105 protein-coding genes (2 of these 105 running past the window's edge) are annotated in these 111,837 nt (G+C 74.9%); 54 read left to right on the top strand and 51 right to left on the bottom strand.

All coding sequences use genetic code 11. The annotated features are described in order from the left end of the window. Both LQU92_RS03345 and LQU92_RS03350 read right to left on the bottom strand, forming a co-directional pair. On the bottom strand, nt 1-214 hold the 5' portion of the coding sequence (locus tag LQU92_RS03345) for a TAXI family TRAP transporter solute-binding subunit (protein WP_230660953.1). Its footprint begins 980 nt before the window's first position; the window shows 214 of its 1,194 coding nt (coding positions 1-214); its start codon is at nt 212-214; its stop codon lies beyond the left edge, outside the window. A gap of 27 nt (nt 215-241) precedes the next feature. Next, nucleotides 242-1,090 (bottom strand): enoyl-CoA hydratase/isomerase family protein, encoded by an 849-nt coding sequence (locus LQU92_RS03350; RefSeq protein ID WP_230660956.1) that lies wholly within the window; start codon nt 1,088-1,090, stop codon nt 242-244. Between the two features lie 199 nt (nt 1,091-1,289). Here LQU92_RS03350 and LQU92_RS03355 point away from each other — a divergent pair, with 199 nt between their 5' ends. From LQU92_RS03355 to LQU92_RS03370, 4 genes are all read left to right on the top strand, one after another. Continuing rightward, on the top strand, nt 1,290-2,486 hold the full coding sequence (locus LQU92_RS03355; protein ID WP_230660965.1) for an acyl-CoA dehydrogenase family protein: 1,197 nt from the start codon (nt 1,290-1,292) through the stop codon (nt 2,484-2,486). 158 nt (nt 2,487-2,644) lie between these two features. Beyond that, nucleotides 2,645-3,856, top strand: coding sequence for an MFS transporter (locus LQU92_RS03360; RefSeq protein ID WP_230660968.1), 1,212 nt, complete (start codon nt 2,645-2,647; stop codon nt 3,854-3,856). 11 nt (nt 3,857-3,867) lie between these two features. Then, nucleotides 3,868-4,653, top strand: a complete 786-nt coding sequence (locus LQU92_RS03365) for an amidohydrolase (RefSeq protein ID WP_230660973.1) — start codon at nt 3,868-3,870, stop codon at nt 4,651-4,653. Nucleotides 4,654-4,721: 68 nt separating this feature from the next. Beyond that, nucleotides 4,722-5,708: a YgcG family protein gene (locus tag LQU92_RS03370; protein ID WP_230660975.1), complete on the top strand. Its 987-nt coding sequence runs from the start codon at nt 4,722-4,724 to the stop codon at nt 5,706-5,708. A gap of 7 nt (nt 5,709-5,715) precedes the next feature. On the opposite strand, the gene LQU92_RS03375 is transcribed toward LQU92_RS03370, so the two are convergent. The 4 genes from LQU92_RS03375 to LQU92_RS03390 all read right to left on the bottom strand — a co-directional run bounded on the left by LQU92_RS03375 (nt 5,716) and on the right by LQU92_RS03390 (nt 9,606). Then, the gene (locus tag LQU92_RS03375; RefSeq protein ID WP_230660978.1) at nt 5,716-7,008 is read right to left on the bottom strand and encodes a heparan-alpha-glucosaminide N-acetyltransferase domain-containing protein; all 1,293 of its coding nucleotides are present in this window, start codon (nt 7,006-7,008) and stop codon (nt 5,716-5,718) included. A 137-nt stretch (nt 7,009-7,145) separates the two neighbouring features. Continuing rightward, nucleotides 7,146-7,856, bottom strand: coding sequence for a GAF and ANTAR domain-containing protein (locus LQU92_RS03380; RefSeq protein WP_162628954.1), 711 nt, complete (start codon nt 7,854-7,856; stop codon nt 7,146-7,148). A 118-nt stretch (nt 7,857-7,974) separates the two neighbouring features. Then, nucleotides 7,975-9,243, bottom strand: coding sequence for an MFS transporter (locus LQU92_RS03385; RefSeq protein ID WP_230660981.1), 1,269 nt, complete (start codon nt 9,241-9,243; stop codon nt 7,975-7,977). Nucleotides 9,244-9,246: 3 nt separating this feature from the next. Next, nucleotides 9,247-9,606, bottom strand: coding sequence for a universal stress protein (locus tag LQU92_RS03390; protein WP_101851340.1), 360 nt, complete (start codon nt 9,604-9,606; stop codon nt 9,247-9,249). Between the two features lie 329 nt (nt 9,607-9,935). Here LQU92_RS03390 and LQU92_RS03395 point away from each other — a divergent pair, with 329 nt between their 5' ends. The 9 genes from LQU92_RS03395 to LQU92_RS03435 all read left to right on the top strand — a co-directional run bounded on the left by LQU92_RS03395 (nt 9,936) and on the right by LQU92_RS03435 (nt 19,671). Beyond that, entirely contained in the window at nt 9,936-10,892 is a 957-nt protein-coding gene (locus LQU92_RS03395) for a tripartite tricarboxylate transporter substrate binding protein (RefSeq protein WP_230778632.1), read from the top strand. A 2-nt stretch (nt 10,893-10,894) separates the two neighbouring features. Further along, the gene (locus LQU92_RS03400; RefSeq protein ID WP_101851338.1) at nt 10,895-11,476 is read left to right on the top strand and encodes a tripartite tricarboxylate transporter TctB family protein; all 582 of its coding nucleotides are present in this window, start codon (nt 10,895-10,897) and stop codon (nt 11,474-11,476) included. Nucleotide 11,477: 1 nt separating this feature from the next. Further along, a complete protein-coding gene (locus tag LQU92_RS03405) occupies nt 11,478-12,983 on the top strand; it encodes a tripartite tricarboxylate transporter permease (protein ID WP_230660989.1) in 1,506 nt (501 codons plus the stop codon). 126 nt (nt 12,984-13,109) lie between these two features. Further along, nucleotides 13,110-14,897, top strand: coding sequence for an ATP-binding protein (locus tag LQU92_RS03410; protein WP_230660996.1), 1,788 nt, complete (start codon nt 13,110-13,112; stop codon nt 14,895-14,897). Continuing rightward, the gene (locus LQU92_RS03415) at nt 14,894-15,553 is read left to right on the top strand and encodes a response regulator (RefSeq protein ID WP_058857495.1); all 660 of its coding nucleotides are present in this window, start codon (nt 14,894-14,896) and stop codon (nt 15,551-15,553) included. The genes LQU92_RS03410 and LQU92_RS03415 overlap by 4 nt, the downstream gene beginning before the upstream one ends. Before the next feature lie 105 nt (nt 15,554-15,658). Further along, nucleotides 15,659-16,540, top strand: coding sequence for a serine hydrolase (locus LQU92_RS03420; RefSeq protein ID WP_230661000.1), 882 nt, complete (start codon nt 15,659-15,661; stop codon nt 16,538-16,540). Nucleotides 16,541-16,601: 61 nt separating this feature from the next. Beyond that, entirely contained in the window at nt 16,602-17,129 is a 528-nt protein-coding gene (locus LQU92_RS03425; protein ID WP_230778635.1) for an RNA polymerase sigma factor, read from the top strand. Next, on the top strand, nt 17,126-17,767 hold the full coding sequence (locus LQU92_RS03430; RefSeq protein WP_374229627.1) for a methylated-DNA--[protein]-cysteine S-methyltransferase: 642 nt from the start codon (nt 17,126-17,128) through the stop codon (nt 17,765-17,767). Before LQU92_RS03425 ends, LQU92_RS03430 begins: the two co-directional genes overlap by 4 nt. A gap of 119 nt (nt 17,768-17,886) precedes the next feature. Then, on the top strand, nt 17,887-19,671 hold the full coding sequence (locus LQU92_RS03435; protein ID WP_230661016.1) for an N-acetylglutaminylglutamine amidotransferase: 1,785 nt from the start codon (nt 17,887-17,889) through the stop codon (nt 19,669-19,671). 84 nt (nt 19,672-19,755) lie between these two features. Here LQU92_RS03435 and LQU92_RS03440 read toward each other — a convergent pair whose 3' ends face one another. The 3 genes from LQU92_RS03440 to LQU92_RS03450 form a co-directional block, all read right to left on the bottom strand. Beyond that, on the bottom strand, nt 19,756-22,329 hold the full coding sequence (locus LQU92_RS03440; protein ID WP_230661033.1) for an MMPL family transporter: 2,574 nt from the start codon (nt 22,327-22,329) through the stop codon (nt 19,756-19,758). Nucleotides 22,330-22,507: 178 nt separating this feature from the next. After that, complete coding sequence (locus LQU92_RS03445) at nt 22,508-23,245, bottom strand: TetR/AcrR family transcriptional regulator (RefSeq protein WP_230661036.1); 738 nt, start codon at nt 23,243-23,245, stop codon at nt 22,508-22,510. A gap of 310 nt (nt 23,246-23,555) precedes the next feature. After that, nucleotides 23,556-24,641 (bottom strand): SDR family oxidoreductase, encoded by a 1,086-nt coding sequence (locus LQU92_RS03450; protein WP_230661038.1) that lies wholly within the window; start codon nt 24,639-24,641, stop codon nt 23,556-23,558. Between the two features lie 208 nt (nt 24,642-24,849). On the opposite strand from LQU92_RS03450, the gene LQU92_RS03455 reads away from it, so the two are divergent. Beyond that, complete coding sequence (locus tag LQU92_RS03455) at nt 24,850-25,263, top strand: hypothetical protein (protein ID WP_230661040.1); 414 nt, start codon at nt 24,850-24,852, stop codon at nt 25,261-25,263. Between the two features lie 201 nt (nt 25,264-25,464). Here the strand turns inward: LQU92_RS03455 and LQU92_RS03460 are convergent, their stop codons facing one another. The 4 genes from LQU92_RS03460 to LQU92_RS03475 form a co-directional block, all read right to left on the bottom strand. Beyond that, the gene (locus LQU92_RS03460; protein WP_230661042.1) at nt 25,465-26,442 is read right to left on the bottom strand and encodes a helix-turn-helix domain-containing protein; all 978 of its coding nucleotides are present in this window, start codon (nt 26,440-26,442) and stop codon (nt 25,465-25,467) included. Nucleotides 26,443-26,521: 79 nt separating this feature from the next. Then, complete coding sequence (locus LQU92_RS03465; RefSeq protein ID WP_230661045.1) at nt 26,522-26,932, bottom strand: hypothetical protein; 411 nt, start codon at nt 26,930-26,932, stop codon at nt 26,522-26,524. Between the two features lie 197 nt (nt 26,933-27,129). Then, nucleotides 27,130-28,737 carry an APC family permease gene (locus LQU92_RS03470; RefSeq protein ID WP_230661047.1) on the bottom strand — a complete coding sequence of 536 codons (1,608 nt, stop codon included), beginning with the start codon at nt 28,735-28,737 and terminating at the stop codon, nt 27,130-27,132. Between the two features lie 3 nt (nt 28,738-28,740). Further along, nucleotides 28,741-30,804, bottom strand: coding sequence for a primary-amine oxidase (locus LQU92_RS03475; protein ID WP_230661050.1), 2,064 nt, complete (start codon nt 30,802-30,804; stop codon nt 28,741-28,743). Between the two features lie 400 nt (nt 30,805-31,204). Between LQU92_RS03475 and LQU92_RS03480 the strand changes: the two genes are divergently transcribed. Together LQU92_RS03480 and LQU92_RS03485 are read left to right on the top strand one after the other, a co-directional pair. After that, complete coding sequence (locus LQU92_RS03480; RefSeq protein ID WP_230661053.1) at nt 31,205-32,380, top strand: zinc-dependent alcohol dehydrogenase; 1,176 nt, start codon at nt 31,205-31,207, stop codon at nt 32,378-32,380. A gap of 193 nt (nt 32,381-32,573) precedes the next feature. Next, entirely contained in the window at nt 32,574-33,830 is a 1,257-nt protein-coding gene (locus LQU92_RS03485; RefSeq protein ID WP_230661056.1) for a S1C family serine protease, read from the top strand. A gap of 7 nt (nt 33,831-33,837) precedes the next feature. Here the strand turns inward: LQU92_RS03485 and LQU92_RS03490 are convergent, their stop codons facing one another. After that, complete coding sequence (locus tag LQU92_RS03490; protein ID WP_230661072.1) at nt 33,838-35,103, bottom strand: saccharopine dehydrogenase NADP-binding domain-containing protein; 1,266 nt, start codon at nt 35,101-35,103, stop codon at nt 33,838-33,840. A 119-nt stretch (nt 35,104-35,222) separates the two neighbouring features. On the opposite strand from LQU92_RS03490, the gene LQU92_RS03495 reads away from it, so the two are divergent. Further along, nucleotides 35,223-36,092, top strand: a complete 870-nt coding sequence (locus LQU92_RS03495; RefSeq protein WP_230661074.1) for a tryptophan-rich sensory protein — start codon at nt 35,223-35,225, stop codon at nt 36,090-36,092. 201 nt (nt 36,093-36,293) lie between these two features. Here LQU92_RS03495 and LQU92_RS03500 read toward each other — a convergent pair whose 3' ends face one another. Next, the gene (locus tag LQU92_RS03500) at nt 36,294-38,294 is read right to left on the bottom strand and encodes a glycoside hydrolase family 15 protein (RefSeq protein ID WP_230661076.1); all 2,001 of its coding nucleotides are present in this window, start codon (nt 38,292-38,294) and stop codon (nt 36,294-36,296) included. A gap of 134 nt (nt 38,295-38,428) precedes the next feature. Here LQU92_RS03500 and LQU92_RS03505 point away from each other — a divergent pair, with 134 nt between their 5' ends. Beyond that, a complete protein-coding gene (locus LQU92_RS03505) occupies nt 38,429-39,796 on the top strand; it encodes a glucose-6-phosphate dehydrogenase (RefSeq protein ID WP_230661079.1) in 1,368 nt (455 codons plus the stop codon). A gap of 233 nt (nt 39,797-40,029) precedes the next feature. Here the strand turns inward: LQU92_RS03505 and LQU92_RS03510 are convergent, their stop codons facing one another. Continuing rightward, entirely contained in the window at nt 40,030-40,941 is a 912-nt protein-coding gene (locus LQU92_RS03510) for a PIG-L deacetylase family protein (RefSeq protein ID WP_230661082.1), read from the bottom strand. A 424-nt stretch (nt 40,942-41,365) separates the two neighbouring features. On the opposite strand from LQU92_RS03510, the gene LQU92_RS03515 reads away from it, so the two are divergent. After that, complete coding sequence (locus tag LQU92_RS03515; protein WP_058857507.1) at nt 41,366-41,587, top strand: hypothetical protein; 222 nt, start codon at nt 41,366-41,368, stop codon at nt 41,585-41,587. Nucleotides 41,588-41,693: 106 nt separating this feature from the next. Here the strand turns inward: LQU92_RS03515 and LQU92_RS03520 are convergent, their stop codons facing one another. Then, nucleotides 41,694-43,193, bottom strand: a complete 1,500-nt coding sequence (locus LQU92_RS03520) for an FAD-dependent oxidoreductase (protein ID WP_230661084.1) — start codon at nt 43,191-43,193, stop codon at nt 41,694-41,696. 186 nt (nt 43,194-43,379) lie between these two features. On the opposite strand from LQU92_RS03520, the gene LQU92_RS03525 reads away from it, so the two are divergent. Further along, a complete protein-coding gene (locus LQU92_RS03525) occupies nt 43,380-44,447 on the top strand; it encodes a spore photoproduct lyase family protein (RefSeq protein ID WP_230661087.1) in 1,068 nt (355 codons plus the stop codon). 38 nt (nt 44,448-44,485) lie between these two features. Here LQU92_RS03525 and LQU92_RS03530 read toward each other — a convergent pair whose 3' ends face one another. The 6 genes from LQU92_RS03530 to LQU92_RS03555 all read right to left on the bottom strand — a co-directional run bounded on the left by LQU92_RS03530 (nt 44,486) and on the right by LQU92_RS03555 (nt 50,331). Continuing rightward, the gene (locus LQU92_RS03530) at nt 44,486-44,836 is read right to left on the bottom strand and encodes a cupin (protein WP_230661090.1); all 351 of its coding nucleotides are present in this window, start codon (nt 44,834-44,836) and stop codon (nt 44,486-44,488) included. Between the two features lie 170 nt (nt 44,837-45,006). After that, complete coding sequence (locus LQU92_RS03535; protein ID WP_058857511.1) at nt 45,007-45,525, bottom strand: methylated-DNA--[protein]-cysteine S-methyltransferase; 519 nt, start codon at nt 45,523-45,525, stop codon at nt 45,007-45,009. Between the two features lie 9 nt (nt 45,526-45,534). After that, a complete protein-coding gene (locus tag LQU92_RS03540; protein WP_230661092.1) occupies nt 45,535-46,239 on the bottom strand; it encodes a hypothetical protein in 705 nt (234 codons plus the stop codon). 206 nt (nt 46,240-46,445) lie between these two features. Further along, the gene (locus tag LQU92_RS03545) at nt 46,446-46,700 is read right to left on the bottom strand and encodes a DUF3253 domain-containing protein (protein WP_101851316.1); all 255 of its coding nucleotides are present in this window, start codon (nt 46,698-46,700) and stop codon (nt 46,446-46,448) included. A gap of 169 nt (nt 46,701-46,869) precedes the next feature. Continuing rightward, nucleotides 46,870-48,747, bottom strand: coding sequence for an HNH endonuclease signature motif containing protein (locus tag LQU92_RS03550; protein WP_230661099.1), 1,878 nt, complete (start codon nt 48,745-48,747; stop codon nt 46,870-46,872). Nucleotides 48,748-49,227: 480 nt separating this feature from the next. Next, on the bottom strand, nt 49,228-50,331 hold the full coding sequence (locus tag LQU92_RS03555) for an alkene reductase (protein WP_257879628.1): 1,104 nt from the start codon (nt 50,329-50,331) through the stop codon (nt 49,228-49,230). 171 nt (nt 50,332-50,502) lie between these two features. On the opposite strand from LQU92_RS03555, the gene LQU92_RS03560 reads away from it, so the two are divergent. Both LQU92_RS03560 and LQU92_RS03565 read left to right on the top strand, forming a co-directional pair. After that, nucleotides 50,503-50,823 carry a rhodanese-like domain-containing protein gene (locus tag LQU92_RS03560; RefSeq protein ID WP_101851314.1) on the top strand — a complete coding sequence of 107 codons (321 nt, stop codon included), beginning with the start codon at nt 50,503-50,505 and terminating at the stop codon, nt 50,821-50,823. Nucleotides 50,824-50,826: 3 nt separating this feature from the next. Continuing rightward, nucleotides 50,827-51,201, top strand: a complete 375-nt coding sequence (locus LQU92_RS03565) for a rhodanese-like domain-containing protein (protein WP_101851313.1) — start codon at nt 50,827-50,829, stop codon at nt 51,199-51,201. 143 nt (nt 51,202-51,344) lie between these two features. Here LQU92_RS03565 and LQU92_RS15100 read toward each other — a convergent pair whose 3' ends face one another. Further along, on the bottom strand, nt 51,345-52,187 hold the full coding sequence (locus LQU92_RS15100) for a helix-turn-helix domain-containing protein (protein ID WP_305067850.1): 843 nt from the start codon (nt 52,185-52,187) through the stop codon (nt 51,345-51,347). A gap of 90 nt (nt 52,188-52,277) precedes the next feature. Between LQU92_RS15100 and LQU92_RS03575 the strand changes: the two genes are divergently transcribed. After that, a complete protein-coding gene (locus LQU92_RS03575) occupies nt 52,278-52,823 on the top strand; it encodes a glyoxalase/bleomycin resistance/extradiol dioxygenase family protein (protein WP_230661102.1) in 546 nt (181 codons plus the stop codon). A 43-nt stretch (nt 52,824-52,866) separates the two neighbouring features. Here LQU92_RS03575 and LQU92_RS03580 read toward each other — a convergent pair whose 3' ends face one another. From LQU92_RS03580 to LQU92_RS03590, 3 genes are all read right to left on the bottom strand, one after another. Further along, on the bottom strand, nt 52,867-54,456 hold the full coding sequence (locus LQU92_RS03580; RefSeq protein ID WP_230661106.1) for an alkaline phosphatase: 1,590 nt from the start codon (nt 54,454-54,456) through the stop codon (nt 52,867-52,869). Between the two features lie 248 nt (nt 54,457-54,704). Then, on the bottom strand, nt 54,705-55,520 hold the full coding sequence (locus tag LQU92_RS03585) for a PKD domain-containing protein (protein WP_230661109.1): 816 nt from the start codon (nt 55,518-55,520) through the stop codon (nt 54,705-54,707). A gap of 268 nt (nt 55,521-55,788) precedes the next feature. Next, nucleotides 55,789-56,280 (bottom strand): DUF6318 family protein, encoded by a 492-nt coding sequence (locus LQU92_RS03590; protein ID WP_230661114.1) that lies wholly within the window; start codon nt 56,278-56,280, stop codon nt 55,789-55,791. A gap of 414 nt (nt 56,281-56,694) precedes the next feature. On the opposite strand from LQU92_RS03590, the gene LQU92_RS03595 reads away from it, so the two are divergent. From LQU92_RS03595 to LQU92_RS03615, 5 genes are read left to right on the top strand one after another with little or no spacing between them, the layout of a single operon-like run. Further along, nucleotides 56,695-57,399 (top strand): NUDIX domain-containing protein, encoded by a 705-nt coding sequence (locus tag LQU92_RS03595; protein ID WP_230661120.1) that lies wholly within the window; start codon nt 56,695-56,697, stop codon nt 57,397-57,399. After that, nucleotides 57,396-58,691: a quinolinate synthase NadA gene (gene nadA / locus LQU92_RS03600; RefSeq protein WP_230661124.1), complete on the top strand. Its 1,296-nt coding sequence runs from the start codon at nt 57,396-57,398 to the stop codon at nt 58,689-58,691. Before LQU92_RS03595 ends, nadA begins: the two co-directional genes overlap by 4 nt. Further along, nucleotides 58,688-60,358 carry an L-aspartate oxidase gene (nadB, locus tag LQU92_RS03605; protein WP_230661127.1) on the top strand — a complete coding sequence of 557 codons (1,671 nt, stop codon included), beginning with the start codon at nt 58,688-58,690 and terminating at the stop codon, nt 60,356-60,358. The genes nadA and nadB overlap by 4 nt, the downstream gene beginning before the upstream one ends. Beyond that, on the top strand, nt 60,352-61,251 hold the full coding sequence (gene nadC / locus LQU92_RS03610; protein WP_230661133.1) for a carboxylating nicotinate-nucleotide diphosphorylase: 900 nt from the start codon (nt 60,352-60,354) through the stop codon (nt 61,249-61,251). The genes nadB and nadC overlap by 7 nt, the downstream gene beginning before the upstream one ends. A gap of 3 nt (nt 61,252-61,254) precedes the next feature. Further along, nucleotides 61,255-62,424 (top strand): cysteine desulfurase family protein, encoded by a 1,170-nt coding sequence (locus LQU92_RS03615; RefSeq protein WP_230661136.1) that lies wholly within the window; start codon nt 61,255-61,257, stop codon nt 62,422-62,424. A 28-nt stretch (nt 62,425-62,452) separates the two neighbouring features. Here LQU92_RS03615 and LQU92_RS03620 read toward each other — a convergent pair whose 3' ends face one another. From LQU92_RS03620 to menE, 3 genes are all read right to left on the bottom strand, one after another. Further along, a complete protein-coding gene (locus LQU92_RS03620) occupies nt 62,453-62,983 on the bottom strand; it encodes a hypothetical protein (RefSeq protein ID WP_230661139.1) in 531 nt (176 codons plus the stop codon). Nucleotides 62,984-63,134: 151 nt separating this feature from the next. After that, the gene (locus LQU92_RS03625) at nt 63,135-64,466 is read right to left on the bottom strand and encodes an MFS transporter (RefSeq protein WP_230661142.1); all 1,332 of its coding nucleotides are present in this window, start codon (nt 64,464-64,466) and stop codon (nt 63,135-63,137) included. Between the two features lie 337 nt (nt 64,467-64,803). Further along, entirely contained in the window at nt 64,804-66,333 is a 1,530-nt protein-coding gene (gene menE / locus LQU92_RS03630; RefSeq protein WP_230661145.1) for an o-succinylbenzoate--CoA ligase, read from the bottom strand. A gap of 204 nt (nt 66,334-66,537) precedes the next feature. Between menE and LQU92_RS03635 the strand changes: the two genes are divergently transcribed. Continuing rightward, nucleotides 66,538-67,293: a hypothetical protein gene (locus LQU92_RS03635; RefSeq protein WP_230661148.1), complete on the top strand. Its 756-nt coding sequence runs from the start codon at nt 66,538-66,540 to the stop codon at nt 67,291-67,293. Between the two features lie 41 nt (nt 67,294-67,334). Here the strand turns inward: LQU92_RS03635 and LQU92_RS03640 are convergent, their stop codons facing one another. Further along, a complete protein-coding gene (locus LQU92_RS03640; RefSeq protein WP_230661156.1) occupies nt 67,335-67,853 on the bottom strand; it encodes a MarR family winged helix-turn-helix transcriptional regulator in 519 nt (172 codons plus the stop codon). Between the two features lie 175 nt (nt 67,854-68,028). On the opposite strand from LQU92_RS03640, the gene LQU92_RS03645 reads away from it, so the two are divergent. The 4 genes from LQU92_RS03645 (at nt 68,029) to LQU92_RS03660 (ending at nt 71,676) form a co-directional block, all read left to right on the top strand. Further along, nucleotides 68,029-68,979 (top strand): SDR family NAD(P)-dependent oxidoreductase, encoded by a 951-nt coding sequence (locus tag LQU92_RS03645; protein ID WP_230661159.1) that lies wholly within the window; start codon nt 68,029-68,031, stop codon nt 68,977-68,979. Nucleotides 68,980-69,008: 29 nt separating this feature from the next. Then, nucleotides 69,009-69,902 carry an amidohydrolase family protein gene (locus LQU92_RS03650; protein WP_230661168.1) on the top strand — a complete coding sequence of 298 codons (894 nt, stop codon included), beginning with the start codon at nt 69,009-69,011 and terminating at the stop codon, nt 69,900-69,902. After that, on the top strand, nt 69,899-71,125 hold the full coding sequence (locus tag LQU92_RS03655; RefSeq protein WP_230661176.1) for an acyl-CoA dehydrogenase family protein: 1,227 nt from the start codon (nt 69,899-69,901) through the stop codon (nt 71,123-71,125). Before LQU92_RS03650 ends, LQU92_RS03655 begins: the two co-directional genes overlap by 4 nt. 74 nt (nt 71,126-71,199) lie before the next feature. Next, entirely contained in the window at nt 71,200-71,676 is a 477-nt protein-coding gene (locus tag LQU92_RS03660) for a MaoC family dehydratase (protein ID WP_058857529.1), read from the top strand. A gap of 141 nt (nt 71,677-71,817) precedes the next feature. Here LQU92_RS03660 and LQU92_RS03665 read toward each other — a convergent pair whose 3' ends face one another. The 9 genes from LQU92_RS03665 to LQU92_RS03705 all read right to left on the bottom strand — a co-directional run bounded on the left by LQU92_RS03665 (nt 71,818) and on the right by LQU92_RS03705 (nt 82,093). After that, complete coding sequence (locus LQU92_RS03665; RefSeq protein WP_230661179.1) at nt 71,818-73,017, bottom strand: NADP-dependent malic enzyme; 1,200 nt, start codon at nt 73,015-73,017, stop codon at nt 71,818-71,820. A gap of 242 nt (nt 73,018-73,259) precedes the next feature. Beyond that, nucleotides 73,260-73,880, bottom strand: a complete 621-nt coding sequence (locus tag LQU92_RS03670) for a superoxide dismutase (RefSeq protein WP_101851300.1) — start codon at nt 73,878-73,880, stop codon at nt 73,260-73,262. Nucleotides 73,881-74,001: 121 nt separating this feature from the next. Next, nucleotides 74,002-74,532, bottom strand: a complete 531-nt coding sequence (locus LQU92_RS03675; protein ID WP_101851299.1) for an SRPBCC family protein — start codon at nt 74,530-74,532, stop codon at nt 74,002-74,004. Nucleotides 74,533-74,996: 464 nt separating this feature from the next. After that, nucleotides 74,997-76,340, bottom strand: a complete 1,344-nt coding sequence (locus LQU92_RS03680; protein WP_230661182.1) for an MFS transporter — start codon at nt 76,338-76,340, stop codon at nt 74,997-74,999. A 3-nt stretch (nt 76,341-76,343) separates the two neighbouring features. Then, a complete protein-coding gene (locus LQU92_RS03685; protein WP_255667112.1) occupies nt 76,344-78,266 on the bottom strand; it encodes an amylosucrase in 1,923 nt (640 codons plus the stop codon). A gap of 390 nt (nt 78,267-78,656) precedes the next feature. Beyond that, nucleotides 78,657-79,595: an ABC transporter substrate-binding protein gene (locus tag LQU92_RS03690; RefSeq protein WP_112254977.1), complete on the bottom strand. Its 939-nt coding sequence runs from the start codon at nt 79,593-79,595 to the stop codon at nt 78,657-78,659. Nucleotides 79,596-79,650: 55 nt separating this feature from the next. Then, nucleotides 79,651-80,319, bottom strand: coding sequence for an ABC transporter permease (locus LQU92_RS03695; protein WP_058859684.1), 669 nt, complete (start codon nt 80,317-80,319; stop codon nt 79,651-79,653). Next, complete coding sequence (locus tag LQU92_RS03700; RefSeq protein ID WP_058857535.1) at nt 80,316-80,990, bottom strand: ABC transporter permease; 675 nt, start codon at nt 80,988-80,990, stop codon at nt 80,316-80,318. Before LQU92_RS03700 ends, LQU92_RS03695 begins: the two co-directional genes overlap by 4 nt. Then, nucleotides 80,987-82,093 (bottom strand): ABC transporter ATP-binding protein, encoded by a 1,107-nt coding sequence (locus LQU92_RS03705; RefSeq protein ID WP_230661193.1) that lies wholly within the window; start codon nt 82,091-82,093, stop codon nt 80,987-80,989. Before LQU92_RS03705 ends, LQU92_RS03700 begins: the two co-directional genes overlap by 4 nt. A 91-nt stretch (nt 82,094-82,184) precedes the next feature. Here LQU92_RS03705 and LQU92_RS03710 point away from each other — a divergent pair, with 91 nt between their 5' ends. Further along, entirely contained in the window at nt 82,185-82,712 is a 528-nt protein-coding gene (locus LQU92_RS03710; RefSeq protein ID WP_058857537.1) for a 2'-5' RNA ligase family protein, read from the top strand. A gap of 67 nt (nt 82,713-82,779) precedes the next feature. Here LQU92_RS03710 and LQU92_RS03715 read toward each other — a convergent pair whose 3' ends face one another. Continuing rightward, a complete protein-coding gene (locus LQU92_RS03715) occupies nt 82,780-83,451 on the bottom strand; it encodes a proline-rich domain-containing protein (RefSeq protein ID WP_058857538.1) in 672 nt (223 codons plus the stop codon). Nucleotides 83,452-83,799: 348 nt separating this feature from the next. Here LQU92_RS03715 and LQU92_RS03720 point away from each other — a divergent pair, with 348 nt between their 5' ends. The 3 genes from LQU92_RS03720 to LQU92_RS03730 all read left to right on the top strand — a co-directional run bounded on the left by LQU92_RS03720 (nt 83,800) and on the right by LQU92_RS03730 (nt 84,691). Beyond that, nucleotides 83,800-84,036: a hypothetical protein gene (locus tag LQU92_RS03720; protein ID WP_058857539.1), complete on the top strand. Its 237-nt coding sequence runs from the start codon at nt 83,800-83,802 to the stop codon at nt 84,034-84,036. A 94-nt stretch (nt 84,037-84,130) separates the two neighbouring features. Then, nucleotides 84,131-84,484: a DinB family protein gene (locus tag LQU92_RS03725; RefSeq protein ID WP_230661197.1), complete on the top strand. Its 354-nt coding sequence runs from the start codon at nt 84,131-84,133 to the stop codon at nt 84,482-84,484. A gap of 18 nt (nt 84,485-84,502) precedes the next feature. Continuing rightward, nucleotides 84,503-84,691: a DUF664 domain-containing protein gene (locus LQU92_RS03730; protein WP_308071575.1), complete on the top strand. Its 189-nt coding sequence runs from the start codon at nt 84,503-84,505 to the stop codon at nt 84,689-84,691. 7 nt (nt 84,692-84,698) lie between these two features. Here the strand turns inward: LQU92_RS03730 and LQU92_RS03735 are convergent, their stop codons facing one another. The 4 genes from LQU92_RS03735 to LQU92_RS03750 form a co-directional block, all read right to left on the bottom strand. Beyond that, the gene (locus LQU92_RS03735; protein ID WP_308071576.1) at nt 84,699-85,286 is read right to left on the bottom strand and encodes a YetF domain-containing protein; all 588 of its coding nucleotides are present in this window, start codon (nt 85,284-85,286) and stop codon (nt 84,699-84,701) included. A gap of 3 nt (nt 85,287-85,289) precedes the next feature. Next, nucleotides 85,290-87,137 carry an ABC transporter ATP-binding protein gene (locus LQU92_RS03740; protein WP_230778654.1) on the bottom strand — a complete coding sequence of 616 codons (1,848 nt, stop codon included), beginning with the start codon at nt 87,135-87,137 and terminating at the stop codon, nt 85,290-85,292. Between the two features lie 253 nt (nt 87,138-87,390). Then, entirely contained in the window at nt 87,391-87,873 is a 483-nt protein-coding gene (locus LQU92_RS03745; protein ID WP_255667069.1) for a DoxX family protein, read from the bottom strand. A gap of 64 nt (nt 87,874-87,937) precedes the next feature. Continuing rightward, the gene (locus LQU92_RS03750) at nt 87,938-88,423 is read right to left on the bottom strand and encodes a MarR family winged helix-turn-helix transcriptional regulator (RefSeq protein WP_058857541.1); all 486 of its coding nucleotides are present in this window, start codon (nt 88,421-88,423) and stop codon (nt 87,938-87,940) included. 117 nt (nt 88,424-88,540) lie between these two features. Between LQU92_RS03750 and LQU92_RS03755 the strand changes: the two genes are divergently transcribed. Then, nucleotides 88,541-89,218 (top strand): hypothetical protein, encoded by a 678-nt coding sequence (locus LQU92_RS03755; protein WP_230661203.1) that lies wholly within the window; start codon nt 88,541-88,543, stop codon nt 89,216-89,218. Between the two features lie 10 nt (nt 89,219-89,228). On the opposite strand, the gene LQU92_RS03760 is transcribed toward LQU92_RS03755, so the two are convergent. Further along, entirely contained in the window at nt 89,229-89,945 is a 717-nt protein-coding gene (locus tag LQU92_RS03760; RefSeq protein ID WP_230661206.1) for an MOSC domain-containing protein, read from the bottom strand. A gap of 27 nt (nt 89,946-89,972) precedes the next feature. After that, nucleotides 89,973-90,350 (bottom strand): hypothetical protein, encoded by a 378-nt coding sequence (locus LQU92_RS03765; protein ID WP_230661209.1) that lies wholly within the window; start codon nt 90,348-90,350, stop codon nt 89,973-89,975. A 97-nt stretch (nt 90,351-90,447) separates the two neighbouring features. Here LQU92_RS03765 and LQU92_RS03770 point away from each other — a divergent pair, with 97 nt between their 5' ends. From LQU92_RS03770 to LQU92_RS03785, 4 genes are all read left to right on the top strand, one after another. Beyond that, nucleotides 90,448-91,257, top strand: a complete 810-nt coding sequence (locus LQU92_RS03770; protein ID WP_255667070.1) for an NAD-dependent protein deacylase — start codon at nt 90,448-90,450, stop codon at nt 91,255-91,257. Between the two features lie 116 nt (nt 91,258-91,373). Beyond that, entirely contained in the window at nt 91,374-92,213 is an 840-nt protein-coding gene (locus LQU92_RS03775; protein ID WP_230661215.1) for an aldo/keto reductase, read from the top strand. A gap of 213 nt (nt 92,214-92,426) precedes the next feature. Further along, entirely contained in the window at nt 92,427-93,953 is a 1,527-nt protein-coding gene (locus LQU92_RS03780) for a peptide MFS transporter (RefSeq protein ID WP_230661216.1), read from the top strand. A gap of 91 nt (nt 93,954-94,044) precedes the next feature. Beyond that, on the top strand, nt 94,045-94,260 hold the full coding sequence (locus tag LQU92_RS03785; RefSeq protein WP_230661218.1) for a hypothetical protein: 216 nt from the start codon (nt 94,045-94,047) through the stop codon (nt 94,258-94,260). Nucleotides 94,261-94,276: 16 nt separating this feature from the next. Here LQU92_RS03785 and LQU92_RS03790 read toward each other — a convergent pair whose 3' ends face one another. Together LQU92_RS03790 and LQU92_RS03795 are read right to left on the bottom strand one after the other, a co-directional pair. After that, nucleotides 94,277-95,785, bottom strand: coding sequence for an NAD(P)/FAD-dependent oxidoreductase (locus LQU92_RS03790; protein ID WP_230661220.1), 1,509 nt, complete (start codon nt 95,783-95,785; stop codon nt 94,277-94,279). A gap of 177 nt (nt 95,786-95,962) precedes the next feature. Next, entirely contained in the window at nt 95,963-97,024 is a 1,062-nt protein-coding gene (locus LQU92_RS03795) for a nitronate monooxygenase (protein WP_230661222.1), read from the bottom strand. A 124-nt stretch (nt 97,025-97,148) separates the two neighbouring features. Here LQU92_RS03795 and LQU92_RS03800 point away from each other — a divergent pair, with 124 nt between their 5' ends. The 4 genes from LQU92_RS03800 to LQU92_RS03815 all read left to right on the top strand — a co-directional run bounded on the left by LQU92_RS03800 (nt 97,149) and on the right by LQU92_RS03815 (nt 101,976). Continuing rightward, nucleotides 97,149-98,612 carry an APC family permease gene (locus tag LQU92_RS03800; RefSeq protein WP_230661225.1) on the top strand — a complete coding sequence of 488 codons (1,464 nt, stop codon included), beginning with the start codon at nt 97,149-97,151 and terminating at the stop codon, nt 98,610-98,612. Nucleotides 98,613-98,660: 48 nt separating this feature from the next. Further along, the gene (locus LQU92_RS03805; RefSeq protein ID WP_058857550.1) at nt 98,661-99,050 is read left to right on the top strand and encodes a universal stress protein; all 390 of its coding nucleotides are present in this window, start codon (nt 98,661-98,663) and stop codon (nt 99,048-99,050) included. 110 nt (nt 99,051-99,160) lie between these two features. Beyond that, on the top strand, nt 99,161-101,503 hold the full coding sequence (locus LQU92_RS03810) for an MMPL family transporter (RefSeq protein ID WP_230661228.1): 2,343 nt from the start codon (nt 99,161-99,163) through the stop codon (nt 101,501-101,503). Between the two features lie 140 nt (nt 101,504-101,643). Then, the gene (locus tag LQU92_RS03815; protein ID WP_143709856.1) at nt 101,644-101,976 is read left to right on the top strand and encodes a hypothetical protein; all 333 of its coding nucleotides are present in this window, start codon (nt 101,644-101,646) and stop codon (nt 101,974-101,976) included. Between the two features lie 226 nt (nt 101,977-102,202). Here the strand turns inward: LQU92_RS03815 and LQU92_RS03820 are convergent, their stop codons facing one another. Beyond that, the gene (locus LQU92_RS03820) at nt 102,203-103,069 is read right to left on the bottom strand and encodes a phosphatase PAP2 family protein (RefSeq protein WP_230661231.1); all 867 of its coding nucleotides are present in this window, start codon (nt 103,067-103,069) and stop codon (nt 102,203-102,205) included. Between the two features lie 460 nt (nt 103,070-103,529). Here LQU92_RS03820 and LQU92_RS03825 point away from each other — a divergent pair, with 460 nt between their 5' ends. Beyond that, the gene (locus LQU92_RS03825) at nt 103,530-103,862 is read left to right on the top strand and encodes a glutaredoxin domain-containing protein (protein ID WP_101851283.1); all 333 of its coding nucleotides are present in this window, start codon (nt 103,530-103,532) and stop codon (nt 103,860-103,862) included. Nucleotides 103,863-103,877: 15 nt separating this feature from the next. Here the strand turns inward: LQU92_RS03825 and LQU92_RS03830 are convergent, their stop codons facing one another. Beyond that, a complete protein-coding gene (locus LQU92_RS03830) occupies nt 103,878-104,252 on the bottom strand; it encodes a helix-turn-helix transcriptional regulator (protein WP_230661234.1) in 375 nt (124 codons plus the stop codon). A gap of 84 nt (nt 104,253-104,336) precedes the next feature. Between LQU92_RS03830 and arsB the strand changes: the two genes are divergently transcribed. From arsB to LQU92_RS03865, 7 genes are all read left to right on the top strand, one after another. Next, nucleotides 104,337-105,428: an ACR3 family arsenite efflux transporter gene (arsB, locus tag LQU92_RS03835; protein ID WP_305067851.1), complete on the top strand. Its 1,092-nt coding sequence runs from the start codon at nt 104,337-104,339 to the stop codon at nt 105,426-105,428. Between the two features lie 55 nt (nt 105,429-105,483). Continuing rightward, on the top strand, nt 105,484-105,951 hold the full coding sequence (locus tag LQU92_RS03840) for an arsenate reductase ArsC (protein ID WP_230661237.1): 468 nt from the start codon (nt 105,484-105,486) through the stop codon (nt 105,949-105,951). 13 nt (nt 105,952-105,964) lie between these two features. Further along, nucleotides 105,965-107,386 carry an FAD-dependent oxidoreductase gene (locus tag LQU92_RS03845; RefSeq protein ID WP_230661240.1) on the top strand — a complete coding sequence of 474 codons (1,422 nt, stop codon included), beginning with the start codon at nt 105,965-105,967 and terminating at the stop codon, nt 107,384-107,386. 4 nt (nt 107,387-107,390) lie between these two features. After that, a complete protein-coding gene (locus tag LQU92_RS03850; RefSeq protein WP_230661247.1) occupies nt 107,391-108,488 on the top strand; it encodes an ArsO family NAD(P)H-dependent flavin-containing monooxygenase in 1,098 nt (365 codons plus the stop codon). 139 nt (nt 108,489-108,627) lie between these two features. Next, nucleotides 108,628-109,818: an ROK family transcriptional regulator gene (locus LQU92_RS03855; RefSeq protein WP_101851277.1), complete on the top strand. Its 1,191-nt coding sequence runs from the start codon at nt 108,628-108,630 to the stop codon at nt 109,816-109,818. Nucleotides 109,819-110,011: 193 nt separating this feature from the next. Beyond that, complete coding sequence (locus tag LQU92_RS03860; RefSeq protein ID WP_230661249.1) at nt 110,012-111,427, top strand: sugar porter family MFS transporter; 1,416 nt, start codon at nt 110,012-110,014, stop codon at nt 111,425-111,427. Between the two features lie 315 nt (nt 111,428-111,742). Further along, nucleotides 111,743-111,837: the 5' end (the start) of a thiamine pyrophosphate-dependent enzyme gene (locus tag LQU92_RS03865; RefSeq protein WP_230661252.1), read on the top strand. The gene runs 1,579 nt beyond the window's last position; 95 of the gene's 1,674 nt are visible here — the first part of the coding sequence; it begins with the start codon at nt 111,743-111,745; its stop codon lies beyond the right edge, outside the window.

A 111,837-nucleotide genomic window follows, 5' to 3' on the forward strand; every position in this document is an offset into this window, starting at 1 on the left:
GGCGCACCTGGACGCCCTCCTCCGTGGTGAGCGTGTTCGCGATGGCGGCGAGGTCGTTGTAGGTGCCGGTGCCCACGTTGTAGGTGGACCACACCAGCTGCTGCGGCAGCCCGTCCGGGCCCAGGGGCTCCTCGGCCTCGGCCGCGGCGCACCCGGAGAGGGCCAGCAGCGAGATCACCGCCAGGGCGGGGATCCGGGTCTTCGTTGTCCTCATGACGACCTTTCGACGGGTGGGGACGGGTCAGCGTCCGGAGAAGGCGGGGGCCCGGCGCTCGGCGAACGCCTGCTTGCCCTCGAGGAAGTCGGTGGTGGTGAACAGGCCGGGCTGGTGCCCGGCCTCGAACGCGAGCGCGGCCTCGAGCGAGCCGCCGGCCGTGCGCAGGCCCTGCTTCACGGCGGCCACCGCGAGCGGGGCCCGGGCGGCCAGGGCCTGCGCGCGGGCGAGGGCCTCGGCGCGCACGTCCCGGTCGGCCACGACGTGGTCGGCCAGGCCCGCGGCCAGCGCCGCCTCCGCGCCGACGGGCTCGGCCCCGAGCAGCAGGGCCCGGGCGCGGCCGGGGCCGACCCGGCGGGCGAGCAGGTGCAGCAGCCCGCCGTCGGGCACGAGGCCCAGCCGGGTGAAGGGCAGCAGGAACCGTGCCCCCGCCCCGGCCACGACGACGTCGCAGCAGCACACCAGGCCCACGGCCACGCCCGCGGCGGGGCCCTGGACGGCGGCCACGACCGGGAGGTCGAGGGCGGCCAGCCGGCGCACGAGCGCGCCGACCCGCTCCATCCGCGCCCGGCCCTCGGCCGGTGCGGCCGGGGGCATGGCGGCGAGGTCGCCGCCGGCGCTGAAGCAGCCGTCCGCGCCGGTGAGCACCACGGCGCGCACGCCGGGGTCCTCCGCGAGCCGCCCGAGGGTCTCGTGGAGCTGCTCGCGCAGCGCGGCGCCGAGCACGTTGCGCCGGGCCGGGTCCTCGAGCACCACGACGGCCACGGGGCCCTCGTGCTCGACGCGGACCCGCGGCGCCGGGGGCGCGGCGACGGTGCCGCCGGCACGGTCGGCGGCACCTGCGGCGGTGCGGGCGCTCGGCAGCGGGTGCGGCACGGCGGACCTCCGGATCGTTCGGGGCGGGTGTTGTCCAGATCACATTGCCGCACCGACTGGGAGATCTGAAATACCGAATCAGGCGTTCAGCAATACCTTGTGAGCAAATGTCGGCGGGGGTGTTCCGCCCGGGCACCCGGTGGGCGATCCTCGACGGGAGGACCGCCCGTCCCGACCGCCCTGACCCGAGAGGACCGCCATGACCGCCGTCGCCGGCCCCACCAGCTCCGTGACCGACCTGCTCCACCTCGACGCCGACCTGAGCCCCGAGGAGCTGGCGACCCGCGACGCGGTGCGCGAGTTCGTCGACCGCAGGATCCGCCCGCAGATCGCCCGCTGGTACGAGGACGCGCACTTCCCCCGCGAGATCGTCCCCGAGATGGCGCAGCTGGGCCTGCTGGGGATGCACCTGCACGGCTACGGCTGCGCGGGCCGCTCCGCCGTGGAGTACGGCCTCGCGATGCAGGAGCTCGAGGCCGGGGACTCCGGGCTGCGCACGTTCGTGTCCGTGCAGGGCTCGCTGGCGATGAGCGCGATCGCCAAGCACGGCTCCGAGGAGCAGAAGCAGCGCTGGCTGCCGGGCATGGCCGCCGGGGAGATCATCGGCTGCTTCGGGCTGACCGAGCCCACCGCCGGCTCCGACCCCTCGACGATGGCCACCACCGCGGTGCGCGAGGGCGGGGAGTGGGTGCTCACCGGCGCCAAGCGCTGGATCGGGCTGGCCTCGATCGCCGACGTCGCCGTGATCTGGGCCAGGGCCGACGACGGCAGCGGGAGCGAGCGCGTGCGCGGCTTCCTCGTGCCCACGGACACCCCCGGCTTCACCGCGACCCCCATCGAGCCGAAGCTGTCGATGCGCGCCTCGATCCAGTGCGACATCGAGCTGGCGGGCGTGCGGCTGCCCGCCGACGCGATCCTGCCCGAGAACCCGGGGCTGCGCGGGCCGTTCTCCTGCCTCAACGAGGCCCGCTACGGGATCGTGTGGGGCGCCCTCGGTGCCGCCCGGGACTCCTTCGAGGCGGCCCTGGCCTACGCGCAGGAGCGGACCCAGTTCGACAAGCCGCTGGCCGCCTACCAGCTGACCCAGCGCAAGCTCGTGGACATGGCCCTGGAGATCCAGAAGGGCCAGCTGCTGGCCCTGCGCCTGGGCCGGCTCAAGGACGCCGGGCGGCTGGAGAACCACATGATCTCGGTGGGCAAGCTCAACAACTGCCGGATCGCGATCGAGATCTGCCGCGAGGCCCGCACGGTGCTGGGCGGCAACGGCGTGACCCTCGAGCACTCGCCGCTGCGCCACGCCAACAACCTCGAGTCGGTGCGCACCTACGAGGGCACCGACGAGGTGCACACCCTGATCCTCGGTCAGCACCTGACCGGCCACGCCGCCTTCCGCTGAGGCCCCGGCGGGGCGGGGTGGTCCAAGATCACACCGGCGGCCCCTTGGGCGGGAGCCCGCGACGCGCGTAGCATCGACAAGTTCTGCTGTGACGGCCGCGGCCGTCCGGGCTCGCCGGCGAGCCGCAGTCCTCCCGCCCGCCTCCGGAAGGATCCGCCATGTCCGCGCCCCGCACCGCCGTCCTCGAGCTCGTCCGCACCCCGAGCCCCGCCGGCGCCCGCCTGGCGATCCTCGCCCTCGCCCTCGGCGGCTTCGGGGTGGGCACCACCGAGTTCGCCTCGATGGGCCTGCTGCCGTTCATCGCCGAGGACCTCGGCGCCTCGATCCCCTCGGTCGGCACCTCGATCTCCCTCTACGCCCTCGGCGTGGTGGTCGGCGCCCCGCTGATCACCGCCGTCGCCGCCCGGATGGAGCGCAAGGCCCTGCTGCTGCTGCTCATGGGCGTGTTCACCCTCGGCAACGGCCTCTCCGCGGCCGCGCCCTCCCTCGAGCTGCTCTACGCCGCCCGGTTCCTCTCCGGGCTCCCGCACGGGGCCTACTTCGGCGTGGCCTCCGTGGTCGCCGCCGCCCTGGCCGCCCCCGGCCGCCGCGGCACCGCCGTGGCGCGCGTGATGCTGGGCCTGACCGTGGCCAACATCGTGGGCGTGCCCGTCGCGGCGGCGATCGGCGGGGCGCTGGGCTGGCGGGCGGCGTACCTGCTCGTCGTCGTCCTGGGGGCCCTCACCCTCGCCGCCCTGGCCCTGTGGGTGCCGCGCAGCCAGGGCAACGGGGGCGCCTCGGTGCGCCGCGAGGTCGGCGCCCTGGCCCGCCCGCAGGTCGTGCTGACCCTGGTCGCCGGGGCCGTGGGCTTCGGCGGGATGTTCGCCGTCTACACCTACATCTCCCCGACCCTCACCGAGCTCAGCGGCCTGGACATCACCGCCGTGCCGTGGGTGCTCGCCGTCTTCGGCGTGGGCATGACCCTGGGCTCCCTGCTCGCCGGCCCGCTCGTGGACCGCTCGATCGAGCGCACCGCCCTCGGCGCCGGGGCCGTCACCGGCGTGGCCCTGGCGTTCTTCGGGCTGTTCGTGCACCTGCCGGTCGCCGCCGTGGCCGGGGCCCTGTGGATCGGGATCATGGGCTCGCTGTTCACCACCTCGCTGCAGGTGCGCCTGCTGCGCGAGGCCAAGGACGCCCCCTCCCTGACCGCCGCCATGAACCACGCCGCGTTCAACCTCGCCAACGCGCTGGGCGCCTTCCTCGGCGGCGCCGTGGTCTCGGCCGGCTGGGGCTACCGCGCCCCCGCGTGGGTCGGCGTGGGCCTGGCCGTGGCCGGTCTGCTGATCCTCGCCGTCGCGGTGCGTCGCCGGGCCGTCGCCGCCCGGACCTGAGGAGCCGACCGGTGAGCGCGCAGCGCGTCTTCGACGCCCACCTGCACGTGATCGACCCCGCCCACCCGCTCGTGCCGAACCAGGGGTGGGTGCCGGAGCCGTTCACGCTCGAGCAGTACCGGCGGCGCACGGCCGGGCTGGGGATCGCCGGCGGCGCGGTCGTGGCGGGGTCCTTCCAGGGCCACGACCAGGGCTGGCTGCTCGACGCCCTCGCGCGCCTGGGCCCGGAGTGGGTCGGCGTGGCCCAGCTGCCGGAGACCGTGGCCGACGAGCGGATCCTCGCCCTCGACGCCGCCGGGGTGCGCGCCGTGCGCGTCAACCTGCGCCGCGGCGGCCCCGTGACCCCGCAGCGGCTGGACCGGCTGGCCCGCCGGGTGCACGAGGTCGCCGGGTGGCACACCGAGCTCTACGTCGACGCCCGGGAGCTGCCGGAGCTCGCCGGTGTCCTCGGCGCCCTGCCGGCGGTCGTGGTCGACCACCTCGGCCTGCACGAGGACGGGCTGGGGCACCTGCTCGGCCTCGTCGAGCGCGGGGCCGTGGTCAAGGCCACCGGCTTCGGCCGGGTCGCGCTCGACCCGGCCCGGGCGATGGCCGCCGTGCTCGCCGTGGACCCCGGGGCGCTCGTGGTCGGCACCGACCTGCCCTCCACCCGCGCCGCCCGGCCCTTCGCCGACGAGGACCTCGAGCTCGTGCGCCGCACGGTCCCGCCCGAGCACCTGCCGGCGGTGCTGTGGGACACCGCCGCGCGGCTCTACCTGCGCCGCCCGCGCCCCGGCGCGGCTCCGGCGCGCGGCTGAGCACCCCGCCCGGGAATCGTTCCTCCGGCGGATCCGCCGGGGACCCGCGGGGGCTAGCGTGCTGTGCCATGCGCAGCGATCAGGTCGCCCCCTCCGAGCACCCGGACCGGACCCGTCCGGGCGCCCCGTCCCGTCCGGCAGTCCCGTCCGGTCCAGGGGGCCGCACCGCCGGGACGGGACGACGACGGCGCCCGGCCGCACTCCTGCTGCTGGCGGCCGCCGTGCTCACCGGGTGCGGGAGCGCGCAGGTCGAGGTCCCCGCACCGCCGGCCGAGGGCAGCGTGCTCGACGCCGCCGACGTCCTGACGGACCAGGAGGAGCAGCGGCTGAACGCCCTGATCGAGCGGCGCGGCGCCGCCTCCGACGCCGCCCGGGTGGCCGTGGTGGTCGTCGAGGAGCTCGGGGCCCCGATCGAGGAGTGGTCCCGGGAGGTCGCCGGGGCGTGGGGCGTCGGCGACGAGGGGGCCGACAACGGCGTGCTCGTCGTGGCGGCCACCGGGGACCGGGAGCTGCGGATCGAGGTCGCCGACGGCGTGCGCGAGACCTTCACGGACGAGGAGGCGCAGGAGGTGGTCGACGACGTCCTCGCCCCGGCCTTCGCCGACGAGCGCTACGCGCAGGGGCTCGAACGCACGGTGGACCTCGTCCATCGCCACGCCGCCGGCGAGGAGCCGGTGGCGGAGCCCACGAACCGGTGGCTCGTGGGCGCCGTGATCGGCGGGACCGCCCTGCTCGTCGTCCTGCTCGTGGGGTGGGCCGTGGCCGACTCCCGCCGGCGGCGCCGGATCGCCGACGAGGAGCTGCGCGCCGCCGAGGCCGCCGACCCGGACCTGCGGCTGAGCCACGACCAGCGCGAGGCCTACCGGAAGTACCGGTACTCGCACCGGGGCGACGACGCGGTGGTGAACCCCGCCGTGTGGCTGCCGCTCTACCTCGCCAACCCGGGGCTGTACTCGGGCGGCGGCAGCGGCGGCGGGGACGGCTCCTCCGGGGGCGGGTCCTCCTTCGGCGGGGGCGGCGGGTTCACCGGCGGCGGCGCCTCGGGCAGCTACTGAGCCGGGCTCAGCGGGTGCCGCGGGCCAGCACCGGCCGGCGCACCGCGCGCACCGCCTCGGCCACGGCCCGCTCCAGGGGGCCCTGCCCGAAGAGCTGACGCCACACGAGGGCCAGGGCCGCCGCGACCGCCACGTGGATGACGAACCACGCTGGCTGGTCGTAGTGCAGCTCGAGGGACAGCGCGAGCAGGTGCAGGGAGTAGAGGGTCAGGGTCATCGAGCCCATCGCCGACAGCGGCAGCACCCACTGCCCCATACCGCGGGCGAGGATCAGGAAGAAGCCCACCGCGGCCACGGCCGTGCCGGTCGCCGAGAGCAGCGTCAGCGGGGTGCTGGTGTAGGGGGCGATGATCGCGAGCCACCACCAGCTGCCGGTGGGCAGCTCCTCGTCGGGACCGTAGATCATCGTGTCGTTGATGGCCTCCCGGGTGACCCAGTCCTCGCTGAAGAGCATCCCGTCGTAGCCGCCGGCCTGGAAGACCAGGACCCACGAGACCAGCCACGCGAGCGCGGCGAGCATCACCCCGGAGGCCAGCAGCAGCGCCTGGGTCCGGCCCTCGTGCAGGTCCAGCCGGCCGATGCCCAGGCCCACGAGCAGGTAGGCCATGTAGGACAGGGCCGGGAAGGTGCCGGTCAGCAGCAGCTGCACGAGCGTGGCGCCGGGCTCGGCGAGCAGCGAGGTGAACGTGGGGTTGTACCGCTCGGAGGACAGCGGGGCCTCGCCCAGCAGGTGCAGCAGCACGGGACCCGCCACCATGAACCCGGCCGCCCACGCGAACAGGGACCGGGCGCGCAGGTGCAGGAACGGGATCGCGAGCAGGAAGAACACCCCGTAGTAGACGAGGATGTTGAACGCCGGCACGTCGTCGGGGGTGTTGCCGGGCAGCACGTGGTTGATCGCGAGCCCGATGAGCGCGATCAGCAGGGCGCGCACGGCCACCCCGACCCGGTCGGCGGTCATCGTGCGCCCGCCGTGGGGGTGGCGCCCGCCCGAGCCGAAGGCCAGGCCCACGCCGGCCAGCAGCGCGAACAGCGCCGCGGAGCGACCGGCGAAGACCGTCCACTGGGCCGTGGGCTCGAAGGTCTCCGGGTCCCACATGGGCATGATGTGGATGGAGATCATCCCGATCAGGGCGAGGCCGCGGGCGGCGTCGATGCCGATCAGGCGCTGCCGGCGCGGACCGGCGGGCCGCGCGGCGCCGGGCGCGGCCGGGCCCGGGTCCCTCTCGACCGCCGGAGGGGTCGTGGGCGTGCCCGACCACGGCGCCTGCGGCGCGGTCCGGTGCTGGTCGTCGGTCATGGCGTCTCGTCCCCCGGGTCCTCTGCCGGCGGGCCCCCTGCCCGCCGCACCGGGAGCGCTCCCGGTCTGTTCACAGAAGAACATTGTGCCTTGTGCCGGGGTTAGCCCGAAGCTGTGATTCCGCTGTGAGGCGGGGATCACGCCCCGGGCTCGCCGAGGAGCTCACGCGCGACCTGCTCCGGGGTCCGTCCCGTGGCCGCCGCGGCCTCCTCGAGCCGCCGCCGGGCGGCGGCGGAGCCGGTGCGGTGGCGCTCCATGAGCACGCCGGTGGCCCGGTCGACCAGCTGCCGGTGGGCCAGCACCTCGTGCAGGGCGGAGCTGAGCAGCGGCGGGGCCGTGGGGCGGCGCCCGCCGGCGAGCAGCGCGGCGGCCGTGCCGGCCACGAGGGCCAGCAGGTGCTCGTCGACCGCGCTGAACACCCCGGGCCCGCGCGCGTAGACCTTCAGCGCGCCGAGGGTCTCGCCGCCGTGCACGAGCGGGGCGCTGAGCACGGAGCGGATCCCCAGGTCGTGGGCGGCCGCCGACCACGCGGGCCAGCGGGTGTCCGCGGCGGTGTCGTCGAGGCGCTGCAGGCCCGCGCTCGCCCACGCGCTCAGGCACGGGCCCTCCTCGAGGTCGTACTGCAGCGCGTCGGCGGTCTCGACCACCGGATCGGTCGCGGCGGTCGTGATGGTGGTGCCGTCGGCATCGATCGTGGAGACCCCGGCGGCGTCGGCGGCGGGCACCACGCGCCGCGTGATCCGGGTGAGCTGCTCGAGGGTCCCGGGAGCCGTCGGCTCCTCCAGGAGCATCGCGTGCAGCCGGGTCAGGGCCGCGACCAGCTCGTCACGGGGTTCTGCCGCGCCCATGCGGTCCGCCACCTCCTCGGGCAGCCGGGCCGGCGCCGGGTGCCCGGCCGCGCCTGCGCCGTCACCGTAAGCATCGCTGTGCATGGACCACAAGCCGCCGGCGCCGGGGGCGCACCGGTCAGGACCGGCGGCGCAGCGTCTTCTCGAGCCCGCTGCCCACGAGCACCGCGCACGTGGACCAGATGGCCCCGGCGGGACCCAGCGGTGCCGCGACCAGCCCGGCCAGCAGCGGCATGGCCACCTGCCCGACCCGGTTGCCGACCAGCCGCACCGCGAGCGCCGAGCCGCGCCAGGACGCGGGCACGGAGGTCGAGATCAGGGTCATGGTCAGCGGCTGCCCGAGGCCCAGGCAGAAGCCCCCGGCGAAGAGCAGGACCGCCGCGAGCCACGGGACGGTGATGACCAGCGGCGGCAGGGCGAGGGCGATCCCGGAGCCGTAGAGGCTCACGAGCAGCAGGGACCGGCGGGAGAACCGGTGGGCGAGCCGCGGCAGGAACACGCGGGAGAGGATCGAGGCCCCGCCGCGCACGGCCAGCAGCGCCCCGATCCACGCGGGCGGCACCCCGGCGCGCTCCCCCACCAGGGGCAGGAACGCGGTGAGGATGTCGAGCATCGCGAGCAGGGACAGGGCCGCGAGCATGTGGGAGGGCACCCCGGGCACCCGCAGGATCCGCAGCATCGAGGCGCGCGGGAGCGGCGCGGGCACGGTCCCGGCCTCTCCCGCGGCCGGCTGCTGCCCGCCCGCGGCGGTGCTCGCGGCACCGGCGTCGTCGTCCCGGGGGCGCCGCCGCGGCGTGCGGGCGCGCACGAGCAGGACGGGCACGGCGAGCAGGGAGAGCCCGGCGCCCAGCCACAGCGCGGTGCGGATGTCGGCGAGGCGCTCCGGGGAGGCGACGGCGGAGCCCGTGCCCAGCAGCAGCCCGGCCAGCAGCGGCCCGGCGAGCTGGCCCGCGGAGAACGCGGCGGTGAACCAGCCGAAGCCCTTGTCGAGCTGGTCGTCCGGGGAGTGGCGGGCGATCGCGGCCTGCCCGGCGATGGTGAACAGCAGGTGGCCCATGCCCAGCACGGCGCTGGCCAGGGCCACGAGCGCGGCGGTCGCGGCGAGGTCGAGGGCCAGGGCCCCGAGGGCGAGCACCACGGCGCCGACCACGACCATCCGGCGCAGCTCGCGCACGCGGTCGGTGGTGCGCCCCAGCCACATCGCGGTGACCAGGGGCAGCACCGCGTAGGCGGCGGTGACCAGGCCGACCGTCACCGCGTCGGCCCCCAGGGCGAGGAGCTTGTACGTGGTGACGGGCCGGACCAGGTTCAGGGCGGTCTGGGAGAGCGTGGCGGCGGCGACGAGCAGCCACAGCCACGCGCCCGTGCGGGGGCTCGCCGGGGCCACGCCTCAGGCGCGGCGGGGCTTGACGGCGATCACCGGGGCGCTGGCCTCGAGCAGGACCTGCTGGGCGGCGGAGCCCAGCAGCAGCTTGCCGACGGGGCTGCGGTGCCGCACGCCGATGACGATCGCGGAGGCGCCGACCTCCTCGGCGGCGTCGAGCAGCTCGCCCACGGCGTCGCGGTTGCGGGCGTCGGGGGTGCGGAAGGCCACGGGCACGCCCTCGAGCTGCGCGCCCTCGGGGTCGAGCTGGGCGCCCTCGAGGTTGAACACGAGCAGGTCCTCGGCCCGGCGGCGGGCTTCCTCGAGGGACGCGGCGAGCGCGGCCTCCCCCTCGGGGGTGCTGGTACGGGCGACGACGACGGTCATGGGGGCCTCCGCGGCTGGGACGGTCAGGGACGGGCACGCCGGGGGTCGGCGGCCGCGAGCGAGGTCAACCCTACGGCCGGGCGCCGGGAATCCGCCGTTCCGCGCGTGAGCACAATGCGCAGAACCCGCACAAGGAGCAGTAGCCGGGAAAGCGAGCAGAAGCCCCGGTGACGTGACGCGGGTCACCTAGGGTCGTCCGGAGCGGCTCGGCAGAGCCCCGTCCACGATCCCCTCCCGGTCCGTCCGGGATCGACGGAAAGCGAACAGCACCCGTGAGCACAATCCCCGACCCGGCGCCGCCCGCGGCGCGGCGACGTCACCCCGTCGCGATGACGGTCTACGGCGTGGTCGCCGCCGTGGTCATCGGCCTGGCGTCCTTCTTCTCGATCCAGTCCGCGTCCGGCGGCTCCGACCTGCGGGCGAACCTCACCCTGATCGCCCCGGCCGGCGCCGGCGGCGGCTGGGACACGTTCATGCGCGAGCAGCAGCAGGCGATGCGCACCAACGGGCTGGTCAACAACTCCCAGGTCGTCAACATCCCCGGCGCCGCCGGGACGATCGGCCTGGGCAAGCTCTCGACCATGCACGGCCAGGCCAACACCCTGATGGTCACCGGCGCCGGGCTCGTCGCGGGCGTGGAGCAGACCGGCTCGCCGGTCACGCACGACGACGTGCGCCCGATCGCCCGCGTGGTCGAGGAGTACGACGTGGTCGTGGTCCCCGCCGACTCCCCGTACGGGACCGTCGACGAGCTGGTGGCCGCCTGGCGCGCCGAGCCCGGGGAGGTCGCGTGGACCGGCGGCGGCACCTTCGACCAGCTGGTGATGACCGAGCTCGCCCTCGAGGCCGGCATCGAGCCCGCCGAGACGACCTACATCCCCAAGTCCGGCGGCGGCGAGGCCACCCAGGCGCTGATCACCGGCACCGCCGACGCGGCGACCTCCGGGTACATGGACGTGGCCGACCAGATCGAGGCCGGGCGCCTGCGCGCCCTGGGCATGGCCGCGCCCCAGCCGCTGGAGGGCGTCGAGATCCCGACGCTCACCGAGCAGGGCTACGCCGTGGACCTCGCCAACTGGCGGGCCGTGCTGGCCCCGCCCGGGGTCACCGACGAGGAGTTCGCCGAGCTGCGGGCGCTCGTCGAGGAGGCGGTCGCGACCCCCGAGTGGCAGGAGGCCGTCGAGCGCAACAAGTGGACCGAGGTGTGGCTCGCGGGCGAGGAGTTCGACGAGTTCATGGCCTCGGAGCAGGAGCGCATCGCCGCGCTGGTGAAGGAGCTGAACTGATCATGAGCACGTCCACGTCCTCGCCCGCCGGCACCGCCGGCGAGCACCCCGCCCCCGCACAGCCGCCGCGGCGCACCCCGGACGGGCCCCCGTCCCCGCCGTCGTGGTGGGCCGGGCGCAGCGGCCTGGTGGTCCCGGCGGTCACCGCCGGCTTCAGCACCTACCTGCTCGTCGGGGCCCTCACCATGGAGATCCCCGAGGGCACCGACTTCCCGGGCCCCGCGTTCTACCCGCTGCTGCTCGTCGTGGCCGGGTACGTGCTCTCGGCGCTGCTGGCGCTGCACTACCTGCGCACCCCCGAGCACCCCGAGGAGCTCTCCGGGCGCTCGTGGCGCACCCACTCCGACTGGGCCGCCGTGGCCTGGGGCGCGGGCGGTTTCCTCGTCTTCGCCCTGACCCTCGAGCTGCTCGGCTGGATCCTCGCCGCCGCCCTGCTCTTCTGGGCCGTGGCCCGCGGGTTCGGCAGCCGCCGGCCCCTGTTCGACCTCGTGCTCGCCCTGTTCGTGAGCAGCGCGATCTACCTGGCATTCGCCGTCGGTCTGGACCTCACCCTCCCGTCCGGCATCCTGGGAGGCGGTCTCTGAGATGGACGCACTGAATCTGCTGGCGGAGGGTTTCGCCGGCGCACTGACCCCCATGAACCTCGTCTGGGTCGTGGTGGGCTGCCTGCTCGGCACCGCCGTGGGCGTGCTGCCCGGCCTGGGCTCCTCGATGGCGGTGGCCCTGCTGCTGCCCATGACCTTCGCGCTGGACCCGACCGCCGCGTTCATCCTCTTCGCCGGGGTCTACTTCGGCGGGCTGTTCGGCGACTCGACGATGGCCATCCTCATGAACACCCCCGGGCAGGGCTCGGCGATCGCCTCCACGTTCGAGGGGCACCGGATGGCCAAGGACGGCCGGGCCCCGCAGGCCCTGGCCACCGCGGCGATCGGCGCGTTCGTGGGCGGGATGATCGCCTCCGTCGTCGTCGTCTTCCTCGCCCCGCGGCTGGCGGACTTCTCGGCGAACTTCGGCCCCGCCGAGTACTTCGCCCTGGCGCTGTTCGCCTTCGTGGCGACCTCCTCCGTGGTCTCCGACTCCGCGGTCAAGGGCCTGCTCTCCCTCGTGCTGGGCCTGGGCATCGCCACGATCGGCATCGACGCGATCTCCGGCTCGGAGCGCTTCACCGCCGGCTCCCCGAACCTCTTCGACGGGATCTCCCTGGTGACGGTCTCCGTGGCCGTGCTGGCCCTCGGCGAGGTGCTGCACGTGGCCTCCCGGATCCGCCGCGACCCGGCCGCGCACCGGTTCACGTTCTCGGGCCGCCCGTTCCTCTCCCGCGCGGAGCTCAAGGAGGCCGCCCCGGCCTGGATCCGCGGCACCGCGATCGGCCTGCCCTTCGGCGTGGTGCCCGTGGGCGGGGCCGAGGTGCCCACGTTCATGGCCTACGACGTCGAGCGCCGCATCGACCGCCGCCGCCCGAACCCCATGTTCGGCAAGGGCGCCATCCGCGGCCTCGCCGCCCCGGAGGCCGCCGGCAACGCCACCACCGGCACCGCCATGGGCGCGCTGCTGGCCCTGGGCCTGCCCGTCTCGGCGACCGCGGCGATCATGCTCGCAGCCTTCCAGCAGTACGGCCTGCAGCCGGGCCCGCTGCTGTTCGACCGGGCCCCGGACCTCGTGTGGGCGCTGCTGGCCAGCTTCTTCATCGCGATGGTCGTGCTGCTCGTGATCAACCTGCCCTTCGCCCGGCACTGGGCGAAGCTGCTGCTGATCCCCAGCCAGTACCTCTACGCCGGGATCGTGGTGTTCTGCGGCCTGGGCATCTACGCGACCTCCGGGGCGGTCTTCGACCTGCTCCTGCTGCTGGCCCTCGGCCTGCTGGGCTTCATGATGCGCCGCCACGGCGTGCCGGTGGCCCCGCTGCTGATCGGCATGGTCCTGGGGCCGCTGGCCGAGACCAGCCTGCGCGACGGGCTGCTGTCCTCCAACGGCGACTACACGGTCTTCGTCACCGGCCCCATCCCGCTGGTGCTCTACGGCCTGCTGCTGGTCGTGATCGCCCTGACGGTGCGCTCGAAGATCGTCAACCGCGCCCGCCAGGACGTGTGAGCGCCCTGGGCCCCGCGCACCACCCCCACTAGAGTGGTCCGGACCACCACGACGACGGCCGCCCGCGTGCCCCGCACGCGGGCGGCCCGTCCGCTGTCCGGCGCCCTGCGCGCCGAGGAGGCGAGGATGCACCCACGGCGCCGCCCGGCCCTGGACTTCGGCCGCCAGACCCTGCTGCTGCAGCTGGCGACCGTGCTGCTCGCCGTGCTCGTGACCACCGGGGTGCACGCCTGGCTGACCTACCAGCTCGCGGGCGAGGAGGCCGAGCAGCGGGCCCTCGCCGTCGCCCGCACGGTCGCCGCCGCCGACGCCGTGCGCGCGGAGGTCGCCCGCCTCGACGCCGCCGACGCCGCGGGCACGCCCCCGGAGGAGCTGGCCCGCGGCCCGCTGCCGGCCCACGCCGAGGCGGTGCGCGAGCGCACCGGGGCGCTGTTCGTGGTGGTCACCGACGGCGAGGGCACCCGCCTGACCCACCCCGACCGGGACCTGATCGGGCTGCCCGTGAGCACCGACCCCGTCGCGGCCCGCGAGGGCGTGGAGGCCACCGACCAGGAGCGCGGCACCCTCGGGCTCTCCGCCCGCGCCAAGGTCCCGGTGCGCGCCCCCGGCGCCGAGACGGTCGTGGGGCAGGTCAGCGTGGGCTTCGGCGTGCGCGGCATCCGCGAGAACCTGCGCGACGACGTCGAGCTGATCGTCCTCACCGCCGCCGTGGCCCTCGCCGTGGGCGCGGCCGCGTCCTGGCTGCTGAGCCGCCGGCTGCGCCGGCTCACCCTGGGCCTGGAGCCCGAGGAGATCACCGAGCTCGTCCTCGACCAGGAGGCGGTGCTGCGCGGGGTCGACGACGGCGTGGTCGGGGTCGCCGCCGACGGGCGGCTCACCGTGGTCAACGCCGAGGCCCGCACCCTGCTGGGCCTCGACCCCGCGGCCGAGCTCGCCGGCACCCCGCTCGCGCGGGCCGGGCTACCGACCGTCGTGGTGCGGCTCGCGGCCGAGGCCTCCGCCGCCCCGCACGCCGAGACCCCCGCCGTGGAGGAGGTCGTGGGCACCCGCGTGCTGATCCTCTCCGCCCGCGCCGTGCGCGGGACCGGCCCCGGCGCCCCGGACCTGGGCACGGTCGTGACGGTGCGCGACCGCACCCAGCTGCAGGACCTCACCAAGCAGCTCGAGGCCGTCAGCGCCATGACCGGGGCGCTGCGGGCCCAGCGCCACGAGTTCGCCAACCGGCTGCACACCGTCTTCGGGCTGCTGAGCACCGGCCGCCACGACGAGGCCGAGGAGTACGTGGGCGGGCTGCTGGCCGCCGACCCCGAGCGCTTCCCCGCCGAGCAGACCGAGGCCCTCGGCGACCCGTTCCTGCAGGCCTTCGTGGGCGCCAAGGCCGTCGAGGCCGCCGAGCGGGGCGTGCAGCTGCGGATCGGCCCCGAGACCCTCGTCCGCGGACGGGTCGCGGACCCCCACGACGTCGCCACCGTGCTGGGCAACCTCGTCGACAACGCGGTGCGCGCCGCCGTGCACGGCTCCGCCCCCGGGCGCTGGGTCGAGGTCGAGGCCCTCGACGAGCGCACGGACGCCGGCGGCACCCTGCACCTGGTGGTCGCCGACTCGGGGGACGGCACCGCCCACCCCGAGCAGGTCTTCGAGGAGGGCTTCTCCACCGCCGCCGCCGCTCCGCTGGACGCCCACGGGCAGGGCCTCGGGCTGTTCCTGTGCCGCCGCCTGGCCGAGGCCCGCGGCGGGTCCGTGTGGCTGGCCGACCCCGGCCGCCCCGGCGGGCCCGGCGCCGTGTTCTGCGCCCGCCTGCCCGGCACCGTCGCACCCCCGGAGCCCGGGGGCGGGAACGGGGACGGGGCGTCCGGCTACCATGCCGACGGGGCCGCGGCCGCGGCCCGGACCCAGGACCCGGGGGCGGAATGAGCGAGGACCTGCGCGTGCTGATCGTCGACGACGACTTCCACGTGGCCAAGCTGCACGCCGGCTACGTCGACGCCGTCCCGGGCTTCACCGCCCTGCGCCCGGTCGGCACCGCCGAGGCGGCCCTGCGGGCCGTGCGCACCCAGCACCCCGACCTCGTGCTCCTCGACGTCTACCTGCCCGATGCCCTGGGCCTGGACCTCATGCGCAGCCTCGACGTCGACGTCCTCGTGCTCACCGCCGCCGCCGAGGCCTCGGCCGTGCGCCGGGCGCTGCGCCGCGGCGCGGTCGGCTACCTCCTCAAGCCCTTCGGCGCCGAGGAGCTCGCCCAGCGGCTGCGCGCCTACGCCCGGTACCGGCGGATGCTCGCCGGGGACCGCACGGTCGACCAGGACACGATCGAGCGGGCCGTGCGCACGCTGCGCCTGCCCCAGGCCGCCGGACCCAGCCGCACCCGCTCGGCCACCGAGACCGCGGTGCTCCAGGCGCTCGCGGCGGGCGGCCAGCACTCCGCCGCGGCGGTCGCCGAGCAGGTGGGCGTCTCACGGGCGACCGCCCAGCGCTACCTCTCCGCGCTCGTGGACGAGGGCGTGGTCGAGATGCACCTGCGCTACGGCAGCACGGGCCGCCCCGAGCACCGCTACGGGGTGCCCGGCTGAGCGCGGCGCCGCGCCCGCTGTCCCCACATCGGCGGCTGGCGGGCCCGCCCCCGGCGGAGCAGGGTGGAGGGCGAGCCCGCCCCCGCCCCCGATCGGAGCCGCCCCGTGCCCGCACGACGACGCCCGCGCCCGCCCCGGCCCCTCCACCCCGGCCGGGCGGCCATGGCCCTGACGGTCCTGGCGCTGCTGCTGCTCGGCGGGTGCGCGGCCGAGCCGGGCGTGAGCTCCCTGCGGACCGCGGACACCGCGGTGACGGCGGCGGACCCCGGCCACGAGGCGGCGGTCGAGGACCTCGCCGCCGGGGTGCCCGGCGAACTGGGCCTGGTGGTCCTGGACCCGGACGGGCGGCCGGTCGTCACCCGCGCCGCCGAGCGGTCCTTCACGAGCGCGAGCCTGTACAAGCTCTTCGTCGCCCACGCCGTGCTCGAGCGGGTGGACCGCGGCGAGGCGGCCCTGACGGACCCCGTCCCCGGCACCGCCCTGACCGTGGCGCAGGCCCTCGACGCGATGATCACGTGGTCGGACAACGCCTCCGGGGCCGCCCTCGGCGGGCAGCTGGGGTGGGACGCGCTCGAGGACTCCGCCCGGGCGCACGGCTTCACCACGACGACCTTCGACCCGGGCACCGGCGAGGACGGGGTCGTGGCCATGACCACCACCCCGGACGACGTCGCCGACCTGCTCGAGCGGCTGCGCCGCGGCCGGCTGCTCTCCCCGGCCTCGACCGAGCTGTTCCTGGGCCTGCTGCGCGACCAGCACCTCGACTACGCCCTGTCCTCGGGGCTGTCCACGGGCACGGAGTTCGCGCACAAGACGGGCCTGCTCGAGGACGTCTCCCACGACGCCGGGCTGCTGCGCACCGGCGGGCGGGAGCACGTCGTCGTCGTGCTCACCGACGGCTGGGACGGCTTCGAGGCCTCCCGGCCCTGGTTCCGGCAGGCCGGCCCGGTGATCGAGGACCTGCTGGGCCCGGCCCCCGGGGCGTGAGCCCCGTCCCCGGCCGGCGGGGGCACCTCACGTTCGGGCCCGCCGCGGCGTCTTCCCGGTGATGGAGACCAAAGAGCCCTTCGAGACGGTGGTGGCCCGCCACGGCGCGACGGTGTGGCGGGTGTGCCGGGCCGTGCTGCCCGGTCCCGCCGACGCCGAGGACGCGTGGTCGGAGACGTTCCTGGCGGCCCTGCGCGCCTGGCCGGAGCTGCCGGCCTCGGCGAACGTGCAGGCGTGGCTGGTGACGATCGCCCACCGCAAGGCCCTCGACGTCGTGCGGGCCCGCGGCCGCGCGGCCGTGCCGGTCGACACGCTGCCCGAGCGGCCCGCCCCGGCCGCGGCGGAGCCCGAGGACGCCGCCGCGCTGTGGGCGGCGGTGGCGGCCCTGCCGGAGAAGCAGCGGCGGGTCCTCGCCTACCGCCACCTGGGCGGGCTCTCCTACCGGGAGGTCGCCGGGATCCTCGGCGGCACCCCGGAAGCCGCCCGGCGGGCCGCCGCCGACGGGCTGGCCACCCTCCGCCGCACGCTGGCGGGCACCTGGACCGAGCGTCCCGCACCCCGGGGCGCGCAGGAGGAGACGAGGACATGAGCACGCACCCCCACCACGACGCCCCGGGCACCGGGGACCCGCCGCTCCCGGGCACCCTCGTGCCGGAGGACGTCCCGGACGCGGCGGTGCTGGCCCGGATGCACCGGCGCCTCGAGCGGCGGGCCGCCGCGGAGGACCTGCTGGACGTGGCCGTCACGACCGTGGACTCCCCGGTCGGGCCGCTGCTGCTCGCGGCCACGCCCCGCGGACTCGTGCGGGTCGCCTACGCCCGCGAGGACCACGACCGGGTGCTGCAGGAGCTGGCCGACCGCCTCGGCCCGCGCGTCCTCACCGCCCCCGAGGCCCTGGCACCGGCCGCGGCGCAGCTGCGCGAGTACTTCGCCGGGGAGCGCACGGCCTTCGACCTGCCCCTGGACCGCTCCCTCTCCCACGGCTTCCGCCGGCTCGTCCAGGAGCGCCTGCCCGGGATCGGCTACGGGCGCACCACGAGCTACGGGGAGCTGGCCCGCGCGCTGGGCCGGCCGGGGGCGAGCCGGGCCGTGGGCACGGCGTGCGCCACGAACCCGCTGCCCGTGGTCGTCCCGTGCCACCGGGTGCTGCGCGCCGACGGCAGTCCCGGCGGCTACGTCGGCGGCCTCGAGGCCAAGGCGGCGCTGCTCGCCCTCGAGGCCGCCTGAACCGGCCCGGGACCCGACTGTGACGTGCCCGTCACGCCCGGCCCCTAGACTGGAAGGATGCTGACACCCCGTGGAGAACCCCACCCCTCCTCCCTGCCCGGGAACGGGGGTGAGCGCTGATGTGCGGCATCGCCGGTGAGCTCCGCTTCGACGGCCGGGCCGCCGACCCCGGCACGATCCACCGGATGACCTGCGCCCAGTCGGGCCGCGGCCCGGACGGCTCCGGGGCGTGGGCCCAGGGGCCGGTGGCGATGGGCCACTGCCGGCTGAAGATCGTCGACCTCAGTCCCTCCGGCGGGCAGCCGATGGTCGACTCCCGGCTGGGGCTGTCGATCGTGTTCAACGGGATGATCTACAACTACCGCCGGCTGCGCGAGGAGCTGCGCGGGATGGGCTACGAGTTCTTCTCGACCTCGGACACCGAGGTCGCGCTGAAGGCCTACCACCGCTGGGGCCGGGAGTGCGTCTACCACTTCCACGGCATGTTCGCCTTCGCGATCACCGAGCACACCAGCGGGCGCACGGTGCTGGCCCGCGACCGGCTGGGCATCAAGCCGATGTACGTCGACCACTCCCGGGAACGGCTGCGCTTCGCCTCGACGGTCCAGGCGCTGCTGGCGGCCGGGGACGTCGACACCTCGATCGACCGCACCGCCCTGTCCTACTACCTCACGTTCCACTCGGTGGTCCCGGCCCCGCGCACGATCCTCAAGGGCGTGCGCAAGATGCCGCCGGCCACCGTGCGCACGATCGAGCCGGACGGCTCGGCCTCCGACCTCGAGTACTGGAACCCGCAGTTCACCCGCGACGAGGACCGCTCCGGGTGGTCCGAGCGGGACTGGCAGGACGGGCTCGTCGAGAAGCTGCGCACCGCGGTGAAGCGGCGCATGGTCGCGGACGTGCCCGTGGGCGTGCTGCTGTCCGGCGGGATCGACTCCAGCCTCGTCGTCGCCCTCCTGGCGGAGAGCGGGCAGGAGGACCTGCGGACCTTCAGCATCGGCTTCGAGTCCCGCGGCGAGGAGGCCGGGGACGAGTTCGAGTTCTCCTCCCTCGTGGCCCGCCGCTTCGGCACCGACCACCACCAGATCGCGATCGACGACGCCCGCCTGGTGCCCGCGATCGACCGCACCGTCGCGGCGATGAGCGAGCCGATGATCAGCCACGACTGCGTGGCGTTCTACCTGCTCAGCGAGGAGGTCTCCCAGCACGTCAAGGTCGTCCAGTCCGGCCAGGGCGCCGACGAGGTCCTCGGCGGCTACCACTGGTACCCGCCGCTGGCCGACGTGGCCCGCGACGACGCCCGGCAGACCTACGCGGACGCGTTCTTCGACCGGCCGTGGTCGCGGCTCGCGAAGGTGCTCTCCCCCGAGTGGATGGCCACCCACGACGCCCCGACCGCGTTCATCGAGCGCCACTTCGGCCGCCCCGGCGCCGAGACCGCGGTGGACGCGGCGCTGCGCACCGACTCGACGGTCATGCTCGTGGACGACCCGGTCAAGCGCGTGGACAACATGACCATGGCCTGGGGCCTCGAGGCGCGCGTGCCGTTCCTCGACCACGAGCTCGTGGAGTTCGCCGGGCGCATCCCGCCGGAGCTCAAGCTCGCCGACGGCGGCAAGGGCGTGCTCAAGCGCGCGGCGCGCGGGATCGTCCCGGACGAGGTGATCGACCGGAAGAAGGGCTACTTCCCCGTCCCGGCGATCCGCACCCTCGAGGGCGGCACGCTCGACCGGGTCGAGGCGGCCCTGACCGACCCGGCGGCGGTGCGGCGCGGGCTGTACAACTCCGAGGTCGTGGAGTCCCTGCTCGCGGACCCCAACACGCACCACACGCCGCTGCGCTCGAACGTGCTGTGGCAGCTGGGCCTGCTGGAGATGTGGCTGCAGACGAACGGCATCGGCTGAGTCCACCCCGCGACGACGACGGCGCGCCCGCCACCTGCTGCCGGGTGGCGGGCGCGCCGTCGTCGGGAGGGGAGCCCGGTGCGCTCAGTCCCGGCGCCCGGCGCCGACCAGCTCGGGCTCGGCGTCCGGGCCGGGCCCGGTGCCGCCCCAGCCGTCGGCGGTCCCGCCCGGGCCGTCCCCGGCCGGATCGTCCCCCGCGGCCGGCTCCCCCGCCTCGCGGCGCAGGGACTCGCCCTCGACGTCGACGTCCGGCAGGATCCGGTCCAGCCAGCGCGGCAGCCACCACGCCCGGTCCCCGAGCAGGTGCATGGTCGCGGGGATCAGCATCATGCGCACCACGAAGGCGTCGACGAGCACCCCGAAGGCGAGGCCGAAGCCCATGGGCCGGATCATCGCCATGTGGGAGAAGACGAAGCCGGCGAACACGGAGATCATGATGATCGCCGCGGCCGTGACCACGGCCCGGCCCGCGGTGAGCCCCTCCTGGACGGCGGCGCGGGCGGAGCGCCCGTGCACGAAGGCCTCGCGCATCCCCGAGACCAGGAACAGCTGGTAGTCCATGGCCAGGCCGAAGAGCACGCCCACGAGGATGGTCGGCAGGAAGCTCAGCACCGGCCCCGGCGCGTGCACGCCGAAGAGCCCGCCGAGCCAGCCCCACTGGTAGATCGCCACGACCGCGCCGAAGGCCGCGAAGAGGGAGAGCATGAACCCGGCGGTGGCCACGACCGGCACGAGCACGGAGCGGAAGACCAGCACCAGCAGCACGAGCGAGAGCCCGATCACCACGGTCAGGTACAGCGGCAGCGCGTCGGCCAGCAGCTGGGAGACGTCGATGTTGCCGCCGGTCTGACCGGTGACCCCGATCCGCACGCCCTGCTCGTCCTCCAGCTGCGGGGACAGGGCCCGCAGGTCGTTGACCAGCTGCTCGGTGGACTCGGCGGCGGGGCCGTCGGCGGGCACCACCTGGAACACCACGGTCCCGCTGTCCTCCGAGAGCCCGGCCGGGACCACGGAGACGACGTCGTCCTCGGCCATGAGCGCCTCGCCCACGTCCACCTGCAGCGCGGCGGCCTCGTCCGCGTCCGTGCCCTCGGGCAGGTCGGCGACCACGAGCAGCGGGCCGTTGGCGCCGGCGCCGAACTTCTCCTCGATGACCTGGTAGGTGCGGTACTGGGTGGAGTCCTCCGGCTCGGAGGAGGCGTCCGGCAGGCCCAGGCGCATCGAGGCCGCCGGCAGCGCGACGAGCACGAGGGCGAGCACACCGACCACGAGCGTGACCACCGGGTGGCGGGTGGCCACCCCGGGACGGGGCTCGCCCAGGTGCGCGGGGCGCCGGGCCGCCCGGGCCCGCGCCCGCGCGGAGAGCAGGCGCTGCCCGACCAGCGACAGCAGCGCGGGGGTGAGGGTCACGGCGATGAGCACGGCCACGGCCACGCAGACCGCGGCGGCGGTGCCCATCACGCCCAGGAAGGGGATGCCGGTGACGTTGAGCGCGGCCAGGGCGATGATCACGGTCAGGCCCGCGAAGACCACGGCGTTGCCGGAGGTGCCGGTGGCCAGCCCGATCGAGCGGTGCAGCCCGGTGCCGGCCAGCAGCTGCTGGCGGTGGCGGTTGAGGATGAACAGGGAGTAGTCGATGCCCACGGCCAGCCCGAGCATCACGCCCAGCATCGGGGTCACCGACATCATGTCCACGGCCCCGGAGAAGGACAGCACGCCGAGGGCGCCGATCGCCACGCCGGTGAGCGCCATGAGGATGGGCAGGCCCGCGGCCACGAGGGTGCCGAGCATGAACAGCAGCACGATCCCGGCGATGACCACGCCGATGACCTCGGCCGGGCCGAAGAGCTGGGAGATGTCCTGGGCGATCTCCAGGGAGTAGTCCACCTGCACGCCGTCGAGCTCGGCGCCGTCGACGGCGTCCTGCAGCGCCTGCTTGTCCTCGGCGGTGACCGCCTGCTGCTCCTCGGTGAAGGTGACCACGGCCATGGCCGCGGTGCCGTCCCGGGAGACCGTGCGGGTCTCCTCGGCCAGGGCGAGCAGCCGCTCGCCCCGGTCCAGCTCGGGCAGGCCCGCGGCGAGCTGCTCACGGTTGCGCTCGAGCTCGGCACGGCCCTCGTCGAGGGTCTCCTGCTGCTCGTCGAGGCGGTCCTCCACCCGGTCCAGGGCACCGGCGCGCTCGGCCTGCTCACGGGCGTCGTCGAGCTCGGCCTGCCCCTCGTCGAGGGTCTCCTCGGCCGCTTCCAGCCGCTCCTGCCCCTCGGCGGCCCGGGCGCGCCCGTCCTCGAGCTGCTGCCGCTGGTCCTCCCGCTGCTCCTGCGCGGTGAAGGGGTCGAGCACGGCGTCGACGCCCGGGGACTCCTCGGCCGCGGCGAGGGCGTCGCCGACCTGCGCGCGCTGCGCGGCGGTGAAGGGCTCGCCGTCCTCGGTGGTGAACACGATCCGGCCCGTGCCGTGCCCGGCGTCGGGCAGCTCGGTCTGCAGCCGGTCGGCGAGGCGCTGGGTCTCGGTGCCGGGCACGGTGATGGCGTTGGTCAGCTGGCCGCCGAAGGCCGCGAAGGCCCCGCCGGCGAGGAGCAGGACCGCAGCCCAGGCCGCGACCACGGCCCAGGCGCGGCGGGCGGCGAAGCGCCCGAGTCGGTACAGCAGGTGTGCCATGTCTCTTCTTCTGTTCGTCTGTGTCGGGTCGGTCGGCCCGGGGCCTCGGCGAGGGGCCCGGGCGGGGTGCTCCCGGAGCGGGGTGGTCCCGGGTCGGGGTGCACCAGGAGCCGGAGTGCTCGGGGCGGTGCTGCCCGAGGGGTCGATGCTCCAGGGGCAGCGGTGGTTGCGGGGCGGATCAGGGGCGGGGCGCCTCCGGAGCGGGCGTCCCGGTACCGGGCGCCTCGGTACCGGGCGTCCCGGCGCCAGGGGCCGGGTCGGCGAAGCCGTGGCGCAGCCGCTCCACGGCCTCGCGCAGCACCCGCAGCCACGTGCTGCGGCTCGCGGGGGTGTCCACCGCGCCGGTCTCCTCGGCCCACTGCTGGAACGCGACGGCCAGGGCGTGCAGCAGCAGGGTCGCGAGCAGGTCCACGGTGAACGTGGGGGCCTCGGGCACGCGGTCGGTGATCTCGGCGGCCAGCCGGGCGGTGAGGGTCTCGATCACCTCGTGCGACCACACCGCGGTGGTCGGGCTGTTCTCGCTCGCGCCCATGAGCCGGGCGATGTGGCACATGGCGGGGACGAGCTCGGTGCGCTCGATGACGTCGGCCAGCTGCTCGAGCACGGCGCCGATGCTCGGCTCGACCGGCGGCGGTGTGGCCTCCACGACGCGCGCGAAGTTGTCGACGAAGACCCCGAGCAGCTCGCTGAAGCGGGCGTGGACGGCGTCGTCGGCGGCAGCGAAGTGGTTGAAGATCGTCCGCCGGGACACGCCGGCCCGGTCGGCGAGGTCGGTGACGGTGAACCCGCCCAGCCCCCGCTCCTCGGCCAGGGCCGCCGCGGCGTCGATGATGGCGCGGCGGTTGTGGTACTTCACCGCCTCGCGCCGGTCGTGCGGCGGGCGGTCCGGTGCGGGCTCGGCGGGCAGGATCGTCACGGGTGCTTACACTACGTGCAACGGTGCACGGAGTGCAAAGATGCACGTGGTGCAGTCAGTTCCTCCCGGCGCGCTGCCCGTCGTCGTCGGGCCCCGCGTCGCCTCCGACCGGCTCCGGGCCGGGCTCGGCACCCGCACGACGTCGACCCGGCGCCCTCCCGACCACCTCCCCGGCCACCTCCCGGCCCCCGGGCCCTGTCGGCCGGGCGCCGGGCACGCCGGTCGGGCGCCGGTCGGGCGCCGGGTGCCGGGCACGCCGGTCGGGTGCCGGGCGTGCCGGTCGGGTGCCGGGCGTGCCGGTCGGCGGCCGTCAGGGGATGACGTGCTCGGCCCGGTAGCGGTCGAACAGGGCGGTGAAGCAGTCCTGGGTCCGCCGGTAGCCCGTGAAGCCGGCGAGCCGGCTGCGGCTCATGTCGGCGAGCACCTCGATCGGGCGGCCGAGGTCGGCATCGGTGTGCCACCACGAGGCCACGCGGGCGAGGTCGGGCTCGACCAGCCCGTGCCGCTCGGCGATCCGCGCCCAGACGTCCTCCGTGCCGCGCATCTGCTCCTCGAGCGGCCGCGGGGCGCCCCGGTACCCTTCCCACTCGAGCCCGAAGTACCCGGCCAGGGCGGGCCACATCCTCCGCCACCGGAACACGTCGCCGTCGACCACGTTGTAGGCGGCGTTGCCCGCGGTCTCCGTCGTGGCCGCCCAGACCATGTGCTCGGCCAGCAGCGGGCCGTCGGTCATGTCGGTGAGGCTGTTCCACTGGACCTCGGAGCCGGGGAAGACGAAGCGGCGTCCGGTCTCCCGGCAGATCGCGGCCTGGACGGCCAGCGTCAGCCCCATGTTCATGGCGTTGCCCACCGCGTGGCCGATCACCGTGTGCGCCCGGTGCACGGACCAGCGGAAGCCCTGCCGGTCCGCGGCCGCCCACAGCTCGTCCTCCTGGGCGTAGTAGAAGTTGTCCACCGGCAGCCGCGGCTCGTCCTCGAGGAACGGGGTGTCGGGCATCTCGCCCCGGCCGTAGGCCTCGAAGGGACCGAGGTAGTGCTTCAGCCCCGTCATCAGCGCCACGTGCTCGACGGGCGCGTGCTCGAGCGCGGCGAGCAGGTGGCGCAGCATCCCGGCGTTGACCTCGATGTTCTGCGCCTCCGTGTCCTGGCGCGACCAGGCGGTGAAGAACACGTGCGTGGGCCGCTCCCCGGCCAGGGCCGTGGCCAGGTCCTCGGGGGAGCGGAGGTCGGCGCCGATGTGCCGCGCGGAGCTGCCGGGCACGGGGGTGCGGGAGAGCGCGAGCACCTCCCAGCCCGGGGTGGCGGTGAGCTGCTCGACGACCGCGGAGCCGGCGATGCCGCTGGCACCGACGACCAGGGCGGTGCGGCGCGGGGACTGTGCTGTGCGGGGTTCCATGTCCGCCACTGTGCCACGCGGCCCGCAGCACCGGGAACGTCGCCCACCCGGCCGGCGCCCCTGTCCCCCGGGTCACGGGAGGGTCACGATCCGCGGTGAGACCCCGGCGAACCCCCGGGATCGCTGGCGATCCGCCGATCAGCATGCGTACGGTCGCCACCGGCCCCCGGAACCGGCCGGGCGCCGCACGACGAACGAGGAGACCACCATGCGCCGCCTTCCCCGCACCACCGCCGCCGCTGCCGCCGCCCTCCTGCTCGCGGGCACCGTGGCGGGCTGCGCCGAGGAGACCGAGTTGACCCAGGCCGACCAGTCCGGGGTGCCCACCGAGGAGCTCGTCGGGGAGACCATGACCCTCACCGGGGAGGTACAGGCGGTCCTGGCGCACCAGGTGATCGCCATCGGCGCCGAGGACACGCTGGTGATGGCCGAGCAGCTGCCGGAGGGCATCATGGTCGGCGACGAGGTCGAGGCCACCGGCAGGGTCGAGGAGCGCGACGTCTTCACGGTCGACGACTTCGAGTCCCTGCAGGCGGTCACCGACCAGGAGACCGCGCAGCTCTACGTCGACCGCGGCGAGGAGCCGATCCTCGTCGACGCCACCGTCACCGCTGCCGACTGATCCCGTCCGGGACAGTCCGGCCCGGGCCCGCATCCGGCTCCTGGCCCGGGCCCAGCTCCTGCTCCGGGTCGGATTCCGGTCCTGGTCCCGACTCCTGGTCCGGACCCGGAACCCGGTCCGCGTCGGATCCCAGTCCTGGTCCTGGTCCCGGGACCGGCCTCGACGCCGGCCCCGACCTCCGGACCCAGTCCCCTCGGCCCCTCACCCCCGGGCAGCGAGCGCCCGGGCGCGGGCCTGCGAGGGCGAGACGCCGTAGGCGGCCTTGAACACGCGGGAGAAGTGCGCGCCGTCGGGGAAGCCCCACCGGGCGCCGACGCGGGCCACCGGGACGGCGGCACTGGCGGGGTCCTCCAGGACCCGGCGGCAGCGCTCGAGGCGGCGGATGCGGATCCACGCCGAGACGGTCGTGCCCTCGTCGCGGAAGAGCTGGTGCAGCCGGCGGACCGAGACGAAGTGAGCCCGGGCGATCGTCGCGGGGCCGAGGTCGGGGCTGGCCAGGTTGGCCTCGACCCAGTCGTGCACGGCCGCCCGCAGCCGGTCCTTCTCGTGGCGGGAGGCGGCGACCTGGTCGTCGAGCTCGAGGTTGAAGGAGGTCGTCAGCAGGTCGAGCGCGGAGTTGCCCAGCCGCTGGGCGTTCATCCCGGTCAGGGCGTCCATGTGGTCGGCCATCGACGCAAGGAAGGACGCCACCATGTCGTGGACTCCGCCCTCGGGCCCGAGCCGGCAGGCCCGCAGCTGCGCGACCGCGGCCGGCGGGAGGTCGAGGACGTGGTGGTCGAACATCAGCACCAGCAGCCGGGACTCCTCCGGGAACTCCAGGCGGTAGGGCTCGGAGGTGTCGTAGAGGGTGAGGTCACCGGGGTTCAGGACGCTGCGCCGGCCGTCCTGCTCGACGACGCAGCGCCCCTCGAGCTGCAGGTTGACCTTGAAGCGCCCCCCACCGGTGTCCGCCGGGCCGGCGGGGACGCGCTCGACCGCGTGCGGCGCGAACCGCAGGTGCGAGACGTGCAGGTTGCCCGCCTCCCGGCCCACGAGCCCCGCCCGGAAGGTCCGGGCGGCGCTCGTCGTGCAGCTCAGGGGAACGAAGGAGCGCGAGGTCAGCCGCGACCAGTCCCGGATGGACTCCACGAGCTCAGGGCTCGCGGCGGTCCGGCCCTGTCCCGTCGGCGTCGGCACCATCGAACGATCCCCCCTGTTCGGGCACGGCGCGGGCCACCGGGGTCCGCGCCGTGACCGGCATCACGTGTGGGTCGCCATATTAGACCGGTTGGTAGGTAATGCGCTGAGTGTGTCGCCGGGTCCGGACGACGGCGACGGCCGCCACCGCCAGCTCGACCCCCACCACCAGGAGCATGCCGCCGTGGCCCGCCCCGGAGGCCGCGTCCACCGGGGCTGCTCCCCCGTGGTGGGCGTGGGCGCCGTGCGCCCCGGAGCTCCCGCCCAGCAGCGGGAGGAGCAGCACGTGGCCGAGGGCCATCGCGAGGGCGGTGCCCATGACCATCCGCACCGTGGCGGTGGGGTCGCCGGCCCGGACCAGTCCGGCCAGGCAGGACAGGCACAGCAGCGCCATGACTCCCATGAGCACCGACCACCCGGGCCCGTGGACCCCGGCGAGCGCCATCCGTGCGTGCAGGACCACGGAGGCGGCCACGCCCAGCACGAGCAACACCCGCAAGGGATCGGCCCGGCGGAGACCGGCCCGGCGGCGCTCTTCCGGGCGCGGTGCGTCCGGTCGGCCCCGTCCCCGCAGGAGGTCGACCGGGTGGCGCCGGGCCCCCGACGGCCCGTCGGGCGGGCCCGGGGTCTGCACGGGCCCGCCCGGGGAGCGTCCTGCCCCGAGGGCCCCGCCCGCCGGCTCGAGGGCGGTCATCGCGCGTCCCCGGCCACACCGGCGGCCTCCGGCGCACCGGGCATCCCGGGCCGGGCGGGCCCGTCCGGCCGGCCCGGGTCGCCAGGGGGCGCTCCGGACTCGCCCCCTGCGACGGCACGGCCGGAGCCGACCCCGGCGAACACCTCGGGACGGCGGCGCCGGAGGTGCTCGCCCCAGAGCAGCCCGGCGAGCCCGGTGCCCAGGACGACCGCCGGCACGACGACGGCCAGCGGGCTGGGCCCCTCGGCGCCGATGAGGACGTCGAAGTTCACCAGGACCAGCAGGAACACCGCGCCCAGCCCCACCGCGGACAGCCCCGGCGCGATCCAGCGCACCCAGGCGGAGTGCCCGCCCGGATCCCGCCGGAAGTGCCCGACCACCGCCAGCGAGGTGACGGCCAGGAGGAAGATCAGCCCGAACGCGCCCGCGTTGACCAGCCAGGTGAACAGGGTCAGCACCGGGAAGAGCGGACCGAGCTCGGAGCCCTGCCCGGCGACCACGAAGACCGTCACGAGCACCACGGCCAGGGCGCTCTGGGCGAGCGAGCCGGCGACGGGGGCGTGGTTGCGCCGTCCGACGGCGCCGAGCCACCGCGGGAGCACGCTCTCGCGGCCCAGCGAGAAGAAGTAGCGGGCCACCGCGTTGTGGAAGGCGATGAGGGCGGCCAGCAGGCTCGTGATGAACAGGACCTGGGCGATGTCCGCGAGCAGCACCCCGCCGTGCTCGCCCAGGAACACGAACACCAGGTCCGGTCCGTGCTGCTGGGAGGCGGCCACGATCCCGCTCGGGCCCACGCCCACGGCCAGGGCCCACGCGGAGACGGCGTAGAACACCGAGATGACCGCCACCGCCGTGAAGGTGGCCCGCGGGACGGCACGCGCCGGGTCCTCGGCCTCCTCGCTGTAGATCGCGGCGGACTCGAAGCCCATGAACGCGGCGATGCCGAAGGAGAGCACGGCGCCGATCCCGTGGGTGAGGAACTCGGCGGGCAGCAGCGGCCGGGCGCTGATCCCCTCGGGGGCCACGCCCAGGGAGACCACGTCGACGACGATCACCACGAGGAACTCGAGGGTGACCAGGACCGCGATGACCTTGGCGGAGAGGTCGACCCGGCTCACGCCGAGCAGCCCGACGAGGACGAGCCCGGCGAGGGCCGCCGCCCACCACGGCACCGTGAGGCCCAGGCGTGCCTCCAGGAAGGAGGACAGGACGAAGCCGAAGATCCCGTAGAGCCCGATCTGCATCGCGTTGTAGCTGATGAGCGCGAGCCAGGAGGCCCCGATGCCCTGCCGGGCGCCCAGCCCGTCGGCCACGTAGGCGTAGAAGGCCCCGGCGTTGGTGATCCGCGAGGACATCGCCCCGTAGCCCACGGCGAACAGGGCGAGGACCGCCCCGAGGACGAGGAAACCCAGGGGCACCCCGAGCAGGCCGGTCACGGCGAACGTGGACGGCACGCCGCCGGCCAGGACGGTGAGCGGCGCGGAGGCCGCGATGATGAGGAAGACCAGCGACGGGACGGTCAGCGTCCGGCGCTCCAGGCCCGTGCTCCCGGTGAGGTGCCCGTGCGCGACGGCCCGGTCGCTGCGGTTCACATCGGTGCTCAAGGCTCAGCCCTCGCAGCCGCAGCCGTGGGCGGGGCGGTCGCCGTGGCCGGTGACGGCGTGGGCGTCCTCCGTGGCGGGAGCCGGGTCGGCGGCCCCGACCTCGGTGCCGCAGCACCTCCCGCCGGCGGTGGACCAGTCCGGCAGGTCGAGCGCGGGGTTGCGGTCGAGGAAGCCGTGGGGCTTGAACCAGAAGCCGTAGTAGTCCACGGGCATCACGGGCCAGTCCTCGGTGCGCGGGATGTGGGTGGGCCCGAAGGTGTGCCACAGCACCACGTCGGTGTTCTCGAGCGGGCGGTCCTGGGCCACCCACTCGCCGATGCCCCCGCCGGCGTGCTGGTTCGGGTAGGTGCCCGCGGGGAAGCGCTCGTCCTCGTCGAAGGCGGTGACCCACAGGTGGTGGGTCGCGAAGCGGGCCCGCTTCCAGGCGGAGGAGCCCTCCGCGGCGAGCAGCCGCGGCCCCGGCATCGGGATCAGGTGGTAGGCGGTGGGCTCGCCCACGTGGTTGCGGCGGTTGGGGTTGGTGACGAACCACTTCCGGCCGGTCTCCGGGTCGGCGTCGCGCACACCCTCGGACTCGCGGGTGACGTCGGTGCGCGACCAGGTGAACGCGTTGCCCCACGGGTTCTCCTCACCCATGGGCAGGCGCACCAGGTTCTCCTCCTGCACAAGGTTCGCCAGGCCGTCGACAGCGACGTCGAGCCGGGCGCAGAAGATGTGCTGGTGCACCGGCGCCTGGATGCCGGGGGCGATCTCGTTGGAGTGGCGGTTGGGCCTCCCGGGCTCGCAGGCGCCGGCGAAGACGATGCCGGTGGCCTTGGCCTCCACCTGGATGGAGCCGTCGAGGTAGAAGTACCAGAAGAAGCCGTACTCGTAGTTGCCGATCGTGGCGAAGTAGGAGATCACCAGGCGCCGGGAGCGGCGCACCTGCGGGGCCTCGCCGGGCTCGGTGTGCTTCCAGAGGATCCCGTAGTCCTCCTCGTGCATGCACACGGCGTGGGGGATCTCCATCGGGTGGCCCTCGTCGTCGGCCACGAACGCGTCGAAGTACCGGATGACCCCGAGGCAGTCGCAGCCGAGCTTCAGGGAGTTGGCGTTCTTGCCGAGCAGGTACTCCCCGGCGTCGAAGTAGCTGATCCAGAAGCGGGTGTTCGTGGTGTCGCCGTAGGGCACCACCATCTCCGGCACGGACCCGCGGTAGAGCACCGAGCGGTCCTCGGGCTGCTCCCCGGAGTCGTCGCGGAAGGTGACCTGGTTGAGCACCAGGCCCTCCTGGGCGTTGAAGCCGATGCGCAGCCTCCAGTTCTCCCAGGTGACGTGGGTGCCGTCGACCTCGAAGGACGGGCCCTCGGGCTGGACGATGTCCAGGGGCTTGAGGCTGGTGCGGGCCGGGCCCGTGAACTCGGGGGTGTAGTTGGCGTCGGCCATCGGCACCGGCACGTCGCCGTCGTCCTCGAGCCGGAGCACCTCGCCCGCCGTGAGGTCGACGTGGGCGATGAGCCCCTCGACGGGGTGGCCCCAGGGGTTGTCGCCCTCGAAGCGGCGGTGGAAGGTCAGGGAGCGGATGACCCGCCTGCCCGTCTCGTCCTCCCGCGGGAAGTAGCCCGGGGCCAGCGGGGCCACGAAGCTGTGGGTGGTGTCCTCGATCCCCCGGCGGGCCATGGCGGCCTGCCAGCGCGGGTCGGCCTTGACGATCTCCGCCGCCCGGTCGTACTCCTCGAAGAGGTACTGCGCCTGCCCGTGGGGGTGCTGGTCCGTCGGCAGGGTCTCGATCGAGCGGACCTCCCCGGCGGTCACGGAGACCACCGCCCGCCGGGTCTCGGCCGTGTCCGTGTCCAGCAGCGTGATCTCGAGCGAGCGGTCGAAGTCGTCGTCGCCGTCGGCGTGCCCCAGCACGACGGCCTTCGGCGGCTCGACCGGCATCACACGGGGGAACCGGGTGGCCGCCCGCAGGTGGCCGGCCTCCTCCAGGATCGCCCGGGCGGCGGAGATCTCGGCGGCGGTGAGCATGTCGAGCGGGTGGGTGACCCCCAGCGCGGACGGCGGGGTGGCGAGCGTGGTCTCCTGCATGACGGATCTCCTCGGGTGGTCCGGAAGCGGTGCGGCGGGCCCGGCGGGAACGCTCCCGTCCGAGGCCCGGTGTCGAACAGTGTGGCCGGGGGCACACCCCGGGAAGAGGGTCCCGGGGGTTTCCGGCACCGTTCGTCAACCGGCGTGCGCTCCTGGTCAAGGCGGGCGCGCGCCCCCGGTCCGGCGCACCCTCCGGGAGAGAGACCGGTGCGCGCCGCTCGACAGGTCCGGGGTGCACGCGGGACGAGAGGCCGCCGCGGACTCCCGGGCGGGCCCGCTCCGGAGCGCGACCCTGGCCTCGTGGCGAGACCCGGGAGTAGGATCGGTCGGGACCGAACAGATCAGCAGGCTGACCTTCCGTGCCCGCGCGGCAGGGGGCCGGCCGTGAGAAGGAGGACCGATGAAGGCTCTGACCTGGCAGGGAAAGCGCTCCGTGAGCGTCGAGGAGGTCCCGGACCCGCGGATCCAGGAGCCCACGGACGCGATCGTGCGGATCACCTCGACCGGCATCTGCGGCTCCGACCTGCACCTGTACGAGGTGCTCGGCCCGTTCATGGACAAGGGCGACATCATCGGCCACGAGCCGATGGGCATCGTCGAGGAGGTCGGCCCGGCGGTCACCCACATCACGGCGGGGGACCGCGTGGTGATCCCCTTCAATGTCTCGTGCGGGCACTGCTTCATGTGCAAGCAGGGCCTGCAGTCCCAGTGCGAGACCACCCAGGTGCGGGAGTACAACAGCGGCGCGGCGTTCCTGGGCTACTCCCGGCTCTACGGCTCGGTGCCGGGCGGGCAGGCCGAGTACCTGCGCGTGCCGCACGCCGACTACGGGCCGATCAAGGTGCCGCAGACCGGCGAGGACGAGCGCTACCTGTACCTCTCCGACGTGGTGCCCACCGCCTGGCAGGCCGTGAAGTACGCCGCTCCTCCCGAGGGCGGCTCGCTCGCGGTGCTCGGTCTGGGACCGATCGGTCAGATGTCCGCCCGGATCGGCCGTCACCTGGGCTACCGCGTCATCGCGGTCGACCCGGTCGCCGAGCGGCGGGCCATGGCCGAGCGCCACGGCGTCGAGACGATGGACTCCGCCGGGGACGTCGCCGAGCGGCTGAAGGACCTCACCGACGGGCGCGGCCCGGACGCGGTGGTCGACGCCGTGGGCATGGAGGCGCACGGCTCGCACGTGGCCGGCGCGGCGCACAAGGCGGTCGGCCTGCTGCCGTCGCCGCTGGGCCGCAAGGCCATGGAGACCGCCGGGGTGGACAAGCTCGGGGCCCTCTACACGGCCATCGACGCCGTCCGGCGCGGCGGGACGATCTCCCTCAGCGGCGTGTACGGCGGCATGAAGGACCCGATGCCGATGCTCACGCTGTTCGACAAGCAGATCCAGCTGCGCATGGGCCAGTGCAACGTGCGCTACTGGACCGACGAGCTGCTGCCGCTCGTGGACGACCCCTCCGACCCGCTGGGCGTGCTGGACCTCGCGACCCACCGGGTGCCGCTGGACCGGGCCCCGGAGATGTACGAGACGTTCCAGAAGAAGGCGGACGGCTGCATCAAGGTGGTGCTCAAGCCGTAGTCCCTCTGTCCCCCCACGAGCCCCCTGCCCACACGGACAGGGGGCTCGTGCCTTGGCTCCGACCTGCGCGGATACGTCAGAATCGGACACATCCCCTGCCCGCTCCGGCCCTGCCCTAACGTGACAGCACAGCGCAGGGCCGGTCCGCCGTCGGCGAGGTGCCGATCCTCGGGCCGTCCGGAAGGGGATCGTCATGGACGCGCCACGCAGACCTGCCGCCGTCGCCCTGGCGGCCACCGCCGTGCTCGCCCTCTCGGGGTGCATCACGGTCGATCCGGATCCCGGGGAGAACGATGCCCCGCCGGTGACACAGGCGCCGCCGCCCGCCCCGGCCGGGCCCGGTCCGGACCCCTCGCCGGTCCAGGTCTCTCCGCAGCCGCCGTCCGTCCCGCCGACACTGCCCGGGACGTGGCCCGTCACCCTCGAGACCGTCGGGACAGGTGTCATCCCTATCTCCACGACCACTTGCGACGGCGCGAGCGCCGGCAGCGGCTTCCTGGTCGACGACACCCTCATCGCCACTGCGGCGCACGTGGTCGCCGACGCCGTCTCGGTGCAGGTGGGCCCGGCGGGGGCAGTGCGTGAGGCAGAGGTGGTGGGCTACAGCGAGGAGGCCGACCTGGCCCTCCTGCGCATCGAGGAGCCGGTGACAGGCCACGTCTTCACCTGGACCGCGGAGCCACCCCGCCTGGGGCAGGAGGTCTCCGCCCTGGGCTATCCGCTCTCGGGCGGGTTCAGCGCCGCTCTCGGCGTGGTCAGCAGCCTGGATCCCCGGGTCGAGAGTTTCAGCGACACCGCCCGCTACGTCCAGACGGACGCGGCGGTGAATCCGGGCAACAGCGGCGGCCCGCTGGTCTCGGTGGAGGGCGACGTGGTCGGTGTCGTCTTCGCCAAGATGTCGATGGTCGACGAGTACACGCCGGCGGAGGGCACGAGCTATGCCCTCTCCGCCGAGGACGCCCGGCCGATGATCGACCAGTGGGCGGCCTCGCCGCGACCGGTGCCGCCGGTGGAGTGCCCGGTGGAGCCCGGCGTTCCCGCACCCTCGACCGACGTCTCCATCGATGTGACCGTCGCCTCGGGCCATCCCTACGCCCCCGAGGTCGCCCAGTCACTGGCGGCTCACGGCTACGCCATCAACACCAGCCAGTACGACGCCGCGTTCAGCCTGTTCACGCCCCGGATGCAGGAGGAGATGGAAGGGGTGGAGGTGTGGCGCCAAGGTCTGCTCACCACCTACTGGCGGGAACTGACGGTGCTCGACCTCACCGGCGGAGGCGGCACGCTCGAGGCGCAGACGCTGGTGCGCACCGAGCAGTCCGAGGCCGACGGCCCCGAGGGGCAGACCTGCTCCGTCTGGGCCCTCGACTACACCATGGTCCGGGACGAGCAGCGCGGGATCTGGCTCATCGACGACGTCGCCCTCCGGGAGGACCCCCGGTCCTGTTGAGGTGGGTTCAGCCCACGGTGATGCGCACCCGCGCCGGGCGCAGGGCCTCGAGGTCGCCGTCGAGGGCGAGCGCGGGCGTGGTCGAGCCGCGGGCCGGCGCGGGCACCCCGCGCAGCGCCAGCCGCAGGGCCAGCTCGACGGTCAGCCAGGGGGTCGTGCCGTAGCCGGGGTTGCCCTCGGCCTCGAGCACCCCGGCGAAGGCCGAGCCCTCGTGCGTGGTGAAGCTCCCGCGGGTCCGCCAGGACCAGCCGGTGAGCACGTCGCCCTCCGGGCCGGTGCCCGCCGCCGGCAGGACCCGCTCCAGGACCGCGGCCAGACGCTCCCGCACCGGGTGCGGCAGCCGCACGGCCAGGCCGGTGAGCGCCTGGCCCGCCGCGGACGCGTGCGCGGCGGCCCGCCGGAGGAGCCCTGCCGCCCCGCCGGCGGGGCCGAGGTCGACGGCCTCCCGGAACAGCAGCGGGTGCGCGGCGGCCCCCGGGACCGGGCTGAGCGCCTGGGTGCGGTGCACCACCGGCGGGTTGATCGCCGCGAGCGGGCTCATCGGCGCGAGCACCCGCCCTCCGGCCGTGCGGGCCCGCAGCCGCAGCGGGCTGGTGCGGCGCACGGCTCCCGCGAGGGGGCCGGGGGTGCGGGCGGCGGGGTCGTCGAGCCGCACGGGGTCCCGGTCGCGCAGGATCTCGACGAGGCTGCGCAGCGTTCCGCCGGAGACCGCGTCCGAGAACCCGGCCCCGGACGGGGTGCGCACCGAGGTGACGAGGTCGGCGCTGCGCAGCACCTCCCCGCGGGCGGCGGCGTGGCGGCGGGCGGCGTCCACCAGGACGTCGGCGGGCAGCGCCTCGAAGCCGGCGGTGTGCACGAGCGCGATCCCGGCGGCGCGGGCGGGCTCGTGCAGGTCGCGGTCGGTGCGCCGGGCCAGCGCGGTCTCCCCGGTGAGGTCGAGGTAGGAGACGCCCTCGGCCACGCACGCGGCGAGCACGGGCGGGGCGAGGCGGGTGTAGGGCCCGGCGAGGTCCACGACCACGTCGGCCCGGTGCACGAACGCCCGCAGGGAGGCGTCGTCGGCGATGTCCGTGCGCAGGATCTCCGGCTCGGGCAGGCCGCGCCGCGCGCACAGCGCCTGCACCGCGCCGGGGTCCCGGGCGCCGACGACGACGCCCGCCCCCTCCGCCGCGGCCCGCTCGACGAGGTGGGCCAGCGCCGTGCGCCCGGTGATGCCGGTGGCGCCCAGCAGGCCCACCACCGGCCGGTCGTTGCCGCTGCGGTTGTCGTCCATCCGCCCACTCTAGGTCCGGGCCGAGGGGCGTGACAGGCTGGTGGAGGGCGGCGCGGCAGGCACCCGCCGCCCGCTCCGCCCGCCGTACCGCACCGATCCCCGCACCGAAAGGCCGTCCGATGAGCGCCACCCCCTCCCCCGCCCGACCGCAGGACCCGGAGGTCCGGGACCGGCCCACCGGCGCCGACCGCGCCCGCCAGGTGGTGGTGACTCTCAGCGAGATTGCCTGCGTGCTCGGCACCCTCGTGGGCATCGGGATCTTCGGCACCCGGGTCGAGGAGTCCTCCGGCGGCGACCTGGCCGCGGACGCGACCCTGCTCGCCCCGGCCGGACCGGCCTTCTCCATCTGGTCGGTGATCTACCTGGGCCTGGCCGCGTACACCGTCCGGCAGTGGCTGCCCTCCCGCGCCACGGACCCGAGGCTCCGGGCCACGGGCTGGCTCGCGGCCGCCTCGATGCTGCTCAACGCCGGCTGGCTGCTGGTCACCCAGCAGGGGTGGATCTGGGCCAGCGTCGTGGTGATCGTGGCGCTCGTGCTGGTGCTGGGACTGCTCGTGGACCGGCTCCAGCGAGTGCCCGGCCGGGACGGGGCCGCCGATCGGATCGTCGTGGACTGCACCTTCGGGCTGTACCTGGGCTGGGTCGCCGTGGCGACGGCGGCCAACGTCGCCGCCGCCCTCGTCTCCTCCGGCGTGCCGCAGGAGGGACGGGGCGCGGAGTGGATCGGCGTCGTCGTCGTGCTCGTGCTCGCCGCGGTGGTCGCCGCGGTCCAGGCGCGGGTCGGCGGCCGCTGGGCCGTGGCCGCCGCCTCGGCGTGGGGGCTGTCGTGGATCGCCGTGGGACGGGCCCTCGACGAGCCGTCCTCGATGCTCGTGGCCGGCGCCGCCACCGTGGCGGCCCTGCTCGTGGTCGCGGCGACCGCTGTGCTGCGCCGCCGCGCGCAGCGGCCCGGGACGCGGCAGGTCCCGGCGGGCTCGCGCGGCGCCTGACCGGCCACCCCGGCCGGCGGCGGGCCGGCCCACCCGGGACGCGGTCCGGCAGCGCTCCGGCCCCACCCGGAACGCGGTCCCGCAGCGCTCCGGCCCCACCCGGAACGCGGTCCCGCGGCGCTCCGGCCCCACCCGGAACGCGGTCCCGCGGCGCCGGGGGCCTCGCTCCCGGCGCCGCCGGAGGTGCCGGCTGCGCCGCCGCTACAGCTCCAGGCGCTGCTCGGTGTCCTCGCCGGCGCGCTCGCGGACCACGGCGTCGACGGCCCGGATGAAGCCCAGGTGGCTGAAGGCCTGCGGGAAGTTCCCGGCGAGGCGGCCGGTGGCCGGGTCGTACTCCTCGGCGAAGAGCCCGAGGTCGTTGGCGCAGCCGACCAGCCGCTCGAGCAGGGCCTCGGCGTCGTCGACCCGCCCGCTGCGGGCGTACTGCTCCACGAGCCAGAAGGAGCAGATCAGGAACGGGTACTCCCCGCCCGCGAGCCCGTCCAGCCCGGAGGCCGTGCGGTAGCGGTGCAGCAGGCCGCCGGGGCCCTGCAGGTCCTGCTCGATCCGCGCGACCGTGCCGAGCATCCGCGGGTCGTCGTAGGCCACGAAGCCGGTGTGCGGCAGCTGCAGCAGGGAGGCGTCGACCTCCGTGCTGCCGTAGGTCTGGGTGAAGGAGTTCAGCTCCTCGTCGAAGCCGTGGGCCATGATCTCCTCGCACAGCCGGTCGCGCAGGGCCCGCCAGTGCCCGGCCGGGCCGCTCAGCCCGTGCTCCTCCACGGCGCGCACGCCCTGGTCGAAGGCCGCCCACATCATGGCGCGGCCGTGCACGAAGTACGCCGGGTCCCCGCGCATCTCCCAGATCCCGTGGTCCTTGTGGTCGAGGTGGTGCTCGCAGAAGCGCAGCAGGTTCTTCTGCAGCCCCCACGAGTGCCGGTCCTCGGCGACCCCGGCGTCCCGCAGCGCGGCCAGGGCGATCATCACCTCGCCCGCGACGTCCGCCTGGTACTGGTCCACGGCGCCGTTGCCGATCCGCACCGGCCGGGACCCCTCGTAGCCGCCCAGGTGGTCGAGCTCCCGCTCCGGCAGGTGCCGCTCCCCGGCCACGCCGTACATGATCTTCAGGTCACGCCAGTCCGCGGCGACCGCCCGCAGCAGCCAGTTGCGCCAGTGCAGGGCGCCGTCCGTGAAGTCGTGGGCGACGAGCACCTCGATCGTCAGGGCGGCGTCCCGCAGCCAGGTGTAGCGGTAGTCCCAGTTGCGCGAGCCCCCGAACTCCTCGGGCAGGGACGTGGTCGGGGCCGCCACGATCCCGCCGGTGCCGCGGTGGGTCAGGGCCCGCAGCACGAGCAGCGAGCGCAGCACGTCCTGCTCGTGGGGCCGGTGCGTGGAGACGTGGGAGGACCAGTCGGCCCAGAACGCCACGGCCAGGTCCAGGGCCTTCGCCGGGTCCACGGGCACGGGCACGTCGTGCTGCGACTCGTGCCACGTGAGCACCCAGTCCGCCGACTCCCCGGCGACGAGCCGGAAGCGGCCGCCGAAGCGGTCGGCCACGGCGCCCTCGTAGTCGTCGGGCCGCCCCGCGTCGTTCCCGTCGCCGGGGCGCTGCTCCTCCGCCTCACGGCTCATCCCCGGCGCTGCGTTCCCGGCATCGAGGGGCGCCCCGGCCGCGGCCCCCGGGCGCGCGGGCAGGGCCTCGGGCACCGCGTGCAGCATCGGACCGGTCAGCAGCAGGGCGTCCGGCCCGGCGACGGCCAGCAGCCCGCACGCCTCGCAGCCGGGCAGGTCCACGCGCCGGGTCCAGGCGCGGGCCCGGCCGTAGTCGAAGCGGATCCGCAGGTCGTGCTCGACCTCCACCTCCCCGCTCACGCACTCGACGCGGCGGACGAGGTCGGCGTGGTCGGGGTGGTCCTCGGGCCCGCTCGGGGGGAGGAAGTCGGTGACGACCACGGTGCCGGTGGGGGTGCGCCAGGTGGTCTCGAGCACGAAGGTGCGCGGCAGGTACCGGCGGGAGACCACCTCGCCGTCGACGGCCGAGAGCTTCCAGCACCCGTCCTCGGGGGCGCCCAGCAGGGCGGCGAAGACCGAGGGGGAGTCGAAGCGCGGGAAGCACAGCCAGTCGACGCTGCCCTCGCGCGAGACCAGCGGGCCGGTGTGCAGGTCCGACAGCAGCGCGTAGTCCTCCAGGGGAACGGACTCGGACTCGGGGTGATCGGCGCTCATGGGGCCATTCAATCAGCCGGCGAGGCATCCTCGGCCGGCCCGCGCGCGCCGCCCGCCCGACACGGCGGAGGCCTCTTCCCGCCCGCGGGCGGGGATGCACCGGCCCCGGCCCGGCACCGCGATAGCGTGCAGGCATGGACAGCATCAGGACCCTCGTCATCCTCGGCGCCAGCGGCGACCTCACCTCGCGGCTGCTCCTGCCCGGGCTGGGCACGCTGCTGAGCACGTTCCCCGAGCGGCGGGTCGAGGTCGTGGGCACCGCCCGCGACGACGCCCCGGAGTGGCCGGGGACCGTCGCCGGGGCCTTCGCCTCCGTGGGTGCCGAGGGACCCGCCGTCGAGCACGCCCGGGAGACCGCGCGCTGGGTGCGGTGCGACGTCACCGACGCGTCCGACCTGCGCGCCCTGCTCGACGACGTGGCCGGCCCCGTCTGCCTCTACTTCGCCCTGCCCCCCGCCGTCACGGCGGCGGCGTGCGAGGTCATGGCCGGGCTGGACCTGCCGGAGGACCTCGTGCTCGCCCTCGAGAAGCCGGTCGGCACGGATCTCGCCTCGGCGCGCGAGCTGAACCGGCTCGTGGGCCGCCTCGTGCCCGAGGAGCGCACGTTCCGGGTGGACCACTTCCTCGGCATGCCCGCCGTGCTCGACCTCGTGGGGCTGCGCTTCGCCAACCGCATGCTGGAACCGCTGCTGAACCGCGAGCACGTCGAGTCCGTGGAGATCGTCTTCGACGAGACCCTGGGCCTCGAGGGCCGGGCGCAGTTCTACGACGCGACCGGGGCGCTGCGGGACATGGTGCAGTCCCACCTGCTGCAGGTCATGGCGCTGCTGCTGATGGAGCCGCCCGCGTCCTTCGACCAGGCCGAGATCCCCGTGCTCACCGGCCACGTCCTGCGCGCCACGAAGCCCTGGGGCGGGGACCCCGCGCTGACCGCCGTGCGGGGCCGCTACACCGCCGGGCACGTGGGCGGGAAGGACCTGCCGGACTACGCCGCGGAGGAGGGGGTGGACCCCGGGCGCGGCACCGAGACCTTCGCGCAGGTGACCCTGGAGGTGGACACCTGGCGGTGGAACGGGGTGCCCGTCACGCTGCGCTCCGGCAAGGCGATCGGCTCGCCCCGGCAGGAGGTCGTGGTCACCTTCCGCCGGCCCCCGCACGCCTACGCCCAGTTCCCCCACGGGGGCGGGGTCGCCCCGAACGTGCTGCGCCTGGGCCTGGAGGAGGAGCGCCTGGGCCTGGAGCTCAACGTGGGCGGGCCCTTCGACTCCCGCGGCATGTCCCGGCTGACCCTGTCCTCCGGGACCGCGGAGCCGGGGCTGAGCGCCTACGGCAGCGTGCTGCGCGGGGTGCTCGACGGCGACCCCGCGTTCAGCGTCCGCGGGGACGCCGCTGAGCAGGGGTGGCGGATCGTCGAGGAGGTGCTCGCGGCGTTCGACGACGGGCGCGTACCGCTGCAGGAGTACCCCGCCGGCAGCGACGGGCCGGTTCGCGGCGGCGCCTGAGCCGGCAGGACACCGGAGCCCGGCGACCGCGGTGCGGCGCCGCAGCGGCCCTCCGGTCCCGGAACGGCCGCGGCCCTCCCGTCGTGGCCGGAGGACCGGCCGGCGCCGCTCCGCGAGCGGCCTCGGGAGCCCGGCCCCGCCACCCGGCGCCGCTCCGGGAGCTGCTTCGGGCGGCGGGGCCGGGTGCCGGACCGTCGTCGTCCCGGCGCCCGGCCCCGCCGGGAGGGCCCCGGTCAGAGGTCGCCGATGGCCGAGCCCAGCAGCCGCACGGACTCGAAGGCCTCGGCGTTGGAGTTCTTCGCCTGCGCCCCGCGGAAGGCCGCCATCCCGCGCACGCGGCCCGGGGTCATGTAGGACTTGCCGGCCTGGTTGCGGTGGGAGAGCACGGCCTCGACCTTCACGTCGACGTAGCCGTTGATGTCCACGAACACCGACGGGTCGAAGTCACGGGTCACCGAGGGCGACTCGAAGCACAGGATCGAGTGGTGGGCCCGGGCGGCGCGCAGGGTCGCCTGGTGCACCGCGTAGTGGTCCTGGTGCTGGTCGTGGGCGGAGTGCGTGAAGATCACGTCCGGGCCGAAGTCCTTGATCGCGGTCTCGATCGCCCGGACCATCTCGTTGCTGACGGTCTCGAGCTGCGTGTCCGGGAAGTCGTGGACGCGCAGGGCGCTCAGGCCCAGGAACGCCGCCCCGTGGCGGGCCTCGTCCGGGCGCACCCCGGCGTTGCCGCCCACCTCGCCCGAGCTCATCACGAGCCCGCGCACCTCGTGGCCGGTGTCGACCAGCTTCGCCAGCGTGCCCCCGCAGGCCAGCTCGAGGTCGTCCGGGTGCGCGCCCACGGCCAGGACCTTGCGCCGCTGGGTGACGTCGCGGGCCGGGATGCGGCGCTCGGCGATCACCGCGGCCAGCACGGCGGTGGCCAGCAGGGTGGCTGCGGCGATGATGTCGCAGAGCAGCACGTTCTCCGGCATCGCGACGACGCACCAGACGTTCAGCGCCAGCAGCACCGAGAAGACGGCGGCGATGCCGTTGCGCACCGCTCGCATGGTGCGGATCCCCCGGGCGTGCCGGAGATAGGTGCCCTTCGACAGGACGTAGGCGAGCACGGCGGCGCTGAGCGCAGCGCCGACGACGGATGGCAGCATGGTTTCCCCCCAGAAATCTTCGCTCGCCCGGCCACACCGTGACCGGGCCCCGGCGCGCCGGCCCCCCGGTCGGTGCTGCGCCGTCCCGATGCCGCCGGCCCCCTGCCGGCGTGTCGGGTTCCGATCAGTTTGCATGAGAGAACACGTTTTTGCATCGGCGAACGAGGGTTTCCGGCGACCCCAAATGGGCCCACACCGCAGCGACACACCGGCGGGGGTGACGGAGTTTCTGACGTCTCCCCAGGTCAGCGCGTGATTTGCGCTCGCGTCGACCCGGAAGGTGCACGGAGTCGTCAGTCTGCTTGTCAATGACGGGAGGGCATGTGAGACTGGGGCCACTCGTGCACGGCGCGGCTGCCGCGCCGGACCGCACGACCCCTGCCCCGCAAGGACGACAGCAGTTCCGACAGGAAAGAGGCACACCATGCTCAGCACGATCCAGAACCTCGGCATCCGCAGCGAGCACGCCTACGCGGCGGGCTTCGCCTCCATCGGCATCACCTTCGCGTCCTGGCTCGTCAGCCTGGGCCGGACCAAGAGCAAGGAGCAGGCCGACCGCACGGGCCTGTTCACCGGTGAGTGGGCCCCGACCTTCTTCGCCCTCGGCGTGGCCCTCAAGCTCGAGGAGACCTCCGGCAAGAAGTAGTCCGCTCCGGACCGCCCACGTGCGACGGCCCCCGCCCGATGGGCGGGGGCCGTCGCACGTCGTGCCGGCGGACCTGGCGGGCCGCGGGGGTCTGCTCCGGCGCGGCTCAGCCCTCGACGCGGCGCAGGTCGCGGACGGCGGGACCCTCCAGCAGGGCGCCGTCGGCGCCGAAGCGGGAGCCGTGCAGGGGGCAGTCCCAGGAGCGCTCGGCGTCGTTCCAGCGCAGGACGCCGCCGAGGTGGGTGCACACCCCGGAGACCTTGCACGTCACGCCGTCGACCGTCGAGACGGCCACGGGACGGCCGTGCTCGCGCCCCACCAGACCCTCCCCCTCCTCGGGGGTGCGTCCGGGGAGCTCGGCGAGCTCGGCCTTGAGCCAGTCCCTGGGCGCGTTGAAGCCCACGCCGGCGTTGACCTTGAGCGCGCTGAGCAGGTCCGCCGGCGTGGTGACGCGCCGCCCCAGGATCCGCGCCCACGGCACGCTCCCCCCGAGGATCTCCGCGGTGAGGGCCAGCGCGGCGGCGACGGCGTTGGACATCCCCCACTTGTTGTAGCCGGTGGCCAGATAGATGTTCCCGCCGCCGCGGGGCAGCGTGCCGATGAAGGGCACGAGGTTGACGGAGCGGTAGTCCTGCGCGGCCCACGCGTGGGTGCGCTCGGCGCCGGGGAACCAGCGGCGGGTCCACTGCTCGAGGTCGTCCAGCCGGGCCTGCTCCGACCCGCCGCGGCCGGTCACGTGGTCGTTGCCGCCCACGAGCAGCAGCTCCTCGTCCCCGACGGGCACGGTCCGCAGGGTGCGGCCGGGGCCGTCGGCACTGAGGTACATGCCCTGCGGGATCGTCGCCGGGGCGCCCGGGACGCGGTAGGTCATCGCGTAGGAGCGGTTCGGGGCGACCTTGGCGAAGTAGCCGCCGCGGTCGAGGACGGGGATGCCGGTGGCGAGCACCAGCCGGTCGGCCTCGACGGAGCCGTGGGAGGTGCGCACGGTCAGCGGCGAGCGCAGCCCGGCACCCGTGACCCGCACCCCCTCGACGAGGGTGCCGCCGCGCTCGCGCAGCTCCGCGGCGAGGGCCCCGAGGACCTCCATCGGGTGGAACTGCACCTGCTCGGGCAGGGACAGGGCGCCCTCGACGCCGAAGGGCAGCTCCGTCTCGTCGTTCCAGCTCACCGGCAGGTCCGCCGCCTGCGCGGCCTCGAGCTCGCGGCGCAGGGAGGCGGCGCCCTTCGTCGTCGTCGCGTAGGTCCACGCGGTCCGGTGCTGGAGGGGCACGCCGCGCTCGGTCAGGTAGCGCACGAGCCAGTCCCGGCCCTCGCGGTTGCCCTCGACGTAGGCGCGCAGCACGTCGTCGGACTGGTGCCGGCGGATCTGCGAGAGCGTGGTGCCCTGCAGCAGCGAGAGCTTCGCCGTGGTGTTGCCGGTGGTCACCGCCCCCACCGTGCGCGCCTCGAGGACGGCGACGCGCTGGCCGGCCCGCGCCAGCAGCACGGCCGTGGCCAGGCCGGTGAGGCCGGCGCCGGCGACCACGGTGTCGTAGCGGGCGCCGGGTTCGAGCGTCCCGGCCGGCGCGGAGGGGACCTGGTGGGTGTCGAGCCATACGGATCTCATGGGGCCATCCTCCCGGCCCCAGGGTGATCAGTCCACTGTTGATCCGGCAGGGATTCCGCGGGCGCCGGCCGGGTGAGCCGTTCCTGCGGGCGCCCCCTCGCGCTCGCCCACCTCCGTCACCGGTCCTTCCTGCGGACGACGACGGGGCCCGACCCGGTGTCGGAGGGTGCCCCTACGCTGGACCCCATGCCCTCCGACCCCTCGATGGTGGACATCACCCGCATCTACTACGAACCGGCGGCCGCCGAGCTCCCCCGCGGCCGCGAGGTGCTCGAGCGGTGGCCGGACGCGACCCTGGTGGAGGTGCCCAGCCACTGGCAGATCCCCGAGCTGCACGGCGACGAGGCCAACGTGCGGCGGTGGGTGCGGATCAAGCGCGAGGCGCTCGTGCTGGGGGTCAAGAAGTCCCTCGCCGCACGGCCCAACGGCCGCTCGGCCGACTTCATCGCCCCGTCCACCGCCAACGGCTGCGCCATGGCGTGCGCGTACTGCTACGTGCCGCGGCGCAAGGGCTACAGCAACCCCGTCACGGTCTTCGCGAACATCGAGCAGATCACCGGCTACCTCGACCGACACATCCGCCGGCAGGGGGCCAAGCAGGAGCCGAACCAGTGCGATCCCGCCGCGTGGGTCTACGACCTGGGCGAGAACAGCGACTGCTCCGTGGACGCGCTGCTGAGCGAGAACGTCCGCGACCTGGTCGAGCTCTTCCGCCGGCACCCGACCGCGAAGGCGTCCTTCGCGACCAAGTACGTCAACCGTCAGCTGCTGGACTGGGACCCGCAGGGCCGGACCCGCGTGCGGTTCTCCCTCATGCCGGCGCACCTGGCCAAGCTCACCGACATCCGCACCACGCCCGTCCCCGAGCGGATCACGGCGATCGACGACTTCGTGGCGGCGGGCTACGAGGTGCACGTGAACTTCTCCCCCGTCATCGTCACCGACACCTGGCTGCAGGACTGGGCGGAGCTCTTCGACCAGCTCGACGCCGCGCTGAGCCCCGCGGCCAAGGAGCAGCTGGCGGCGGAGGTCATCTTCCTGACGCACAACGCCCAGCTGCACGAGGTCAACGAGCAGTGGCACCCCCGCGCCGAGGAGGTGCTGTGGCGGCCCGACCTCCAGGAGACGAAGCGGTCCCAGAACGGCGCGCTGAACGTGCGCTACCGGTTCCGGGACAAGCAGCGCTACCTAGAGCAGTTCCTGGAACTGGTGCACCGGAAGCTGCCGTACTGCGAGGTGCGCTATGCCTTCTGATCCGCGGTTCCCCGATCCGCGGCCCTCCGGCCCGTGCCTCAGACCACCCGCGGGTTGGTGTCGCCCGGCAGCCCCGAGACCGTGGTCAGCAGGAAGACGGAGTCCTCGACGGCCTCGACGGTGTGCCGGGAGCCCGTGAGGGAGAGCAGCTCGCCCGGGGTGAGCTCCTCGGCGAGCTGTCCGCGCTTGAGCACCCGCACCCGGCCCCGCAGCAGCTGCAGGGTCGCGGCGGGCGGGGCCTCGTGCTCGGCGAGCTCCGTGCCGGCGCGCAGGGCCATCACGGTCTGGCGCAGGGGCCCGTCGTGCACCACCTGCTCGGCGCCGCGGCCGGCGGACGAGGTCAGGGCCTTCGCGAGCATGGTGCCGGCGACGTCGTGGAGGTCGGGCATCGCTCCTCCTGGAGGTGGATCGGGGCTGCGGTCGGGAACGGTCCTGCAGCCGGAAACGGTCCTGCGCTCAGTATCGGGAACGGGACCGCCGTCGGCAACGGACCGGCAGCCGGGCGCGGTCCCCGTGCCGCGTCAGGAGGATCGCGGGCCCCGCACGGCCGGGGCGTCCGTCACAGCAGGGCTCCTTCCAGCCGCAGCAGGAACTCCTTGCGGGCCATGCCGCCGGCGTAGCCGGTGAGCCGGCCACCAGCGCCCACCACGCGGTGGCACGGCACGAGCAGGCTCACCGGGTTGCGGCCGTTGGCGGCGCCCACGGCCTGTGCCGCGCGCGGAGCGCCGATCTCGCGGGCGATCCGGCCGTAGGTGGCCGTGGTGCCGTAGCCCACGCCGGCCAGCGCACGCCACACCCGCTGCTGGAACGGGGTGCCGTGGAGGACGACGTCGGCCTCGAACTCGGTCAGCCGTCCGGCGAAGTACTCGTCCAGCTGCGCCCGGACGTGCGGCAGGGCGTCGTCGTCGCGCGGGCCGAAGGAGGCGGGCACCGGACCCTGGCGGGCACCCTCGACGGAGAGGGCCGCGAGCGCGCCGTCCTCGTCGACCAGGGCGAGCGGGCCGATCGGGGAGTCCACGAGCGCGTGGCGGCGGCCGGTGGACGGAGCTCCGGTGCCGGGGCGCAGCGTCAGTCCCATGCCCTGATCCTACGCCCGGCCCGGACGCTCCCGCGGGGTGCGGGCCAGCGTGTACGAGGGCTCCCGGAGGCGGTGGGTCCACCCGTAGTTGCGGGCCCCGACCGGGACGTTGAGGAGCGGGTCGAAGCGCTCGTCGGGGCCGAACGGCGCGCCCGGTCGCAGCTCCAGGGTGCCGAAGCGCTGCCACGGCCCCGTGGGAGTGGCCCAGAGCAGGTCCAGCACCCACGGGTTCCCGGCGAGCGACTGCCGGAAGCGGTCGGGACTCGTGGCCAGCGGCTGCTCCCGCGGCTCGGGACGGGCCGCGACGAGCACCGGCCCCCGGTCGCCGCGGTAGGGCATGAAGGACGCGAACGCGCTCTCCGGCACGCGGCGGTGGAAGGTCGGGACGAAGCGGGAGAGCCGGCCCTCCCCCGCGGTGGCGAGGAGGACGTCGGCACGGTCGCCCGGCTCGGCGCCGGGCACCCGCAGGGCGAGGCCCAGGATGTCGGGCCAGCCGTGCGGGAAGCCGAAGGAGCGGGAGAAGCGCGCCCGCACGGGGTCCTGGCCCGGCTCGTCGATCCAGCGGATGCCGCTCGCGCCGCCGGTCCGCAGCAGCGTGCCCTCGAGTCCGACCCCTTCCGTGTGGATGGGCCGGTGCGGGCGGAAGCGCTTGAGCACCGCGAACGGGGCCGTGGCGACGGTGCCGAGGACGGCGCTGACAGGTGCGGGCGTCATGACCCCCACGCTACCCGGGCCGCTGGAGGGGAGGCCACGGCCGGCCGGGGAGCTCCCACCACCGCCCTGGGACGGCCGCACCACCGCCGACCAGGGGAACAGCGCCACCGCCGGAACACAGCGGTGGCCGGGCGGGACCACGCACGTGGCAGACCAGAGGACGGGCCGTGCGAGCGGAACCTCCCCGTCCGCCCAGCCGCCGGGGCTCAGCGGATGCGGACGCGGATCGGCCCCCGGGCGGTGCGGCCGTCCACGGCCGCGCCTTTCTGGGTGATCTCCACCAGGCCCTCGTCGGCGAGCCGGCACGCCTGAGCGCGCACGGGTTCCATGAGCTCCCGCCAGTCGTCCGCGTCGAGGGCGCGCGCCGCCTCGGAGGGACAGATCGTCCGCTCCGGGCCCCGGCTCCGGGCGAGCTCCAGCAGCACGGAGCGCATGCGCTCGGGGGTGGGGGTGTCGGTCATGTCGGACCCGTTCTCCAGGCTCGTCGGGACGGTGCGGGACAGGGCCGTCCCAGCCTTCCAGAGCGCGGGTCCGCGAGCCAGCACCGGTGATCGGCACCGGCAGTCGGCACCGGCAGTCGGCACTGCGGTCGCTGCGGCACCGGCCGCGCTGCCGCAGCGACGGAGACCGTCAGAACGGTGGGGGATCGCCGGTGAGCGTCCGTGGCTCGTCCACGGACGACGGACCGCGCCCCGGCCGTGACGGCTCGTCGACCGGGGACCTCGACCCCGCACGGGTCGAGGGCGCGGTCCCCGCGCTGATCCTGGCTGTGGACCCCACGCCGCCCTGCGGTGCGGGCCCCGCGCCGACCGGCGATGCGAGCCCCGCGCCGCTCGTGGTGGTGGACCCCGAGCCGACCGGGAACGCGGGACCTGCTCCGATCGCGGGCGCGGTCCCTGTGTCGATCGATGTTGCGGGCCCCGAGCCGGTCTGCAGTGTGGACCCCGTGCCCACCGGCGATGCGGACCCCGAGCCGACCGGGGTCGTGCAGCAAGCCGTGTCGGAGGAGGGCCCCGACGCAACGGGCGGGGAGCCGAGGACCTGCGGAAGCGTGCGATAGATACGACCGGCGGGCGACGTCCACTCCAGCACGCCGTCGCCCGGGACGCCGGGTGGAGCGCCGCCCCCACCGCCCGGTGGCAAGGACTCCGGACTCCGTGGTCGGGCCTGCTGGACCCGCCAGGCCCCGAACGGGCTACTGCGGTGCTTGAGGCGATGGTGGCCGCGGCACAGGTGGGCGAGGTTGTGGGCGGCGGTCGTGCCGCCGTCCTCCCAGGCCAGCGTGTGGTCGAGGTCGCAGCGCTCGGCCCGGCGCCGGCAGCCGGGGAAGCGGCAGGTCCCGTCACGGAGCCGCAGTCGCCGCCGCAGGTCGGCGGGGACGGCGTAGGTACGACGGTCGTGGTCGAGGACCACCCCGGTGACCGGGTCGGTGAGCACCCGCGCCCAGGAGGGGGCCGCCGCGGCGATCTCCGCGATCTGCGCCACCGTCACCGGGCCGAAACCGCCCAGGTCGGCGCAGCCGTTCGACGGCGTGCCCGGAGCGGGGCGCTGATGCCGCTGCGCGTGGTCGAACAGGGCCAGGGCGGGAACGGTGACGGTGACCTGACCACGGATCCCCCGGAGGTGCTCCGGCCACCGGGCGGGCTCGCCCTCGAGCAGCAGGTCCGCCAGAACGTCCGCCCGCCGCTGGGCGGCGCTGCGCCGGACGGACGGATGGGACGGATCGACGCCCGCGGGCTCCAGCTGCTCGAGGAGGTCGGCCGCAGGCGAGCCGGGGGCAGCAGAGGCGGCGGCCGCGGTGCCGCAGGAGCCGGGCGCGTCACCGGGGTGTCCCGGGGCGTCCGCCTGGGCCGCCGCCAGGACCTCGAGCCGGTCCAGGACGGCCGCGGCCACGGGCGCCTCCAGGACCGCGCACAGCTGGGCCATCCCGTCCTCCGCGGGCTCCACCCACACCCTCCGGCGGGCCCGGGCCGCACGGTGCGCCGCCTCGAGCCCCGCCTGCAGCCCGGCCCGCCGCGCCCGGGCGACCGCCCGCAGCTGGGCCGCGGTCGAGTCCGGCGCCCGGTCGAGCAGCTCCCGGGCCACCCTGCGCACGGCCGGTTCGGCGGGGCGCCGGTCGGCCGGCAGACCGGGATGCTCCACCAGGTCCTGCCACAGCGCGATGACGACCCGGGCCTGCGCCACGCCCACGTCGCCGTGCTCCAGCTCGGCGAGGACCTCGGGCAGGTGCTCACCGAGCGTGATCGCCTCCCGCACCCGTCCCATGGCCGTCACGGACGGCAGCCGCAGCGCCGGGGCGGCCTCCTCGGCGACGTCGAGGAGCGCCTGCTCCTCCGCCTGCGCGGACGAGGGGACGGCCGCGACCGCTCCCGCGCGCAGCCACGCCGCCCGGGTCTGCCAGGCCCGCTCCTGCTCCCGGCGTGCGAGCTCCCAGAGCCGGTGGAGCAGGCGGTACTGCGCCCCGGCGGCCCGGGCCTCGTCCTGCCAGGCCTCCGTCAGGGCCGTCACCGCGGCGGCGTACTCCGTCCGGTGAGGCAGTCGGGGAGGCGGAAAACCCGCGCCGCCGGCCGCCGGGCTCCCGTGCCGGTCCGTCCGCGGGTGGCCGGCGACGCAGCCGGTGACCGGTCGCCCCTCGACCGTCCGCCGCCCACCGCGGAGCCCGGTGGCAGCGCTGTCCGGGCCACCGGTCGCACGCGGGACCGCCACGGCGGGACGGACGGCGGGAGAGGTCATGGGACCATCATCCGGTCCGCGTCGGACACCCTAAAAAGTGATCCGGATCACCGGCGGGCCCGTTCCCGCCGGGGCACACCGGGCGGCCCCGGCCGCACGAGGCGCGGAGATCAGCCCGCGCAGAACGGCGGCGCACCGACCGGGACCCCGGCGAACCGCGACCCCGCTCCGATCGGCAGGCCGGCCCGCGCAGCAGCGGGCGGCAGCGCGCAGGGGCCGGACCCCCGCGGGCGCGCCACCGGCGGGGTCCGTGCGCTACGCCGCGCCGCTGGGCGCGCCCTCCCCGACGAACGGGTAGTCGATGTAGCCCTCGGGGCCCTGCGCGTAGAAGGTCCGGGGGTCGGCCGGGGTCTCGGGAAGCCCCTCCGACCAGCGGCGGACGAGGTCCGGGTTCGCGATCGCGGGACGCCCGACGACGACGCCGTCCGCCACGCCCTCCTCCAGCAGCCGGACCGACTCCTCGCGAGTGGTGGGGGTGCCGAAGCCGCTGTTGGCGAGGAACGCCCCGCCGAAGCGGGTGCGCAGGCTCTGGACGAGCTCGTCGCCGGGCTCGGCGTGGAGCACGGAGAGGTAGGCGAGGCCGAGGCCGGCGATGCCGTCGACCAGGGCGCCGTAGGTGGCCTCGACGTCGGCACGGTCGGTCTCGAGCGCGCCCTGGATGTTGTGCTCCGGGGAGATCCGCAGCCCGACCCGGTCGGGTCCGACCGCCTCGGCCACGGCCCGCACGACCTCGACCACGAAGCGGGCCCGGTTCTCCGGGGAGCCGCCGTAGGCGTCCTCGCGGTGGTTGGCGGTGGGCGCGAGGAACTCGTGGAGCAGGTAGCCGTTGGCGCCGTGGAGCTCCACGCCGTCCAGGCCGGCCTCGATCGCGTTGCGGGCGCCCTGCACGAAGTTCTCGACCACGGCGGGCAGCTCCTCGGCGGTCAGGGCGCGGGGGACGGGCAGCTCGGCCTTGCCGCTGTAGGTGCGGATCGTGCCGCCGGGAGCCTCCGCGCTCGGGGCGACCGGCTGCGCACCGCCGTTGAGGTCGGGGTGGGAGATGCGGCCGGCGTGCATGACCTGCATGAAGATCCGGCCGCCCTCGGCGTGCACGGCCTCGGCCACGCGCCGCCACCCGGCGACGTGCGCGGGGGTCTGGATGCCGGGCTGGAAGGCGAAGCCCTGGCCGACCACGTCGGGGTAGGTGCCCTCCGTGACGATCAGACCCATCGACGCACGCTGGGCGTAGTGCTCGACGATCAGGTCGGTGGGCACGCCGTCGCGATCGGCGCGCAGGCGGGTCAGCGGGGCCATGACGAGGCGGTTGGGCAGCTCGAGGGAGCCGACGGCGAGCGGGGTGGTGAGGACGGTCTGCGGCACGAGGAACACCTTTCCGGCAGGGGGCTGATTCTTCCTCCCTCAACGGTTCCCGGTCCCGGATCATTCGCGTGCGGCCTGTCTCGTCGCTCACAGACTGGTCGAAGCGATACCCCCTGGGGTATATTGAGAGCACATGACCCGAGTCCGTCGGGACGACCGGAAGGATTTCCCATGAAGAGCATCAGCGTGGACGAGCTGGCCCGCCTGGGCGCCGACGCCGTGGTCCTCGACGTCCGCGAGGAGGACGAGTTCGCCGAGGCCCGGATCGCGGGGGCGCGCAACGTGCCGCTCTCGCGGCTGGCCGACTCCCTCAACGACGTCCCCGCCGCACGGCCGCTGCACGTGCTGTGCGCCGGCGGCGGGCGCAGCGCCCGGGCCACCCAGTTCCTCGAGACCCAGGGCTTCGACGCCGTCAACGTCCTCGGCGGGATCAACGAGTGGTACCGCGCGGGCCACCCGATCACCACCCCGGCCGGCACCGTGGAGCGCTGAGCCGTGGGACTGCTCCGCCGCCTCTTCGGCCGGACCGCCGGCCGCTCCTTCGAGACCGTCGACGTCGAGCGCGCCCAGGAGCTGCTGCGCACCGGCGCGGTGCTCGTGGACGTGCGCACGCCCCAGGAGTACCGCACCGGCCACGCCCCCGGCGCCCGGCACATCCCCCTCGACGCCCTCGGCACCCGCCGCCGCGAGCTCTCCCCGGAGCGCCCGGTCGTGCTCGTGTGCCGCTCGGGCGCCCGCTCCGCCGCGGCGGCACGGCAGCTCGCCGAGGCCGGCTACGACGTCGCGAGCCTGCGCGGCGGCATGCAGGCCTGGCAGCGCGCCGGGCAGCGCGTCGTCGGCCGCAACGGCCGGCCCGGCAGCGTCGCCTGATCCGTGCCGTCCGGTCCCGTGGCGCCCGAATCCCGCACCGTCCGATCCCGCGCCGCCCGATCCCGCGCCGCCCGATCCGCACCGCTCACTCCGTGCCGCTCGGCCCGCGCCGCCCGGTCCGCGTCGTCCGACCCCGCGCCGCCTCAGCGCCGGGGCCGCACGGCACCCCGGCCCCCGGGCACCACCCCGCGCGGGGACCGGGCGTAGCCGCGCGGGGTGGTGCCCAGGACCGTCCGGAACTCCCGGGTGAGATGGGACTGGTCCGCGAAGCCGAGCTCTGCGGCGAGCGCCCCGAGATCGAGCCCCGGATCGGCCCGCACCCGCTCGGCGGCCTCCTGGAGCCGACGACGGCGGAGCAGCAGCCCCGGCGGCATCCCCACGAAGCGCGCCGCCAGCCGCTGCAGCGTCCGCTCCGACACGTGCAGCCGCCGGGCGAGCCCGGCCGGCGTCCGCTCCCCCGGACCCGCCTCGACGAGGTCGACCAGCCGGTTGGCCAGCAGGCCTTCCTCCAGCAGCCCGGGGTCCGCGGCCGCCGCCCGCTCCCGCACGTGGTCGAGGAGCAGTCCCACCGCCCGGTCGTGGCGCGCCCGCGGGTCCTCCTCGGCCATGGCCCGCACCACCCGCTCGTGCAGGGGGCCGGCGGCCAGGGGCGCCGAGCCGTCCAGCAGCCGCGCGGGGCGGTCCGTGAACAGCAGGACCCCGGCCGGGCGCAGCAGGGCGCCGACCGCCCAGCCCGTGCCGGTCAGCACCCGGGTGGAGGCCCGGGTCGTGGGCCCGTGCAGGGCGACGCCCGCCGGCTCCACCACCACGTTGCTCGCCGGGTAGCCGAGCACCAGCTGCTCGGCCGACTCCCCCGGCGGCAGCGACCACTGCGGCAGCCACAGCTGCCGGACCAGGGCGGCGACGTCGTCGGGCGCGCCGCGGCGCGTCACCACGGCCCCCGCGCCCGGGGTGAGGTGGCCCCGCGTGGTCGGCGGCTCGCTCATGCTCCGAGCGTAGCCAGGGGCCCGGGCGTCCGGGGCGGGATGGCGGGAATGTTCAAGACCGCGCGACCGCCCGGCGCCCAGCATGGATCCATGAGCACGCACAGCACGGACACCACCCCCGGCGCCCCCGCACCCCGCGGCGCCACCGGCGAGCACACCGTCGACGGGCGGCCCCGCGGCTTCACCGCCCTGACGCCCTTCCTCGCCCTGCGCGACGCCGCCGGGGCCTTGCGGTTCTACCAGCAGGTCCTCGGGGCCGAGGTCGTCGACCGCACCGAGATGCCCGGCCCCGACGGCAGCCCCGTCGTCGTCCACGCGACGCTGGACCTCGGCCTCGGCCGTCTCCAGGTCGGGGAGGCGAACCCCGCCCTGCACCTGGTGCCGCCGCCCGGCGGCGACGACGCCGGCTACTCGCTGGGGCTCTACGTCCCGGACGTCGACGCGGTCGTCGCCCGTGCCGTGGCCGCCGGCGCCACGGTGCGCGAGCCGGTGGCCGACTTCGTCTCCGGGGACCGGTACGCGAGCCTGCGGGACCCCTTCGGCGTGCGCTGGTCCGTCATGACGCGCGTCGAGGACCTCTCCGACGAGCAGAGCGCCGCGCGCGTCGCCGAGTGGGCGGCGGCGCAGGCGCCGTGACCGCGGCCGCCCGGGACACTCCCGGGCGGCCGCGGTCGGACCCTCATCCGCGGCGCTGCAGGCCCCGCACCCCGTCCTCGAGCACCCAGGACGCCTTCGTGGTGGCCGCCGCGCCGGGGACGGTGACCCGGTCGAGCACCCGGAAGTCCGCGGTCATCGCCTCCGGGGTGATGCGCGTGCGGACGTAGCCGCGCTGGTCGGCGTAGAACCTCAGGTGCGGGTTCCACGCCATCATCGGGTCGTTGGTCGCGCCGGAGCCGTCGCCCGTGGAGGTGATCGACGAGCACACCAGCTCGGAGCCGACCACCGGGGCGTCGGGATCCCGGACGTCCGCCCGGATGTCGGCCGCCCAGTGCCGGTGGACGTCGCCCGTGAGCACCACCGGGTTGCGCACCCCGGCGTCCTGCCAGCCCCGCACGATGCGCTCGCGCGAGGCCGCGTAGCCGTCCCAGCCGTCCATCGAGACGTCGTCCACGTCCGGCGCCTGCGCACGGTCCCGCTCGGCGAAGAACACCTGCTGGCCCAGCAGGTCCCAGCGGGCGGTCGAGGAGCGGAAGCCGTCCAGCAGCCACTTCTCCTGCGCCGCGCCCGTGATGGAGCGCGCCGGGTCCCAGCGCTCCGCGACGTTCTCGTCCCAGCCGTCCCCGACGAGCTGGTCGTCGCGGTACTGGCGGGTGTCGAGCATGTGGAAGTTCGCGAGCTGCCCCCACTGGACCCGCCGGTAGATCCGCATCCGGTCGCCCGTCGGTGCCGAGGGACGGCGCAGCGGCATGTTCTCCCAGTACGCCTGGAACGCCGCGGCCCGGCGCCGGCGGAAGCGCTCGTCCGTGTCGTTGCCCTGCCCCGCGTCCCGGTTCTCGGGGATGCCCGCGGCCCAGTTGTTGTCCACCTCGTGGTCGTCCCACACCACCAGCCACGGGGCCACGGCGTGGGCGGCCTGCAGGTCCTCGTCCGTCTTGTACTGGGCGTGGCGCAGCCGGTAGGTCGGCAGGTCCACGGTCTCGGGGCCCTCGTGGTCGCGGACGTTGCCGTCCCCCGAGACGTAGGACTCCGCCCTGTACTCGTACTGGTAGTCGCCCAGGTGCAGCACCAGGTCCGGCTGGTCCTCGGCCATGCGGCGGTATGCGGTGAACCAGCCGTGCTCGTACTGGGAGCAGGAGGCGAAGGCCATGGCGAGGGCGGCGGGGGTCTCGTCCCACGCCGGGGTGGTCAGGGCCCGCCCCACCGGGGAGAGGTGGCGCGCCGTGCGGAACCGGTACCAGTACTCCCGGCCCGGGCGCAGCCCGTGCAGCTCCACGTGCACCGCGTGGGCGGACTCGGGGCGGGCGATCTCACTGCCCCGCCGCACGACCGAGCGCATGCCCTCGTCCTCGGCCACCTCCCAGGAGACCTGGACCGGGCGGGAGGGCATGCCGCCGAGCCCGTCCTCGGCCAGCGGGTCGAGGGCCAGGCGCGTCCACAGGACGAAACCGTCGGGCCAGGGGTCCCCGGAGGCGACGCCCAGGGTGAACGGGTCCCCCGTCAGGGACGCGCCCCGGGAGGCACCGGGGGCGGCCGTGGCGATCCCGGGGACGGCGGCGACGAGGCCGGCACCGAGGCCGGCGGCGAGCAGGGTTCTGCGCGAGGTGGTCATGGCGCCGAGGCTAGGGAGCCCGCGGCAACGGCCTCTTCCGCCCCGGTGAAAGATGCATGAACATCATGTTGAGAGCTGCTCCGGGGTGCTCGAACGGTGCACGGTCCGGGCTGCTCGGACGACTCCCGGCCCGGTCGGCGGACGGGCACACGACCCCGGGAGAGGGCGGGCACGCGGGCCGAGCCGCCGGACGAGTGCATCCGTCCCCGCCGGGCGTGCAGACCCGCGGGTCCGGCCCGCGAGCGGGATCAGCAGCCCGCGCCCTGCGGGTTCTCGAGGCAGTCGTCGGCGTAGTTGCGCACCGTCGAGCGCCAGACGCTGACCGGGACGGGCGCGCTCGTGACGTCGTTGAGCCCGGCCACGGGCAGCCACGGCCCGCCCGCGATCGAGTACTCGCCCGCGAAGTAGGTGGTGAGGGTGACCGCGAAGTCCCCGGTCCGCGTGTAGACGTGGCTCGTGTCGGTCGGCTTGTCCCACGCCCCCGGCGCCAGGGGCGCGCCGCTGAGCTCGGTCGGGCCCAGACCCGTCCCGTCGCCGTAGTTCCACGCGTACTGCACCGGCAGCGCCCGGACCTGGACCGGGAAGCCGCCGAGCTCCGTGGCGAACTGCTGCGGCTGGGCGACGGCGTAGACGTTCGTGTGCATGCCCTTCAGCGTGTCCGGCGAGGGCTCCACGGTGCTCAGCGCCGGGGCGACGGCGAGGGTCCGGAAGTCCTCCAGCGTGAAGGTCGGCAGCTCGATGGTCTCGCCGCCCTCCTCCGCCTGCTCGGTGGAGACGCACATCGGCTCGCCCCACGGGGTGTTCAGGTCCGTGCCCTGGTTGACGACGACGTTCATGTACACGCCGGTGCCGCCGCCCTCCGGGGTGCAGGACTGCTCGGCCGTGCAGTCGTCGAACTGCGCGGCGTCGTCCCGGTAGCGCGCGCAGGAGTTCTCCAGCCGGAACACCTGCTCCCGGGAGCGCGCGATCGACTCCGGGCTGAACGGGCGGTCGATGCCCTGGTCCTCGAGGTACTGCCGCAGCGCCTTCTGGAACGCGGGGTCCTTGTCGGGGTCGTAGTCCACGGGGTCGGCGCCGACAGGGACGGCGGTAACGGGCTGCTCCGAGCTGCCGCTGACCGGGCCCTCTTCGAGACGGAGCTGGAGCTTGACCTGCTCACCGTCTGCGACGGCCCTCGTTGAGTTCTCCGCATTGGCACCTCGCTGGCCAGGCATCACATGTCCCGCACTGAGTTGTGCCGCTCGCTTTGCCCAGTCGGACCCACCTTCATCTGCGCCAGCAATTTCAGTCGGAACCAAAGCAATACATGCAACGACGAAGCAAGCCGATGCTCTACGTGGCATTGCTGGCCCCAGCCCCCGCAAGATTGGCCGCGGTTATATAAATCCAAGACGAATCTGTGAAATCAAGATAAACCGGGAAAGGATCTCCCTTGCCAGAGCGGGGTTCAGCTTCATATGTAACTTTTCCTCCTTCAACGAGTTGAACCCCCTCTGCACTGGCGACGACCACAGGCTTATATGTACCATCAGTCGATAAAATTAGCTCTTTGCTTTGAATTATTGGACTCTCTCGTCCACCAATAAACCACGCCCCGTCCTCATATGCCCCATCAATTAGCGCTAGCTGATCCATGCAGATTTCGCAGTGGGGGCTGATGATGTCGCGCGCGTACGACGTGTCGCCGGTCTGGTAGGCGAACCACATCGCGTCCGACCAGTAGTCGAGGAACGCCTGCGCCCCCTCGAGCGACTCCTCCTTCGCGAGCGCGGGCAGGACCGGCTCCGGGACGTTGCGGGCGGGGCCCTCGAGCGAGGCGGGCACGTACTCGTCCGCGGTCGCCGCGGAGCCCTCCTCCGAGGAGGAAGTGGGGGCCGGACCGGAGGAGCCGGGGCCGGGCGGGGCTGCGGCGTCGTCGTTCCCGGGCTCCCCGGGGGCGCAGCCCGTGAGGAGGAGCGCCGCCAGCAGGGCGACTCCGGCCGGCGCACCGACTGACCACGACCGGACCATGGATCCCCCGCTTCGCTCGACCGCCGTCCCCGTGCGGCGGAATGCCCCCGATAGTAGGCGGGTCCGCGTGTGCGCGAGCAACCCCTGTGGACCGGCGACGCCACGTCACAAGGCGCGAAATCATGAGGCCTGGTCAGCGTCCGGTCGGTCACGGAAAAGTTAAGGTCACATCGACCAGAAGAGTGTTAGAGTCAGTGCGACAAGAACGCGGCCGACCCGGGAGGTGCCATGACCGCAGCGGAGGTGGGCCTGGCCGTCTCGACCGTGATCTTCGCGGCCCGCGGCACCGGCCCCGACGGCCGCAAGGAGCTGTGGCTGCCCCTGGTCCGGCGCATCCGCGACCCGTTCCGGGGCCTGTGGGCGCTGCCGGGCGGGCCGCTGCGCCCGGACGAGGACCTCGAGGCCTCCGCCGCCCGCTCCCTGCACCTGACGACCGGACTGCAGCCGGGCTACCTCGAGCAGCTCTACGCCTTCGGCGGCCTCACCCGCTCCGCGGACGCCGCCGAGCGGGTGGTCTCGATCGTCTACTGGGCCTCGATCCGCGCCGACCAGGCCTCCGAGCTGCACGCCGACCTCAACGTCTCGTGGCTGCGCGCCGCCGACCTGCCGCCGCTGGCCTTCGACCACGACGAGATCGTGGACTACGCCCTCCAGCGGCTGCGCAACAAGATCACCTACAGCCGCGTGGCCTTCTCCTTCCTCGGCGAGACCTTCACCCTCGCCGAGCTGCGCGAGGTGCACGAGGCGATCCTCGGCGCCCCGCTGGACCCGGCGAACTTCCGCCGGCAGGCGCTGGCCTCCGGCGCCGTGATCGACACCGGGACGCGGCTGGAGGGCACGCGCCACCGCCCGCCCCGGCTCTACCGCTACAACTCGACCCTCGACCTCGCCGACCGGGCACCGGCCGGCCGCACTCCCCAGGAGAACCGATGACCTCCGTCGCCACCCGCATCGACCTGCTCCGCACCCGGCCCGACGGGCTGCCGGGCGCAGGCGCCGGGCGCAGCACCTGCAGCTCCGAGCTCGCGACGAACCCGTGGGACTTCGCCCCCGCCCTCTCCGCCGGCTACGGCCCGGGCGCCTCCCAGGACGACGCCGTGCCCGCCGGCGCCCCGGCCCAGCCGGTCATCCCGGAGGAGTACAAGCACGCCTCCGCCGAGGAGCTCGCGGCCCGCATCACCGCTGCCAAGCGGGCGCTGGGCGAGCGGGTCGTGGTGCTCGGGCACTTCTACCAGCGCGACGAGATCGTCGCGCACGCCGACTTCCTCGGCGACTCCTTCCAGCTGGCCCGCGCCGCCCGGTCGAAGCCCGAGGCGGAGGCCATCGTCTTCTGCGGCGTGCACTTCATGGCCGAGACCGCCGACATCCTCTCCGGCGAGCACCAGTCCGTGATCCTGCCCAACCTCGCCGCCGGCTGCTCCATGGCGGACATGGCCGACGAGGACTCCGTCGAGGAGGCCTGGGAGCAGCTGATGGACGTCCTCGGGGAGACCGACGACGACGGCCGGCAGACCGTGGTCCCGGTGACCTACATGAACTCCTCCGCGGCGCTCAAGGCCTTCTGCGGCCGCCACGGCGGGATCGTGTGCACCTCCTCCAACGCCGCCACCGTCCTGGAGTGGGCCTTCGAGCGGGGCCGGCGGGTGCTGTTCTTCCCCGACCAGCACCTGGGCCGCAACACCGCCAAAGCGATGGGGATCCCCCTCGAACGGATGCCGATGTGGGACCCGCGCCAGGACCTGGGCGGGAACACCGCGCAGGATCTCGAGGACGCGCAGGTGATCCTGTGGCACGGCTTCTGCTCGGTGCACCGGCGCTTCACCACCGCCCAGATCGAGCAGGCCCGCGCCGAGCACCCCGGGGTGCGCGTGATCGTGCACCCGGAGTGCCCCATGCCCGTGGTCGACGCCGCCGACGAGAGCGGCTCGACCGACCACATCCGCAAGGCCGTCGAGGCCGCCGCGCCCGGGACGACCTTCGCGATCGGCACCGAGATCAACATGGTCAACCGGCTGGCCGCGGAGCACCCCGAGCACACGATCTTCTGCCTCGACCCCGTGATCTGCCCCTGCTCCACCATGTACCGCATCCACCCCGGCTACCTGGCCTGGGTGCTGGAGGAGCTCGTCGCCGGCCGGGTGGTCAACCAGGTCTCCGTGGACGCCGCCACCGCCCGGGACGCCCAGGTGGCGCTCGAGCGGATGCTGGCGGCGCTGCCGCGGTGAACGCCACCCGGAGCCCGCGCGTGCTCGTGGTGGGCAGCGGCGTCGCCGGGCTCACCACGGCCCTCGAGGCCTGCGCCCGCGGCCACGAGGTGGTGCTCGCGGCCAAGGACGCCCTCGACGCCACGAACACCGTGCGCGCCCAGGGCGGGATGGCGGCCATGACCGCCGGCCTGCCCTGCGGTCAGCCTCGCGACCGCGCCGAGCTGCACGTCGCCGACACCCTCGCCGCCGGGGCCGGACTGTGCGAGGAGCTCGCCGTGCGCGCCCTCGTGGCCGGCTCGGCGGCCGCCGTGGCGGACCTCGAGCGGTGGGGCGTCGCCTTCGACCGCACGGCCGGGCCGGGCTCCCCCTGGGTCGAGGGTCTCGAGGGCGCCCACTCGGTGCCGCGGATCCTGCACGCCGGCGGCGACGCGACGGGCCGGGAGATCCAGCGCGCGCTCCTGGCCGCCGCGCTCGGGGCCGAGCGTGCCGGGCGTCTGGAGATCCTGCGGCACACCCTGCTCGTGGACCTGCTGCGCGGCCCCGGGGACGCCCCGGTGACCGGCGCGCTGGTGCTCGGCCCCAACGGGCTGCTGCGCACCGTGGGGGCGGACGCGGTCGTGCTCGCGACGGGCGGGGCGGGACAGCTCTACCCGCACACCACCAACGCCCCCGGCGCCACCGGCGACGGCATCGCCGCGGCCCTGCGCGCCGGGGCCGTGGTGGCCGACCTCGAGTTCGTGCAGTTCCACCCGACCGCCCTGGCCGCCCCGGGCTGCTTCCTCGTCACGGAGGCCGTCCGCGGGGAGGGCGCGGTCCTGCGCGACGCCGGGGGCCGCCGCTTCCTGCGCGACGCGCACCCGCGCGCCGAGCTCGCCCCGCGCGACGTCGTGGCCCGCGAGATCGTCCGCCGCCGCCTCGCCCAGGACGGGCGTCCCGTGGTGCTCGACGCGACCGGGCTCGGCCGGCAGTTCCTGGCCGAGCGCTTCCCCACCGTCGACGCCGCCCTGCGCGCCCACGGCCTCGACTGGTCGCGCGAGCCCGTGCCCGTCACCCCGGCGGCGCACTACCTCATGGGCGGGATCGCCACCGACCCCGACGGGCGCACCACCGTCCCCGGCCTGTGGGCCGTGGGCGAGTGCGCGGCCACCGGCGTGCACGGGGCCAACCGGCTGGCCTCCAACTCCCTGCTCGAGGGCGTGGTGCTCGGCGCCCGGGTCGCCGCGGCCCTCGGGCACGACCGCGGTCCCCTCGTGCCCCGCGGCCCGGTCCGGCCCCTCCCCGCCGCCCCGTCGACGGGCACCGCGGCACCGGCCGCACCGGGAACACCCGACGACGACGGCGTGCCGCTGCGGTCCGCCCTGCAGGAGGCGATGTGGGCCGGGGCCGGCGTGCTGCGCGACGGCCCCGGACTGGCCGCGCTCGCCGGGCGGCTCGGGACGCTGCGGGCCCCCGCCGGGACGGACCGCCGGTCCGTGGAGGACCGCGGCCTGCTCGAGCTGGCCCGTGCCGTGACGGCCGCGGCGGCCGTCCGCACCGAGTCCCGCGGCGCCCACGCCCGCGAGGACCACCCGCACCCGGACCCGGCCCTGGCCACCCGCACCTTCTGGTGCGCCGAACGGCATGTTCCCGCACTGACCAGTGCACATGCCTCAGACGACATGCACGAGAGGATCCCCGCATGCTGACCCGCGCCACCATCACCGAGGTCGTCGAGCGAGGCCTCGCCGAGGACGCCCCGTGGGGCGACCTCACCTCCGAGCACCTCATCCCCGCGACCACCACGGCCCGGGCCGGGCTCGTGGCCCGCGAGCCGGGAGTGTTCTCCGGCGGGGAGGTCCTCGCCGCCGCCTTCGCGGCCGCCGACCCGGCCGTGGCCGTCGAGCACCACCTCGCCGACGGCGACCGGTTCGAGGCCGGCACGGTGCTCGCGACCGTCACCGGGCCCGCCCGCGGGGTGCTCACCGGCGAACGCCTGGCCCTGAACCTCGTCCAGCGCATGTGCGGGATCGCGACGCTGACCGCCCGCTACGTCGCGGAGGTGGAGACCGCCGTGGCCCGCGTGGAGCAGGCCGCGAACCTGCCGGCCGGCACGATCACCCGCACCCGGGTCGCCGACACCCGCAAGACCACCCCGGGGCTGCGCGCGCTCGAGAAGCACGCCGTGGTCAGCGGTGGCGGGCACAACCACCGCCACGGCCTCTCGGACGCGGTGATGGCCAAGGACAACCACCTCGCCCTGCTCACGGCCGACGGCACCGACCTGACCGGGGCGCTGCGGCGGCTGCGCCGTCGGCTGCCGCACACCGTCCACCTCGAGGTGGAGGTCGACCGGCTCGACCAGATCGAGCCCGTCCTCGCCGGCGGCGCGGACACGGTCCTGCTCGACAACTTCTCCGTGCCCGACCTCGTGAGCGGGGTCGCGATCGTCGACGGCCGCGCGACCGTGGAGGCCTCCGGCGGGGTGCGCCTGGAGACGATCGGGGAGATCGCGGCCACGGGCGTGGACGTGATCTCGGTCGGCGCGCTCACCCACTCGGCCCGCAGCCTCGACCTGGGCCTCGACGTCCGGCTGGACTGAGCCGTGCTCTACCTCGACCACGCCGCCACCTCCCCCGTGCGCCGGGAGGTGCTGGAGGCCATGTGGCCGTACCTGACCGGCGAGTTCGGCAACGCCTCGAGCACCCACGAGCTGGGCCGGCGCGCGCAGGCCGGCCTCGAGCAGGCCCGCGCGGGCATCGCCGCCGTGCTGAACTGCCGCCCCGCCGAGGTGGTCCTGACCTCGGGCGGGACGGAGGCGGACAACCTGGCCGTGAAGGGCATCGCCCTGGGCCGCCGCGACCGGGACCCGGCGCTGCGCCACGTCGTGACGAGCGCGGTCGAGCACCGCGCGGTCCTGGACTCCGCCCGGGACCTGGCCCGCTGGGACGGCTTCGCGCACACCGAGCTCGGCGTCGGCCCCGACGGGCTCGTGGACCCCGCCGAGCTCGCGGGGGCTGTTCGCCCGGGCACGGCGGTGGTATCCGTGATGCATGCGAACAACGAGACGGGTGCGGTCCAGGCGGTCGCCGAGCTGGCTGCGGTGGCTCGGGCGCGGCAGGTCCCGTTCCATACGGATGCGGTCCAGGCGGCCGGGTCGCTGGAGCTGGACGTACAAGCGCTCGACGTGGCGGCGCTGAGCCTGGCCGGCCACAAGCTCGGGGCGCCCAAGGGCACCGGCGCCCTCTACCTGCGCCGCGGCACGCCGCTGCGGCCGCTGCTGAGCGGCGGGGGGCACGAGCGCGGCCGGCGCCCGGGCACCTCCGACGTGGCGGGGGCCGTGGGGCTGGCCACCGCCCTGCGGCTGGCCGCCGAGGAGCGCCCGGACCGGACCCGCCGGCTGGGCGCGGTGCGCGACCGGCTGATCGGCGGCGTCCTGGCCGCCGTGCCCGGTGCGCTCCTCACGGGCCCCGACCCGCGGGAGCACCCGGGTTCACGGCTGCCCGGGCACGCGTCCTTCTGCTTCCCCGGGGTCAACGGCGAGACCGTGCTCGTGGACCTCGAGGCGCGCGGGCTGCTGGTCTCCTCCGGGTCGGCCTGCTCCGCCGGGAGCACCGAGGCCTCGCACGTGCTGACCGCGATGGGTCTCCCGCCCGAGGTGGCGACGACGGCGGTGCGCTTCAGCCTCGCCCCCGGCACGACCGCCGAGCAGGTCGACGACGTCGTGGCCGCGGTCCGGGAGGTCGTCGGCCGGCTGCTGGGCGCCCGCGGCTGAGCGGAGCAGACCTCGGCGGGACAGCGCCTCAGCGGGGCGCGGGGAGGTCGTGCGCCACGCCGTCGTGGTGCACGGTGAGCACGGTCCGCCCGGGCTGCTCGTCGGTGCGCTGGGAGCCCTCGACGAGCTGCCAGGGGCCGGCGGGGCAGGACCCGGGTGCGGGGCCCTCCGGCGCCGCCGAGGACGCGCCCCGACCGTCGTAGCCGGTCAGGCGGAAGCCCAGGACCTTCCCGCGCCAGGAGCTGCGGGCGACCGCGGTGACGGCCCGGGACTGGGTGACGACGAGGTCCATCCGCTGCGGGAGCACCTCCTCGGTGCCCCCGCGGGCGCAGTCCCAGGTCGTGGTGGTCACGGTGCCGGTCTCGGCCACGAACTCGAGCTCGCCGGCGGCGGCGCGCAGCCGGGCGTCGTCCCAGCCCAGCGCCTCCCGCACGTCCTCGGCCGCCACGAACCCCGTGCCGTCCTCGTGCAGCTCGGGCTCGGCCGCGGCCGGTCCCGAGAACGCGAGCGCCGCGGCTCCCGCCGCGAGCGCGGCCAGTGCCACCAGACTCTTCCGCATGGATCCCCCGTGTGTTCCGTCCCCCGACAGCAGTGCGGGCCCGTGGCCCGTTCCGCACGCTAGCCCAGGCGGGTCGCGGGCGCGCGGCGGTGACCGTTCGTGACGGCCGGCCCGCCCGGGGTGCGGGCGGGCCGGCCGTCACGGACGGTGCTCAGTGCTCGTAGGTGGTCAGGTCGATGTCCTTGGACTCCCGGGTCAGCAGGATCGCCGTGCCGCTGACCAGCGTCAGGACGCCGAGGTAGAGGACGACCCGCCCGATCCGGCCCTCCGCGCCGTAGAGCCCGGCCACGATCGTCGGGGTGAAGCCGGCGCCCAGCAGGGTGGCCATCTGGTAGCCCACGGAGGCCCCGGTGTAGCGGGCAGTGGTGCCGAACTGCTCGGAGATGAACGCGGCCAGCGGCCCGTAGATCATGCTGTGGCAGACGAGCCCGACGAGGAAGGCGAGGAAGATCAGGGGGATGCTGGCGGAGGCGAACCAGGCGAAGACGGGCTGGAGCAGGGCCATGAACAGGACCATGCCGATGAGCATCAGCGGGCGGCGGCCGACCCGGTCCGAGGCCTTCCCCATGAGCACGACCACGCCGACGCTCAGCAGCGACGCGGTCGCGAAGGCGTAGAGCACCGGCTGGCGCTCGGCGCCGTTCTCCACGGCGTAGGTGACGGCGAAGGAGGCCATGAACACCTGCAGGGCGAAGCCGGCGGCGCCGCCCAGCATGACGAGGACGACGTTCCTGGGCCGGCGCAGGATGCTCCACAGGGGCAGCTTCGGCCTGGTCTCCTGCTGGTCGGCCGCCTCCACGGCCGCCCGGAAGATCGGGCTCTCGGAGATCCGCGCCCGGATGACCAGGCCCACGACCAGCAGCGCGAAGGAGAACAGGAAGGGCACCCGCCAGCCCCAGGACAGGAACTGCTCCTCGGGCAGGGAGGCGAAGATCCCCATGACGAACGTGCCCAGTGCGGCGCCGGAGGGAGCGCCGGCGTTGACGAAGGAGGCAGCGTAGCCGCGCCTGCTCGGCTCGGCGTGCTCGAGGGCCATCAGGGCCGCGCCGCCCCACTCGCCGCCGATGGCGATGCCCTGGAGGAAGCGCAGGGTCACGAGGATGATCGCGCCCCACGACCCGATGGCGGACTCCGGCGGGACGAGGCCGATGAACGCCGAGGCCAGGCCCATGACGAGCATGGACAGCACGAGCATCTTCTTCCGGCCCAGCCGGTCGCCGAAGTGGCCGAAGACCACCCCGCCCAGCGGACGGGCCACGTAGCCGGCGGCGAAGGTGCCGTAGGAGGCGATCGTCGCGGCCAGGGGGTCGAGCCCGGTGAAGAAGACGTGCGGGAACACCAGCGCGGCGGCGGTGGCGTAGAGCAGGAAGTCGTAGAACTCGATGGTGCTGCCGAGGTAGCTGGAGACGACGACGCGGCGCGCCTCGCGGCGCTTCTCCTGCCGGCTCAGCTGCTCGAGCTGCGGCGTGGCGGGTGCGGACATGGTGGATCTCCTGGGTGGACGGGGACCTGGTGGACGGGCCCGTGGCGTGGTGGGAGAGAGCGGTCGGTGCGTGGTGGGAGAGAGCGGTCGGTGCGTGGTGGACGAGAGGTCGGTGCGTGCGGGGAGGAGGTGCGGGCCGGACGGGCGCTGCGTGGCGCCCCGAACGGGCCGGACGGGCGCTGCGTGGCGCCCCGAACGGGCCGGGCGGCGCTCCGGGGCGCCCCGAACGGGCCGGCGGCGTCCGTGCCGCCACCGGCGCACGGGGCACCGCGGCGCAGGGGTGATGGCGGCGGCGGGGGCCGGCGGAGTGCGCCCCGGGCTCAGACGGCCGGGCCGGTCAGCGGGCGACCTCGGGCCGCAGCTCGGAGCGCAGGACGTTCTTGCGGATCTTCCCGGAGGCGGTGCGCGGCATCTCGTCCACGAGCGTGAGCGTCTTGGGGACCTTGTAGCGGGCCAGGCGCCCGGCCAGGTGCTCCTGGAGCGCCTCCGCGGTGAGGTCGTGGCCCTCGCGGGGGACGACGACGGCGTGCGGCACCTCCCCCCACGTCTCGTCGGGGACCCCGATCACAGCGACGGCGGCCACCGCGGGCAGCTCGAGGATCGCGGCCTCGACCTCGGCCGGGTACACGTTCTCCCCGCCGGAGATGATCATGTCCTTCATCCGGTCGGAGACGAACAGGAAGCCGTCCGCGTCCAGGTGCCCCAGGTCCCCGGAGTGGAACCAGCCGTCCTCGAAGGACCCGGCCGCGTCGGGGCGGTTCCAGTACTCGGTGATGACGTTGGGTCCCGAGAGCAGGATCTCGCCCGTCTCCCCCGGCGCGGCCGGGCTCCCGTCGGGGCCGACGACCCGCACGTCGGAGAAGAAGTGCGGCAGCCCCGAGGACCCGGCCTTCTCGCGGGAGCGGGCCGCGGGCAGGTTCGTGGCCCCGGGGGAGGTCTCCGTCATCCCGTAGCTGGCGGTGAAGGCCAGCCCGCGGTCCTCGTAGGCGTCGAGGACCCGCATCGGCACGGCCGAGCCGCCGCAGGTGAGCTTGCGCAGCGAGGAGAGGTCGGTGTGCGCCCAGTCCGGGTGCTCGCACAGCATCTGGTAGGTCGTGGGCACCCCGGAGAGCCAGGTGACCCGGTGCCGCTCGATGAGCTCGAGCACGCGGCCGGGCTCGAAGCGGGACTCCAGGACGAGGGTCGCGCCCTTGAGCAGGGTCGGCAGCACGCCCATTCCGAGGGAGGCGACGTGGAACATCGGGGAGATCATCAGGGCGACCTCGTCGGCCGAGACGTCGTAGTCCACGAGCACGTTGACGCAGTTCCACGTGAAGTTGCCGTGGGTCAGGCACGCGCCCTTGGGCCGGCCCGTGGTGCCGGAGGTGTAGAGGATCACGGCGAGGTCCTCGAGCCCGACCGGGACGTCCTCCGTCCAAGGCCGCGCCGCGGCGACCACCGCGTCGAGCGTGGGCGTGCCCTCGACCGGCTCCTCGGCCACGACCCACCGGGTGATCCCCGGCAGGTCCCGGGCGGCCGGCACGGCCAGGCCGGTCAGCCCGGCGTCGTGCACGAGGACGGAGACGCCGGCGTCCTCGAGCTGGTAGCGGACCTCCGGGGCCGCCAGGCGGGTGTTGATCGGCACGAGCACCGCCCCGAGCAGCCCGGCCGCGAAGAGCGCCTCCAGGAAGGCGGGGCTGTTCTCGCCCAGGAAGGCCACCCGGTCGCGCCGCCCCACCCCGGCCTCCGCGAGGGCCCCGGCCAGGCGGTGGGAGCGCTCGTGCAGCTGGGCGTAGGTCAGCGTCCGCCCGCCGTGGACGACGGCCGTCCGGTCGGCGGACTTCGCCAGCCGGCGGTCCAGCCAGGAACCGATTCCCTGATTGCGCATGAGTGCCTCCTCGGGCGGGCTGCGTGGAGTTGTCGAATTGAACTGTTGATTTTCTCAACTGTTGTGAACGCCAGGTTATGAGAGGCAGGTCACATTGTCCAGAGGTGCCCCGGGATCCGCCGGCCCGGCCGCGTCGCACGGCCGCCGGGCGCACCGCGGCCTACAGTGTGAGATGCCCCCCGCCTCGCCGAGGAAAGAGCCCCCATGCAGCCGAAGGCCACCCTCCTCCCCCTGCTCCTCACCGCCGGCCTGCTCCTGACCGGCTGCGCCGACGGCGCCTCGCCGGACGGTGACGGCCCCACCGACGGCGGATCCGCCACGGCCTCCCCCTCGCAGGAGCCCTCCGCCACGGGCTCGGCCTCCCCCGACCCCACCGTGGCCTCCACCCAGTCCCGGCCCGACGGCGAGGACGACGACGCCGGGGACGGCGGCACGGACGAGGCCCCGGCGCCCGGCCCGGCCCCCGCACCCGAGCAGCCCGCCCCGGGCGGCACCACGGACCCCCTGGCGGCCTTCACCTCCACCCCCGTCGGCGCCCAGTACGCCGGGGCCGTCACCGGGATCGTCCAGGAGCAGCGCGGCGGCGGGCTCGTCCACGAGCTGACCACGAACCTCTACGACCCCGGCGTGGCCGTCGGGCTGTGCGAGGCGTACCGCTCCGCCATGGGCACCGGCGCGCAGCAGGTGGACGTGCTGGACGCCCTCGGCCAGCCGCTGGCCACGACCGCCGGCTCCCCGCAGGGCTGCGCCGTCGCCGCGGGAGCGCCCGCCCCTCCGGGCGCGGTCCCCCAGCAGGGCTTCACCTACGACGAGGCGCTCGCGGCCTGGCGGGGCGGCATGCCCTACTACGACGCGTTCTGTCTGCAGTACACCCCGGTGACCGAGGCCGGGGTCTCGCAGTGCCGCGGCATCGAGGCCGGCACGGTCGACGCCGTCACCGGCGAGTACACCGGCGGCTGAGCCCCCGGGCGAGCCGGCGGCGGCCGGACCCGCCGCTGCGCCTAGAACGCCGCCCGGCGCAGCAGGTCCAGCAGCCGGTCCCGCTCCTCCTCCGTCAGGGCCGCCAGCGAGCGCGCCGTGGCGCCGGCCACGAGCCCCTGGGCCCGGGAGTAGAGCTCCTCGCCCGCGGGCGTGGGGACGAGGATCTTCGAGCGGCGGTCGCGGGGATCGGTGCGGCGCTCGACGGCGCCCCGCCGCTCGAGCTCGTCGATGATGGCGACGATCTGACTGGGGTCCAGGACGAGGAACTGGCTGAGCTCCCGCTGCGTCGGCTCGAGACCGCTGCACGCCAGGCCCAGCACGGAGTAGTGGCGCACCTTCAGCCCGAGCTCCGCGAGCGCCCGGTTGGCCTGCGAGGAGCCCATCGTGGAGGCCCGGGCCATCAGGAAGAACGGCTCCGCCGCCAGGCCGGCGCCGGCGAGACGGTCGGGGCCCGCGGCGCCGTCGTCGGCCCCCGCCGCACCGGCGGACGGGGCGGCGGGCGCCGGGGAGGCGGGAGCGGCGGGGGTGCGGGGCGTCATGGGCGGGACCTTCGGGCTGGCGGGACCGGGCGGACCGGCCCGGTGCGGACGTTCGGACCTCCAGTATAGATGGGATTTCCTAACTGTTGACTTTTTCAACGGTTGTGGATGGAATGGTCCTGAACCCGCCGCGGCCGGCCCGCCGGCCCGCACCCGACATCCCAGGAGGAACCCCATGGCTCAGGACACCGCACCCCTGGACGGCAAGGTCGCCGTCGTCACCGGCTCCGGTCAGGGCCTCGGCCTCGCCTACGCCCAGGAGCTCGCCCGGCAGGGCGCCGCCGTCGTGATCAACGACGTCGACCGGCAGACCGCCGAGAACGCCGTCGCCACGATCACCCGGGCCGGCGGGCGCGCCGTCGCCGTCGTCGCCCCCGTGGGCTCCACCGAGACCGCGACCGCCCTCGTGGACGGGGCCGTGGAGGCCTTCGGACGGCTCGACGTCCTGGTCACCAACGCCGGGGTGCTGCGCGACAGGTCGCTGCTGAAGATGACCGACGAGGACTTCGACCTCGTGATCCAGGTGCACCTGCGCGGCACCTTCACCTGCGTGCGCGAGGCCTACCGGTGGTTCAAGGACCACGGGGTGGCCGGGCGGATCATCACCATCGGCTCCCCCACCGGCCAGTACGGCAACTTCGGCCAGACCAACTACGCCGCCGCCAAGGCCGGGATCGTGGGCATGGTCCGCACCTGGGCCCTGGAGATGAAGAAGGCCGGCGTCACCGCCAACGCCGTCATCCCCGTCGCGGCCACCGCCATGACCGAGACCGTCCCCTACTTCCGCGCCGCCGTCGAGGCCGACCGGGCCGGCGAGCCCATGCCGGAGTTCTTCCGCAAGGAGCTCGGCTTCGGCAGCGCCGCCGACGTCGCCGGGCTGGTGGCCTACCTGGCCTCCGACGACGCCGCCGGGATCACCGGCCAGGCCATCGGCGCCGGCGGCGACCGGCTGCAGGTCTTCTCCCACCCGGCCCCGGTGGTCACCGAGCACCGCGACGGCGGCTGGAGCTTCGAGGCCCTGCGCGAGCAGTTCCCGGCGATCGCGGCGGGCCGGCTCCAGCCGGTCGGCGAGACGCTGCCGCCGCTGCCCGCCGAGCTGCAGCCCGCCCCCGCCGACGCCCGCTGAAGCCCCACGAGACCCGGAGGACCCCCGAGATGGCCTACGACTACGGACTCGACCTGGCGTCCCTGGACGCGATCGACATGCACGTGCACATCGAGTGCTCCGACCACGGGCACCCGTCCCTGCCCGCGACCCTCACCGAGGCCTCGGCCAAGTACTTCAAGGCCGAGGACCGCTCCCCCTCCCTGGACACCATCGCCGAGCGCTACCGGCAGTGGCGGATGGCCGCCGTCGTGTTCACCGTGGACGCCACCACCGCCCTGGGCCACGAGCCCAACTCGATCGAGGAGATCGCCGCGGGGGCGGCGCGCAACAACGACGTGCTGATCCCCTTCGGCTCCGTGGACCCGCTCCAGGGCGCCCGCGCGGTGGAGCGGGTCAAGGAGCTCGTCGAGGGCCACGGGGTCAAGGGCTTCAAGTTCCACCCCTCGCTGCAGAACTTCGACCCCTCGGACCAGCAGTTCTACCCGATCTACGAGGCGATCCAGGCCCTCGGCGTGCCCGCCCTGTTCCACACCGGGCAGAACGGCATGGGCGCCGGCCTCCCCGGCGGCGGCGGCATCAAGCTCGCCTACTCCAACCCGCTGCTGCTCGACGCCGTGGCCGCGGACTTCCCCGAGCTGCAGGTCATCATGGCCCACCCCTCGGTGCCGTGGCAGGAGGAGGCCAACTCGATCGCCACGCACAAGGCCAACGTGTGGATCGACCTCTCCGGCTGGTCGCCGAAGTACTTCCCCGAGTCCCTGGTCAAGGCCTCGAACCGGATGCTGCAGGACAAGGTCCTCTTCGGCACCGACTACCCGCTGATCACCCCGCAGAAGTGGCTGGGCGCCTTCGAGCAGCAGTCCTTCACCGACGAGGTCCGCCCGAAGATCCTCAAGCACAACGCGGTGCGCCTGCTCGGCCTGGACGGGGCGCGGGCGTGAGCGCCCCCGCGGAGCTCGCCGCCGGGGAGGCCGCCGAGGCCGCGACCGGGCGGCTCTACCCCGACTGCGACCCCTACGGGATCGAGGACCGGCTCACCGAGGCGGAGAAGGCCCCCCTGCGCCGGCTGCGGCGGGTGCTCGAGGACGAGGTCCGGCCGCTGCTGGCCGAGCACTGGGAGGCCGGGGAGTTCCCGTACGCGATCGCCCCCTCCCTGCACGCCCTGCGGCTCATGGACCCGCCCGAGCTCACCGCCGGCGGCGCACAGCCGCGGGCGCTCTACCACGGGTTCCGGATCTTCGAGCTGGCCCGCACGGACGCCTCCGTGGCCACCTTCTACACCGCCCAGGCGGGCCTGTTCCGCACGGCCTGCCGCGTGGGCGGGACCCCGGAGCAGTTCGCCGCGTGGGACCCGGCGATCCGCTCCTTCGACCTCACCGGCGTGTTCTGCCTGACCGAGCCGGACCACGGCTCCGACATCGCCGGCGGTCTCGCCACCACGGCCCGCCGCGAGGGCGAGGAGTGGGTGCTCACCGGCGCCAAGCGCTGGATCGGCGGGGCGTTCACCGCCGACGTGCTCGCCGTGTTCGCCCGGGACGAGGCCGACGGGCAGGTCAAGGGCTTCCTCGTGGACCGGCAGGCCCCCGGGGTGCGGCTGGAGAAGATCCACGGCAAGACCTCCCTGCGGATGATGCAGAACGCCGACATCCACCTCGACGCCGTGCGCGTGCCCGAGTCCATGCGGCTGGGCGCCGTGGACTCCTTCAAGGACGTCGCCGCGATGCTGCGGGCCATGCGCTCCGACGTCGCCTGGATCGCCACCGGTGTCCAGGCCGGCGCCTACGAGGCCGCCCTGCGCTACGTGCGCTCCCGGGAGCAGTTCGGCCGCCCGCTCGGCGGCTTCCAGCTGGTCCAGGAGAAGCTGGCCCGCATGCTGGGCAACGTCACCGCGTCCCTGACCACGGTCGCCGCGCTGGCCGAGCGGCAGCAGGACGGGATCTACCGGGACGAGGACTCGGCCCTCGCGAAGATGTGGATCAGCCTGCACATGCGCGAGACCGTCGCCCTGGCCCGCGAGGTCGTGGGCGGCAACGGCATCACCCTGGCCACCGACGTCGCCCGCTTCCACGCCGACGCCGAGGCCGTCTACTCCTACGAGGGCACCCACGAGATCAACGCGCTCGTGGTCGGCCGCTCGGTCACCGGCACCAGCGCGTTCGTCTGAGCCGCCCCGGATCCCGGCGGGGCCCCACGAGCGCCCACGACACCCAGACCCCACACACCACGGAGGACAGCACCATGAGCGCAGCACAGACCCAGGCCCGCACCGTCGTCGCCTTCGACGAGGTCAAGGACCTGATCGGCACCGACCTCGGCCACTCCGCCTGGCGGGAGGTCACCCAGGAGCAGGTGAACACCTTCGCCGACGCCACCGACGACCACCAGTGGATCCACGTGGACCCCGAGCGGGCCGCGGAGGGGCCCTTCGGCGCGCCCATCGCCCACGGCTTCCTCACCCTGTCCCTGCTCATCCCCATGTGGTCCGAGCTCTTCGACGTCACCGGGGTGCGGACCAAGGTCAACTACGGCCTCGACAAGGTCCGCTTCACCTCCCCGGTGAAGGTCGGCGCCCGCATCCGCATGACGGTGACGATCACCGACGTGCAGGAGGTCAAGGGCAGCGGCCTGCACCTCGTGGCCGACGCCACGATCGAGATCGAGGGCGAGGAGCGCCCCGCCGTCGTCGCCACGTTCCTCAACCGCTTCTACGCCTGATCCGGGCCCCGCGGTCGCCGGCAGGCCGGTGACCGCGGACCGCAGCCGGTGACCACGTCCGCGTCGAGTGACCATACCGTGGTGTGGTCACTCGACACGGACGCGGTCACTCGGAGGAGGAGGCCTCCGCTGCCGGAGGACTCAAGCGGTCGCGGCCCCCTGGGCGGTCCCGGTCTCCTGGGCGGCGGCGGCCACGGCCTCCGCCACGGCCGGGGCGACGCGGGGGTCCAGGGCCGAGGGCACGATGTGCCCGGGCGCCAGCCCGTCCTGCTCGGCGATCGCCGCGATCGCCTTCGCGGCCGCCAGCTTCATCGCCGCGGTGATCCGCCGGGCCCCGGCGTCCAGGGCCCCGCGGAAGATCCCGGGGAAGGCCAGGACGTTGTTGATCTGGTTCGGGAAGTCCGACCGGCCCGTGGCCACCACGGAGGCGTACTTCGCCGCGACGTCCGGCATGATCTCCGGATCCGGGTTGGCCAGGGCGAACACGATCGCGTCCTCGGCCAGCTCGGTGAGGTGCTCCTCGGGGATCTTCCCGCCCGAGACCCCCACGAACACGTCCGCGCCCTGCAGGGCGTCCTTCGGACCGCCGATCAGCCCGCGCGGGTTGGTCCGGGCCGCGTAGCCGGCCTTGATCTCGTTGAGGTCGTCGCGCTCCCGCGAGACGATCCCGCGGGAGTCCATCAGCACCACGTCCTCGATGCCCTGGGCCAGCAGGATCTCGGTGATCGCGATCCCGGCCGCCCCGGCCCCGGCGATCACGACCTTCAGCCCCGCCAGGTCCTTGCCCACCAGTGCGGCGGCGTTGAGCAGGGCGGCCAGCACGACCACGGCGGTGCCGTGCTGGTCGTCGTGCATCACCGGGATGTCGAGCTCCTCGATCAGGCGCGCCTCGATCTCGAAGCAGCGCGGGGCGGCGATGTCCTCGAGGTTCACCGCCCCGAAGGACGGGCGCAGCAGCTTCACGGTGCGCACGATCTCGTCCACGTCCTGGGTGTCGAGCACGATCGGGATCGAGTCCAGCCCGCCGAACTCCTTGAACAGCGCGGCCTTGCCCTCCATCACCGGCAGGGACGCGGCCGGGCCGATGTCGCCCAGGCCCAGCACGGCCGAGCCGTCGGAGACCACCGCCACCAGCCGGCCCGCCCAGGTGTGGGTGTGCGCCTTCGCCGGGTCCGCGGCCACCGCCCGGGAAACCTCGGCGACACCGGGGGTGTAGGCGATGGACAGGTCCCGGCGGGTGGCCAGCGGGGACTTCGAGACCACCGAGAGCTTCCCGCCCTCGTGGGCGGCGAAGATCTCCTCGGACGTGATCGGGGCGGGCTGCTGGTCCTGGGTGCTCATGGGCGTTCCTCTGCTCTCGTCGTTGAGGGCCTGCACGGTCCCGGACAGTATCCCCGACCCAGGAAACATCCACGTTACGTGGACACCCGCGGCCCTGTCCCCGCGGCCCTGTCCCCGGGGCGGCCGCGGGCCCCGGGAGCAGGCTCCCGGACGTGCCGGGACCCGGACGTGCCGGGACCCCCGGGCCGCTGCGGCCCGGGGGTCCCGGCACGGTGCCGGCGCGCGGGCGCCGGCGGGGCGGCTCAGACCAGGGAGGCCCCGCCCGTGCGCGCCTTCTCGAAGCGCTGCTGGACGTCGGCCCAGTTCACGATGTTCCAGAAGGCCTTGACGTAGTCGGCCTTGACGTTCTGGTAGTCGAGGTAGAAGGCGTGCTCCCACATGTCCAGCTGCAGCAGCGGGAGGGTCGCGACCGGGACGCCGTTCTGCTGGTCGTACATCTGCTCGATGACGAGGTTGCCGCCGATCGGCTCGTAGGCGAGGATCGCCCAGCCGGAGCCCTGGATCGTGGTGGCCGCGGCGGTGAAGTGCTCGCGGAAGGCGTCGAAGGAGCCGAAGTGGTCGTCGATGGCCGCGGCGAGCTCGCCGGTCGGCTTGTCGCCGCCCTCCGGGGAGAGGTTGTTCCAGAAGATGGAGTGGTTGACGTGCCCGCCCAGGTTGAACTGGAGGTCCTTGGACAGCTTGGCCGCGGCGGCGGCGTCGCCCTTGGCACGGGCCTCCGCCATCTTCTCGAGCGCCGTGTTCGCGCCGGCCACGTAGGTGGCGTGGTGCTTGTCGTGGTGCAGCTCCATGATCTTCGCGGAGATGTGGGGCTCGAGCGCCGCGTAGTCGTAGGGCAGATCGGGAAGGGTGTACTTCTCGGCCACAGGAGAGTCCTTTCGCTTGCTGTCGTGTAGTCCCACCCTCGGCCGCCCGCGCGCGGGGGGTCAAGGAGGTTCCGCCACCAGCGTACGGAGCCGGGCCGGGCGGGGCGCGGGACGCGCCGCCTCAGACGAAGTCCGGGGGGTTCTCCAGGGTGCAGCGCGGCGGGTGCGGGGTGAGGTGGGACGGCACGGTGAAGCGGAAGTCCCCGGTCTCGAGCAGCCGCTTGAGCGTCGCGAGGTCGAGCTGGTTGTCCCGGTCGATCGCGGCGCGGACGAAGGGCAGCAGCCGCGCCTTCGCGGCCGTGCACCGGCCGTCGAGGTGGGCCTCCACCAGGGTGCCGCCGTCGACGGCGCGCCAGCGGGTCACCACGTCCAGGTCGACGAGCCCGCGCGTGGTGCGCAGCGCGAGGAGCTCGCCGGGCACGTGGTCGGAGACGATGGTGACGTAGGGGAAGCGCAGGGGACCGAAGCCTCCGAGGAACTCGATCGACGTCCCCAGCTGGAGCACCGGGGTGCTGGTCTGCACCTCGCCGCGCACGCCCCGGCGCCAGGCGGCGAAGCACCCCGGGTCGAGCACGAACCGCTCCACGAGGGAGGGCTCGGCCGCGACGAGCGTGCTGTGCGACAGCCGGAACGTCGTGGAACGGCGCGCCATGGGATCCTCCACGCCTCCCGCCCGGATCGGCCACCGCGCGCGGTGGGGCGTGCGCACGGGGAGACGTGTTTGCATGCGCACACCCCCACTGTACCGGGGAGGGCGGACGTCCCAGGGGCCGGATCCTGCGTGCACACCCGGTGGAGAACGTTGTCCACAGGTGTGGACGGCGCTGTGCAGAACGGGACCACGAGCTCCCCGGCGCGGAGCCGGGAGCCGCTGCCGCAGGTCAGGACGGGGTCACGGCCGTCCTTTCCGGGGAAATCCCACCGGTGGAAGTTGTCCACGCTGTGGACGACTGCTGTGGACAACCGGTGGACGGAGCGGACCGCGACGGCTTTCCCGGGCCGCTGCTGCGACCCCGGGGGCCGGGCCCGGCGAGGGTCGGACGCCGTTGTCCACCGGTTGGGGGACAGGATCGAGCGGGACGGCAGCGGGCGGGACGGGGCCGCGCGGACCGGACCTCAGGCGCGGGCGCGCCGGCGGGCCAGCGCCGCCAGGAGCGCGCACGCGAGGTAGCAGGCGAGCACCACGGTCCAGCCGGTGCCGAAGGAGCCCGTGAGCTGGAGCAGTCCGCCCGTGAGCAGGGGGCCGGTGCAGAACCCTGCGTAGAGGCCCATGGTCACCACCCCGGTCGCGGCCCCCAGCCGCTCGGCGGGCACCGCGCGCATCGTCCCGGACATCACGACGACGCTCACCGCGAGCGCCGCCGCCCCGTGCAGGACCGCCGCCGGCCACACCGTCCAGGTCAGGGACGGGTGCAGGGGTGCGACGACGAGCAGCGCCGCACTGCCGGCGGCGCCGAGGGCCATCACGACCAGCAGCACGAACCCGTCCGTGCCCGGCCGGTCCATCACGCGGGCCCACACGACCCGGGACGCGATGCCCAGCAGCGCCGCGACCGAGACCGTGGCCCCGGCGGCGACCACGTCCAGGCCCAGCTCCCGGTGGGCGTAGAGGGGCAGGTAGACGTTGGCGGACTGGGCTCCGAGCCCGGTCAGCGCCGCGGCCGCGGCGTAGGCCCGCACGACGCCGGGCATCGGCGGCCGGGCCGCGCGCCGGCGCCGCCGGGCGGGGACGTCCCGGTCCGGGGCGCCCCCGCCCGCGGCCCGGGCACCGCTGCCGGCCGGGGCGCCGGGGCCCTGTGCGCCGGTGCGACCGCCGGCGGCGCGGCCGTCGGCCGCGGCCGGCCCTCCGGGACCCGCGCGTCCGTACGGGGGTGCGCTCCCGTCGGGGACCGTCCGCACGCCCGCGAGCAGCAGCACCACGACGAGGGCGGCGGCGAGGGCGACGGCGGGCCGCCAGCCCAGCAGCAGCCCGAGGGCCGGGAAGACGAGCCCGGCGGCGAGCTGGGCGGCCTGCACCCCGGCCTGCTTGACCCCGAGCCAGCTCGCGCGCCGGGGGGCGGGCACGTGCAGGCGGATGAGGCGGTTGGTGGCGGGGTTGGCCATCACCTGCCCGAGCCCGGAGACGACCATGGCCACGAGCAGCACCGCGTAGCCGGGTGCGGCGACGGCGAGCAGCATGGAGACCGCGGCCCCGCCGAAGATCACGACGAGCAGGGTGCGCGCGGTCAGCCGGTCCGCCCAGCGGCCGGTCCGCACGGCGGTGACCGCGGCGGCGGCGAAGGTCACGGTGGCGAGCAGCCCGAACTGCGACTCGCTCAGGCCCAGGTCGGCGATGACCAGGGGACTCATGGCGGAGAGGCTGTGCGTGAGCAGCGGCCCCACGGCCATGGTGGCCATGAGCACGAGCATCAGCCCCGTGCCGGGGGACCGGTCCCGGGCCGGCACGGGCGGGGAGCCCACGCCTCAGCGCCTCGGGACCGCGCGCACCCACCGGAAGCCGTGGGACTCCAGCAGGATGCCGTGGCGCAGGTCCAGCTCGGTGCCCCCGTGCAGGTCGAGCGCCTCGGGCAGGAACCCGGAGAGGGTCTCGCCGGTGACGAACTGGGACCAGTCCGAGAAGTTGGCCAGGCACAGCACCACGGTGTTGGTGCCGGGGCGCTGGTAGCCGAGCACGTGGGGGTTGCGCGCGTCGAAGGGCTCGAGGGCGTTGCCGTCGAACTCGGGGCACTGCCGGCGGACCTCGACCATCCGGGTGATCCCGCCGAAGATCCGGCCCTCCACGGAGAAGAGGTCGTGGCGGCGCGCGTAGCCCTCGGCGGGCCGCAGCGGCCGGTGCACCCAGCGGGCGTCCCCGCCGTGGGCGGGGTCCCGGGCCCAGTCGGGGTCGTTGAGCTGGCCGACCTCGTCCCCGAGGTAGAGCAGGGGCACGCCCCCGGTGGACATGGCCACGGAGTGGGCGAGCAGGATCCGGTCCACGGCGGGCCCCGGCTCGGCGGCGAGGCCCAGCAGGGACGCGGTGGTCCCGCACACGCGGCAGTCCCCGGTGCGCGGGTTCTCCTGGAAGGCCACGCCGTCGGCGAAGCTGCCCGGGAACCGTCCGGTGTAGAAGGCGTTGAGGAACCGGCGGTGGTCGTGGCCGTCGATCCCCAGCCGGGCGGCGTCCTCGTCGGAGAACGTCCAGCCGATGTCGTCGTGGCCGCGCACGTAGTCGACCCAGGCCGTGCCGGGGGGCAGGGCGTGGCGCTCGGCGAGGGCCTGCGCGAGCAGCTTCGGCTCCCGGGTGGCCATGGCCTCCCAGGTCAGGGCCATCTGCAGCGGGTTGTACGAGAGCTGGCACTGGCCGGGCTCGATGTAGCGGGCGACCTCGTCGGGGTGGACGATCGCCTCGGACTTGAACAGCACCGAGGGCGCGGCGATGCGGCACACGGCGTTGAAGGCGCGCAGCAGCACGTGGGCCTGCGGCAGGGACTCGCACGCGGTGCCCAGCTGCTTCCAGATGAACGCCACGGCGTCCATGCGCAGCACCTCGACGCCCTGGGCGGCGAGGAAGAGCATCTCCTCGGCCATGGCCCGGAAGACGGCGGGGTTGGTGTAGTTGAGGTCCCACTGGAACGAGTAGAACGTGCTCCACACCCACCGGGGGTCGTCCTCGGTCGCCGCGACCCGGGTGAACGAACCGGGGTGGTCGTCGGGGAAGATCTCGCGGGTGGTGCGCTCGAACTGCTCCGGGACGGTGCGGTCGGGGAAGATCCAGTAGTAGTCCTCGTAGGCGGGCTCCCCCGCGGCGGCGCGGCGGGCCCACTCGTGCTCGTTCGAGGTGTGGTTGAAGACGAAGTCGAGGACCAGGCTGATCCCGTGCTCGCGCAGCTCCCGGCCGAGCTCGGCGAGCTCCTCCACGGTCCCGATCCGCGGGTCGACGCGGCGGTACGAGGAGACGGCGTAGCCGCCGTCCGAGTTGCCCTCGGGCGCCTCGAACAGGGGCATCAGGTGCAGGTAGGTGAGGCCGAGCTCCCGGAAGTAGGGGATCTGCTCGCGGATCCCCTGCAGCCCGCCCGCGTAGCGGTCGGCGTAGCAGACCCCGCCGAGCATCTGCCGGGACGTGAACCAGGCCGGGTCCTCCTCCCGGCGGGCGTCGAGGGCCTTGAGGTCGGCCGGGCGCCGGGCCCAGGAGCGGGCCATGAGCAGGGCGAGCTCGCCCAGCTGGTCGAGGAAGTCCTCGCGGGTGCCGTAGACCTCGGCGAACAGCAGCGTCAGCGCCGGGAAGTGCTCCTCGAAGCGGCGGGCGAACTGCTCGCCCTCCGGGCCGGTGGGCCACCGGTCCTCGGTGTGCTGGCGCACGCACGCCGTGACGACGCGCGCCTGGTTCTCGGGCGAGAGCCCGGGCATCCCGGACGGGGTGGTGTGCGGCACGGTGCTCCCTCGGTCGTCCACCCGCGGCGGGCGGTCTGCGCGCTCGAGATCCTCCTTGACGCCGAGCCCTGACATCGTCTCGGACCCCCGTTCCGGATCGGCGGCGGGCGGGCCCGCCTCACAGCATACTGACGCCGCGCCCCGCCCACAGCCCACGCTCCCCGGGCGTCCTCCACAGCTGTGCACAGCGTTGTCCACAGGTGTGGACCCACGGTGGGGACAGCACCGCCCACCCCGTGGAAGGAGGACGTTTCCCCAGGTCGGAAGGCGGTCGCCCCCGGACCGGGGTCCGGGGGCGACGTGTGGAGAAGCTGTGCACCGCGGTGGACACGGTGCGCTTCCCGGCCCGTCGGGGCGGGAAGCGGCTCAGTAGCCGTTGGCGGAGAGCCACTCCTGGGCGGCGTCGGCCGGGCTCATCTGCTGCTCGCCGCTGACCTTGCGGTTGAGCTCCACGAGGTCCTCGGTGGTGAGCTTGCCGGAGAGCTCGTTCAGCGCCTCCTCGGCCTCAGGGGAGAGCCGGCCCTCGGCGGCCAGCGGGAGCACCTGCTGGGCGATGAAGTTGTTCTCCGGGTCCTCGAGGACCACGAGGTCGTGGTCGGCGATGGACGGCGTCGTCGTGAAGATGTCGGCGACGTCGACGTCCCCGTCGAGCAGCGCCTGCAGGGTCAGGGGCCCGCCGCCGTCGTTGATGGGCTCGAAGGAGCGGGGCACGCAGCCGTAGTGCTCCTCGAGGCCCTTCAGGCCCTGCGGGCGCTCCCGGAACTCGGGCGGGCCGGCGATCACGAGCTCGTCGCAGACCTCGGCCATGTCGGCGATGCTCGTGAGCCCGTAGCGCTCGGCCGTCTCCGGCGTGACGACCATGGCGTCCTTGTTCTCCGCCGAGGAGGGCTCGAGCACGGTGAGGCCCTCGGGGAGCGCCTCGGGCAGGGCCTGCACGATCTCCTCGGCCGAGGTCTCGGTCGCCTCGGGGTCCGCGTAGAGCAGCAGGTTGCCGGAGTAGTCGGGGACCACGTCGACGGAGCCGTCCTGCACCGCCGTCACGTAGGCCTCCCGCGCGCCGATCCCGGGGCTCGTCTCCGCCTCGATCCCGGCGGAGTCCAGCGCCCCGGCGTAGAGCTCGGCGAGGACCTGGCTCTCGGGGAAGTCCGCCGAGCCCACCGTCACGGTGTCCTGGGCGGCGCCGGTGCCCTGCTCGCCGCCGGAGAGCGGGTCCTCGCCCGAGCTGCCGCAGGCGGTCAGGCCGAGCAGGAGGGCGGCGGCCGTGGCGGGCAGGGCGAGCCGGCGGCGGGCGGGTGCGTGGGTCATGGGGTTCTCCTCGTCGGTCGGGTGCGTCGGTCGGGGTGCAGGGCGGGTGCGGGGGTCAGGCCGCGAGGCGCAGCCCCGGGGAGGTGCTCAGGCGCTGGAGCAGTGCCAGCACGGCGTCGACGGCCAGGGCCAGGACCGCCACGAGCAGCACCGCCCCGAGCATCCGGGAGTAGTCGCGCACGGCGAGGCCGTCGATGAGGTAGCGCCCGAGCCCGCCCAGGTTGATGTAGGCGACCACGGTCACGGTGGCCACGACCTGCAGCGCGGCGTTGCGGATCCCCCCGAGCAGGACGGGCAGGGCGTTGGGCAGCTCCACCCGGGTCAGCACCTGCCGGGAGGTCATGCCCATCGCAGCCCCGGCGTCCTTGAGCGCCGGGGAGACGTTGGCGACCCCGGCGTACGCGCTCGTGAGCACGGGCGGGATCGCCATCAGCACGAGCGCCAGCAGCGGCGGGACCAGGCCGAGCCCCAGCAGGAGCGTGAACAGCGTCAGCAGCCCCAGCGTGGGCAGCGCCCGCAGGGCGCCCGCCAGGCCGACGACGACGCCGCTGCCGCGGCCCGTGTGCCCGACCCACAGGCCCACCGGCACGGCCACGGCGAGGGCGGCCAGCAGGGTCAGGCCGCTGTAGAGCAGGTGCTCGCCCAGCCGGGCGGGGATGCCGCCGGCCCCGGACCAGCTGTCCGGGTCGGTGAGCCAGGCGAGGGCGGCGTCGACGAGGCTCACGCGGCGGCCCTCCGCACGCGCGGCAGGGGCCGGGCCGTCCCGGCCCGCTGCCACGGGGTCAGCAGGTGCCCGGCGCCGCGCAGGAGCAGGTCCAGCACGAGGGCCAGGAGCACGGTCAGGACGATGCCCACCACGATCTCCTCGACGATCGACCGGCGCAGCCCGTCGGTGAACAGGGTGCCCAGGGACTGGATGCCGATGACCGCGCCCACGCTGACCATGGAGATGTTGCTGACCGAGGCGACCCGCAGCCCGGCGACCAGAACGGGCACGGCCAGGGGCAGCTCCACGCCCAGGAACCGGCGCAGCGGCCGGTAGCCCATCGCCGTGGAGGCCTGCAGGACGTCGCGGTCCACCGACTCGAAGGCGTCCACGGAGGAGCGCACCAGGATCGCGACGACGTAGACCGTCAGGGCCACGATCACGTTGACCACCGAGGTGATCTGCGTGCCCAGCACGAGGGGCAGCACCACGAACAGGGTCAGCGAGGGGATCGTGTAGAGCAGCGACGAGCCGCTGACCACCACGGGGCGCAACACCCGGTTGCGGGCGGCCGCCCGGGCCAGCGGCACCGACAGCAGGGCCCCCAGGAGCAGGGGCAGCACCGACTGCACGACGTGCATGCCCGTGAGGTCGAGGACGTGGGACCAGTTCGCCGCGGTCCAGCTCATCGGTGCGCCCGCCCGCCCAGCCGCGCGTCCTCGACGGCGGCGACGATCTCGGCGGGGTCCATCACGCCCACGGCCCGCCCGGCCTCGTCCACCACGACCGCCAGGCCCGAGGGCGAGGACAGAGCGGCGTCCAGGGCGCTGCGCAGCGACCCGCCCGGCCGGTGCAGGGTGCCCCCGACCACGGGGTCGTCCTCGGCGCCGGTGCGCACCCAGCCGCGGGGGGCGCCGTCGTCGTCGACCCGCAGCGACCAGCCCCCCGGGACGTCGCCGCCCGGGCCGATCACCCCGGGGCTGCCGTCCGGGCGCACCACGGCGACCGGGTGGACGGGGATGTCGCGGGCGGAGTCGAAGGTCAGGGAGCGGAAGCCGCGGTCGCGGCCCACGAAGTCGGCCACGAAGTCGTCGGCGGGGGCGCGCAGCAGCTCCTCCGGGCTCGCGTACTGGGCCAGGCGCCCGCCCGTGGCGAAGACCGCGACCCGGTTGCCCAGCAGCACGGCCTCGTCGATGTCGTGGGTGACGAACACGATCGTGCGGTGCAGGCGCTGCTGCAGGTCCAGCAGCTCCCGCTGCAGGTCCTGGCGCACCACCGGGTCCACCGCGGAGAACGGCTCGTCCATCAGCAGCACCGGCGGGTCGGCCGCGAGCGCCCGGGCCACGCCCACGCGCTGCTGCTGCCCGCCGGAGAGCTGGGCGGGGTAGCGCTCCGCCAGCTGCTCGTCGAGCCCGACCGTGGCCAGCAGCTCCCGGGCGCGCTCGCGCGCCCGCCGCTTCGGCACACCGGTGAGCCGGGGCACGGTCGCGACGTTGTCGACCACGGTGCGGTGCGGCATCAGGCCCGACTGCTGCATGACGTAGCCCATGGACCGGCGCAGCTCGTGGGCGGGGACCGAGGAGACGTCGCGGCCGTCGACGACGACGCGCCCGGAGGTCGGCTCGACCATGCGGTTGATCATCCGCAGGGAGGTCGTCTTCCCGCAGCCCGAGGGGCCGACGAACACGGTCAGGGAGCCGCGCGGGATCTCGAGGTCGAGGGCCTCCACGGCGGCCGTGCCGCCGGGGTACGTCTTGCCGGCGCCCTCGAAGCGGATGGCGGTCTCGGTCATGGCGGTCCTCCCGTTGCCGTCGGGCCAGTATAGGCGGACACCCTCAGCCCCCTGTCCGTCGGCTCCGTACACTGTGCCCAGGAGGTGGACGGTGCACAGTCTCGAACTGCTCCTCGACGAGGCCGGGGACGCCGCCGTGCGCGCCGACTGGGACCGGCTCACGGCCGCCGGGCTGCCGAGCTCCGGCCGGCACGGCTCCCCCTCGAACGCCCCGCACATCACCCTCGTGGCCGCCCCCTCCCTCGCCCCCGAGGCGGTGCCGGGCGTCGACGACCGGGTCGCGGCCGCCGCAGGGTTCGTGGACCTGCCCCTCGTCAGCGCCGGGGTGCTGCTGTTCGGCCCGCGGCGCGGCGGCTACGTGCTCGTGCGCCAGCTCGTCACCACCCCCGAGCTGCTGGAGCTGCACCGGCGCGTGTGCACCGCCGTGCACCCCGTCCCCGGTCAGGTGCGCACCTCGGTGCCCGGGGCGTGGACCCCGCACGTGACCCTGGCGCGGCGGCTCTCCCCCGCGCAGGTGGCCGAGGCGCTCGCGGTGCTGGCGCCCCCGCCGGAGCCCCTGCGGGCGGTGGGCCTGCGCCGCTGGGACTCCGACGCCCGCACCACGGTGCGGCTGGCCTGACCCGGGGCGGCGCGGCGGCGGACCGCCCCGGGAAGCGGCGCGCCCGCACCCCGTCCCAGGGACCGGCTCACCAGGCGCGCTGCGGGCGGGTGAACCACTGGTTGAGCGGGGCGCGGAAGGCGGTGACGATCCACAGGACGTTGACCACGACGAACGCCGCGCCCACGGCCATCAGCACGAAGCCCCAGCCGCCGTAGAGCCAGTAGCCCAGGAAGCCGAAGAGCACGCTGAGCGTGCTCAGGGACGCCAGGACCACCCCGAGGATCCGCGCCCAGTTCCGGCCCTTTTTCACGAAGACGTAGACCAGCGCGTACAGGCCCAGGGCGATCGCGAGCGTCACCAGCCCGGAGACCACGCTCAGGGCGGCCGACTGCCCCGCCATCGCCTCCGCCTGCTGAGCCTGCTCCGCGGGCATCCCCATCCGGCCGGCCATCGAGGTCAGGTCCATCGTGCTGCTCGCGACCAGGGAGACGATGCTGCTCACCGCGTAGAGCGCCGCCGAGAGGAGAGTGAGGGACAGCAGCCGCTTCAGCTGCGGTGGGGCGGCGGCCGGCCCCTGGGCGCCGTGGGGACCGGGCCCGTACTGGCCCTGCGGAGCGCCGTACTGGCCCTGCGGGGCGCCGTACTGGGCCTGCGGGGCGCCGTGCCGGTCGCCGCCCGCCGGCGGGACGTAGCGCGGCGGGCCCCCGGCCTGCGGGTCGCGGGGGTCTTGCCCGGGGTGCTGCGGAGGGGTGGTCATGGCGGGTGCTCCTTCTCGGCGCGTGCGGAACTGCTGTGCCTCAGCAAAGCACGGAGGGCGGCCCCGGCGCGTCCCCCGCGCGGTGGAGAGTGCTCGCCCGGCGGCTCCGCCCGCCGGACGAGCACCGGACACCGGCACAGGTCGCGGGCACAGCGCACGGGCACCGGGGTGGGCTCAGGGCACGGGATCGGCGCACCGGGTCCGCGTCCGGGTCCCGGAACACCGGTGAGGCGGGCGGACCCTCGGGCGGTTCCGCGGTCCCGGCGCCGGGTCCTCGGCCCGTTGCCTCCCGCCCCGGTCCGGCGGCCCGCGGACCCCCGCCGCCCGCGGGACGACTACGCTCGGAGCATGACGACCGCACAGGACATCGCCGCGTGGCTGCTCGAGCGCATCCGCACCGAGGGCCGGCTCTCCCAGGACCAGGCGGTCCAGGAGATCCCGGAGACCTTCGGCCCCGAGTGGGTCCGCACCCTGGAGAACGGCCACACCGGCATCCACCAGGAGGTCCTCAAGGAGTTCCGCAAGGCCCACGACGGCACGGTGCAGTGGGACCGCGACCGCCGGTTCTGGTCGCCGAAGCCCTGACCCTCCGGGGCCCCTGAGGCCCTGGCGGCTCCGGGTGCGGCCGGGGTGCCGGGGTGCCGGGGAGTTCGTCCTGGACTTCGCGCTTCCCGAGCCGGTGCCCGCGCCGTTCACGACCATCGCCTGGCGGCTGGCGCACATGGTCGTGGACATCCTGGCGGTGCGCAGCCACGGCCACTTCAGCGGCCCGCCGGCCTCGTACCAGCAGTGGGACCATGCGGGCACCGCCGCGGAGGCGCTCGCCCAGCTGGACCGCGAGTACGAGCGCTGGCTCGCCGGGGTGGACTCGCTCATCCCCGCCGACCTGGCGCGCCCGTGCGGTCCCGCGGAGGGACCGTACGCGCAGCTGCCGATGCCGGCCCTGCTCCTGCACCTCAACCGCGAGCTGATCCACCACGGCGCCGAGGTCGCCCTGCTGCGCGACCTCTGGACCCACACCCGGCGCCGCTGACCCGGAAACCCGCGCCCCGTGCCGGACGCACCGTGGCACCCCGAGGACCTCGAGTCGTGGCCCCTGCGGTGGGTGGCGCTGCACCTCGTCGAGGAGTGCGCCCGGCACGCGGGCCACGCGGACATCATCCGCGAGAGCCTCGACGGGCGGACGGCCTACGAGCTCAACGCCCTGGCCGACGGCGCGCGGCGCCCGCCCCTGCAGTGACGGCGGCTCACGCGGGGCGGGCCAGCAGGTGCGCCGGGACCCGGTGGGCGTCGCGCACGCCCTCGAGGAGCCGGGGGTCCACCGGCACCCCGCGGCGCAGGACGCTGATCGCCCCCGATGGCTCGAAGACCACGCAGGCGACCTCCTCGGGGCTGCGCACCCCGGCCCGGCGCAGGGCCCCGAACAGCTCCGCCTCCACCACGTGCGCCCGGCGGAGGTTGACCTCGAGGACCTCGGCGCCGGCCATCAGCAGCAGGGCCCGTCCGTTGACCACGGCGGCCCCGCGCACCCCGGAGCGCAGGCGCCCGAAGGCCGCCTCGAGCACGAAGAGGGTGCTCAGCCCGAGCACGCCGGCCGCCAGCGTGGGCGGGTGGCCGATCACCACGCGCCCGGCGACCGCGCCGAGCATCACGGTGATCACCACGTCGAAGGTCGACATCCCCGACAGCACCCGCTGGCCGAACAGGCGCACCAGGACCAGGAACGCCAGGTAGATCCCCACCGCGGAGGCCACCACCGCGAGGGCGTGCGGGGCGTCGATGCCCAGCCGCCCGGCGAGGTCCCCGGGCGGCGGGACGGCGGCGGGCAGCGGCACGGGTCAGGCCTCCTGGTCGGCGAACTGCGTCTCGTACAGCTCGGCGTAGCGCCCGCCCGCGGCCAGCAGCTGCGGGTGCGGCCCGCGCTCGACGATCCGCCCGGCCTCGACCACGAGGATCTCGTCGGCAGAGCGCACGGTCGAGAGCCGGTGGGCGATCACCAGGGCGGTGCGGCCGGCGAGCGCCTCGCCGAGGGCGGCCTGCACGTGGGCCTCGTTCGTGGAGTCCAGTGCGGAGGTGGCCTCGTCGAGGATGACGACCCGCGGGGCGGCGAGCAGCAGCCGGGCGATGGTCAGGCGCTGGCGCTCGCCGCCGGAGAGCCGGTAGCCGCGCTCCCCCACCACGGTGTCCAGGCCGTCGGGCAGGGCCCGGATGACGTGGTCCATCCGGGCGCGGGCGAGGGCGTCCCACAGCTGCTCGTCGGTGGCTTCGGGGCGCACGAGGGTGAGGTTCTCACGGATCGACTCGTGGAAGAGGTGCCCGTCCTGGGTGACCATGCCGATGGTCTCCCGCAGGGAGGCGAACGTGGTGTCCCGGACGTCGACACCGCCCAGGCGCACCGCGCCGGAGGTGACGTCGTAGAGCCGGGCGACGAGCTGGGCGACGGTCGACTTCCCGGCCCCGGAGGAGCCGACCAGGGCGACGGTGCGGCCGGGTTCCACGGTGAAGCTCACCCCGTGCAGGACCTCCTCGCCGCCGCGGGCGTCGAGCACGGCGACGTCCTCGAGGGAGGCCAGCGAGACCTCCTCGGCGGAGGGGTAGGCGAAGCGCACGTCGTCGAACTCGACGGAGACGGGGCCCGCGGGCAGGGGCCGGGCTCCGGGGCGCTCCTGGATCAGGGGCACGAGGTCGAGGATCTCGAAGACGCGCTCGAAGCTGACGACCGCGCTCATGATGTCCATGCGGGCGTTGGCGAGCATGGTCAGGGGCGTGTAGAGGCGGGTCAGCAGCAGCGCGAGCGTCACGACCTCGCCGGCGTCGAGGCTGCCGGTGAGGGCCAGCGCGCCGCCGAGGCCGTAGACCAGGGCCAGGGCCAGGGCGGAGACGAGGGTCAGGGCCGTGACGAAGGTCGTCTGCAGCATCGCCACGCGCACCCCGATGTCGCGCACGCGCCCGGCGCGGCGGGCGAACTCGGCGGACTCGGCCTCGGGGCGGCCGAAGAGCTTCACGAGGGTCGCTCCGCCGGCCGAGAAGCGCTCGGTCATCTGCGTGGACATGGACGCGTTGTGCTGGGCCGCCTCCCGCTGCAGGGCGGCCAGGCGCCCGCCCATGGCCCGGGCCGGGACGAGGAAGATGGGCAGCAGCAGCAGGGACAGCACCGTGACCTGCCAGGAGATGGTGACCATCACGACGACGGTCAGCAGCAGCGAGACCACGTTGCTGACCACCCCGGAGAGGGTGTTGGAGAAGGCCCGCTGCGCGCCGATCACGTCCGTGTTCAGCCGGGAGACCAGCGCCCCGGTGCGGGTGCGGGTGAAGAACGCGACCGGCATCCGCTGGACGTGGTCGTAGACGGCGGTGCGCAGGTCGAGGATGAGCCCCTCGCCGATCCGCGAGGACAGCAGCCGGTTGAGCACACCGAGCCCGGCGTCCGCGACGGCGACCCCGGCGATGGCCAGCGCCAGCCACACCACGGTGGCCACGCTCCGCCCGCCGGTGATCGCGTTGACCACGTCCCCGGCCAGGATCGGGGTGACCACGCCGAGGACGGCCAGCAGGACGGAGAGGACCAGGAAGACGCCCAGGGCCTTCCGGTGCGGCCCCGCGAAGGCGACGATGCGCCGGAGGGTCTCGCGGGAGATCCGGCGGTCCTTGACCTCGTGGCCGCGCACGGTGCGCCACATGACCATGTGCGCGGAACCGTTCATGCTCATCCGGGACCCCCGATCTGCGGGGGTCGCCCGCGCTCGATCCGGTGCGGGCCCGGTGCGGGCGCCGCACCGGTCGATCCTACGCTCCCGCGCCGACGCCGGACGGGAGCAGGGCCGGTGCCCGCCCGGGGAGCCGGCGCGCCGGCCGCGGGAAGCCCACGGGCCCCGCGCCGGTCGCGCGGGGCCCGTGGGCAGGAGCGGGGGCGGCGCGGCAGCGGCCCGGCGGGCGGGCTCAGGCGGCGCGGCGGCGGCGCGCGGCGAGGACGGCGTCGACCGACCAGCGCCCGGCGCCGGCCAGGGCGAAGAGCGCGGCGGCGGCGGCGAGCAGCAGGACGAGCTCGAACCCGCCGTCGGCGGCGAAGAACCCGGCGGGCAGGTGGACGAGGACGAGGGCGCCGAGCATGACGAGGGCCAGGAGGGCGGCGACGACGCGGGTGCCGAGGCCGATGAGCAGCAGGATCCCGCCGGCCAGCTCGAGGACGGCCACGGCGGGGGCGGCGGCCTGGGCGGCGGGCACGCCCATCTGGGCGAAGGCGGCCTGGGTGCCGGCCAGGGTCCACTCGTCGATCTTCTGCCAGCCGTGCAGCAGGAAGGTGGTGCCGAGCACGACGCGCAGCAGGGTCAGGCCGAGGGTCGTGGCCGCCGGTTCGGGACGGGCACCGGGGCGAAGGTCGGGACGGGAGGGGGCCGCGGGGGCGGTCGTGGTGGTGTTCATGGGCACGACCCTACCCGAAAAATACTTTCCTGTTCAACTGTTGTGACAGAAAGTTCATTGTCGGTCAGTCGGCCGTCCCCACAGTGCCCAGGACGGAGACGTCCGCGGCGTCGTCCACGACCCGGCCGATGAGGGCGAGCTGGCGGACCTGCTCGGGGGTGAGCCGGTCGATGACCGTCCGGCGGACGTGCTCGACGTGACCCGGGGCCACCTCCTCCACCTTGCCCAGGCCCCGGTCGGTGATCTCGGCGAGCACCACGCGCTTGTCCTTCGCGTCCCCCGTGCGCACCACGAGCCCGTCCCGCTCCAGCCGCCCCACGATCCGGGACAGCCGCGACTGCGACGTGTTCGTCACGGTGGCCAGCTCCGACATCCGCCGGCGCCGGTCCGGGGCCTCGGAGAGCATCGCGAGCACGAGGTACTCGGCGAGGCTCAGGTCCGCCTCCGCCTGCAGCTGCGCCTCGATGCTGCCGGGCAGCGTGAACATGATGGAGACGAGCGCGAGCCAGGCCTCGCGCTCCTCGGGGGACAGCCATCGGGTTGCGGTCATGGACGGGAGTCTACGAGCCCCGCCCGACGCCGCGGCGGGCGGCCCGGCACACCCCGCCGCGGCCGCCCCTCCCCGGGGCCCGGCACGGCCGTTCCGGGGCCGCCCCATAATGGGGGCATGGACTCCCTCGGCACCTGGCCCCAGCCCCTGTCCGGCGACGACCGCGCCTTCGACCGGCAGGTGCTGCAGCGGCTGCGCTCGGCGGAGGCCCCGGCCGCCGGCGACCGCCCCGGGCTGCGCGAGAGGCTCGGCACCTCCCTGCTGCTGGTGATCCCGCTGGTCTCCGCGCTCGTGGTGGTGCTGCTGTGGCAGCGGGCCGCGGCCGGCGGCTCCGCCCTGCCCCTGGTGCTGATCGCCGTGGTCCTCGTCGTGGCCGCCGTGTGGTGGGTCTCCCGGCTCAAGCGGGCCTTCGCCGCCGCCCAGCAGCGGCTGGGCACCCGGCTCGCCGACGTGGTGGTCCACGGCGTGGGCGTGGTGCGCGAGGTCACCGTGGCCCCCGTCCCGGACCGCGACCCGGCCTCGCCGGGGACGCCCGGGGCCGACGACGACGGGCCCGCCCCGGCCGAGGGGCCCGTCCGGGCGCGCCTCGAGCTGTCGGTGACCCCCGTGCGCGGCGAGCGCTTCAGCACCGTGGTGGAGGCCGTCTACGACGCCGGGGACGCCCTGCGGCTGGAGGCCGGCGCGCACGGGCCGGTGCGGTTCCTGCGCGACGACCCCGCGGGCACCACCGTGATCGAGACCCGCCTCTCGGCGGAGCAGGTGCAGGAGGTCTACCGGGCCGCGGCCCTGAACTGAGCCCGGCCGCTCAGCCGTCCCGGCCGCTCGCCGGCGGCTGCTCGGCCACGGCCCGCTCGGCCGCGGCCCGCAGCTCGGGGCGCAGGTCCGGGCCCGCCGCGAGCAGCGCGGGCAGCCGTCCCCGGTCGGTGGTCTGCGCGCGGAAGGCGTCCCGGACGCCCACGCGGTGCCCGGCCCGGTGCACCAGCTCCACCCGGTCGCCGGCGCGCACGGTCCCGGGCTCGAGGACCCGGAGATAGGCGCCCGTGCACCCGCGCTCGGTGAAGCGCCGCAGCCAGCCGCGCACCTGCATCGCCGCGCGGAAGGTCCCGCAGGGGATGCGGGCGTCGGTGACCTGCAGCAGCGCCGTGCCGACCCGCCAGCGGTCGCCGAGGCGGGCGTCGTCGACGGCGAAGCCCTCGAGGGTGAGGTTCTCCCCGAAGCTGCCGTCGGGCAGCTCCCGGCCCAGCTCGCGCGCCCAGTGGTCCAGCTCCTCGCGCGCGAACGCGTAGACGGCCTGGTCGCGGCCGCCGTGGTGGCGGGCGTCGCCGATGAAGTCGGCGGGCACCCCGGAGCCGGGACCCCCGCCGCGGGGCCCCGGGTCGCGCAGCGCGACCGGGCCGTCGACGGGGTGCTTGTGGATGCCGGTGGGCCGGCCGCGCCGGGCCGGGTCCGGCTCGGGCCGCCCGGCGTTGACGCTGCGCACGCGCCCGGCCGCGTCCGCCGGGGACGCCTGCGCGGGGCTCACGGCGCCGGGCTCACGGTGCCGGCGGCCTCAGCCGCGCGAGCTCAGGGAGGTGGAGCCCGCGGCGGGCGGGACCACGGGGTTCTCCGCGGTCTCGGCCTCGGGGTCGGCCGGACGGCGCAGCGGCGCCTCGGGCTCGGGACGGTCGCCGAGGGCCGGGGCGTCGTCGGACGCGCGCGGGCGGCGGACGGGCAGGCCCGGGCGGCGGGACCCCGCGGCCCGGGGCGCGCGCGGGGCGTCGTTGATCGCCGTCACGGACACGGCCACGGCGTTGAGCCCCAGGCCCAGGAGCACGAACAGCCACGCGGCGACGGGGTAGTAGGCCAGGGCGAGGACCACTCCGACCACGACGAGAGCCACGGAGGTCAGGTAGGCGGGGGTCAGCACGCGCTGGACGTTGAACTTCATGAGCTCTATTCCACCACGCGCACGCGCGTGGCGGCCAACGGCGGCGGGACGGCGCGGACCGTGCCGGGCCCGGGACGTCCCGGCTACCGTGGTCGCCATGGACGACGCCCGGGACCACGACCGCCCCGACCTCGACCCCGCGCTGCTGCGGGCCGCCCGGACGGCACGCCGGGTCGCGGTGCTGACCGGGGCGGGGATGTCCGCCGAGAGCGGGGTGCCCACCTTCCGGGAGCCCGGGGAGGGCTTCTGGTCGCGCTGGTCCCCCGAGGAGCTGGCCACCCCCGAGGCGTGGGAGGACGACCCGCAGCTCGTGTGGTCGTGGTACCTGTGGCGGGCCCGCCGGGTGCGCGCGCTCGCGCCCCACGCCGGGCACCGCGCCCTCGCCGCCTGGTCCCGCGGCGCCCGGGTCGAGGTGGTCACGCAGAACGTCGACGACCTCCACGAGCGGGCCGGCTCCGAGGTCCTGGCCCACCTGCACGGCAGCCTCTTCGCGTTCCGCTGCGCCGGGTGCGCGGCCCCGTACCCCACCGAGCGCGTGCCCGGGCTCGCCCCGGCAGCGGCGGCCCCGGGCGACGAGCCGCGGCGCGAGCACCCGCCCGCCTGCCCCTCCTGCGGCGGCCCCGTGCGCCCGGGCGTGGTGTGGTTCGGCGAGCTGCTGCCGGAGGGCGCGCTGGACCGCGCGGCGGAGGCCGTGGCGGCGGCGGAGCTCGTCGTCGTCGTGGGCACCTCCGGGCTCGTGCAGCCCGCCGCCTCGCTGCCGCTGATCGCGGCCGGGCGCGGCATCCCCGTCGTCGAGATCGACCCCCGGGACACCGCCCTGACCCCGCACGCGGACTTCGCCGTCCGCGCCGGGGCCGCCCGCGCCCTGCCGCTGCTGGTCCCCGGGGCCGACCCGGCGTCGCGCTGAGAGCGGAACGCCCGCCCCCGCCCTTGTCCGCGCCCGCGCCCCGGCACAGACTGGGCGACGGACGCCGGGCCGATCCCGCCCGGCACCGCCCGAATCCCTCAGGAAAGGCACGGTCCATGACGCAGTCCACGACGCAGTCCCCCACCCTGGCCCTGCACGACGGCACCGCCATCCCCCAGCTCGGCTACGGCGTGTGGCAGGTCGAGGCCGACATCGCGGAGGACGTGGTGTCGCAGGCCCTCGAGGCCGGCTACCGCCACATCGACACGGCGAAGATCTACGGCAACGAGGAGGGCGTGGGCCGCGCGATCGCCAACAGCGGCATCCCGCGCGACGAGATCTTCGTGACCACCAAGCTGTGGAACGACGACCACGGCCGCGACGCCGCGCTGCGCGCGATCGACGGCTCGCTCGAGCGCCTCGGCCTCGACCACGTCGACCTCTACCTCATCCACTGGCCCACCCCGGCCCGCGGCAAGTACGTGGAGACCTGGGAGGCCTTCCAGGAGATCCGCGACAGCGGCCGGGCCCGCTCCGTCGGCGTCTCCAACTTCCCGCAGCAGCAGCTGCAGGAGATCATCGACGCCACCGGGTCGGTGCCCGTGGTCAACCAGGTCGAGCTGCACCCCTACTTCAACCAGGAGCCGCTGCGGGCGTTCCACGCCTCCCGCGGGATCCGCACCGAGGCCTGGTCCCCGCTGGGCCAGGGCGGGGAGCTGCTGCAGGACCCGGTGATCGGCGGCATCGCCCGCCGCCTGGGCGCGACCCCCGGCCAGGTCGTCATCGCCTGGCACCTGGCGATCGGCAACGTGGTCTTCCCCAAGACCGTGACCCCGGAGCGGATCCGCGAGAACTTCGCGGCGCTCGACGTCCGCCTCGACCCCGAGGACGTCGAGGCGATCAGCGGCCTGGACAACGGCGGGCGGATCGGGTCGGACCCGATGGACTTCAACTGACCCCACCGCCCCACCCCTTCCGCGCCCCTCCCCCGGGAGCACCCCCGCGAGGTCCCGCGCCCGACCCGGGATCCCGTGCCGCACGCCGCTGCGGCACGGGATCCCGTGCTCCCCGTGGGACCTCGCGGGAGAGGGACCGATGAGAGGCATCGAGGGGCGGGCCCGGTGGGCCCGACTGGTGCCGGAGGCGCCCGCGGGTGTTCCATGGTCCCCATGACTCAGCACACCCCCCGCGGGACGGACGGCGCCACCAGCGCCGGCGCACCGCTTCCCGGCACCGCCCCCACCCCCGACGGCGGCCCCGGCTCCCCCACCGGCCCCACGTTCTTCGGCCAGCCCCGCATGCTGGCGAACCTCTTCAGCGTGGAGACGTGGGAGCGGTTCTCCTTCTACGGCATGCAGGTCGTCGTCCTGCTCTACATGTACTTCGCCACCACCGAGGGCGGCCTCGGCATCGACCAGGCGACCGCGGCCGGCATCGTGGGCGCCTACGGCGGCGGCGTCTACCTCTTCGCCATCCTCGGCGGGTGGGTCGCCGACCGGCTGCTCGGCTCCGAGCGCACCATGTTCGTCAGCGGCATCCTCATCATGGCCGGGCACATCGCCCTCGCCCTGCTGCCCGGTGTTCCCGGCCTCGCGGCGGGTCTGATCCTCGTCGCCGTCGGCTCCGGCGGCCTGAAGGCGACCATCACCAACCTCGTCGGCTCCCTCTACGACCAGCGGGACCCGCGCCGCGACGCCGGTTTCTCGATCTTCTACATGGGCGTCAACATCGGCGGGCTCGTCGGACCCCTGCTCACGGACCTGGTGCGCCAGGAGATCGGCTTCCACCTCGCCTTCGGCCTCGCCGCCGCCGGCATGGCGATCGGCCTGACCCAGTACGCGCTCGGCCGCAGGAAGCTGCCCGCCGAGGTGCACCGCGTGCCGAACCCCCTGCCGCGCTCGGAGTACGGGAAGTGGATCGGGATCGCCGCGGCCGGCCTCGCCGTCGTCGTCGTGGCCGTGCTCACGGGCGTGCTCAACGCGGGCAACCTCGCCGACGTCGTGGTCGTGGTGATCCTCGTGGCCGCCGTGGCGCTGTTCGCGATCCTGCTCACCAGCAGCGAGGTCGACGACGACGAGCGCTCCCGCGTGCGGGCGTTCATCCCGATGTTCATCGGCTCGGCGGCGTTCTTCGCCCTGTTCCAGCAGCAGTTCACCGTGGTCACGATCTACTCCGACAACCGGCTGGACCGCGTCCTGGGCGACTGGACGATGCCGATCGGGTGGGTCCAGTCCTTCAACCCCTTCTTCATCATCCTGCTGGCCCCCGTCTTCGCCGTCCTGTGGACCCGGCTCGGCGCCCGCCAGCCGGTGACGGCCACGAAGTTCGGGCTGGGCATCGTCCTGATGGGCTCGGCGTTCCTGATCTTCCTGCCCATGGTCGGCGTGGCCGCGGTGCCGGTGCTGTGGATCGCCCTGATCCTGCTCGTGGCGACCCTCGGCGAGCTGATGGTCTCCCCCGTGGGGCTGTCCCTGTCCACGAAGCTGGCCCCCCGGCGGTTCCCCGTGCTGATGGTCTCCCTCTACTACCTCTCCGTGGCGCTGGGGACCGCCCTGTCCGGGTCGCTGGCCGGCTTCTACAGCGCGGAGAACGAGAGCGCCTACTTCGGCACCCTCGGGGCGGTCACCATCGGCATCGGCGTGCTGCTGCTGCTGGTAGCCCGGCCCGTCACGCGGGCGATGCGCGGTGTGCGCTGACCACAGGATGCACTTGCATTGAAATGGGCGTCCTCCCGTGCCTACGGTGGACAGGTCACGACGACCGGCAACCGAACGGCAGGTGAGATCCATGACCCTCCTCCGCAGGACGACCGCGGCCGCGCTCGCGGCATGCGCCCTCGTGACCGGCTCGCTCGCCCTGGCGGCCCCCGCCCAGGCAGCGGGGCTGTCGGGCCACCCCAAGTGGCAGGACGGGTCCGTCGGCGCCACCTTCGGCTGTTCCCTGGCCCGCCAGTTCATCGACCCCGACCTCTGCGCCGGCGTCCTCGGCTTCCCCGTGCCCTGACGGACGCACGCCCGGGTCAGGCCTCTGCGGCGGGTCGGGGGAGCAGCTCGAGCGTGCGGAACAGCGGCGTGCGCAGGGTCGTCACCGCGTCCAGCAGGTAGTTCTGCCGCACCCGCCACGGGTGGCGGTCGCCCTGGCGGGGGAACGCGCCGATCGAGCGCCGGACGTAGCCGGAGCCGAGGTCCAGCAGCGGGTGCCCGGCCATGCCCGGGGCGGCCCTGGGCACCGCGGCGGCGGCGCCGTGGCGCGCCACGTGCCGGAGCACCCGGCAGACCAGCCGGTGCGTCAGGTCCGCCCGCAGCGTCCACGAGGCGTTGGTGTAGCCGATGCACAGGGCGAAGTTGGGCACGTCGGTGAGCATCGCGCCGTTCCACACGTACTGCTCCGGCAGCTCCACCGGGACGCCGTCCACGCTGGGCGCGATCCCGCCGAGGGGCAGCAGCCTCAGCCCCGTGGCGGTGACCACCACGTCGGCCTCCAGGACCCGGCCGCCGCGCAGCCGGATCCCCTCCGGCACGACCTCCTCGATCGTGTCCGTCACCACCTCGGCCCGGCCCCGCCGCAGGGCCGTGAAGAGGTCCGCGTCCGGGGCGGCGCACAGCCGCTGGTCCCACGGGTCGTAGGAGGGGGTGAAGTGCTCGGCCACCAGCTCCGCCGAGCCGAGGGCCCGCGCGGCCCGGGACGTGAGGAACGCCCGGGCCGGGCCCGGGAGGCGCCGGCAGAACTGGTGGACGGCCGTGCCGACCAGGATGTTCTTGGCGCGGACCAGCCGGTGGGCGGCCCCCTCGGGCAGGACCCGGCGCAGGACGTCGGCGCGCCGGTCGCGCCCGGGCACCGCGCTGATCCAGGTGGGGGAGCGCTGCAGCATCGTCACGCTCGCCGCGTCCCGGGCCAGGGCCGGCACCAGGGTCACCGCCGTGGCCCCGCTGCCGATCACCACGACCCGCTGCCCGCTCCAGTCCAGGTCACCGGGCCAGAACTGCGGGTGCACCACCCGGCCCGCGAAGCGTTCGATCCCGGGCAGGGCCGGGTCGTGCCCCCGGTCGTAGTCGTAGTAGCCGGCGCAGGAGTACAGGAACGAGCACGTCATGCTCCGCCGCCGGGTCCCGCCCGCGCCGTCGCGCTCCTCGAGGCCCAGCGTCCACCGGGCCTGAGCGGAGGACCAGTCGGCCGAGACGACCTTCGTGCGGCAGCGGACGTGCCGGTCGATGCCGAACTGCGCGGCCGTCTCGCGGATGTAGGCCAGGATCGACGGACCGTCCGCGATCGACTGCGGGTCCCGCCAGGGTCTGAACGAGTAGCCGAGGGTGAACATGTCGGAGTCGGAGCGCACGCCGGGGTAGCGGAACAGGTCCCAGGTCCCGCCCGTCCCGTCGCGGGCCTCCAGGACGGCGTAGGACAGGCCGGGGCACTCGGTCTGCAGGCGGTAGGCCGCGCCGATGCCGGACAGGCCCGCGCCGACGACCACGACGTCGCGGTGCTCCGTCCCGGCGGGGCGCCCGGGGGTGGGGGAAGGTGCTGGCACGGCACCAGCATCCCCCACGACGCCGGCGGGGAGCCGACGCGGCACGTCGCCCGCCCGGCCCCGGGCGGCACGGCCGGGGTGCGCGCCGCGACCGCGGCACGGACCCCGCACGCCCCGGTGGCGGGCGGACCGCGGGGGCACGGCACCCGGCGCGGTCCTCGACGACGCCCGGTGCGGTCAGCGGGCGGAGCGCCCGGCGACGAGCTCCCGCACGACCTCGGCCGCCGGCGCCTCCCGGGCGGCGGCGGCCCCGGTCCCGGCCCAGAGGGCGATCGCCTCCGGGTCCCCCGCCCGGCCCGCGGCCGCCCGGAGCGGCTTCGTCAGCTGGTTGACCTGCGGATATGCCGGTGGCGCCATATGCGTGTAGCGTTCCAGGAACCCGTTGCGCAGGCCCCGGGCGCACCGTCCGGAGAAGGCCCGGGTCACCGCGGTGCCGGGGTAGCGGCCCGAGGCGAGCGCCTCCCGGTACGGCGCCGAGGTGCCCGCCTCGGGGGTGCGCAGCAGCAGGGTGCCGACCTGCACCGCGGCGGCCCCGGCGTCCAGCAGGGCGGCGGCGTCCTGCGCCGAGGCGATCCCGCCGGCCGCCACCAGCGGCACGTCCACGGCCGCGCGCACGGCGGCCAGCAGCGCCGGCAGCGGCTCCTCCCCCGGGACGGCGTCGACGCGGTGGGTGCCCCGGTGGCCGCCGGCCTCGGGGCCCTGCACCACCAGCAGGTCCGCCCCGGCCCGCACCGAGGCCACGGCCTCGGGGACGGAGGCGACGGTGACCGCGGTGGTGCAGCCGGCGGCGGCGAGCCGGGAGAGGACCTCCTGCGGCGGCAGACCGAAGGTGAAGGAGACCACCGGCACGCGCAGCCGCTCGACGAGCTCGAGCTTGTCCGCCCAGGCGTCGTCGTCGGCCGGGTCGACGGCGGGCAGCTCGGCGCCCAGGCGCTCGGCCTCGGGGGCGAGGGCTCTGCGGTAGTCCTCCACCGCGCGGCGCAGGTCCGCACCGGGAGCCGCGGCCGCGGGGTCGGGGACGAAGAGGTTGACCCCGAACGGGCCGTCGGTGCGCCCGCGCACCTCCTCGACGTCGGCGGCCAGCCCGTCCACGGGCCGGTAGCCCGCCGCGAGGAAGCCGAGGCCGCCGGCCCCGGTGACCGCCGCGGCGAGGGCGGGCGTGGAGGGACCGCCCGCCATGGGGGCACCCACGACGGGAAGGCGCAGGTCGGACGGACGGAAGCGGGCACCGGTGCTCATGCCCCCAGGCTAGGGAGGCCCGGGCAGGACGTCACCCTGCACCGCACCCGGTCCTGGCATAGGCTGTGCGAACGGTCACTGTCCGCCGGGCCGCGCCCGGCACGAAAACGATGCGAGGCGAGCGATGGCACAGTCCGCCGATTCCCAGGCACGGTCCCGTCCGCAGCCCGAGCTCAAGCGGGTGATGGGACCCGGTCTGCTCCTGCTGTTCATCGTGGGCGACATCCTCGGCACGGGCGTCTACGCCCTCACCGGCAACATCGCCGGCGAGATCGGCGGTGCGGCGTGGGCGCCGATCCTCGTGGCGTTCGTGGTCGCGACGATCACCGCGTTCTCCTACCTCGAGCTCGTCACCAAGTACCCGGGGGCCTCCGGCGCCGCGCTGTACACGCACAAGGCCTTCGGGATCCACTTCGTCACGTTCCTGGTGACCTTCGCCGTGCTCAGCTCCGGGCTGACCTCCGCCTCGACGGCGGCCTCGGCGGTGGCCTCCAACTTCGCCCGCGGCTTCGGCCTCGAGGCGGACACCACGACCGTCACCGTGATCGCGGTGGTCTTCATCGGGATCCTCGCCGCCATCAACATCCGCGGCGTGACGGAGGGCCTGGCCTTCAACGTGGTGCTGACGAGCATCGAGCTGACCGGTCTGCTCATCGTGATCCTCGTGGGCTTCTGGGCGGCCTTCCAGGGCCAGGCGGACTTCAGCCAGACGATGGTCTTCGAGACCTCGGAGGACAAGGGGATCTTCCTCGCCCTCACCGCCGTGACCTCCCTCGCGTTCTTCTCCTTCGTGGGCTTCGAGGACTCGGTGAACATGGTCGAGGAGACGAAGAACCCCAGCCGCGACTTCCCCCGCGTGATGCTCTTCGGCCTCGGGCTGACCGGCGTGGTCTACATCCTCGTGTCGATCTTCACCGTGGCGGTCGTGCCGATCGGGGTGCTCGGGGAGTCGACGACCCCGCTGCTGGACATGGTCCGGATCGGCGCGCCGAACATCCCGATCGACACCATCTACCCGTTCCTCACGATCTTCGCGGTCGCCAACACCGCGCTGATCAACATGCTCATGGCCTCCCGCCTGCTCTACGGCATGGCCCGCCAGGGCGTGCTGCCCGACTTCCTCGGGCACGTGCTGCACGGCCGGCGCACCCCGTGGTCGGCCATCGTCTTCACGACCCTGCTCGCGATGGGCCTGATCGTCGTCATCAACAACCTCCTGGCGAGCGGGACGGCGAGCGCCCTCGGCGGCACCACGGCGCTGCTGCTGCTCGGGGTCTTCACCGTGGTCAACATCGCGGCGATCATCCTGCGCAAGGACACCGCGCCGACGCACGACCACTTCCACGCTCCCAAGGTGCTCCCCTGGCTGGGCGCGATCACGTGCGCCTACCTCATCGGCCCGTGGGCCCAGGACCCGATCGAGTACCAGATCGCCGTGGTCCTGATCGGGATCGGCCTGGTCCTGTGGATCATCAACTTCCTCTACGACCGCCTGTTCCTCGGCCGCAAGGTGCGCTTCGAGCACCCCGAGGACCTCGCCCGCATGGAGGACGAGCCCGCGGACCGGGACCCCCACCGCGGGGCCTGACGCCGCTCCCGACCCCGTCCACGCCGCGCCCGCACCCGAGGAGAGACCGTGACCATCGTCGTCGGATACATGCCCACCGCCCCCGGACACGCGGCGCTCGACGCCGCCATCCACGAGGCCGAGCGCCGCGGGACCGACCTCGTGGTCGTGCAGCCGCGGCCCCGGCGCCACCAGCCGCCGGAGGTCGTGGCGGACATCGACGTGGAGCAGGAGAAGCTGGCCCGCTCCGGGGTGCGCTACGAGCTGCGCCAGCCCGACCACGACAGCGACCCGGCGGACGTCATCCTCGACACGGCGCGGGAGCACGACGCGGAGCTGATCGTCCTGGGCCTGCGCCGCCGCTCACCGGTCGGCAAGATCATCATGGCGAGCACCGCCCAGCGCGTGCTGCTGGAGAGCCCCTGCCCCGTGCTGTGCGTCAAGGCCGTCTACGACTGAGCCCCGGCGCGCCCGAGGATTTTATTTCGGTTTCCGAAGCATTAGGATCGGAGCAGGTCCGTCCCAGGTCCCCGCGGCTCCCGCCGCGCCGCGCTCCGAAAGGCCGAACGATGCCCTCCTCCCCCGCTCCGGGCACCCGCTGCGACACCGTGGACGACGGACCCGGCGACCGGGCCGGCACCCGCCCCGGGCGTTCGGGCGAGCACTCCGGCTCCCCGGACGCCGCCTCCGGGACGGACCGCTCCCCGGAGGGTCCCGGCGGGACCGAGCCCCCGCAGGGCCGTCACCGCGCCCGGCACCGGCACTGGCTGCGGATCCTCCTCCCGGCCCTGCTGATCGTGGGCTGGCTGGCGGTCGCCGGCGTCGGCGGGCCGTACTTCGGCAAGATCTCCGAGGTCTCCACCAACGACCAGTCGAGCTTCCTGCCCGAGTCCACCGAGTCCACCCGGGTGACGAACCTGCAGGGCGAGTTCCGCGACTCGGACGCCATCCCCGCGATCGTGCTCCTCGTGCGCGAGGGCGGCCTCGAGGCCGGCGACCGGGCCTGGGCCGAGGAGCTCACCGCCGCCGTCCAGGAGGAGGGTCTCGGCGAGGGCGAGACCTCCCCGCCCATCCCCTCCGAGGACGGGGACGCCCTGCAGATCGTCGTTCCCCTCGGGGACGGGCAGGTCGGCGAGGACGTCGAGGCCCTCACCGCCCTGCTCGAGGAGGACGCCCCCGAGGGGCTGCAGAGCTGGGTGACGGGCCCGGCCGGGTTCACCGCCGACCTCGTGGCCGGCTTCGAGGGCATCGACGGCCTGCTGCTGGGGGTCGCGCTCGCGGTCGTGTTCGTGATCCTGCTCGTCGTCTACCGCTCCCCCGTCCTGCCCGTCCTCGTCCTGCTCACCTCCGTCTTCGCGCTGAGCGCCGCGATCCTGGTGGTCTACTGGCTGGCCTCCGCGGAGCTCGTCACCATCAGCGGGCAGGTGCAGGGCATCCTGTTCATCCTCGTGGTGGGCGCGGCGACCGACTACTCGCTGCTGTACACGGCCCGCTACCGGGACGCGCTGCTGCACCACCGGAGCCGGACGGCGGCGACGCGCGCGGCGCTGCGCGGCACGGTCGAGCCGGTCGTCGCCTCGGGCGCCACGGTCATCGCCGGGCTGCTGTGCCTGCTGCTCTCCGACCTGGCCTCCAACAAGGCCCTCGGCCCCGTCGCCTCCGTGGGCATCGTGATGTCGATCCTCGCCGCCCTGACCTTCCTCCCGGCGGTGCTGTGGGCCACCGGCCGCGGCGCGTTCTGGCCCTTCCGCCCCCGCCACGACCCGGTGGGCGGGGACCGGGTGCGGGTGCTGGACCACGGCGCCGACGGGCGCCCCACGGTCGAGGGCAAGGGCCTGTGGGCCTCCGTGGCCCGCTTCGTGGCCCGGGCCCCGCGGGCCATCTGGATCGTCACGACCGCGGTGCTGGTCGTCCTGGCGGGCTTCGCCACCCAGTTCCAGGCCTCGGGGGTGGAGCAGAGCGAGCTGGTCCTCGGCGAGTCCCCGGCGCGGGACGGCCAGGAGGCCCTGGCCGAGCACTTCCCGGGCGGCTCCGGCAGCCCCGCGGTCGTGCTGGTGCCCACCGCAGAGCTCGACGCCGCCGTCGCCGCCGTGGAGGACACGGACGGGGTCGCGGACGTGGCCGTCGTGGCCAACGACTCCCCGTCCGGCACGCTGCCCGTCGGGGAGGACGCGCCGCCGCCGTCGGGACCGTTCGCCGGGGTCGAGCCCACCGAGGCCCAGGGGCTCGTCCAGCTGCAGGCCACGCTCGAGGACGCGGCGGACTCGCCGGCCGCCGAGCAGACCGTGCGGGAGCTGCGGGCGACCCTCTCCGCGGTGGACGAGGGGATCCTCGTGGGCGGGACGACCGCCACGAACCTCGACACCAACGAGACCTCGATCGCCGACCGGACGCTGATCATCCCGGTGATCCTCGCGGTGATCACGCTGATCCTCATGCTGCTGCTGCGCTCGGTGCTGGCCCCGGTGCTGCTGGTGCTCACCACCGTGGTGTCCTTCTTCACGGCCCTGGGCGTCTCCGCCCTGGTGTTCAACCACGTGCTGGAGCTGCCGGGGGCCGACCCGTCCGTGCCGCTGTTCGGCTTCGTCTTCCTCGTGGCCCTGGGCATCGACTACAACATCTTCCTGATGTCCCGGGTCCGGGAGGAGTCGCTCGTCCACGGCACGCGCGCCGGCATCCTGCGCGGGCTGACCCTCACGGGCGGGGTGATCACCTCGGCCGGCATCGTGCTCGCGGCGACCTTCGCGGCCCTCGCGGTCATCCCGATCATGTTCCTGGTGCAGCTGGCGTTCATCGTGGCCTTCGGCGTGCTGCTGGACGCCCTGATCGTGCGCTCGCTGCTCGTGCCGGCCCTGACCTACGACGTCGGGCGCAGCATCTGGTGGCCGTTCCACCGCCGGATCGAGCCCTGAGGAGCATCCCGACCGGTTGTCCCGAACAGACAGCCAGCTTACGATTGGGGCTCCGGGTCCCGGCCGGGAACGGCGGGCGCACCGCGCCGCGGCACCGGCCGGTCAGGACCCGCCCATCAGAGCACACGGAGGAGATCCCCATGAGCGACGAGCTGCACCCCCAGGACGAGCCGGCGCAGGAGCGCCCGCACCGCGCCCGGTGGCGGCGGGCCCTGGCCGTGGCGGTCCTGCCCGTGGCCGCCCTCGGCATGGCCGGGTGCGACAACACCGAGACCGACGAGGGTGGGCAGGTCGAGCAGAGCCCCGCCCCCGAGCCGGACGACGCCGAGGACACCGGCGGCGAGGAGACCGGCGCCGCCGGTGACGGCGGGACCGACACCGAGGAGGCCGAGGGCCCCACCGAGGGCGAGATGCCCTACGAGGACGACCAGCAGGAGGGCGGCTCCGGCGGGGAGGACGACGACGGGAGCTGATCCCGCGGCACCACCGCTGCCGGACACGGTGGCCCGGCGTCGTCCCCGGCGACGTGACCGGGCCCGGCACCCACGCACGCGACCGGATCCCTGTGTTTGCGGGGCCCGGTGCTCGGCACGGGTCACCGCGGCACGGCTCACTACGGCACGGCTCACCCCGGCACGGGAAGGGGCTCCGCGGGCGCGGGGCCCCCGGAGCGCGAGGGGGTCGCCCCGCGCCCGACGCTCAGGCGGCGCTGCGGTCCTCGCGCCGGGCGACGACGGGAACCCGGTCGGTCCGGGGGTGCGCCGGCTCGGCCGGCGACCCTGCGGGCTGCTCGGACTGCTCCACGACCTGCTCGACGCCCTCCTGCCGCCAGCCGTAGCCGTAGGCCAGGGCCGGCACGAGGACGTTGGCGAGACCGCAGCCCACGGCCAGCCCGGCCCAGGCCACCGGGAAGGACGCGAGGACGTCGAGGGGGTAGTGGACCCCGAGGTAGAGCCGGGACCAGGCCACCACGGCGGCCGTCCCGAGCCCGGCGACGAGCAGCACCGGCGCCCGGCCGGAGCGGCGCATCGCCAGGCAGAAGGCCGCGGCGATCGCCACGGCGGCGCCGGTGTGCCCCGACGGGAAGGAGGTGAGTCCTTCCACGACGACCAGGGGCTCGGCCGCGGGCACGGCCTCCGCGCCGTCCGCGGCGTCGGCCGGGAGCAGCGGCTCGGGCCGGGGCCTGCCGACGGCGACCTTGAGCATGGCGACGGCGGCCCAGCCGCACAGCGCGGTGACGGCGAAGCCGGCGGCGTCCCACGGGCGCCGCCGGCGCACGGCCAGCCACGCGGTGAGGGCGGCGAGCACGGCGAGGGCCCCGGGCGTGGAGAAGACGTGGTGGAGTGTCAGCGCGAGGGCGTCGAGAGCGCCCGTGCGGAGGATCTGCAGGCCCTCGAGGACCTGGGCCTCGCGCGCGCCCACCTCGGGCGTGACCACGAGCATGCGCCCGACCGTCGCCGTGAGGAGCACGACGATGAGCGGGACGACGAGCCACTGGTGCAACTGGGGGAGGGACCAGGTGGAGCGGGCCGGCCGGGGGGAAGGATGCTGCGCCGGGTGTGCCATGCCCACCACGATGACATGGGCCACGTTCCCGGCACGGACGGCAGCGCGGGAATCGCCCGTCTCCGGTGGATTTTCCGCCCCGGGAACCAGCGACCGCCCAGAAAATGACAATTCATGAAGTCGGAGAGGCGGTTCCGAGCTGGCGGCGCGACGGGGCGTCGGACAAGACGCACTTCGGAGGACAAGAGGTGTTCGGCAACCCGTATGAGGCGAAATCCGCCCGGATCTCGTCGTTTCACGTGGAACGCGATGCGTCGCACGGTGCCGATCAACCGGCAAAGGACGATCCGACCGCGACAGGGAGGATCGCGGTCGCCCTGCTCGCACCACCGCTTCCGCGTCGCTGTCCCCCGGACGGGGGACGAGTAACGGAAGGACGGGCCGGGACTAGACTGGATCGCCACCGGCACATCGGCCGAATTGCGGCCTGCCCCGACCGACCCCGACCCGAGGAGCGCCCGTGTTCAGGAAGGACCCGGCCCGCAGGGCCCGCCCGGAGGTCTCGCACGCCGAGGCGGCCCGCCACGTCGCGGACGGCGGGGTGGCCGTCTACTGGCGGCCCGGCTGCCCCTTCTGCGGCATGCTCGAGCGGGGTCTGGGCGAGGAGGCCGGCCGGGCGGTGTGGACGAACATCTGGGAGGACCGCGAGGCCCTCGCCCACGTGGAGTCGCTCAACGACGGCAACGCGACCGTGCCGACCGTCGTGACCGCGGAGGAGCACTTCGTGGCCGCCTCCCCCGCGCAGGTCGCGGCGGCGAAGGCCCTGATCGCCGGGGCGCGCACGCACCCCTGAGCACGGACCCTGCCCTCAGCGCAGGTCGAGGAACGCCCGCAGCTCGGCGAAGGCCGTCGGCACCACGGAGTAGTGCGCCCACTTCCCCCGCTGCTCGCGGGTGAGCAGTCCGGCGTCGACGAGCTTCTTCATGTGGTGGCTGACCGTGGGCTGGCTGATGCCCACCACCGCGGTCAGGTCGCACACGCAGACCGCGTCGCACCCCTGGGCCGCCACGTGGGAGAGCAGCCGCAGACGGGTGGGGTCGGACAGTGCCTTGAGCCGCCCGGCGATCCGCGTGGCGTCATCGGCGGTCACGGGACCGCCCGAGAGCGAGCAGCACTCCGCACCCGGCGCCCTCGGGGCGCACTGATCGGCGGCGGGGGCCTGGGGACCGGGGGCGAGCGTCATGCCCCCATCTTACATTGACGGATGTCTATGCGACACCTAGGGTGTCCGATAGATCGCCGTCGATACGAAGGGCTGCCCCCGACCATGAGCACCACCACCGCCCCCGCCCCGCACCAGGGGGTGATGAAGGACCTCTCCTTCCTCGACCGCTGGCTGCCCGCCTGGATCCTCGCGGCCATGGTCGCCGGCCTGCTCCTGGGCCGGTTCGTCCCGGGACTGGACACCGCTCTGGAGGCGGTGCGGATCGGCGAGGTGTCCCTGCCCATCGCGATCGGGCTGCTGGTGATGATGTACCCGGTCCTGGCCAAGGTCCGCTACGACGAGACCCACCGGATCGCCGGGGACCGCCGGCTGATGGGCGCCTCCCTGGTGCTGAACTGGGTCGTGGGCCCGGCCCTGATGTTCGCCCTGGCCTGGATCTTCCTCCCCGATCTGCCCGAGTACCGCACCGGGCTGATCATCGTCGGACTCGCCCGGTGCATCGCGATGGTGCTCATCTGGAACGACCTCGCCTGCGGGGACCGGGAGGCGGCCGCCGTGCTGGTCGCGATCAACTCCGTCTTCCAGGTGCTCGCCTTCGGCGCCCTGGGCTGGTTCTACCTCCAGGTCCTGCCCGCCTGGCTCGGGCTGCCCACCACCAGTGCCGAGTTCTCGGTGTGGTCGATCGTCGTGTCGGTGCTGGTGTTCCTGGGCATCCCGCTGGTGGCCGGGTTCCTCACCCGCACCCTGGGCGAGAGGGCCAGGGGCCGCGACTGGTACGAGAACCGCTTCCTGCCGAAGCTCGGCCCCTGGGCCCTGTACGGCCTGCTGTTCACCATCGTGGTGCTCTTCGCCCTGCAGGGGGAGGCCATCACGTCGAACCCGTGGGACGTGGTGCGCATCGCGTGGCCGCTGCTGGTCTACTTCGTCCTCATGTTCGGCATCGGCCTGCTGGCCTCCCGGGCGCTGGGGCTGAACTACGCGAAGTCCACCACCGTGGCCTTCACCGCCGCCGGCAACAACTTCGAGCTGGCCATCGCAGTGGCCATCGGCACCTTCGGGGTCACCTCCGGGCAGGCCCTGGCCGGGGTCGTGGGCCCGCTCATCGAGGTCCCCGTGCTCGTCGCGCTGGTCTACGTGTCCCTGTGGGCCGGGCGCAAGCTCTTCCCCGGTGACCGCACCGTCCCCGTCCGCTGAGCGCCGCCCCTCACCCCTCCTCCCCTCTTCTCGTTGCAACAGAACGGATGATCCGATGACTGCTGAGACCACCCCCGAGACCACTGCCACGACCCCGGCCGAGAGCACGGACAAGCCCTCCGTCCTGTTCGTGTGCGTGCACAACGCGGGCCGGTCCCAGATGGCCGCCGCCTACCTCACCCACCTCTCGGAAGGGCGGATCGAGGTGCGCTCGGCCGGTTCCGCCCCGGCCGAGTCGGTGAACCCGGCGGCCGTGGAGGCCATGGCCGAGGAGGGCATCGACATGAGTGCGCAGACCCCGAAGATCCTCACCGACCAGGCCGTGCAGGACTCCGACGTGGTGATCACCATGGGCTGCGGGGACGCCTGCCCGTTCCACCCCGGCAAGCGGTACGAGGACTGGGCCCTGGAGGACCCGGCCGGCAAGGGCGTGGAGGCCGTCCGGCCCATCCGCGACGAGATCAAGGCCCGCATCCAGGCGCTGATCGCCGAGCTGCTGCCCGCCGACGACACCACGAGCTGAAGGGGACCGCACGATGACCGAGACCGCTGGGGCCGCTGAGCTGCCCGTCGTCGTCATCGGCGCCGGGCCCGTGGGCCTGGCCGCCGCCGCGCACCTGCTCGAGCGCGGCCTGACCCCGCTGGTGCTCGAGGCCGGTGATCAGGTGGGAGCCGCGATCCGTGCCTGGGGCCACACCCGCCTGTTCTCCCCGTGGCGGTACGACGTCGACGACGCCGCCGCCCGCCTGCTGGAGGACACCGGCTGGGCGGCACCGGACCCCGAGGCCCTGCCGACCGGCACCGAGCTGGTGGAGCAGTACCTGCAGCCCCTCGCCGCCGTCCTGGCGGGGCGCATCCGCACCGGGGCCCGCGTGGTGGCCGTGAGCCGGGTGGGGATGGACAGGACCCGCACCGCGAACCGGGCAGCCACCCCGTTCCTGGTGCGCGTCCAGCACGCCGACGGTGCCGTGGAGGACCTCCGGGCACCGTCGGTGATCGACGCCTCCGGCACCTGGTCGACGCCCAACCCGCTGGGCCAGGCCGGCCTGCCCGCACCGGGTGAGGCCGAGGCCACCGCCGCCGGGCGGATCACCGCCCCGCTGCCCGACGTCACCGGCCGGGACCGGGACCGTTTCGCCGGCCGCCACGTGCTCGTGGTCGGAGCCGGGCACTCGGCGGCCACCACCCTGCTCGAACTCGGTGCTCTGGCCCGGACCGAGCCGGGCACCCGGATCTCCTGGGCCGTGCGCTCCGCCGATGTCACCCGGGTCTACGGCGGGGAGGACCGCGACGAGCTGGCCGCCCGGGGGTCGTTGGGCACCCGGTTGCGCCACCTTGTGGAGTCCGGGGTGATCCAGGTGCACCCCTCCTTCGTCATCACCGGCTTCACCACCGACGACGACGGGCTGACCGTCCGAGCCACCACCCCCGCCGGAGAGCAACAGCTGACCGTGGACCTGCTGGTCCCGGCCACCGGCTTCCGCCCCGACCTGGGCATGCTGGCGGAGCTGCGCCTGGAGCTGGACCCCGCCGTCGAGGCCCCCCGGCAGCTCGGCCCCCTGATCGACGCGGAGTTCCACTCCTGCGGGTCCGTGGCCCCGCACGGGGAGAGGCTGCTGGCCCACCCGGAGGCCGGCTTCTACATCGTGGGCACGAAGTCCTACGGGCGGGCCCCGACCTTCCTGATGGCCACCGGCTACGAGCAGGTCCGCTCGATCGCCGCCGCCCTGGCCGGGGACCGGGACGCGGCCGACGACGTGCGCCTGGTGCTGCCCGAGACCGGGGTGTGCTCCACCGACCTCGGCGGCTCCTGCGACTCCCCGGCCCCGGGGGCCGGGGACCAGGGATGCTGCGCCCCGGCTGTCGCGCAGGAGCCGGTCGAGGCCTGCTGCTCCGGGCCCCGGCCGGTCACCATCGGTGCCGTTCCGCCGGCCTCCCGCGTGTCCGCCTGCTGCTGAGCGCATGACGCACCGGGTGGACGTGGTGATCGTCGGCGGCGGCCAGGCCGGACTCGCCGTGGGCTGGTACCTGCGACGCCGCACGGACCTGTCCTTCGCGGTCCTCGACGACCAGGACGCCCCGGGCGGGGCCTGGCGGCACGCCTGGCCCTCGCTGCGGCTGTTCTCCCCGGCCTCGCACTCCTCCCTGCCCGGCCGGCTCATGCCCTCGACCGGGACGGAGAACCCGGACGCGGCCCACGTCATCGACTACCTCGCCGACTACGAGGACCGCTACGACCTGCCCGTCCACCGGCCCGTGCACGTGGGCGCCGTGCACCGTGACGGGGAGAGCTTCCGCCTGCAGACCACCGCAGGGGAATGGTCGGCCCGGGCGGTGGTGAGTGCGACCGGGACCTGGTCCCAGCCCTTCCGGCCCGCCGTCCCCGGGCAGCGGGCGTTCCGCGGGCCCCAGGTGCACAGCGCCCACTACGGCGGCCCGGCACCGTATGCGGGCAAGCGGGTCGTCGTGGTGGGCGGGGCGAACTCCGGGGCCCAGATCGCCGCGGAGCTCGCCGAGGTCGCCCAGCTGACGTGGTGCCTGAAGGGTGAGCCGCACTGGCTGCCCGACGACGTGGACGGACGGGAGCTCTTCCGCGTCGCCACCGAGCGATCCCGGGCCCTGGCGGCCGGGCAGCCGGATCCGGGCGGGGTGGCGGCCCTGGGCAACATCGTCGTGGTGCCCCCGGTCCGGCGCGCCCGCGACGCCGGGCTGCTGCACCCGGAGCCGATGTTCGACCGCTTCACCCCCAGCGGGATCGCGTGGGCCGACGGACGCCGGAGGGAGATCGACGCGGTGGTCTGGTGCACCGGGTTCCGCCCGGCCCTGCGCCACCTGCGCCCCCTGCACGTGCGGGGGCCCGGTGGGACGATCCGCACCGGCGGCATCGCGGCGGTGCGGGCGCCGGGCCTGCACCTCGTGGGCTACGGGGACTGGACCGGCCCCGGGTCGGCCACCCTGATCGGGGTGGGGCCCACCGCCAGGACCACCGTCGCCGACCTCGCCCGTACCCTCGCCCCGGACATCGGGCGGTCCCGCGGGACCGCCCGGCGCGGGGGCTGACGAGCTCCGCGGCGGCGCCGCCCGCCGCGGCCCCCGCGCCCCGGCGGGCAGCGCCGCTTCGCGACCCCTTGTCTTCGACCTCCGAATGAGAACTACAATCGAGGACCAGGACCGTGTTCGACGCTGAAGGAGAGCTGGCATGTCCGCACCACCCGGCGCCGACCCCCGCCCCGGCTCGCAGAGCTCCCTGCGCAGCGCCAACCAGCAGCGGGTGCTCGAGACCGTGCGCCGCCACGGCGGCCTGACGCAGGCACAGATCTCCCGCCGGACGGCGCTGGCGCCCTCGACCGTCTCGAACATCGTGCACGAGCTCATCGGGGCCGGCCTGCTCGTGATGGAGGCCGACCACGCCGGCCGGCGCGGGCAGCTCATCACCTTCCGCGGCTCGGCGGGCCACGTCCTGGGCGTCGACGTCGGCCACCGCCACGCGACCGTGGCCGTGGCCGACCTCAACCAGCGGATCCTCGCCCAGCGCCGCCACGACCTGCCCGAGGGCCACCGCTTCGACGAGGACCTCCGGCTCGTCGACCACGTCCTGCAGCGGCTGCTCGAGGAGATCGGCGTGCCCCGCTCCGGGGTGCTCGCGGGCGGCCTGACGGTGCCCGCCCCCGTGGACCTCGAGGGCCGGGTGATCAGCGCCGGGGCGATCCTGCCCGCGTGGAGCGGCATCGACGTGCGCGCCGAGGCCTCGGCGCTGCTGGGGCTGCCCGTCGTCGTCGAGAACGACGCCGACGCGGGCGCCCTCGGCGAGCACACGTGGGGCGCCGGGCGCGGCACCCGGCACATGGCCTACCTCAAGCTGGGCCACGGCGTGGGCTCGGGGCTGGTCCTCGACGGGCGGCTCTACCGGGGGGCGACCGGCTCCGCCGGGGAGATCGGCCACTCCACGGTCGACGAGCGCGGGCGGCTGTGCCGGTGCGGCAACCGCGGCTGCCTCGAGACGTTCGTGTCCTCGGACGAGGTCGTGCGCCTGCTGGCCGGCACCCACGGCCCGGACCTGACCGTGGCGGACGTGGTCGACGCCGCGCTGGCCGGCGACGTCGGCTGCGCGCGCGTCATCGGCGACACCGGCCGCACCCTGGGCGTCACGGTGGCCAATCTGTGCAACACCCTCAACCCGGAGCTCGTGGTGGTCGGCGGCGAGCTCGCCCGGTCCGGGGAGCTGCTGCTGGGCCCGCTGCGCGAGATCGTGGGCCGCTACGGGGTGCGCGGGGCCGTGCGCGAGCTGCGGATCGAGCCCGCCCGGCTCGGGCTGCAGGCCCACGTGGCCGGCGCCGTGATCGTGGCGCTCCAGCACGCCGAGCTGCCGGTGGGGCCGCCGCGGGACTGAGCGTCCCGCTCCGTCATCGTGTTCGACCAATGGACACAACGGGGGCGGTAGCCCTAGTGTTGTCCGCATCACCAGAAGCCCTCGGCGCCAGTGGGACCTCCCGCTCCCGGGTGGTGCGGCGACCGGGGACCCCGGACCCGCGCCGAGCCCGGCACGGCCGGCCGAACCTCTCCACCAGCAAGGGAGCTGCGCGATGAGCCACGACCCCTCCACCCCGGGCGTCGCCGAGCGTCCGAACACGTCCGCGGTCCTGCGGATCAGCATCATCGCCGCCTTCGGCGGCTTCCTCTTCGGCTACGACTCCGCCGTGATCAACGGCGCGGTCTCCGCCATCCAGGAGGAGTTCGGCGTCAGCCCGGGCCCCCTGGGCTTCGCCGTGGCCTCGGCCCTGCTCGGCGCCGCCGCCGGCGCGTTCTTCGGCGGCCGGATCGCCGACCGGCTCGGGCGCGTGCCCGTCATGAAGATCGCCGCGGTGCTCTTCCTCGTCAGCGCGATCGGCTGCGGCGTGGTCGAGAGCTTCGAGTGGCTGATCTTCTGGCGCGTCGTCGGCGGCGTGGGCGTGGGTGTGGCCTCGATCATCGCCCCGGCCTACATCGCCGAGATCGCCCCCGCCTCCGTGCGCGGGCGCCTCGGGTCGCTGCAGCAGATGGGCATCGTGCTCGGCATCTTCATCTCCCTGGCCGTGGACGCGTGGCTGGCGGCCCTCGCCGGCGGCTCCGGCGAGCCCCTGTGGTGGGGCCTCGAGGCCTGGCGGTGGATGTTCATGGCCGAGGCCGTGCCCGCCCTGGCCTACCTGATCGGCGCGTTCACCATCCCCGAGTCCCCCCGCTACCTCGTGGCCGAGGGCCGCGCGGACGAGGCCCGCGCCGTGCTGACCGACCTGCAGGGCGAGGCCTCCGCGACCGAGCGCGTGCGCCTGATCCAGCAGACCCTGCGCACCGAGCGCAAGCCGCGGATGTCCGACCTCAAGGGCCGGATGGCCGGGCTGAAGCCCATCGTGTGGGTCGGCATCGGCCTCGCCGCCCTGCAGCAGTTCGTGGGCATCAACGTGATCTTCTACTACTCCAACGTGCTGTGGCAGTCGGTGGGCTTCACCGAGGCGGACTCGTTCACGATCACCGTGATCACCTCCGTGACCAACGTGGTCGTCACCGTGGTGGCGATCGCCCTGGTCGAGCGCGTCGGGCGCCGCCGGCTGCTGCTCATCGGCTCCGGCGGCATGACCCTGATGCTCGGCACGCTCGCGGTGATCTTCGCGACCGCCCCGCTCGTGGACGGCGCCCCCGTGCTCGGCCCGACCGCCGGCCCGGTCGCGCTGGTGGCCGCCAACCTCTTCGTGGTCTTCTTCGGCGTCTCGTGGGGCCCCATGATGTGGGTGCTCCTCGGCGAGATGTTCCCGAACCAGATCCGCGGGGCCGCCCTGGCCGTCGCCGGCTTCGTGCAGTGGATCGCCAACTGGGTCGTGACCGTGACCTTCCCGGCCCTCGCGGCGGCCTCCCTGGGTCTGGCCTACGGCCTCTACGCGTTCTTCGCCCTCGTCTCGCTGCTGTTCACGATCCGGATGGTCCGCGAGACCACCGGCATCGAGCTCGAGGACATGGCCGACTGACCGCACCCGGGGCCGACGACGGCGGGCCGCGACCTCCTGCAGGAGGTCGCGGCCCGCCGTCGTCCGCCGTGGCGCAGGTCACGCGAGACCCGCCGCGGGGCGGCCGGACTCACCGCGGCGGACCGGACGCGTGCGGCAATCTTTACCCCGACGTGACCCCCGCCGCACGGAATCGGCGCGCCGTCGGGTATTTTCGAGGGCGACGACGGCGCGCCGGATGATCTCCGGTGCGCCGTCCCACGATCTCGCGGGGCCGCCGTGCGACGGCCGGCCACGCTCCCTCCCCACTTTTTCAACGGCGAAAAGGATCCACCGATGACCCAGACCACTGCGCTCCCCGCGCACTCCGACTCCGCTCCCGCCCGCAAGTCCGCCGGCCACGTGATCGTGGACAGCCTGGTGGCCCACGG

This window comes from Kocuria sp. LUK (assembly GCF_021012935.1).
GTDB classification, from domain to species: Bacteria; Actinomycetota; Actinomycetes; order Actinomycetales; family Micrococcaceae; genus Kocuria; species Kocuria flava.

Coding starts and splice junctions, on each gene's coding strand:
- LQU92_RS03545 (WP_101851316.1), bottom strand. CDS start 46,700: ATGACCGACACCCCCACCCCCGAGCGCATGCGCTCCGTGCTGCTGGAG.
- LQU92_RS03495 (WP_230661074.1), top strand. CDS start 35,223: ATGAGCGCCACCCCCTCCCCCGCCCGACCGCAGGACCCGGAGGTCCGG.
- LQU92_RS03510 (WP_230661082.1), bottom strand. CDS start 40,941: ATGCTGCCATCCGTCGTCGGCGCTGCGCTCAGCGCCGCCGTGCTCGCC.
- LQU92_RS03675 (WP_101851299.1), bottom strand. CDS start 74,532: ATGGCGCGCCGTTCCACGACGTTCCGGCTGTCGCACAGCACGCTCGTC.
- LQU92_RS03765 (WP_230661209.1), bottom strand. CDS start 90,350: ATGAAGTTCAACGTCCAGCGCGTGCTGACCCCCGCCTACCTGACCTCC.
- LQU92_RS03660 (WP_058857529.1), top strand. CDS start 71,200: ATGAGCGCAGCACAGACCCAGGCCCGCACCGTCGTCGCCTTCGACGAG.
- LQU92_RS03375 (WP_230660978.1), bottom strand. CDS start 7,008: ATGACCGACGACCAGCACCGGACCGCGCCGCAGGCGCCGTGGTCGGGC.
- LQU92_RS03370 (WP_230660975.1), top strand. CDS start 4,722: ATGCGCAGCGATCAGGTCGCCCCCTCCGAGCACCCGGACCGGACCCGT.
- LQU92_RS03380 (WP_162628954.1), bottom strand. CDS start 7,856: ATGGGCGCGGCAGAACCCCGTGACGAGCTGGTCGCGGCCCTGACCCGG.
- LQU92_RS03620 (WP_230661139.1), bottom strand. CDS start 62,983: ATGCGGAAGAGTCTGGTGGCACTGGCCGCGCTCGCGGCGGGAGCCGCG.
- LQU92_RS03740 (WP_230778654.1), bottom strand. CDS start 87,137: ATGGTCATGTGGCGCACCGTGCGCGGCCACGAGGTCAAGGACCGCCGG.
- LQU92_RS03785 (WP_230661218.1), top strand. CDS start 94,045: ATGACCCTCCTCCGCAGGACGACCGCGGCCGCGCTCGCGGCATGCGCC.
- LQU92_RS03505 (WP_230661079.1), top strand. CDS start 38,429: ATGGACAGCATCAGGACCCTCGTCATCCTCGGCGCCAGCGGCGACCTC.
- LQU92_RS03700 (WP_058857535.1), bottom strand. CDS start 80,990: ATGAGCTGGACCGCGGCGAACTGGTCCCACGTCCTCGACCTCACGGGC.
- LQU92_RS03560 (WP_101851314.1), top strand. CDS start 50,503: ATGAAGAGCATCAGCGTGGACGAGCTGGCCCGCCTGGGCGCCGACGCC.
- LQU92_RS03690 (WP_112254977.1), bottom strand. CDS start 79,595: ATGACCCACGCACCCGCCCGCCGCCGGCTCGCCCTGCCCGCCACGGCC.
- LQU92_RS03530 (WP_230661090.1), bottom strand. CDS start 44,836: ATGCCCGACCTCCACGACGTCGCCGGCACCATGCTCGCGAAGGCCCTG.
- LQU92_RS03830 (WP_230661234.1), bottom strand. CDS start 104,252: ATGACGCTCGCCCCCGGTCCCCAGGCCCCCGCCGCCGATCAGTGCGCC.
- LQU92_RS03500 (WP_230661076.1), bottom strand. CDS start 38,294: ATGAGCGCCGATCACCCCGAGTCCGAGTCCGTTCCCCTGGAGGACTAC.
- LQU92_RS03800 (WP_230661225.1), top strand. CDS start 97,149: ATGGCACAGTCCGCCGATTCCCAGGCACGGTCCCGTCCGCAGCCCGAG.
- LQU92_RS03720 (WP_058857539.1), top strand. CDS start 83,800: ATGACGACCGCACAGGACATCGCCGCGTGGCTGCTCGAGCGCATCCGC.
- LQU92_RS03360 (WP_230660968.1), top strand. CDS start 2,645: ATGTCCGCGCCCCGCACCGCCGTCCTCGAGCTCGTCCGCACCCCGAGC.
- LQU92_RS03490 (WP_230661072.1), bottom strand. CDS start 35,103: ATGGACGACAACCGCAGCGGCAACGACCGGCCGGTGGTGGGCCTGCTG.
- LQU92_RS03845 (WP_230661240.1), top strand. CDS start 105,965: ATGACCGAGACCGCTGGGGCCGCTGAGCTGCCCGTCGTCGTCATCGGC.
- LQU92_RS03775 (WP_230661215.1), top strand. CDS start 91,374: ATGACGCAGTCCACGACGCAGTCCCCCACCCTGGCCCTGCACGACGGC.
- LQU92_RS03795 (WP_230661222.1), bottom strand. CDS start 97,024: ATGAGCACCGGTGCCCGCTTCCGTCCGTCCGACCTGCGCCTTCCCGTC.
- LQU92_RS03395 (WP_230778632.1), top strand. CDS start 9,936: ATGACGGTCTACGGCGTGGTCGCCGCCGTGGTCATCGGCCTGGCGTCC.
- LQU92_RS03450 (WP_230661038.1), bottom strand. CDS start 24,641: ATGGAACCCCGCACAGCACAGTCCCCGCGCCGCACCGCCCTGGTCGTC.
- LQU92_RS03520 (WP_230661084.1), bottom strand. CDS start 43,193: ATGAGATCCGTATGGCTCGACACCCACCAGGTCCCCTCCGCGCCGGCC.
- LQU92_RS03665 (WP_230661179.1), bottom strand. CDS start 73,017: ATGAGCACCCAGGACCAGCAGCCCGCCCCGATCACGTCCGAGGAGATC.
- LQU92_RS03460 (WP_230661042.1), bottom strand. CDS start 26,442: ATGGTGCCGACGCCGACGGGACAGGGCCGGACCGCCGCGAGCCCTGAG.
- LQU92_RS03515 (WP_058857507.1), top strand. CDS start 41,366: ATGCTCAGCACGATCCAGAACCTCGGCATCCGCAGCGAGCACGCCTAC.
- LQU92_RS03430 (WP_374229627.1), top strand. CDS start 17,126: ATGAGCACGCACCCCCACCACGACGCCCCGGGCACCGGGGACCCGCCG.
- LQU92_RS15100 (WP_305067850.1), bottom strand. CDS start 52,187: ATGAGCGAGCCGCCGACCACGCGGGGCCACCTCACCCCGGGCGCGGGG.
- LQU92_RS03755 (WP_230661203.1), top strand. CDS start 88,541: ATGGACTCCCTCGGCACCTGGCCCCAGCCCCTGTCCGGCGACGACCGC.
- arsB (WP_305067851.1), top strand. CDS start 104,337: ATGAGCACCACCACCGCCCCCGCCCCGCACCAGGGGGTGATGAAGGAC.
- LQU92_RS03405 (WP_230660989.1), top strand. CDS start 11,478: ATGGACGCACTGAATCTGCTGGCGGAGGGTTTCGCCGGCGCACTGACC.
- LQU92_RS03745 (WP_255667069.1), bottom strand. CDS start 87,873: ATGAACACCACCACGACCGCCCCCGCGGCCCCCTCCCGTCCCGACCTT.
- LQU92_RS03750 (WP_058857541.1), bottom strand. CDS start 88,423: ATGACCGCAACCCGATGGCTGTCCCCCGAGGAGCGCGAGGCCTGGCTC.
- LQU92_RS03595 (WP_230661120.1), top strand. CDS start 56,695: ATGACCGCAGCGGAGGTGGGCCTGGCCGTCTCGACCGTGATCTTCGCG.
- LQU92_RS03815 (WP_143709856.1), top strand. CDS start 101,644: ATGAGCGACGAGCTGCACCCCCAGGACGAGCCGGCGCAGGAGCGCCCG.
- LQU92_RS03780 (WP_230661216.1), top strand. CDS start 92,427: ATGACTCAGCACACCCCCCGCGGGACGGACGGCGCCACCAGCGCCGGC.
- LQU92_RS03440 (WP_230661033.1), bottom strand. CDS start 22,329: ATGGCACACCTGCTGTACCGACTCGGGCGCTTCGCCGCCCGCCGCGCC.
- LQU92_RS03425 (WP_230778635.1), top strand. CDS start 16,602: ATGGAGACCAAAGAGCCCTTCGAGACGGTGGTGGCCCGCCACGGCGCG.
- LQU92_RS03575 (WP_230661102.1), top strand. CDS start 52,278: ATGAGCACGCACAGCACGGACACCACCCCCGGCGCCCCCGCACCCCGC.
- LQU92_RS03840 (WP_230661237.1), top strand. CDS start 105,484: ATGACTGCTGAGACCACCCCCGAGACCACTGCCACGACCCCGGCCGAG.
- LQU92_RS03455 (WP_230661040.1), top strand. CDS start 24,850: ATGCGCCGCCTTCCCCGCACCACCGCCGCCGCTGCCGCCGCCCTCCTG.
- LQU92_RS03525 (WP_230661087.1), top strand. CDS start 43,380: ATGCCCTCCGACCCCTCGATGGTGGACATCACCCGCATCTACTACGAA.
- LQU92_RS03705 (WP_230661193.1), bottom strand. CDS start 82,093: ATGACCGAGACCGCCATCCGCTTCGAGGGCGCCGGCAAGACGTACCCC.
- LQU92_RS03400 (WP_101851338.1), top strand. CDS start 10,895: ATGAGCACGTCCACGTCCTCGCCCGCCGGCACCGCCGGCGAGCACCCC.
- LQU92_RS03810 (WP_230661228.1), top strand. CDS start 99,161: ATGCCCTCCTCCCCCGCTCCGGGCACCCGCTGCGACACCGTGGACGAC.
- LQU92_RS03715 (WP_058857538.1), bottom strand. CDS start 83,451: ATGACCACCCCTCCGCAGCACCCCGGGCAAGACCCCCGCGACCCGCAG.
- LQU92_RS03860 (WP_230661249.1), top strand. CDS start 110,012: ATGAGCCACGACCCCTCCACCCCGGGCGTCGCCGAGCGTCCGAACACG.
- LQU92_RS03540 (WP_230661092.1), bottom strand. CDS start 46,239: ATGACGCCCGCACCTGTCAGCGCCGTCCTCGGCACCGTCGCCACGGCC.
- LQU92_RS03535 (WP_058857511.1), bottom strand. CDS start 45,525: ATGGGACTGACGCTGCGCCCCGGCACCGGAGCTCCGTCCACCGGCCGC.
- LQU92_RS03820 (WP_230661231.1), bottom strand. CDS start 103,069: ATGGCACACCCGGCGCAGCATCCTTCCCCCCGGCCGGCCCGCTCCACC.
- LQU92_RS03580 (WP_230661106.1), bottom strand. CDS start 54,456: ATGACCACCTCGCGCAGAACCCTGCTCGCCGCCGGCCTCGGTGCCGGC.
- LQU92_RS03410 (WP_230660996.1), top strand. CDS start 13,110: ATGCACCCACGGCGCCGCCCGGCCCTGGACTTCGGCCGCCAGACCCTG.
- LQU92_RS03355 (WP_230660965.1), top strand. CDS start 1,290: ATGACCGCCGTCGCCGGCCCCACCAGCTCCGTGACCGACCTGCTCCAC.
- LQU92_RS03640 (WP_230661156.1), bottom strand. CDS start 67,853: ATGACGCCCCGCACCCCCGCCGCTCCCGCCTCCCCGGCGCCCGCCGCC.
- LQU92_RS03390 (WP_101851340.1), bottom strand. CDS start 9,606: ATGACCGTCGTCGTCGCCCGTACCAGCACCCCCGAGGGGGAGGCCGCG.
- nadC (WP_230661133.1), top strand. CDS start 60,352: ATGCTGACCCGCGCCACCATCACCGAGGTCGTCGAGCGAGGCCTCGCC.
- LQU92_RS03650 (WP_230661168.1), top strand. CDS start 69,009: ATGGCCTACGACTACGGACTCGACCTGGCGTCCCTGGACGCGATCGAC.
- menE (WP_230661145.1), bottom strand. CDS start 66,333: ATGCGCAATCAGGGAATCGGTTCCTGGCTGGACCGCCGGCTGGCGAAG.
- LQU92_RS03770 (WP_255667070.1), top strand. CDS start 90,448: ATGGACGACGCCCGGGACCACGACCGCCCCGACCTCGACCCCGCGCTG.
- LQU92_RS03850 (WP_230661247.1), top strand. CDS start 107,391: ATGACGCACCGGGTGGACGTGGTGATCGTCGGCGGCGGCCAGGCCGGA.
- LQU92_RS03475 (WP_230661050.1), bottom strand. CDS start 30,804: ATGCAGGAGACCACGCTCGCCACCCCGCCGTCCGCGCTGGGGGTCACC.
- LQU92_RS03480 (WP_230661053.1), top strand. CDS start 31,205: ATGAAGGCTCTGACCTGGCAGGGAAAGCGCTCCGTGAGCGTCGAGGAG.
- LQU92_RS03685 (WP_255667112.1), bottom strand. CDS start 78,266: ATGCCCGGGCTCTCGCCCGAGAACCAGGCGCGCGTCGTCACGGCGTGC.
- LQU92_RS03645 (WP_230661159.1), top strand. CDS start 68,029: ATGGCTCAGGACACCGCACCCCTGGACGGCAAGGTCGCCGTCGTCACC.
- LQU92_RS03625 (WP_230661142.1), bottom strand. CDS start 64,466: ATGTCCGCACCCGCCACGCCGCAGCTCGAGCAGCTGAGCCGGCAGGAG.
- nadA (WP_230661124.1), top strand. CDS start 57,396: ATGACCTCCGTCGCCACCCGCATCGACCTGCTCCGCACCCGGCCCGAC.
- LQU92_RS03855 (WP_101851277.1), top strand. CDS start 108,628: ATGTCCGCACCACCCGGCGCCGACCCCCGCCCCGGCTCGCAGAGCTCC.
- LQU92_RS03435 (WP_230661016.1), top strand. CDS start 17,887: ATGTGCGGCATCGCCGGTGAGCTCCGCTTCGACGGCCGGGCCGCCGAC.
- LQU92_RS03415 (WP_058857495.1), top strand. CDS start 14,894: ATGAGCGAGGACCTGCGCGTGCTGATCGTCGACGACGACTTCCACGTG.
- LQU92_RS03635 (WP_230661148.1), top strand. CDS start 66,538: ATGCAGCCGAAGGCCACCCTCCTCCCCCTGCTCCTCACCGCCGGCCTG.
- LQU92_RS03485 (WP_230661056.1), top strand. CDS start 32,574: ATGGACGCGCCACGCAGACCTGCCGCCGTCGCCCTGGCGGCCACCGCC.